The organism is Janthinobacterium sp. GW823-FHT06H09 (assembly GCF_058794735.1).
The window spans coordinates 1-115343 of sequence record NZ_JBXAHC010000016.1; the positions used below are offsets into that span (position 1 = coordinate 1).

At 63.7% G+C, this 115343-nt stretch carries 92 protein-coding genes, 1 tRNA gene and 1 pseudogene (1 of these 94 running past the window's edge); 25 read left to right on the forward strand and 69 right to left on the reverse strand.

All coding sequences use genetic code 11. From position 1 onward, the window contains the following. Window positions 1-17: 17 nt before the first annotated feature. The 4 genes from AC1Q6X_RS23230 to AC1Q6X_RS23245 all read left to right on the forward strand — a co-directional run bounded on the left by AC1Q6X_RS23230 (window position 18) and on the right by AC1Q6X_RS23245 (window position 2452). Window positions 18-94: transfer RNA gene (locus AC1Q6X_RS23230), tRNA-Asp, on the forward strand. 252 nt (window positions 95-346) lie between these two features. Beyond that, window positions 347-1354 carry a hypothetical protein gene (locus tag AC1Q6X_RS23235; RefSeq protein ID WP_492498536.1) on the forward strand — a complete coding sequence of 336 codons (1008 nt, stop codon included), beginning with the start codon at window positions 347-349 and terminating at the stop codon, window positions 1352-1354. Then, window positions 1345-1971, forward strand: coding sequence for an ABC transporter ATP-binding protein (locus AC1Q6X_RS23240; RefSeq protein WP_492498537.1), 627 nt, complete (start codon window positions 1345-1347; stop codon window positions 1969-1971). Before AC1Q6X_RS23235 ends, AC1Q6X_RS23240 begins: the two co-directional genes overlap by 10 nt. Before the next feature lie 133 nt (window positions 1972-2104). Next, a complete protein-coding gene (locus AC1Q6X_RS23245; RefSeq protein WP_492498538.1) occupies window positions 2105-2452 on the forward strand; it encodes a CzcE family metal-binding protein in 348 nt (115 codons plus the stop codon). Between the two features lie 68 nt (window positions 2453-2520). On the opposite strand, the gene ahpF is transcribed toward AC1Q6X_RS23245, so the two are convergent. From ahpF to AC1Q6X_RS23355, 22 genes and pseudogenes are all read right to left on the reverse strand, one after another. Next, the gene (gene ahpF / locus AC1Q6X_RS23250) at window positions 2521-4116 is read right to left on the reverse strand and encodes an alkyl hydroperoxide reductase subunit F (protein WP_492498539.1); all 1596 of its coding nucleotides are present in this window, start codon (window positions 4114-4116) and stop codon (window positions 2521-2523) included. A 98-nt stretch (window positions 4117-4214) separates the two neighbouring features. Then, window positions 4215-4778, reverse strand: a complete 564-nt coding sequence (gene ahpC / locus AC1Q6X_RS23255; RefSeq protein ID WP_070219447.1) for an alkyl hydroperoxide reductase subunit C — start codon at window positions 4776-4778, stop codon at window positions 4215-4217. 194 nt (window positions 4779-4972) lie between these two features. After that, on the reverse strand, window positions 4973-5371 hold the full coding sequence (locus AC1Q6X_RS23260) for a DUF3597 domain-containing protein (protein WP_070219448.1): 399 nt from the start codon (window positions 5369-5371) through the stop codon (window positions 4973-4975). Between the two features lie 168 nt (window positions 5372-5539). Continuing rightward, on the reverse strand, window positions 5540-8383 hold the full coding sequence (locus tag AC1Q6X_RS23265; RefSeq protein ID WP_492498540.1) for an EAL domain-containing protein: 2844 nt from the start codon (window positions 8381-8383) through the stop codon (window positions 5540-5542). 134 nt (window positions 8384-8517) lie between these two features. Continuing rightward, window positions 8518-8910 (reverse strand): D-ribose pyranase, encoded by a 393-nt coding sequence (gene rbsD, locus AC1Q6X_RS23270; protein WP_099666108.1) that lies wholly within the window; start codon window positions 8908-8910, stop codon window positions 8518-8520. Between the two features lie 13 nt (window positions 8911-8923). Continuing rightward, window positions 8924-9832, reverse strand: coding sequence for a ribokinase (gene rbsK / locus AC1Q6X_RS23275; protein WP_492498541.1), 909 nt, complete (start codon window positions 9830-9832; stop codon window positions 8924-8926). Further along, window positions 9829-10887, reverse strand: a complete 1059-nt coding sequence (locus AC1Q6X_RS23280) for a LacI family DNA-binding transcriptional regulator (RefSeq protein ID WP_492498542.1) — start codon at window positions 10885-10887, stop codon at window positions 9829-9831. Before AC1Q6X_RS23280 ends, rbsK begins: the two co-directional genes overlap by 4 nt. Window positions 10888-10896: 9 nt before the next feature. Continuing rightward, the gene (locus tag AC1Q6X_RS23285; RefSeq protein WP_070312235.1) at window positions 10897-11868 is read right to left on the reverse strand and encodes an ABC transporter permease; all 972 of its coding nucleotides are present in this window, start codon (window positions 11866-11868) and stop codon (window positions 10897-10899) included. An 18-nt stretch (window positions 11869-11886) separates the two neighbouring features. Continuing rightward, window positions 11887-13440, reverse strand: a complete 1554-nt coding sequence (locus AC1Q6X_RS23290; RefSeq protein ID WP_492498543.1) for a sugar ABC transporter ATP-binding protein — start codon at window positions 13438-13440, stop codon at window positions 11887-11889. An 86-nt stretch (window positions 13441-13526) separates the two neighbouring features. After that, window positions 13527-14486: a sugar ABC transporter substrate-binding protein gene (locus AC1Q6X_RS23295; RefSeq protein WP_070219455.1), complete on the reverse strand. Its 960-nt coding sequence runs from the start codon at window positions 14484-14486 to the stop codon at window positions 13527-13529. A gap of 208 nt (window positions 14487-14694) precedes the next feature. After that, complete coding sequence (locus AC1Q6X_RS23300; RefSeq protein ID WP_492498544.1) at window positions 14695-15576, reverse strand: EamA family transporter; 882 nt, start codon at window positions 15574-15576, stop codon at window positions 14695-14697. Window positions 15577-15736: 160 nt separating this feature from the next. Next, window positions 15737-16825 carry a zinc-ribbon domain-containing protein gene (locus AC1Q6X_RS23305; protein WP_492498545.1) on the reverse strand — a complete coding sequence of 363 codons (1089 nt, stop codon included), beginning with the start codon at window positions 16823-16825 and terminating at the stop codon, window positions 15737-15739. An 8-nt stretch (window positions 16826-16833) separates the two neighbouring features. Beyond that, window positions 16834-17940: a zinc ribbon domain-containing protein gene (locus AC1Q6X_RS23310; RefSeq protein WP_070312244.1), complete on the reverse strand. Its 1107-nt coding sequence runs from the start codon at window positions 17938-17940 to the stop codon at window positions 16834-16836. 66 nt (window positions 17941-18006) lie between these two features. After that, on the reverse strand, window positions 18007-18732 hold the full coding sequence (locus AC1Q6X_RS23315) for a hypothetical protein (protein ID WP_070219459.1): 726 nt from the start codon (window positions 18730-18732) through the stop codon (window positions 18007-18009). 48 nt (window positions 18733-18780) lie between these two features. Further along, window positions 18781-19575: a hypothetical protein gene (locus AC1Q6X_RS23320; RefSeq protein WP_492498583.1), complete on the reverse strand. Its 795-nt coding sequence runs from the start codon at window positions 19573-19575 to the stop codon at window positions 18781-18783. Between the two features lie 177 nt (window positions 19576-19752). Next, window positions 19753-19860, reverse strand: a pseudogene (locus tag AC1Q6X_RS23325) (zinc-ribbon domain-containing protein); the annotation flags it as partial. Window positions 19861-20141: 281 nt separating this feature from the next. Beyond that, a complete protein-coding gene (locus AC1Q6X_RS23330) occupies window positions 20142-22403 on the reverse strand; it encodes a YgiQ family radical SAM protein (protein WP_070290369.1) in 2262 nt (753 codons plus the stop codon). Window positions 22404-22640: 237 nt separating this feature from the next. Beyond that, window positions 22641-22919, reverse strand: a complete 279-nt coding sequence (locus AC1Q6X_RS23335; RefSeq protein ID WP_034753883.1) for a DUF4404 family protein — start codon at window positions 22917-22919, stop codon at window positions 22641-22643. A gap of 11 nt (window positions 22920-22930) precedes the next feature. Then, window positions 22931-23143 (reverse strand): VF530 family protein, encoded by a 213-nt coding sequence (locus AC1Q6X_RS23340; protein ID WP_070219603.1) that lies wholly within the window; start codon window positions 23141-23143, stop codon window positions 22931-22933. Between the two features lie 109 nt (window positions 23144-23252). After that, on the reverse strand, window positions 23253-25397 hold the full coding sequence (locus AC1Q6X_RS23345; protein WP_492498546.1) for a M3 family metallopeptidase: 2145 nt from the start codon (window positions 25395-25397) through the stop codon (window positions 23253-23255). Window positions 25398-25624: 227 nt separating this feature from the next. Next, a complete protein-coding gene (locus AC1Q6X_RS23350) occupies window positions 25625-27781 on the reverse strand; it encodes a M3 family metallopeptidase (protein ID WP_492498547.1) in 2157 nt (718 codons plus the stop codon). 154 nt (window positions 27782-27935) lie between these two features. After that, a complete protein-coding gene (locus tag AC1Q6X_RS23355) occupies window positions 27936-28154 on the reverse strand; it encodes a SlyX family protein (RefSeq protein ID WP_070290273.1) in 219 nt (72 codons plus the stop codon). Window positions 28155-28313: 159 nt separating this feature from the next. Between AC1Q6X_RS23355 and AC1Q6X_RS23360 the strand changes: the two genes are divergently transcribed. Both AC1Q6X_RS23360 and AC1Q6X_RS23365 read left to right on the forward strand, forming a co-directional pair. Further along, window positions 28314-28700 (forward strand): type II toxin-antitoxin system RelE/ParE family toxin, encoded by a 387-nt coding sequence (locus AC1Q6X_RS23360; protein ID WP_070290276.1) that lies wholly within the window; start codon window positions 28314-28316, stop codon window positions 28698-28700. Then, window positions 28697-29053: an addiction module antidote protein gene (locus AC1Q6X_RS23365; RefSeq protein WP_070290278.1), complete on the forward strand. Its 357-nt coding sequence runs from the start codon at window positions 28697-28699 to the stop codon at window positions 29051-29053. The genes AC1Q6X_RS23360 and AC1Q6X_RS23365 overlap by 4 nt, the downstream gene beginning before the upstream one ends. A 7-nt stretch (window positions 29054-29060) precedes the next feature. Here the strand turns inward: AC1Q6X_RS23365 and AC1Q6X_RS23370 are convergent, their stop codons facing one another. Then, window positions 29061-31121, reverse strand: coding sequence for a UvrD-helicase domain-containing protein (locus AC1Q6X_RS23370; protein ID WP_070219613.1), 2061 nt, complete (start codon window positions 31119-31121; stop codon window positions 29061-29063). Window positions 31122-31330: 209 nt separating this feature from the next. On the opposite strand from AC1Q6X_RS23370, the gene AC1Q6X_RS23375 reads away from it, so the two are divergent. Then, the gene (locus AC1Q6X_RS23375) at window positions 31331-31816 is read left to right on the forward strand and encodes an SRPBCC family protein (RefSeq protein WP_070219615.1); all 486 of its coding nucleotides are present in this window, start codon (window positions 31331-31333) and stop codon (window positions 31814-31816) included. A gap of 9 nt (window positions 31817-31825) precedes the next feature. Here the strand turns inward: AC1Q6X_RS23375 and AC1Q6X_RS23380 are convergent, their stop codons facing one another. Both AC1Q6X_RS23380 and AC1Q6X_RS23385 read right to left on the reverse strand, forming a co-directional pair. Beyond that, a complete protein-coding gene (locus tag AC1Q6X_RS23380) occupies window positions 31826-32947 on the reverse strand; it encodes an HD-GYP domain-containing protein (protein ID WP_492498548.1) in 1122 nt (373 codons plus the stop codon). A 164-nt stretch (window positions 32948-33111) separates the two neighbouring features. Next, window positions 33112-34560 carry a dihydrolipoyl dehydrogenase gene (locus AC1Q6X_RS23385; RefSeq protein WP_492498549.1) on the reverse strand — a complete coding sequence of 483 codons (1449 nt, stop codon included), beginning with the start codon at window positions 34558-34560 and terminating at the stop codon, window positions 33112-33114. A 131-nt stretch (window positions 34561-34691) separates the two neighbouring features. On the opposite strand from AC1Q6X_RS23385, the gene AC1Q6X_RS23390 reads away from it, so the two are divergent. Then, a complete protein-coding gene (locus AC1Q6X_RS23390; protein ID WP_070290284.1) occupies window positions 34692-35582 on the forward strand; it encodes an ArgP/LysG family DNA-binding transcriptional regulator in 891 nt (296 codons plus the stop codon). 1 nt (window position 35583) lies between these two features. Here AC1Q6X_RS23390 and AC1Q6X_RS23395 read toward each other — a convergent pair whose 3' ends face one another. Further along, window positions 35584-37635, reverse strand: a complete 2052-nt coding sequence (locus AC1Q6X_RS23395; protein ID WP_492498550.1) for a primosomal protein N' — start codon at window positions 37633-37635, stop codon at window positions 35584-35586. An 842-nt stretch (window positions 37636-38477) separates the two neighbouring features. Next, window positions 38478-39563 (reverse strand): uroporphyrinogen decarboxylase, encoded by a 1086-nt coding sequence (hemE, locus tag AC1Q6X_RS23400; protein ID WP_070312001.1) that lies wholly within the window; start codon window positions 39561-39563, stop codon window positions 38478-38480. 198 nt (window positions 39564-39761) lie between these two features. On the opposite strand from hemE, the gene AC1Q6X_RS23405 reads away from it, so the two are divergent. The 5 genes from AC1Q6X_RS23405 to AC1Q6X_RS23425 all read left to right on the forward strand — a co-directional run bounded on the left by AC1Q6X_RS23405 (window position 39762) and on the right by AC1Q6X_RS23425 (window position 49042). Beyond that, entirely contained in the window at window positions 39762-41705 is a 1944-nt protein-coding gene (locus AC1Q6X_RS23405; RefSeq protein WP_492498551.1) for a dipeptidyl-peptidase 5, read from the forward strand. After that, a complete protein-coding gene (locus AC1Q6X_RS23410; RefSeq protein WP_492498552.1) occupies window positions 41702-45883 on the forward strand; it encodes a DEAD/DEAH box helicase in 4182 nt (1393 codons plus the stop codon). Before AC1Q6X_RS23405 ends, AC1Q6X_RS23410 begins: the two co-directional genes overlap by 4 nt. Before the next feature lie 69 nt (window positions 45884-45952). After that, on the forward strand, window positions 45953-46441 hold the full coding sequence (locus AC1Q6X_RS23415) for a hypothetical protein (protein ID WP_492498553.1): 489 nt from the start codon (window positions 45953-45955) through the stop codon (window positions 46439-46441). 171 nt (window positions 46442-46612) lie between these two features. Further along, on the forward strand, window positions 46613-48472 hold the full coding sequence (locus AC1Q6X_RS23420; RefSeq protein WP_492498580.1) for a DUF885 domain-containing protein: 1860 nt from the start codon (window positions 46613-46615) through the stop codon (window positions 48470-48472). Between the two features lie 171 nt (window positions 48473-48643). Beyond that, complete coding sequence (locus tag AC1Q6X_RS23425; protein WP_162995523.1) at window positions 48644-49042, forward strand: hypothetical protein; 399 nt, start codon at window positions 48644-48646, stop codon at window positions 49040-49042. Between the two features lie 84 nt (window positions 49043-49126). Here the strand turns inward: AC1Q6X_RS23425 and tatC are convergent, their stop codons facing one another. From tatC to AC1Q6X_RS23630, 41 genes are all read right to left on the reverse strand, one after another. Beyond that, complete coding sequence (gene tatC / locus AC1Q6X_RS23430; RefSeq protein ID WP_035823092.1) at window positions 49127-49882, reverse strand: twin-arginine translocase subunit TatC; 756 nt, start codon at window positions 49880-49882, stop codon at window positions 49127-49129. Then, on the reverse strand, window positions 49879-50412 hold the full coding sequence (gene tatB, locus AC1Q6X_RS23435) for a Sec-independent protein translocase protein TatB (protein WP_492498554.1): 534 nt from the start codon (window positions 50410-50412) through the stop codon (window positions 49879-49881). Before tatB ends, tatC begins: the two co-directional genes overlap by 4 nt. A gap of 47 nt (window positions 50413-50459) precedes the next feature. Beyond that, complete coding sequence (gene tatA / locus AC1Q6X_RS23440) at window positions 50460-50696, reverse strand: Sec-independent protein translocase subunit TatA (RefSeq protein WP_046683197.1); 237 nt, start codon at window positions 50694-50696, stop codon at window positions 50460-50462. An 80-nt stretch (window positions 50697-50776) separates the two neighbouring features. Further along, window positions 50777-51148 carry a histidine triad nucleotide-binding protein gene (locus AC1Q6X_RS23445; protein WP_070313395.1) on the reverse strand — a complete coding sequence of 124 codons (372 nt, stop codon included), beginning with the start codon at window positions 51146-51148 and terminating at the stop codon, window positions 50777-50779. 15 nt (window positions 51149-51163) lie between these two features. Then, on the reverse strand, window positions 51164-51535 hold the full coding sequence (locus AC1Q6X_RS23450; RefSeq protein ID WP_034753849.1) for a phosphoribosyl-ATP diphosphatase: 372 nt from the start codon (window positions 51533-51535) through the stop codon (window positions 51164-51166). Then, window positions 51532-51969, reverse strand: coding sequence for a phosphoribosyl-AMP cyclohydrolase (gene hisI, locus AC1Q6X_RS23455; RefSeq protein ID WP_070219635.1), 438 nt, complete (start codon window positions 51967-51969; stop codon window positions 51532-51534). The genes AC1Q6X_RS23450 and hisI overlap by 4 nt, the downstream gene beginning before the upstream one ends. A 35-nt stretch (window positions 51970-52004) precedes the next feature. Beyond that, window positions 52005-52766, reverse strand: coding sequence for an imidazole glycerol phosphate synthase subunit HisF (gene hisF, locus AC1Q6X_RS23460; RefSeq protein ID WP_070219637.1), 762 nt, complete (start codon window positions 52764-52766; stop codon window positions 52005-52007). A gap of 60 nt (window positions 52767-52826) precedes the next feature. Next, window positions 52827-53600 (reverse strand): 1-(5-phosphoribosyl)-5-[(5-phosphoribosylamino)methylideneamino]imidazole-4-carboxamide isomerase, encoded by a 774-nt coding sequence (gene hisA, locus AC1Q6X_RS23465; protein WP_070219639.1) that lies wholly within the window; start codon window positions 53598-53600, stop codon window positions 52827-52829. Window positions 53601-53655: 55 nt separating this feature from the next. Beyond that, the gene (hisH, locus tag AC1Q6X_RS23470) at window positions 53656-54294 is read right to left on the reverse strand and encodes an imidazole glycerol phosphate synthase subunit HisH (protein WP_071650181.1); all 639 of its coding nucleotides are present in this window, start codon (window positions 54292-54294) and stop codon (window positions 53656-53658) included. A 38-nt stretch (window positions 54295-54332) separates the two neighbouring features. Next, the gene (gene hisB / locus AC1Q6X_RS23475) at window positions 54333-54923 is read right to left on the reverse strand and encodes an imidazoleglycerol-phosphate dehydratase HisB (RefSeq protein ID WP_010402123.1); all 591 of its coding nucleotides are present in this window, start codon (window positions 54921-54923) and stop codon (window positions 54333-54335) included. A 19-nt stretch (window positions 54924-54942) separates the two neighbouring features. Continuing rightward, window positions 54943-56037 (reverse strand): histidinol-phosphate transaminase, encoded by a 1095-nt coding sequence (gene hisC / locus AC1Q6X_RS23480; RefSeq protein ID WP_492498555.1) that lies wholly within the window; start codon window positions 56035-56037, stop codon window positions 54943-54945. A 33-nt stretch (window positions 56038-56070) separates the two neighbouring features. After that, window positions 56071-57009 (reverse strand): DNA-methyltransferase, encoded by a 939-nt coding sequence (locus AC1Q6X_RS23485; protein ID WP_492498556.1) that lies wholly within the window; start codon window positions 57007-57009, stop codon window positions 56071-56073. Further along, window positions 57006-58331, reverse strand: coding sequence for a histidinol dehydrogenase (hisD, locus tag AC1Q6X_RS23490; protein WP_492498557.1), 1326 nt, complete (start codon window positions 58329-58331; stop codon window positions 57006-57008). The genes AC1Q6X_RS23485 and hisD overlap by 4 nt, the downstream gene beginning before the upstream one ends. Before the next feature lie 26 nt (window positions 58332-58357). Further along, entirely contained in the window at window positions 58358-59026 is a 669-nt protein-coding gene (gene hisG, locus AC1Q6X_RS23495) for an ATP phosphoribosyltransferase (RefSeq protein ID WP_034753828.1), read from the reverse strand. A 12-nt stretch (window positions 59027-59038) separates the two neighbouring features. Next, window positions 59039-60289, reverse strand: a complete 1251-nt coding sequence (gene murA, locus AC1Q6X_RS23500) for a UDP-N-acetylglucosamine 1-carboxyvinyltransferase (protein WP_070290314.1) — start codon at window positions 60287-60289, stop codon at window positions 59039-59041. Between the two features lie 4 nt (window positions 60290-60293). Then, a complete protein-coding gene (locus AC1Q6X_RS23505) occupies window positions 60294-60530 on the reverse strand; it encodes a BolA family protein (protein ID WP_034753824.1) in 237 nt (78 codons plus the stop codon). A gap of 46 nt (window positions 60531-60576) precedes the next feature. Further along, window positions 60577-61338, reverse strand: coding sequence for an ABC transporter permease (locus AC1Q6X_RS23510; RefSeq protein WP_492498558.1), 762 nt, complete (start codon window positions 61336-61338; stop codon window positions 60577-60579). Next, window positions 61335-62252, reverse strand: coding sequence for an ABC transporter ATP-binding protein (locus tag AC1Q6X_RS23515; protein WP_492498559.1), 918 nt, complete (start codon window positions 62250-62252; stop codon window positions 61335-61337). Before AC1Q6X_RS23515 ends, AC1Q6X_RS23510 begins: the two co-directional genes overlap by 4 nt. A gap of 211 nt (window positions 62253-62463) precedes the next feature. After that, window positions 62464-62811 (reverse strand): STAS domain-containing protein, encoded by a 348-nt coding sequence (locus tag AC1Q6X_RS23520; protein WP_034753819.1) that lies wholly within the window; start codon window positions 62809-62811, stop codon window positions 62464-62466. A gap of 52 nt (window positions 62812-62863) precedes the next feature. Continuing rightward, a complete protein-coding gene (locus tag AC1Q6X_RS23525; RefSeq protein ID WP_070219656.1) occupies window positions 62864-63499 on the reverse strand; it encodes an MlaC/ttg2D family ABC transporter substrate-binding protein in 636 nt (211 codons plus the stop codon). Window positions 63500-63571: 72 nt separating this feature from the next. Next, window positions 63572-64453, reverse strand: a complete 882-nt coding sequence (locus AC1Q6X_RS23530; protein WP_492498560.1) for an MlaA family lipoprotein — start codon at window positions 64451-64453, stop codon at window positions 63572-63574. Continuing rightward, on the reverse strand, window positions 64450-64920 hold the full coding sequence (gene mlaD / locus AC1Q6X_RS23535; protein ID WP_070219660.1) for an outer membrane lipid asymmetry maintenance protein MlaD: 471 nt from the start codon (window positions 64918-64920) through the stop codon (window positions 64450-64452). The genes AC1Q6X_RS23530 and mlaD overlap by 4 nt, the downstream gene beginning before the upstream one ends. A gap of 80 nt (window positions 64921-65000) precedes the next feature. Continuing rightward, on the reverse strand, window positions 65001-65783 hold the full coding sequence (gene mlaE, locus AC1Q6X_RS23540) for a lipid asymmetry maintenance ABC transporter permease subunit MlaE (RefSeq protein WP_070219663.1): 783 nt from the start codon (window positions 65781-65783) through the stop codon (window positions 65001-65003). Then, window positions 65780-66589 carry an ABC transporter ATP-binding protein gene (locus AC1Q6X_RS23545; RefSeq protein WP_070219703.1) on the reverse strand — a complete coding sequence of 270 codons (810 nt, stop codon included), beginning with the start codon at window positions 66587-66589 and terminating at the stop codon, window positions 65780-65782. The genes mlaE and AC1Q6X_RS23545 overlap by 4 nt, the downstream gene beginning before the upstream one ends. A gap of 259 nt (window positions 66590-66848) precedes the next feature. Next, window positions 66849-68312, reverse strand: coding sequence for a glutamate synthase subunit beta (locus AC1Q6X_RS23550; protein ID WP_070219665.1), 1464 nt, complete (start codon window positions 68310-68312; stop codon window positions 66849-66851). Window positions 68313-68391: 79 nt separating this feature from the next. Then, window positions 68392-73092, reverse strand: coding sequence for a glutamate synthase-related protein (locus AC1Q6X_RS23555; protein WP_070290323.1), 4701 nt, complete (start codon window positions 73090-73092; stop codon window positions 68392-68394). A 194-nt stretch (window positions 73093-73286) separates the two neighbouring features. Next, window positions 73287-73994: a transposase gene (locus AC1Q6X_RS23560; RefSeq protein WP_070290325.1), complete on the reverse strand. Its 708-nt coding sequence runs from the start codon at window positions 73992-73994 to the stop codon at window positions 73287-73289. A gap of 300 nt (window positions 73995-74294) precedes the next feature. Continuing rightward, window positions 74295-74975: a response regulator transcription factor gene (locus tag AC1Q6X_RS23565; protein WP_492498561.1), complete on the reverse strand. Its 681-nt coding sequence runs from the start codon at window positions 74973-74975 to the stop codon at window positions 74295-74297. A 136-nt stretch (window positions 74976-75111) separates the two neighbouring features. Continuing rightward, entirely contained in the window at window positions 75112-76242 is a 1131-nt protein-coding gene (locus tag AC1Q6X_RS23570) for a PAS domain-containing sensor histidine kinase (protein ID WP_492498562.1), read from the reverse strand. A gap of 49 nt (window positions 76243-76291) precedes the next feature. Further along, window positions 76292-79396 (reverse strand): DEAD/DEAH box helicase, encoded by a 3105-nt coding sequence (locus tag AC1Q6X_RS23575; protein ID WP_492498563.1) that lies wholly within the window; start codon window positions 79394-79396, stop codon window positions 76292-76294. A 209-nt stretch (window positions 79397-79605) separates the two neighbouring features. Next, window positions 79606-80097, reverse strand: a complete 492-nt coding sequence (locus tag AC1Q6X_RS23580) for a YbjN domain-containing protein (protein ID WP_492498564.1) — start codon at window positions 80095-80097, stop codon at window positions 79606-79608. 30 nt (window positions 80098-80127) lie between these two features. Further along, window positions 80128-80829, reverse strand: coding sequence for a hypothetical protein (locus AC1Q6X_RS23585; RefSeq protein WP_492498565.1), 702 nt, complete (start codon window positions 80827-80829; stop codon window positions 80128-80130). A 6-nt stretch (window positions 80830-80835) separates the two neighbouring features. Then, window positions 80836-82569, reverse strand: a complete 1734-nt coding sequence (locus AC1Q6X_RS23590; protein ID WP_492498566.1) for a putative porin — start codon at window positions 82567-82569, stop codon at window positions 80836-80838. A 37-nt stretch (window positions 82570-82606) separates the two neighbouring features. Continuing rightward, window positions 82607-83323, reverse strand: a complete 717-nt coding sequence (locus tag AC1Q6X_RS23595; RefSeq protein ID WP_240453485.1) for an energy transducer TonB family protein — start codon at window positions 83321-83323, stop codon at window positions 82607-82609. A 10-nt stretch (window positions 83324-83333) separates the two neighbouring features. Continuing rightward, a complete protein-coding gene (locus AC1Q6X_RS23600) occupies window positions 83334-83744 on the reverse strand; it encodes an ExbD/TolR family protein (RefSeq protein ID WP_034753784.1) in 411 nt (136 codons plus the stop codon). Between the two features lie 13 nt (window positions 83745-83757). Then, window positions 83758-85539 carry a DUF2341 domain-containing protein gene (locus AC1Q6X_RS23605; protein ID WP_099411252.1) on the reverse strand — a complete coding sequence of 594 codons (1782 nt, stop codon included), beginning with the start codon at window positions 85537-85539 and terminating at the stop codon, window positions 83758-83760. A gap of 56 nt (window positions 85540-85595) precedes the next feature. After that, window positions 85596-87233 carry a ShlB/FhaC/HecB family hemolysin secretion/activation protein gene (locus AC1Q6X_RS23610; RefSeq protein ID WP_492498567.1) on the reverse strand — a complete coding sequence of 546 codons (1638 nt, stop codon included), beginning with the start codon at window positions 87231-87233 and terminating at the stop codon, window positions 85596-85598. A 141-nt stretch (window positions 87234-87374) separates the two neighbouring features. Continuing rightward, window positions 87375-101012: a filamentous hemagglutinin family protein gene (locus tag AC1Q6X_RS23615; RefSeq protein ID WP_492498568.1), complete on the reverse strand. Its 13638-nt coding sequence runs from the start codon at window positions 101010-101012 to the stop codon at window positions 87375-87377. A gap of 186 nt (window positions 101013-101198) precedes the next feature. Further along, the gene (locus AC1Q6X_RS23620) at window positions 101199-102146 is read right to left on the reverse strand and encodes a FecR family protein (RefSeq protein ID WP_492498569.1); all 948 of its coding nucleotides are present in this window, start codon (window positions 102144-102146) and stop codon (window positions 101199-101201) included. Next, the gene (locus AC1Q6X_RS23625) at window positions 102139-102696 is read right to left on the reverse strand and encodes an RNA polymerase sigma factor (RefSeq protein ID WP_492498581.1); all 558 of its coding nucleotides are present in this window, start codon (window positions 102694-102696) and stop codon (window positions 102139-102141) included. Before AC1Q6X_RS23625 ends, AC1Q6X_RS23620 begins: the two co-directional genes overlap by 8 nt. A 2-nt stretch (window positions 102697-102698) precedes the next feature. Continuing rightward, entirely contained in the window at window positions 102699-103361 is a 663-nt protein-coding gene (locus AC1Q6X_RS23630) for a secretin and TonB N-terminal domain-containing protein (RefSeq protein WP_176741242.1), read from the reverse strand. 259 nt (window positions 103362-103620) lie between these two features. Between AC1Q6X_RS23630 and AC1Q6X_RS23635 the strand changes: the two genes are divergently transcribed. The 6 genes from AC1Q6X_RS23635 to AC1Q6X_RS23660 all read left to right on the forward strand — a co-directional run bounded on the left by AC1Q6X_RS23635 (window position 103621) and on the right by AC1Q6X_RS23660 (window position 108432). Next, window positions 103621-103986 carry a hypothetical protein gene (locus AC1Q6X_RS23635; RefSeq protein ID WP_492498570.1) on the forward strand — a complete coding sequence of 122 codons (366 nt, stop codon included), beginning with the start codon at window positions 103621-103623 and terminating at the stop codon, window positions 103984-103986. Between the two features lie 94 nt (window positions 103987-104080). Continuing rightward, on the forward strand, window positions 104081-106429 hold the full coding sequence (locus AC1Q6X_RS23640) for a Tex family protein (protein WP_070221739.1): 2349 nt from the start codon (window positions 104081-104083) through the stop codon (window positions 106427-106429). Between the two features lie 4 nt (window positions 106430-106433). Continuing rightward, window positions 106434-106904, forward strand: coding sequence for a GNAT family N-acetyltransferase (locus AC1Q6X_RS23645; protein ID WP_492498571.1), 471 nt, complete (start codon window positions 106434-106436; stop codon window positions 106902-106904). A 105-nt stretch (window positions 106905-107009) separates the two neighbouring features. Further along, window positions 107010-107321, forward strand: a complete 312-nt coding sequence (grxD, locus tag AC1Q6X_RS23650; protein ID WP_034753766.1) for a Grx4 family monothiol glutaredoxin — start codon at window positions 107010-107012, stop codon at window positions 107319-107321. Next, on the forward strand, window positions 107314-107913 hold the full coding sequence (locus tag AC1Q6X_RS23655) for a UbiX family flavin prenyltransferase (protein WP_492498572.1): 600 nt from the start codon (window positions 107314-107316) through the stop codon (window positions 107911-107913). Before grxD ends, AC1Q6X_RS23655 begins: the two co-directional genes overlap by 8 nt. Window positions 107914-108024: 111 nt before the next feature. Beyond that, window positions 108025-108432 carry a hypothetical protein gene (locus tag AC1Q6X_RS23660; RefSeq protein ID WP_492498584.1) on the forward strand — a complete coding sequence of 136 codons (408 nt, stop codon included), beginning with the start codon at window positions 108025-108027 and terminating at the stop codon, window positions 108430-108432. Between the two features lie 62 nt (window positions 108433-108494). Here the strand turns inward: AC1Q6X_RS23660 and AC1Q6X_RS23665 are convergent, their stop codons facing one another. Further along, window positions 108495-108902 carry a hypothetical protein gene (locus AC1Q6X_RS23665; protein ID WP_034753756.1) on the reverse strand — a complete coding sequence of 136 codons (408 nt, stop codon included), beginning with the start codon at window positions 108900-108902 and terminating at the stop codon, window positions 108495-108497. A gap of 713 nt (window positions 108903-109615) precedes the next feature. Here AC1Q6X_RS23665 and AC1Q6X_RS23670 point away from each other — a divergent pair. The 6 genes from AC1Q6X_RS23670 to AC1Q6X_RS23695 all read left to right on the forward strand — a co-directional run. After that, the gene (locus AC1Q6X_RS23670; RefSeq protein ID WP_326459569.1) at window positions 109616-110020 is read left to right on the forward strand and encodes a MerR family transcriptional regulator; all 405 of its coding nucleotides are present in this window, start codon (window positions 109616-109618) and stop codon (window positions 110018-110020) included. 126 nt (window positions 110021-110146) lie between these two features. Next, window positions 110147-111331, forward strand: coding sequence for an isovaleryl-CoA dehydrogenase (locus AC1Q6X_RS23675; protein WP_070260712.1), 1185 nt, complete (start codon window positions 110147-110149; stop codon window positions 111329-111331). A 53-nt stretch (window positions 111332-111384) separates the two neighbouring features. Continuing rightward, the gene (gene aceK, locus AC1Q6X_RS23680; protein ID WP_492498573.1) at window positions 111385-113184 is read left to right on the forward strand and encodes a bifunctional isocitrate dehydrogenase kinase/phosphatase; all 1800 of its coding nucleotides are present in this window, start codon (window positions 111385-111387) and stop codon (window positions 113182-113184) included. Beyond that, window positions 113181-114377 carry an acetyl-CoA C-acyltransferase gene (locus tag AC1Q6X_RS23685; RefSeq protein WP_492498574.1) on the forward strand — a complete coding sequence of 399 codons (1197 nt, stop codon included), beginning with the start codon at window positions 113181-113183 and terminating at the stop codon, window positions 114375-114377. The genes aceK and AC1Q6X_RS23685 overlap by 4 nt, the downstream gene beginning before the upstream one ends. 73 nt (window positions 114378-114450) lie before the next feature. After that, complete coding sequence (locus tag AC1Q6X_RS23690; RefSeq protein WP_070313415.1) at window positions 114451-115119, forward strand: SDR family oxidoreductase; 669 nt, start codon at window positions 114451-114453, stop codon at window positions 115117-115119. A 38-nt stretch (window positions 115120-115157) separates the two neighbouring features. Further along, window positions 115158-115343: the beginning of an acyl-CoA dehydrogenase family protein gene (locus AC1Q6X_RS23695; RefSeq protein ID WP_492498575.1), read on the forward strand. It continues 942 nt past the right edge of the window; 186 of the gene's 1128 nt are visible here — the first part of the coding sequence; it begins with the start codon at window positions 115158-115160; its stop codon lies off the right edge, out of view.

Genomic DNA, 115343 nt, shown 5'->3' on the forward strand with positions numbered 1-115343 from the left:
ACAGATCATACGAGCTTGGAGTGGTAGTTCAGTTGGTTAGAATACCGGCCTGTCACGTCGGGGGTCGCGGGTTCGAGTCCCGTCCGCTCCGCCAATAAAAGAAAAGCCCTTTGGTTCCTGGAACCGAAGGGCTTTTCCCATTCTGGGGTCAGATCCACAACACCGCCAACGTCAACCCCAACGCTGACTTGTCCGGGGGTCTGACCCCGGCTGTTAGAATCAGCGCTACCCTGACTTCGCCCCTGCCCGCATGCGCTTGCCCCGTAGTACTCCTCCCTATATCGCCCTGCGACTGCGCCTGGCCCATCATGCTTTGCTGCAATTTGCCGCCAGCCTGACGAGTTCCATGGAAATCTTCTTTTTCCTGGCCGGTCCCGTCCTGCTGGGCCTGCTCAGCGTCATCGCCCTGCCCGGCTTTCTCGCCGTGAGCCAGCCCTGGCCCGCCGCACTGAGTATCATCGTCACGCAGGCCGTCCTCACTTGCCTGCACGGCTGGCTGCTGCGCAAACGGCTGCTGCCGGCAAGTACCGCCGCCTGGCTGCGCCAGCTCCCCTTGCCGCCGCGCCTGCGCTGGCAAGCCGATATCGCCGTCGCCGGCCTGCTGATGCTGCCGCTGGGCCTTGCGTATGCCGTCTCGGCCGGCATCTGGCTGCTGCAGTCGCCGCCGTGGCTGCGCCCCATCGCGGCGCCCGGCATTGCCGCCACCGCCGGTGCCTGGCTGCTGGCCTGGCTGCTGACGACGCTCATCGTGGCGCAACGCCTGCGCGCGCCGCGCCCCGCACAAAGGGCGCGCCCGCCCACGATGACGGCCTATGTGCCGCAACGGGCCCGCTGGCCTACCCTGTTCCTGTGGCGCCAGCTGTTCTGGCTGCCGTTCTGGCGCAATGAGAATGTGATCGGCCTGCAGCAAAGCGTCTTGCTGGCCACGGCGGGCGCCAGCATGCTGGCCTGGCTGCTGCGCGCGCCCCTGCTGCCCGCGCCGCTGCTCGGTTTGCTCGCCAGCGCCAGCCTGGTCATTGTGACGGACCGGGGCGACAAGGCCGTGCGCGAGCAGATCGCCGTGCTGCGCCCCGCGCTGAACGCCTGGCCGCTGGCCAGCGCGCCCTTGCTGCGCCTGGCCTGCGCGGCCAGCTTGTTGCCCGCCTTCGCCGTGCTGCTGGCCGGTGCTGTCTTGCTGTACGCCACCGATCCCGCCGCCTTGCAGCGGCGCGTCACCAGCGTGTATGCCCTCACCGCCAGCGTCGCCCTGCTGGCCATCGTCGGCCTGCCCCGCCTGACGGCGCGCGGCAGGGTCGCCCTCGTCGTCCTGTCCATCCTTGCCTTGAGCGCCATCGGAAGCGAATTATGGAATTGAACCTGCCTTCTCCCGTGCTGTATATCGAGCACCTCGATTTTCACTTCCCTACGCACAGCGTGTTCCAGGGGTTCAGCCAGCAATTCGGCCCCGGCGTGACCTGGCTGCGCGGCGCGAACGGCGCCGGCAAGACGACCTTGCTGAAGCTGGCGGGCGGCGCCCTGCTGCCCGCGCGCGGCGCCATCCGCCTGAACGATATCGACAGCGGCTTCATGCCGCTGGCCTACCGCGCCCGGGCCTTCTATTGCGGCGGCGATGCGCCCGCCCTACCCTGGCTGCAAGTGCACGAGTTTCTCGACCTGCACCTGGCCCTGTACCCGGGCAGCGACCAGGCCCTGCTGAACGACGAACTGAGCGCATTTTCCCTGCTGCAGACCTTACAACAAAGCATCACCGCCCTGTCCCTGGGCCAGCATAAAAAACTGCAGCTGGCCCTGGCACTGGCCTTGCCCGTGCGCCTGCTGCTGATCGACGAACCGTTCAACGGCCTCGACGCGGCCGCCATGGCGTACTTGCGCGCGCGCCTGGCCGACCCGGCCCGCCTGGCGCGCCAGTGCATCGTGCTGACCAGCCATCTGGCGCCGGACGTGCCGCTGGCGGCGACGGTAGAAATATAGACAGGAAATACAGCTTTTCAGATCGGCAAGAACCGCTTAGGATGCCGTGTTGCAAAAACCGGCGATCCCGGTGCAGCCACGACAACAACACGGCACGGTTATTCACCGCGCCCGGCTTATTCTTGGAGAAATCATGTTGAACATCCACCGCAGCGCCCTAGCCATCCTGTGCGCCGCTATCACCACCTGCACCACTTCGGCCCTCGCCGCCGGCCCCACGGGCACGGCCGCCGACTATGGCAGCAGCGCGCCCCACGCCGCCGCCCAGCGCAGCATCGAACTGCAGCCCGACACGCGCCACATCAACGTCACGCACGGCGAAACCGTCACCATCGCGCGCGCCGGCCAGCGTTTTACGTGGCACGTGCAAACTTTTAATAACAGGACCGTCTTCGCCCTGAGCAACATCGCGCCAAAGGACATGGCCGTCGATGGCGTGCAGGTGTATGTCGCCGCCAACCCGCTGTACACGGGCAGCTAAGTTTCCTCTACGCATAAAAAAACCGGAAGGGCCTCGCGGCCTTTCCGGTTTTTTTTCAGCGTGAAGAGTTACGCCGTCAGCGCTTCTTTCGCGGCGGACTCGTCGACCACTTCCTCGTCATCCGAGCGGATCAGGTGGTCAAAGGCGGACAGGGCTGCCTTGGCGCCTTCGCCGGTGGCGATGATGATCTGCTTGTACGGCACCGTGGTGACGTCGCCGGCCGCAAACACGCCGGGAATCGAAGTCTGGCCGCGGGCATCGACTTCAATTTCGCCATGGCGCGACAAGGCGACCGTGCCCTTGAGCCACTCCGTGTTCGGCACCAGGCCGATTTGCACGAAGACGCCTTCCAGCTCGACCTTCTTCGACGCGCCGCTGATGCGGTCCGTGTAGCTGAGGCCATTGACGATCTTGCCGTCGCCGTGAATCTCGGTGGTCTGCGCCGACGTAATCACGGTCACATTGGGCAGGCTGTGCAGCTTGCGCTGGAGCACCGCATCGGCGCGCAGTTCCGCGCCGAACTCGATCAGGGTCACGTGTTTCACGAGGCCGGCCAGGTCGATCGCCGCTTCCACGCCCGAGTTGCCGCCGCCGATCACGGCCACGCGCTTGCCCTTGAACAAGGGACCATCGCAGTGCGGGCAGTAGGCGACACCGTGGTTGCGGTATTCCTTCTCGCCCGGCACATTGATTTCGCGCCAGCGGGCACCGGTGGCCAGGATGACGGTCTTGGCTTTCAGCACGGCGCCATTCGCCGTTTCAATCTCGATCAGCTTGCCTGGAGTCAATTTCGCGGCGCGCTGCGTGTTCATGATGTCGACGTCGTATTCCTTGACGTGCTGTTCCAGCGCCACGGCGAACTTCGGACCATCGGTTTCCTTGACGGAAATAAAGTTTTCGATCGCCAGGGTATCGAGCACCTGGCCGCCGAAACGCTCGGCCAGCACGCCCGTGTTGATGCCCTTGCGGGCAGCGTAGATCGCCGCTGCCGCGCCGGCGGGGCCGCCGCCGACGATCAGCACGTCAAACACGTCTTTCTTGCTCAACGCTGCCGCCTGACGGGCGCCGGCGTTGGTGTCGAGCTTGGCAAGGATTTCCTCGACATTCGTGCGTCCCTGGCCGAAATGCTGGCCATTGAGGAACATCATCGGCACGGCCATGATCTGGCGTTCTTCCACTTCTTGCGGGAACACGCCGCCATCGATGGTGGTGACCTTGATGCGCGGGTTGATCACGGCCATGGCATTCAAGGCCTGCACCACTTCCGGGCAGTTATGGCAGGAGAGCGAAATAAACGTTTCAAACTCGTAATCGCCGTCGAGGTTGCGGATCTGCTCGATCACGGCATCGTCGAACTTGATGGTGTGGCCGCCCACTTGCAGCAGCGCCAGCACCAGCGAGGTAAATTCGTGGCCCAGCGGCACACCGGCGAAACGCACGCCGATGTCGGAGCCGGTACGGTTGATGCTGAACGACGGGGTCCGTACGCCAGCGTCAAGGCGCTCGACCAGCGTGATCTTGTCGCTCAACAGGACTATCTCCTGGAGCAATTCCTTCATCTCGCGGGCTTTTGCGCTGTCATCGAGAGAAGCGACCAGCTCAAGCGGATACACCACTTTTTCCAGGTAGGATTTCAGTTGGGTTTTGAGGGTTGCATCTAACATGATTTTTTCTTCCTTTACAAATATTTAGGCGAATGCCGGGCCGGACGCCCGGTCCGGCATCGCGGTAACTACTTGTTTGCTACGTCGTGCATCGAGACTTAGATCTTGCCGACCAGGTCCAGCGATGGGGTCAGCGTTGCGGCGCCTTCCGTCCATTTTGCCGGGCACACTTCGCCTGGGTGATTCGCCACGTACTGGGCGGCTTTGACTTTGCGCAACAGTTCCGATGCGTCACGGCCGATGCCGTTGTCATGCACTTCCAGCACTTTGATGAAGCCGTCCGGATTGATGACGAAGGTGCCGCGCAGTGCCAGGCCTTCTTCTTCGATCATGACTTCGAAGTTGCGCGACAGGGCGCCGGTCGGGTCGCCGATCAGTGCGTATTGCACTTTCTTGATCGCGTCCGAGGTGTCGTGCCAGGCTTTGTGCGCGAAGTGGGTATCGGTCGAGATGCCGTAGACATCGACGCCCAGCTTCTGGAACTCGGCGTGGTGATCGGCCAGATCTTCCAGTTCGGTTGGGCAAACGAAGGTGAAGTCGGCTGGGTAGAAGACGAATACCGACCACTTGCCTTTCAGCGACGCTTCCGTCAGGTCGACGAATTTGCCATTGTGGTATGCGGTTGCCTTGAATGGTTTAACTTGGGTATTGATCAGCGACATGTCATTTCCTCTCGTGTGGTGAATCAGTAAGACTCTAGTGTAAGGGGTTTTAACCCATATTCAAAATTGATTGTCACAATAGTTTCAATTGGTTTTAGCTATCATGACGCCATGGGAACTCCATGATAGGCAGTTCCCACGGGATTGGATAGCGGTGACAGTGGATACCCCTGCCGCCGCCAGGTGTTTCATTCCTAGTTCTTTAACTCTTCCGGTACCTTGCCGCCGTTTTCCGCCAGCTTGATCATCACCTGGCGGTGCAGCCAGATATTCATGCTGGCCGAATCGTTGGTGTCGCCCGTGAAGTGCAGCTCTTGCGCCAGTTCCTTGCGCGCGGCCAGGCTGCTGTCGAGTTGAAGCAGTTTCATCAGGTCGACGATTGACGTGCGCCAATTGAGTTTTTCCGCGTTCTTGCTGGCCAGGTCGACCAGCACCACTTCCACGTCGACGACCGGCACGGCGGCGGCCGGTGCAGGCGCTGCCGCCGGTGCGGCTGCCGCTGGCGCTTCGGTAGCGGCGGCTGGCGTGGCTGCCGGGGCAGCGTCGGATGAATGGTGGAAGATTTTGTTATAGATATTGCTGAAAATGCCCATGAGGTCACCTCGAGTTGAGTGAATGGAAGAAGGTTTGCCTGCGCACCAGGTCCAGGACCCGTGACAGCAATGCCGGGCGCAGGCGCCAGCCCGTCGAGTATAAGCCCGTTCGGGCCGGGAGCCCCGTCCCGCAGGCTTGCGTGAAATCTGGTGGCGGACGCGCCCGTTTCAAGGATGCAAAGGCCGCCGGGCGTGCAGCAGCGCGTCGAACGCGTCGATGGCCAGCGGCGGCGCAAACAGCTCGCCTTGCGCAAAATCGCAGCCGATCTCCAGCAGCAGCGCGCGCTGCTCTTCGGTCTCCACCCCTTCGGCGATGACTTGCAAACCCAGCTTGTGGGCCATGGTGACGATGGCTTCGCACAGCACCAGTTCGCTGGCCCCGGGCGCCAGCTTGCGCACCAGCACGCCGTCGAGCTTCAGGTAATCGATACCGCACTGCTGCAATTGCGTCAGCGAGGCATGGCCGCTGCTGAAGTCGTCGAGGGCGATCTGCAAGCCCGCCTCGCGCAAGTGCTGCAGGCGTGGCGCCATGCTATTGCCGCTAGGTAAAAGCACATCTTCGCGCATGTCGAGCACGATGGCCGAAGGCGGCACATCAAGCGCCAGCAGCTGGCGCAGCCAGGTGCCGGGCGCCTCGACTTCGCGCTGCAATTCCAGCGACGACTGGTTCAGACACAGCTGCAGCCCCGGCAAGCCGATGGCCTGGCTCTGGGCACGCCAGCGCCGCAGCTGCGCGGTCGCCGTGCGCAGCACCCAGTCGCCGATCTCCACAATCAGGCCGCTGCTCTCGGCCAGCGCCAGGAAATCGGGCGGGCACACGATGCCCCGCTGCGGATGGTGCCAGCGCAGCAAGGCTTCCGCTTTGACCAGTTTGCCGCTACGCAGCTCGACGATGGGCTGGTAATGCAGCTGCATCTGCTGTTCGTGCAGGGCCGTGCGCAAGTCCGCCCCCATGCGCATGCGGTTGACGGCCGCCACCTGCATGGCCGGCGTGAAATAACTGTAGCGGTTGCGCCCCGCGCCTTTCGACACATACATGGCCTGGTCCGCATGCTTGAGCAAGTCCTCGATCGTGCCCGCGTCGTCCGGATACAGGGTGATGCCGATCGAGGCGGAGACGAAGGCCTGCTCCTGTCCCAGCAGGAACGGCGCCAGCAAGCCGTCGAGGATTTGCCGCGCGATGCGGTCGACTTGCTGCAGGTCGTCGAGGTCGGACAGGATCACCGTGAACTCATCGCCACCCAGGCGCGCCACCGTATCCGTCTCGCGCACGCCCACGCGGATGCGCCGCGCCGCTTCGATCAGCAAGATATCGCCCTGGTGGTGGCCGAGGGTGTCGTTGACTTCCTTGAAGTGGTCGAGGTCGATGAACAGGATGGCCACGCGGCTTGCGTCGCGCCGCCCCTGGGCCAGCGCCAGGCGCAGGCGCTCGTGGAACATGCGGCGGTTCGGCAATTGCGTCAGGGTATCGAAATTGGCTTGCTGCCAGATCAGCGCTTCCGTTTGCCGCTTGTCCGTCACGTCTTCCAGCATGCACAGGTGCTGCGGGCCGCCATGGCGCGCCGTGGCGATGGCCGTCACCGAGGCGTCGACCCACACCACGCCGCCATCGGGACGCACGATGCGCTTGGCGTGGCGAAAACCCTGCATGCGCCGCGCCAGCAGCTGCGCCACGTGCGCCTGCTCGCCCGCCACGTCATCGGGATGGCTGATTTCCATCCAGCTCGTCTGCTTCATGTGCTCCAGCGTGCGCCCGGCGATGGCCAGATAGCGCGGATTGATATCCAGAAACTGTCCGCTCACGGTATCGATCAGGGCGATGCCCATGGGCGCCTGCTCGAACATGGTGCGAAAGCGCAATTCCCCTTGCCGGATGGTGTCCTCGGTGCGGCGGCGCTCGCGCGCCAGATTGCTGAAATGAAAGGCGGCCGACACGGCCAACAGGCTGCCCGCCACGCCCAGCGACAGGTACAGCCAGCCCAGGTCCGCGCCTGGCACGGGGCGATACAAAAAACCCTGGTAGGCGCGGCTGTCCGTGGCATTGCGCGGCAGCACGCCCATGGCGGTATACGTATCGGCGATATGCTGCCAGCGCTGGGGATTCATGTAGCCCGGCTCCACCAGCGTAGGCTGCAGCAGTAAATCCATCTGCTGCGCCTCGTACAGCAGGTGCGCGTGGTCATGGCGCTGGCTGTATTTGAGATGGATCAATTGCGCCATTTCCTCGCGGTGCGCCATCGCGTATTGCCAGCCGCGCAAACTGGCCGCGCGGAACGCTTTTACGCGCTCGGGATGGCGGCGCAGTTCGCGCTCGCTGGTAAACAAGTTGTCGCCGTAGAAATCGATGCCGGCCGTGCGCGGCGTAAACTGGTAATAGGGAAATCCCGCCCGGTCCAGATAGTCCGGTTCGTTGGTGGAATACGCGGCAATCGCATCGACTTTGCCCTCGATCAAATCCTCGACCCGGTAGCTGGGCGGCAAGTGGCGCATCTGCTGCGGCGCGACGCCCATTTTCTGCAGGAACAGCGACACTTCATCGGATGCGGACGCCACGTCGGCGGGTGCGCCTATCATCACGGGCGCCCCCTCCAGCTTGCGCACGTCGGGCGCGCCGCCTTGCTGGCGCATCAGCAGCACGCTGGGCGAATGCTGGAACACGACGGCCAGCACCACCACGGGTTTTCCGGCCAGGCGGCTGAGCAACAAGGTGCTGTTGCCCACGCCATATTCGGCCTGGCCCGCCAGCACGGCCGCCTCGGCGCGCGGCGCGCCGCTGCCTTCGAGCAGCGTCACGTCGAGGCCCGCCTCGCGGTAATAGCCTTGCTCAATGGCCGCGTAATAGCCGGCGAACTGGAACTGGTGCGTGAAATTGAGCTGCAGGGAGACGGGTTCCAGCGCCCGGGCTTGTGTGGCCAGACACAGCAGCAGGAAGAACAGGCAGCGCCAGCCGCGCGCCAGCCTGCCGGCGAGCGGCAAGACAAAGCGGAAAGCGTCGGGGGCTTTCATCGGCATGGCGGAACACCACAGGAAGCTGCCGAGCTGGCAGGGGTAAGGCTATTGTAGCCGCCCCTTTTGCCATTGGATAATTATTTCAGTGAGAACAATAGCGTTGATGTTTTTGGCAAACAATGTCGCCATTGTTTGCGCTAGAACACGACGCCGGCGACCAAAATGATGTTGGCATACGGACTGCACTCGCCCGTGCGCACGATGGCGCGCGCGCCCTTGCTCAATTGCTTGAACTCCTCGTGCGTCACCTGGCGCGCATCGGGCAGGGACAAGGCCGCCACCTGGGCCGCCATGGCCGGATTATGCTGCGGCAGTTCGCTGGCGAGCAAATGGTATTCCACCTGCATTTCAGTCAATACCGTATTGACGGTATCGATGAAGCCGGGAATGCCGCGCGTCAGGGCCAGGTCGATCAGGGGCACGCCCGGCTGCGACGGCAAGCCCGCGTCGCCGATGACGAGCATATCGCCATGACCGAGCGACGCGATCAGTTGCGACAGCGCAATATTGAGCAACGGTGATTTTTTCATGGGCGTGGTGTCGTTAGAACAGCTCGTGCAAGTGGGGGATCGAGGTTTGCGCGCCGGGCTTGGTGACGCTCCAGGCGGCAGCGCGCTGGCCTTGGCTAATCGCTTCCGCCTCGTCCATGCCGGACGCCAGGCCCGCCACAAAACCGCCAATGAAGGTGTCGCCGGCGGCCGTCGTGTCGACCGCTTGCACCGCTTCGGCCGGAAACGTGAAATCGCCGCCATACAGGGCCGCGTGCACGCCCTTGGAACCCAAGGTGATGATGACGTTGTCGCTGCCCAGCTTTTGCAGCGCGGCCGCCAGCGCCTTGGCATCCGCGCCTTCCGGGCTGACGCCGGCCAGCATGGCCGCTTCGATTTCATTCGGAATCAGGTAGTCGACCAGTTCCAGCACGCCTTGCGGCAAGCTGGCCGCCGGGGCCGGGTTCAGCACCACGGTCTTGCCCAGCGAGCGGGCCAGTTTAATGGCGTGCACGACGGTGGCCATCGGCGTTTCCAGCTGCAGCACGACGATATCCGCCTGCTCGATCAGCTCTTTCGCCGCGTCGATATGCGCGGGGCTGAGCAGATCGTTGGCGCCGCCGGCGATCACGATGCTGTTCTGGCCATTGTCATCGACGAGGATCGAGGCGATGCCGGACGCGACGCCGGGCAAGGTCATGATATGGCTGTCGATGATGCCGTCGCCCACGAGGGCCGCGCGCAAGGTCGCGCCAAACGCGTCGTCGCCCACGCAACCGACCATGGCCACTTGCTGGGCGCCCGCCACCTTGCCGCTCAGGCGCGCGCAGGCCACGGCCTGGTTGGCGCCCTTGCCGCCAGGAATAGTTCTAAATGCGCCGCCCGTCAGGGTTTCGCCGGGGAGGGGCATGCGCGGCACGCGCAAGACCAGGTCCATATTGATGCTGCCGATAACCACGATCATGATGTCATTCCCATCAGTTCAGTTGCAGGAGAAGAAGTAGGTACAGCAGAAGGTACGGTGGCGGCCACGCTGGAGCCGCGCACGTGCAGTGCGGGGGCGATGCTGCGCTGCTGGCGCGGCAAGGCGGGGTCGGCGATGCGCGCCAGCAGACAGGCCGCCGTGATGTGGCCCAGCTCGCGCGTATTTTGCGCCACGCTGCTCAAGGCCGGATGCACGAAGCTGGCCAGGTCGATATCGTCGAAGCCGACGACGGCCAGTTCGCCGGGCACGGCAATGCCCCGCTCGGCGGCGGCGCGCAAGGCGCCAAAGGCCATCAGGTCATTGCAGCAGAACAGGGCGTCGGGACGCTCGCCCTGGGGCAGCGCCAGCAAGTCCAGCGCGGCCGCATAGCCGCCCGCGCTCGTGAAATCGCCATGCACGCACAGGGCCTCGGCCAGGACCACGCCCGCCTCCGCCATGGCGCCGCGCGCGCCGGCGATGCGCTCATTGGAAATGCTCACTTCACGGGGACCGGCGATGCAGGCGAGGCGCCGGCGTCCCAGCCCCAGCAGATGGCGCGCGGCCAGGGCTCCGCCGGCGCGGTTGTCGACGGCCACGGCATCGATGGCCAGGTCGCTGGGTGCGCGGTCGAGCAGCACGGCCGGCACTTTCATCTTGCGCAGCAATTCGCCATCGCTGTCGGCCAGCGCGGACAAAATCAGGCCGTCGCAGCGCTTGGTCAAGAGCACGTTCAGGTAGTCGCGCTGCTTGGCGGGATCGTCATCGGAATTGCACAAAATCACGCTGTAGCCGGCCGCATAGCAGCTGTCCTCGATGCCGCGCGCCACTTCCGAGAAATACGGGTTCGTATTGTTCGGAATGATCAGGCCGATGGTGCCCGTGCTGCGGCTGCGCAAGGAGCGCGCCAGCGCGCTGGGCACGTAATGCAGTGCCTCCGCCGCCGCCAGCACGGCGCGGCGCGCCTCGTCGCTGACGGGGCGGGTATTGTTGAGGACGTGCGAGACGGTGGTAAACGATACCCCCGCCGCCTGCGCCACTTGCTTGATGGTTGCCATGGGCCAGTATTATGAACGCTCGCCGCGGCGGCGGTAAGTGTCGAGCACGACGGCGGCGACGATCACCAGGCCCGTGACGATGCGTTTCACGGGTTCCGACACGCCCACCTGCGCCAGGCCCGCTTCCAGCACGGAAATGATCAACACGCCGATAAACGTGCTGATGACGGAACCGCGTCCGCCCATCAAGCTCGTGCCGCCGATCACGACGGCGGCGATCACCTGCAATTCCATGCCCACGCCGCCGTTTGGGTCGGCCGCTTCCAGGCGCGACACCTGGAACAGTGCGCCCACGCCGGCCAGAAAGCCCATCAAGGCAAACACCAGCACTTTCGACGGTTTTGTGTTGATGCCGGACAAACGCACGGCTTCTTCATTGGTGCCGATGCCGATCCAGTGGCGTCCCAGCACCGTGCGCGTGAGCACCAGGTGGCCAATGACGACGATGGCGATCGAGGCGATGAAGGCGGGCGACAGGCCAAACGCAATCGGCGAGCTAATGCCGTCCACGGCGCTGCCGATGTATTCCGTGCGCGAATTGGTCACCTGATAGGCCATGCCGCGCGCCATTTCCAGCACGCCCAAGGACACGATGAACGAGGGGATGCGCCAGCCGACGGAAATGAGGCCCGTCGTCGCGCCGCACAGGGCGGCGACGAACATGCCCAGCAAAGCCGCGCTCCACACGGGCCAGCCCCAGTGCACTACGGCCAAGGACAGCACGGACGCGGCCAGCGCCATCACGGAACCGACGGACAAATCGATGCCGCCGATGATCAGCACAAAGGTCATGCCGACGGCCATCACGACCAGGGTCGGGATGTTGTTCGACAGGGTACTCAAGGTGGCCAAAGTAAAAAAGTTTTCGCTGGCAAACGAGAACAGCACGCACATGGCCAGCAAAGCGCCGATCAGGCCCGCATAGTTTTTCAGGTCGGCCAGGCTGCGCTGCAGATACGAAGGAGAGGAGTTGGAGGTCATGGGAATCTTTCCGGCGGATCAGGCCGCAGCTGGAGTGGAGTTGGGGGTCAAATAGCCGGAGAAGGCGGCCGACAGCAGCGCGTCCTGGCTCCAGGCACCGCGCTCGAAGGTGTCGACGATGCTGCCCGCGCTCATGACGGCGATGCGGTCGCAGATCAGCATCAGTTCGCGCAAGTCGCTCGAGACGATGACGAGGCCCTTGCCCTGGCGCGCCTGTTCGGCCAGCACCTGATAAATATCAAACTTGGCGCCGATATCGATGCCGCGCGTGGGTTCGTCGAACAGCATCACGGGGCAGTCGCGGTACAGCCAGCGGGCGATCACGACCTTTTGCTGGTTGCCGCCGGACAGCTCGGCCACCGTTTGCGCGCTGTTGCGCGAACGGATGCCCAGGCGCTGAATATAGTCGTCGGCCACCGTCGCTTCGGCCGCGTCGTTGAGCCAGCCAGCGCCACTGACCGTGTCGAGCGAGGCGAGGGTGGTGTTGACGGCGATCGACTGGCGCAGCAACAAACCTTGTCCCTTGCGGTCTTCCGTGATCATGGCGATGCCGGCCTGCACGGCCGCCTGCGGCGAGTGCAAGGCGGCAGGGACTTCGCTGTCGCCGAGGAACACGTCACCGGCATCCGCGCGGTCGGCGCCGAAGATCAAACGCAGCAATTCCGTGCGGCCCGAGCCGATGAGGCCGGCGATGCCGAGGATTTCGCCGGCGCGCAAGTCGAACGATGTCGGCTTGACCACCTTGCCGCGCGCCAAGCCCCGCACGCGCAGCAGCGGCGCGCCTATCGTGCGGCCGCTCAGGTCGACGGCATCGTCGGCCGAGCGGCCCACCATCAGGCTGACCAGGTCGGCGGCGGAGTGGCCGGCGATGTCGTCATCGCACACGAGCTGGCCATCGCGCAGCACGGCGATGCGGTCGGCCACGCGCTTGAGTTCTTCCAGGCGGTGGGAAATGTAGATGATGCACACGCCGTCGGCCTTCAGGCGTTCGATTTGCAGGAACAGCAATTCCACTTCGCGGTGCGTCAGCATGGCCGTCGGCTCATCTAACACCAGCAAACGGCAGGCGCCAATTAAATTGCGCGCGATTTCGATCATCTGCTGGTGGCCGATACCCAGTTCGCCCACGAGGGTCCACGGATCGAGGCCGCCCAGGCCCACTTTCTCCATCTGTTCGCGCGCGTCGCGTTCGAGACGCGTGCGGTCGATGAAGCCGAAGCGCTGCGGCAGGTTTTTCAGGTACAGGTTTTCCGCGATCGACAGGGTGGGAATCAAATTGAGTTCCTGCATCACCATGCGGATGCCCAGCGCCTCGGCCGCGCCGCGCGAGGCGGGCTGGTAGGGCTTGCCGTCGAGCAGCATCGTGCCCGTGGTCGCTTGCTCCAGGCCGCAGATGATCTTCGACAGGGTGCTTTTACCGGCACCGTTCTCTCCCGTCAGCGCCAGTACCTGGCCGGGGGCGAAACGCAGGCCCACGCCGCCCAGCACGGGGCCGACATAGGACTTGCCGATGTTATCCAGGGTCAATAGAGGGATGGCGGCTGATGGCGCCGGGAGGATGTCGGTGGGCATGATAAAACTCCGCGGAAAAAGGCGGCGGGGCCGGCGCCGCAGCCTCAGGCAGAGACGCGGACGCTGGCCCCGGCGGGATCAGACGATCAGGACTTGGCGCCCTTGGCGACCAGTTCGACCTTGGTTTCGATGACGCCACCGAGATCGGCCTGTTTCTTCTTCTGCGCCAGCGCTTTGAGCACGGTGTCGATGCCGAACACGGCTTGCTGCGAACCGAACTGGTCGGCGGTAGCCAGCACGCGGCCATCGGCCAGCATCGGCTTGATGGCGTTGATGTTGTCGTAGCCGACGACGAGGACCTTGCCCGTCTTGCCGGCCGCCTTGATGGCGGACACGGCGCCGATGGCCATGTTGTCGTTACCGCACAGCAAGGCCTTGATATTCGGGTTGGCGTTCAGCATGGCGGCGGCCACCGTATTGGCGGGGGCGATTTCCCACTGGCCCGACTGCACGCTGACGACTTTCGCACCGGCCGCGTTCATCGCGTCCTGGAAGCCCAGGGTGCGCTGCTGCGCGTTGTAGGTGGTGGACACGCCCTCGATGATGCCGACGGGGTCGCCCTTCTTGATCTGCTTGGCTAGGAAGTCGCCGACGACCTTGGCGCCCTTGCGGTTGTCCGGGCCGACGAACGGCACGGTGATGCCCTTCTCTTTCAGCGCGCCCTCGTCGAGCTTGTTGTCGATATTGACGACGATGATGCCCGCGTCGATGGCTTTTTTCAGCACCGGCACCAGCGCTTTCGAATCGGCCGGGGCGATCACCAGCGCGTTGACGCGCGAGACGATCATTTGCTCGACCAGCTTGATCTGGCTCGACGTATCCGTTTCATCCTTGATGCCGTTCGACAGCAGGTCGTACTTGGCGGCATTGGCCTTCTGATGCGCCTTGGCGCCATTTTCCATGGTCAGGAAAAATTCATTGGCGAGCGACTTCATCACCAGCGCCACCTTCGGTTTGGCAGGCGTCTGCGCCATGGCCGGCACGGCGGGCAAAGCACATACCAGGACAGCGGCGGCAATCATTTTCAGGCGAATACGGGATGTCATGAGCGTCTCCAGAGTTGTTGGTCAAACACGTGTACTGCATGCTTTTTAGGAAATTCGTTGCGCGCAAACGTTTGCGCGAAGCGAATAGTGCCTCAATGCCCTATTACAGTGCAAGCAAAACAGTATGTGCGGTGCAGCAAAAAGAGGACGCTCAGAGGGAAACGGGCAGGCCGATGCGACCGGCCTGCCGAGGGGAAATGCGCGGAAGTCAGGCGTTTGTTGCGGGACGGGCGCTGGCCCACTGCACCGCCAGCACGCTGGCCAGCACCAGCAGCAAGCCCAGCATCGACCAGCCCGTCATGGCCTGGCCCAGCAAGGCCCAGCCCAGCACAACGGCCATCAGGGGACTGAGCAGTCCCAGCGAGGAGACGGCCACGGGCGACAGGCGGGCGATGCCGCGAAACCACAAGGCATACGCCAGCAGCGCGCCGGCCAGGCACAGGTAGGCGTAAGCCAATACTTGCTGCAAGGACAGCGCCGGCAACGGTGCGTCGGCCAGCCAGGCGACGGGCGCCAGCATCAGGCCGCCGAGCAGCAATTGCCAGCCCGTCAGCGCCAGCACGGGCAAGTCTGGCTTCCAGCGCCGCGTCAGATAGGTGCCGGCCGCCATGCAGGCCGTGCCGCCCAGCGCGGCGGCGATGCCGATCGGTTCCCACACCGTGCGCGGCGACAACAACAAAACGGCCATGCCGGCCACGCCCAGCACGCTGGCAAGCAAGGCCAGGCGGGCCGGACGGCGCCCTTCCACGCCCCAGGCCAGGCCCATCACCAGCAGCGGCTGGATGGCGCCCACCACGGCCGCCAAGCCGCCGGGCAGGCGGTAGGCGGCCACGAACAGCAGCGCCTGGAACACGCCGATATTGAGCGCCGACAGGATCAGCACGCGGCCCCAGTCGCGCCGCGCGGGCAGGCGCCGCATGATCAGCAGCAACAGCAGGCCGGCCGGCAGCACGCGGATCAGGGCCGCCGTGAAGGGCCGGTCCGGCGGCAGCAGTTCGGACGTGACGATATACGTGGAACCCCAGGTCAAGGGCGCCAGCGCCGTGAGCAGAATATCGCCCCAGGCGGGGCGGACAGAAAAGGCGGACATGTACTATCTCGACATCAAGATAAAAAGCCAGTGTGGGCGCGAACTATCTTGATGTCAAGATAAATAGACGAATGCACCGGCGCCTGGCGGGCGTAAAAAAGCCCGGCAGGGCCGGGCTTCGGGAATGAGGCAAGGCGGCACGCTGCCGCCTGCCCGACGCTTAATCGCGCACGCGCTGCAGCACCGCGACCGGCATGCCGCCGACGGTGAGCGTGGCCACGTTGTTGCTGTTGCTCAGGCTGATCTGCATGGCCATGCCGCCCCCCTCTTCCGAGACGATCGTCACGACATTGCCTTCGGTGGCAAACGTGGCCGTGCTTGCGTTGCCGTTCTCGATAATGCTGTCCTTTGTAAATTCCAGGACTTCGCCGGTCGAGCCCTTCCATTTGCCCACCAGCGGGTGGCCGCCAAAGCGGAACAGGCTTTTCAGCTTGTCCAGCATGCCCGCTTCTTGCGCACCCGAGGCATTGCGCATGGCGCCCGCCATGGCCATGGCGGCCTGGTGCAGTTGCGCACGGTCGGTGACTTGCCATTGCTTGTCGACCAGCGCCAGCGGCAGTTGCACTTCCAGGCCGCCGCCCGGCAAGCGTTGCAGGATCTGCGCGCGGTCCGGCGACTTGACGAGCCATGCCGCTTCATCGCTCAGCGCCAGGGTGGCCGTGGCCATTGCCGTCGGCCGCCCGCCCATCTCGCGCACCTGCTCGTAGCCGCTGACCTTGGCCACTTTCACGCCCTTGGCCACGCACAGCTTGTCGCCGCGCAAGGCGGCCTTGCCCGGCGCGGCCAGCGCATAGACGAATTGCGATTGCGCCAGCCAGCCGCCGCTGCTTTGTTCGACGGGAGCGTTGTACAAGCCGCCACGCACGAGGATATCGAGCCATTGTCGAGTGGAGCTGTCGTACGACGCCACGCGGATTTCTTCCTTCTGGTACGGCAAGTTGGTGAAGCACAGCAGCTTGTCGCGCGCCGCCTCGTCGGCCGCCAGGTGGGCATCGATGGCGCGGCCAAAACTGCTGGCCGACGCCGCTTCCGGCGCCAGCAGCCACGCCAGGGCGCCGCCAGCCACGATGACAGCCGCCAGCACGCCGCCGGCGATGACGACGTGGCGCCGCTTCACGCCGGACAGCGCCGGTATCGCGGCCGGCGCGGGTGATGGGGCTGGCGCGGCATTGACGGCCTTGCCGCACTCGTCGCAAAAGCGCGCGTCGGGCGCGTGGGCGGTGCCGCACTGTTTACAGAATTGCGCCATGGTCTGCCTTACTTGAGTTTATGCGCGCATTCGCCGCAGAACACGTCATCGGACGCGACCGGGGCCTTGCAGCTCGGGCAATGCAGGCTGTCAACCGACGCAGCGGCCGGTGCGGCAGGTGTCGCGGCCTGTTCGGCCAGGGCACGCGCGCGTTCACGCGCTTCTTCGGCTTTCTTCTTGACCGTGGCCAGCCCGTCGTTCAGGCTCGCTTCCGAGGCGCTGAAATCGACATTGCGCGTGGCGTTCAGGTAAATGATGCACACACCCTTGGTAAAGATCAGACCGGGCACCACAGCCGCGGCCGCCATCAGCAAGCCGCCGCCCAGACCGGCTGCGATGATGTAGCCGGAACCGCCACTCAGACCCGAAGCGAGGGAATACATATTCATCTGGCCGCCCAGGCCCAGGATGCCAGCCGACATGCCGCTGGTCAGCGACACGCCGGTACCGACCACGCCAAAGATCAGCAGCGCCACAAACGTCGTGATCAGGAACAGCAGCACTTCCAGCAGGATCACCGACACCAGCTTGGTGCGCACGATCAGGTTCAGGCGGGCAATGATCTGGAACACGGTGGCGCCCGACCACGCGGCGGGGCCGGCCAGCGGCAGCATCACGTAAAACAGCGCAAACACCAGCACGCCCAGCACGATGGCCGACAACGGGAAGACCAGCGTGTACAGCACGGGACCGAGCACGGGGATCTTGCAGACGAACAAAATGATGGCGATGGCGATCATGGCCGCCAGCACGATCAGAAATTCCAGGAACACGACCGCGATCAGGCGGTGGCTCGTGTACAGCGAAACGAGCACGGCATCCACCAGGCTCAAGCCAGGCTGGCCCTGGGCATCGCGCATCAGCAGGATGCCGACGGCGTTGGAGCCGTAAAACATCACGAGGAAGGCCATCAGGCCGCCCAGGAAGCCCAGCAGCACGCTGCTCATGCTGCCGGCGAGCATCGTCAGTACACCACCGACGAGCACGGCGCCGATGAAGGTCAGGGCCAGCAGAGCAATCGCGCGGAAATTCTTGATGGCGTCGGTCGCTTCGATCAGCGAACCGAGCGCGGAGGAAAAGGGAAGAGGTTTAGGTGCTTCTGTGGAAATGGTCATGTCTAGCCTGGATGGGGGTAAATCGGGAACGGAACGGCCGGCATGGCCGCCCCGTGGCAATCAGTGTCAGTAAGCGCGGGCCAGTTGCAGGTCGGACGCAGGCGCCTGGCGCTGGACGATCTGCAGCTTGACGTCCTGGCCGCCGACGCGCTTGCTATTCAGGTACAGGGCCGTGCGTACCGGGTAAATGCCCTGCGGCACGCCTTCAGGCATGGGAATCGAGAAGCCGCCCTTGTAGGCGCCGCTGCCGTTATTGCTGCTGACTACCTTGCGCACGGTTTTGATCAAGTCGCCATTGGGCTTGTACAGGCTCAATTCCTCTTCCACCAGCGGGTTCGGATCGCGCGTGCCGGCCGCCACTTCGATATACGAATTGGTCTGCGCCTTCTGGCCCGGACGCACGGACGATGGCGTAAAGCCCGTCTCGTACTTCACCAGCGTCGACTGCTCGGGCAGCTTGCCCTTGTTGGCCACCTTGTAGTCGGCCTGTACCTGCTGCGACGTCTTGACTTGCTGGCTTTGATAATTCAGGGCCACGCAGGCGAGTGCGCCCAGGCTGGCGCCCAGTGCCGCGCCGCGCACGGTATTGTTGCCGCCGCCCAGCAAGCCGCCCACGACGGCGCCGATGCCGGCCAGCATGGCCGTATTGCATTCGCCGCTGCCCGCTTCCGTGCCGGCGGTGGTGGTATTGCCCGTGGCGCCAGGACCGCCTGGCGCGGCGCAACCGGCCAGCATCGAAGACACGACCAGCAGCGCCACCATGGGCTTGGCAATTTGTTTCAAGTTTTTCACGTTATTCTCCGGAAGGATCAAAAATAGGGGGAAAGCAAGCCGCGCGGCTTACTCGATCTGGATTTGCGACAGCGCCTTGTCTTGCGCTTCCTTCGCCTTGCGCTTGATGTCGAGCGCATGGCGGTTGCCCGTGTCCATGCGCAACACGGCATTCGCATTGGCAATGGCGCAGTCGTACTTGCGCTGGCTCATGCAGTGGCTCGCTTCCGACAGGCTGTCCGTGATCACGCTTTCCAGGCCGCTAGTCTGTTTGACAGGCGCCGCTGGCGGTATCACCTTGACCGGTTTGGCCGGTTTTTCCGCGACGGGAGCCGGTTTTTCCACAGCCGGGGCCGGGGCGGGTGCGGGTGCGGGCACCGGCTCGGGGGCGGGCGCGGCGACAGATGCCGGGGCGGGCGCAGCAGGCGCAACGGCAGGCTCGGCCGCCGTCGCGCCGTCGAGCGCCGGGTCGCTGATGGCCAGCGGCTGCTCGGCGGCAGGCGCAGGTTCCACCTGCGCGGGCAAGACTGGAACAGCTTCCGGCGCCGGCGCTGCCGGCTTGCTTGAGAGAAAATAGTAAGCGCCCGCACCGCCCAGCAGTACTACTGCGGCGACGGCTGCAGCGATCAGTTTCATGCGGCTGCCCGCCGCTGGGCTGTCACTTGGCGTGTCGGCCACGGGAGCTGGCGCTGGTGCGGGTGCGGGTGCGGGTGCGGGTGCGGGTGCGGGTGCGGGTGCGGGTGCGGGTGCAGGTGGAGGATCGGCACGGCGCTTTTCCAGCACGGGCGGTGGCGGTGGCGGCGGTGGCGCGACCGGCTCCGGGATGAAGACGGGAACGGGTTCCGGAACAGCTTGCGTGACCATTTCTGCCACTGGAGCGGGCTCAGGAACGACCACACTCACTGGTTCAGGAATCGGCGCCGGCACAGGTGCCGCAACAGGTTCTGGCGGCAGCACTGGCGCCACGGCAAAGCTGAACGCGCATTTGGGGCAGAACTTGGCATCGGGCTTGCAATCATGGCCGCACTGGCCACAGGATTTGCCCGGCACGGCAGCGGCGGCGGTCGTGGCGGCGGCAAACGTCGTGCCGCAGGAAGAACAGAATTTGGCGCCCGGCTTATTCTCGGCTTGGCAGGAAAGGCATTTCAATTGGCATCTCTTTTCATATCAACGCTGGGAGTCGCGTACGCTGGCGCTTGCCAGAAAGGCAGCATTGTTGCCGTACGGCTAAATATCCAACGAGTATATTTTCAAACACCAAGTTGCCACAAGGGAAAATTGCCTTTTGCTCTATTCAATTTTTAAATATTGGTAAAAATCCGCCGCCGCGGCGGTTTGCCGCCCCATCTTGGTGCGCCCATAGCAAAAAACCCGGCAACGCAGTACGCGTTGCCGGGTTTTTCAGAGGATGCCCGAGGGCCGAAGACTATCTACTTGCGTCCACCCCGTGCCGGCGCGGCATGGCCGCCCTTGGCTGGCGGCTTGCTGCCACGGCCCATCGGCACGGCGGCCGGCTTGGCCTTCGTCTTGATGGTCGACAGAATCGATGGACGCACTTTCGACTCGGCGGCCGACGCTTTGGGCGCCGCTGCCGTGCCGCCCAGGGCGATGCGGTTCTTGCCCGGCGTGACCTTGAACTTGTCCGGCGTGCCGGCGCCATGCGTCTGGCGGCTGCGTTCGCCTGCGGCCAGGCCGCCCGATTCCGACGACGTCCAGGCCGGTATCAAGTGCTTGTCGCCATTGCCGATCAAGTCGCCACGGCCCATGTTGACCAGCGCTTCGCGCAAGATCGGCCAGTTGGCCGGGTCCTGGTAGCGCAGGAACGCTTTATGGGTGCGGCGGATCTTGCCGCTGCGCGCCGTTTCCACCACTTCCGAGTCGGCTGTCACCTTGCGCAGCGGATTCTTGCGCGTGTGGTACATGGTGGTCGCCATGGCCATCGGCGTGGGCATGAAGGTCTGTACCTGGTCCAATTTGAAATTGTTTTTCTTCAGCCACAGGGCCAGGTTCAGCATGTCCAGGTCCGTCGTGCCCGGATGGGCGGCGATGAAATACGGGATCAGGTATTGCTTCTTGCCCGCTTCCAGCGAAAAACGGTCGAACATTTCCTTGAACTCGTCGTAGGCGCCGATGCCGGGCTTCATCATCTTCGACAAGGTGCCCTCTTCCGTGTGCTCAGGGGCGATCTTCAACAGGCCGCCCACATGGTGCGTGACCAGTTCCTTCACGTACTCGGGCGAACGCACGGCCAGGTCGTAGCGCAAGCCCGAACTGATCAGCACTTTCTTGATGCCGGGAATGGCGCGCGCCTTGCGGTACAGGGAAATGAGCTTGCTGTGGTCCGTGCCCAGGTTCACGCAGATGGACGGGTACACGCAGGACAGGCGGCGGCACGACACTTCGATCTCTTTTTCCTTGCAGGCCAGGCGGTACATATTCGCCGTGGGGCCACCCATATCGGAAATGGTGCCCGTAAAGCCTTTGGTTTTATCGCGGATATGTTCAATCTCGCGCAGGATCGACGGTTCCGAACGGCTCTGGATGATGCGGCCTTCATGCTCCGTGATCGAGCAGAAGGTGCAGCCGCCGAAGCAGCCGCGCATGATGTTGACGGAAAAGCGGATCATTTCCCAGGCGGGGATGTGCGCCTTGCCATAGCTCGGGTGCGGGGCGCGCGCGTAGTTCATGTCGTACACGCCATCCATCTCGTCCATGGCCAGCGGCAGCGGCGGCGGGTTGAGCCACACGTCGCGCTCGCCGTGCGCCTGCACCATGGCGCGCGCATTGCCGGGATTCGACTCCAGGTGGAACACGCGCGAGGCGTGCGCATACATGACGGGGTCATCCTTGACGACATCGTACGCGGGCAGGCGCACGACGGTCTTGTCGTGCTTTTCCTTGGCCATGGCCAGGCGCTCTTCGCGGCTCATGATGCGGATGGGCTTGATCACTTCGGCCGATTTCGACGCATTTTCCGTGGCGCAAGCAGTCTTGTCTTCCTGCACCATTTCGTAGGGGCTGTAATGCGGGTCGATCTTGCCCGGCACGTCGACGCGGGTGGAATTGTGCACGCCCCAGTCGTCGCCGGGCAGCCAGCCGGCCGGCACCATGAAGGCCGTGCCGCGCAAGTCGCGGATATCCTTGATGTGTTCGCCGGCGGCCAGGCGGTGCGTCAGGTCGACCAGCGCCCGCTCGGCATTGCCGAAAATCAGCAAATCGGCCTTGGAATCGGGCAAGACGGAACGGCGGACCTTGTCCGACCAGTAATCGTAATGGGCGATGCGGCGCAGCGACGCCTCGATGCTGCCGATGACGATGGGCACGTCGGAATACGCTTCGCGCGCGCGCTGGGCGTACACGGTGACGGCGCGGTCCGGGCGTTTATTCGGTTCGGCATTGGCCGTGTAGGCGTCGTCGGAGCGGATCTTGCGGTCGGCCGTGTACTGGTTGACCATGGAATCCATGTTGCCGGCGGTAATGCCGTAGTACAGGCGCGGCTTGCCGAGGATGCGGAAGGCGTCGGCCGACAGCCAGTCGGGCTGGCTGATGATGCCGACGCGATAACCCTGCGCTTCGAGCAGGCGGCCGACCAGGGCCATGCCGAAACTCGGATGGTCGATGTAGGCGTCGCCCGTGACGAGGATGACGTCGCACTGGTCCCAGCCCAGCGCGTCCATCTCGGCACGCGACATCGGCAGGAAAGGCGCCACGGCAGCGCGGGCAGACCGCTTGGGAACGGTCGCAAATAAATTGGTAGGGGAGCTCATAGGGTACGGATTGTACCGGAATTGGCTATTTCCAACCTGACGGCCTGCTTTTTACTGTTGGATTTCAGTACAAAAAACGTTTATTTTTCAATTACTTGGGAGAAACGGGCCCTTGGGGTCAGACCCGCCGGGTCTGACCCCAGATGCTGCTTTAGGGTTAAATTAAATACCCATATTGGCAAGAATCTCGCCAAGTTCGCGCAAAGCCGGCTCCAGTTTCGGATGCTTGACGGCAAACTTGGCCGACAATTCCTGGCTGCGCTCGGCCAATCCATACGTGGTCGACTCTTCTTCCTGCTCCTGCGCGGCGCGCTTTTCCATCAGCAACTTGATGTCGACATCGAGTTTTTGCAGCAAACCATGCAGTTCTTCATCGACGGGACCGCTGGTTTCCAGTGTCGAATGCAGCTGTTGCAGCGATTCCTTGAGTTTGCTATCCATGTTTTTTCCTGTCAGTCAGTAAATTGCGTGTCCAGGAACAATTGTTCCACCTTGCTCCTGGCCCACGGGGTCTTGCGCAAAAACTTCAGGCTCGACTTGATGCTGGGATCGCTGATGAAGCAATTGATATCGATGTGCTTGGCCAAGCCATCCCAGCCGTAGTGGGCATGCAGGCGCGTCACGATACCTTCCAGGGTAATGCCATTCAAATCTTGCTGACTCATATACTCTTTCAACTGCCTTCTTGTTTACATCTTACTCAATTCTACGCCGCCGGCACGGAAAGCTTGCGTGCGCCAGGTCAACGCAACGCAAGCTTCTGATGAAGACGTCTTACTTGGCGTTCAAGCCCCGGCGTTCCAGCAATGGTTCCACGGTGGCGTCGCGGCCGCGGAAGTCACGGAACAGCTGCAGCGCATCGACGCTGCCGCCGCGCGACAGCAATTTGCTGCGGAACCAGTCGCCGTTCTTGCGCGTCAAGCCGCCGTTTTCCTTGAACCAGTTGACCGATTCCGCGTCCAGCTTTTCCGACCACAGGTAGGCGTAATACGCTGCCGAGTAGCCGCCCGAGAAGCTGTGCGAGAAGTAGCTGGTGCGGTAGCGCGGCGGCACGGGCGCGTAGTCGACACCCGCGTCTTTCAACGATGCCGCTTCAAAGGCCAGCACGTCCGTCGGGATCTGGCTTGGCGCCAGCTGGTGCCAGCGCTGGTCCAGCAAGGCCGCCGACAGGTATTCCGTCGTCATGAAACCCTGGTTGAATTTCTTCGCCGCCGTGACCTTGTCGAGCAATTCCTGCGGCATGGCCGCGCCGCTCTGGTAGTGCTTGGCGTAGTTTTGCAGCACTTCCGGCCAGACGGCCCACATTTCATTGACTTGCGATGGATACTCGACGAAGTCGCTCGGTACGCTGGTGCCGGCAAAGCGCGGGTATTTCACGTTCGAAAACATGCCGTGCAGCGCATGGCCGAATTCGTGGAACATGGTCGTCACTTCATCAAACGTCAATAAGGTCGGCTGGCCGGCGGGCGGCTTCGGAATATTCAACTGGTTGGCGACGACGGGATGCGTGCCCATCAGCGATGATTGCGACACATATTCATTCATCCACGCGCCGCCATGCTTGTTGCCGCGCGCATAGAAGTCGGCGATGAACAGGGCCAGCGGCTTGCCGTTAGCATCCAAAACGTCGTAGACGCGCACGTCCGGGTTGTATACCGGCAAGTCCTTCCGCTCCTTGAAGCTGATGCCGTACAACTTATTGGCGGCAAAGAAGACGCCGTTGTTCAGCACGCTGTTCAATTCCAAATACGGTTTCAGCTCGTTTTCATCGAAATTGAAACGCTGCTTGCGCAGCTTGTCCGTGTAGATGGCCCAGTCGGCCGCTGCCACCTGGAAACCGCCCTTTTCCGCATCGACCACTTGCTGCAGGTCGGCCGCTTCGCGGCGCGCATTCGCGACGGCCGGTTTCGCCAGTTCCGACAGCAGGGTGTTGACGGCCGTCGTGGTCTTGGCCGTCTGGTCTTCCAGCGCATACGCGGCGTAGTTGGCGTAACCAAGCAAGGTCGCCCGTTCGGCGCGCAGTTTGGCCAGTTTCAGCACGATGGCGCGGTTGTCGAACTCGCCGCCCTGGCTGCCGCGGTTCAGCGAGGCATCCATCAGGCGCTGGCGTGTCTTGCGATCCGTCAATACGGCCAGCGGCGGCTGGCCGCTGGTGTTGACGAGGGCGATGACGAACTTGCCCGTCAAGCCCCGTTCCTTGGCGGCCGTGGCGGCCGTATCGATATCGCTGTCCGTCATGCCGGCCAGCTCGGCACGGGTGTCGACGACGATGCTCTTGGCATTCGTTTCCTTCAGCACGTTTTGCGCGAAGGCCGTTTCCAGGCCCGCCTGCTCGGCGTTATAGGCTTTCAGTTTTTCCTTGTCCGCATCGGACAGCTTGGCGCCGGCGCGCACGAAATCCGTGTGATAGCGTTCGAGCAGGCGCAGGGATTCGGCATCGAGGCCCAGCTTGTCGCGCTTGGCGTACAGGGTGTCGATGCGGGCGAACAGTTTCGGGTTCAGCGTGATGGCATCGCCATGCGCGGCCAGTTTCGGCGACACGTCCACTTCCACCGCTTCCAGCACGCTGTTCGTGTTGGTCGAGGTCATGTTGCTGAAGATGCTCTGCACGCGGTGCAGCAGCTGTCCCGTGCGCTCGAGGGCCACGATGGTGTTCTCGAACGTGGCCGGCTGGCGGTTGCTGGCAATCGCATTGACTTCGGCCAGCTGGCGTTTCATGCCTTCGGCAAACGCCGGCGCATAGTGACCATCCTTGATCAGGCCGAACTGCGGCATCTGGAACGGCAGCGGGCTCACTTTGAGCAGGGGATTCTGGGCGCTGACGGCGGCGGCAGGTGCAGCGGCGGCGGCCATGGCGGATGGGGCGGCGTGGGCCAGCATGACGCTGGCGGCGATGACGAGCAGTTGTGGACGGATCATGACATCTTTCAGGAAGCGCGGGGAAGAACCGCGATCGCGTCGCGGGCCAGTGGCAGATCATAGCAGCCTGTCACACAGGCGTCATCCAACATGGGCGATCCTGTGGTGCAGCACGCCAAATGCGCGGTTTACCACGGTTTACAGGCAAAATCCCCAAATAAAAATGGCCGCCAATTGCTTGGCAGCCATTTTTTCATTGACCCGGCCTTGACGCCGGAATCACCCGATTACTTGCCGTTCAAGCCACGGCGTTCCAGCAGCGGCTCGATCTTCGCATCGCGGCCGCGGAAGTTGCGGTAGATGTCGAGCGCGTCGGCGCTGCCGCCGCGCGATAGCAGTTTATTGCGGAACCAGTCGCCGTTCTTGCGCGTCAGGCCGCCGTTTTCCTTGAACCACTCGACCGTGTCGGCATCGAGCTTTTCCGACCACAGATACGCGTAGTAACCGGCCGAATAGCCGCCCGCGAACGCGTGCGAGAAATACGTGGTGCGGTAGCGCGGCGGCGCCGGGGCGAAATCGACGCCCGCTTCCGTCAAGGCGGTTTTTTCAAACGCCAGCACGTCGGTGGGGATCTGTGCCGGGGTCAGCTGGTGCCAGCGCTGGTCCAGCAGGGCCGACGCCAGGTATTCCGTGGTTTTATAGCCCTGGTTGAAATTGTCGGCCGCCGTCACTTTCGCCAGCAGTTCGGCCGGAATGGCCGCGCCCGTCTGGTAGTGCTTGGCGTAGTTTTGCAGCACTTCCGGCCACAGCGCCCACATTTCATTGACTTGCGACGGGTATTCGACGAAGTCGCGCGGCACGCTGGTGCCGGCGAAGCGCGGGTATTTCACGTTCGAAAACATGCCGTGCAGCGCATGGCCGAATTCGTGGAACATGGTGTTGACTTCGTCAAACGTCATCAGGGTCGGCTGGCCCGCTTCCGGTTTCGGAATGTTGAGATTGTTCGCGATCACCGGCTTACGGTTCAGCAAGGTCGACTGGCCCACATAGGCATTCGCCCAGGCGCCGCCGCGCTTGTTGCTGCGCGCGTAAGGGTCGAGCGTAAAGATGGCCAGTTGCGTACCGTCTTCATTGAAGACGTCGTAGACCAGCATGTCGGACGTGTAGACGGGCAAGTCGGTGCGCTGCTTGAAAGTGAGGCCGTACAACTTGCCGGCGGCAAAGAACACGCCCTTGGTCAGCACGCTGTGCATTTCAAAGTACGGTTTCAACTGCGTCTCATCGAAGTTGTAGCGTTCGGCGCGCACCTTGTCGCTGTAGAAGGCCCAGTCGGCGGCGCCCACCTTGAAGCCGCCTTTGCCCGCATCGATGACCTTCTGGATATCGTCCGCTTCGCGGCGCGCGTTGACAACGGCCGGCTTCGCCAACTCGCCCAGCAGGGCGTTGACGGCGGTGGTGTCGTGCGCCGTCTGGTCTTCCAGCGAGTAGGCCGCGTAGTTCGGGTAGCCCATCAGCGCGGCACGTTCGGCGCGCAGCTTTGCCAGTGCCAGCACTTCCTCGGTGTTGTCGAACTCGCCGCCACGGCTGCCGCGCGCTTGCGATGCCGCCATGATGCGTTCGCGCACGGCGCGGTTGGTCAGCAGCGACAGCGGCGCCTGGCCCGTCGTGTTGACGAGGGCGATCACGTATTTGCCATCGAGGCCGCGCTTCTTGGCCAGGCCGGCGGCCACTTCGATGGCGGCCGGCGACAGGCCGTCGAGTTCTTCGCGCGTATCGACGACGACGGCCGAAGCGTTCAATTCCTTCAGTACATTTTGCGCGAACTTGGTCGACAGGGCAGCCAGCTGGCCGTTGTAGGCGCGCAGCTTTTCCTTGTCCGCCGCCGACAGCTTGGCGCCGGCACGTACAAAATCAGTGTAGTAGCGTTCCAGCAGGCGTTTCGATTCCGCATCCAGACCCAGCTTGTCGCGCTTGGCGTACAGGGTGTCGATGCGCTGGAAGAGCTTGTCGTTGAGCATGATCGCGTCGCTGTGGGCCGCCATCTTCGGCGCCAGTTCGCGTTCCAGGCCCTGGATCGTGTCATTCGTGTTGGAACCGGACATCACGGAAAACACGGTGCGCACGCGGCTCAGCAGTTGGCCCGAGCGTTCCATGGCCACGATGGTGTTGTCGAACGTGGCCGCTTTCTTGTTATTCGCAATCGCGTTGATTTCCGCCAGGTTGGCGGCCATGCCTGCCGTAAAGGCGGGCGCGTAGTCGGCGTCCTGCACCTTGTCGAACGGCGGATAGTTAAAGGGCAGGCTGCTCGCTTGCGCAAACGGGTTCGAGGCGGGCAAGGCGGCGGTAGCGGCGGGCACGGTGGTAGCGGCGGTGGCGGCAAAAGCGGCGGCGGCTGGCGCCAGCATCAGGCTGGCGGCGATGACGAGCATTGTAGGACGGGTCATGTCTTCTTTCAAGGAACGCAAGAGAGCCGCGATTGTGTCGCGGGCCAGCCTGAAATAATAACAGCCTGACACACTTGCGTCACCAGCAACTACCGGTGGTAGCGCGCCTGCCAGTGATGAACGGTTTTCATGCGCCCCGCACTACGATGCCGATTTAATAATGCGGCGGACGTTCGTTGACCAGCCCGCCATTCGCCTGCTGCGCCCCGTCGCGCACATGCTCGCCCAGCTTGTGCAGCATCGCTTCCAGCTGGTCGATGCGCTTGCCCTGCTGGTACACCATCTGGTTCAGCGACTCGACCAGATCTTCCTGCTGCGCCAGCTTGATTTCGATATCGACGAAACGTGTTTCCATCTGTTCTGCATTGTCCATGGTGCTCTCGGTGATTCCTGACTGAAAGGGGGCATTCTACCGCCGCAGCGGCGTGCGCCAGGACAAACTGCGTCCATTCGCCGCCGGACGGGCCCCGATTTCTGTTTATTCTTCCTGGATGGGCTCAAGCCGCTTGACGAATGAGAACAAACGATTACAATGAACACACCAACGCGACCCGAACCAGTACTGATCGATACGCGCAAGACGGCCGAATACCGGCGCTGGGAAGACTCCCTGCACGATGTGGCGGCCGCCGCCATCGATGCACGCATCAAGCATTTGCAGCACGGTAAAAAGGGCGACTGGCGGCCAGTGGGCGAAGGCGTGTGCGAGCTGCGTTTTTTACAGACGGGACCCGGCTGGCGCGTGTACTTTCACGAAACGAATCGGGGCACCCTGATCTTGCTACTGCTGGGTGGCAACAAATCGAGCCAGCAGCGCGACATCAAACAGGCGCAAGCGATACTCAAGGACTTGAAAGCCCGGCAGGCAGCCATCCGGAAAGCGGCGGCAAGCCCATCGACAGGAGCACGAAAGAAATGAACCACCATATCGACCATGACACCTTCGACCTCGACGACCTGGAAGCCTTAGGCCTTAGCAAATTTGACCCAACCCAACACCTGACCAGCAAGGCCGCCGTGGCCGCCTACATGAGCGAAATCGTCGCCACCGGTAACGCCGAACTGTTCCAGTCGGCCATGAACGACGTGGTGCGCGCGTACGGCATGGGCAAGGTGGCGGCCCGGGCCGACATCACGCGCGAAGGCGCATATAAAGCCTTGCGCGAAGGCAGCAAGCCGCGCTTTGAAACCATTTTGAAGATGCTCGATGCGCTGGGCATGCAGCTGGCCATCGTGCCCAAAACCACGCCCGACAGCACCGTGGAAGCGTGAACGCTGCTTAAGCCTTCGGCGCGGCCAGCAAGGCCTTCATGCGCGCCAATCTTTCCTTGGGCGAAATCACTTCCGCCTCCGTCGGCACGGCATCGCCCACGTCGAGTTGCATTTCCTTGATGAAGCGCGACGGGTCGCAATGGACTTGCTCGCCCGCCCGCTTGCGCTTCTTGCACCAGGTGACGTGCAAGGTGCGCTGCGCGCGCGTGATGCCCACATACATCAGCCGCCGCTCTTCCTGGATACGCGCGGCGATGGTTTCGGCCGGCGCGTCAGGATCGCCCTTGTGCGGCAAGATCCCCTCTTCCACGCCAACGAGAAATACGTGCGGAAACTCCAGCCCTTTCGACGCGTGCAAGGTGGACATGCGCACGGCGTCCTGCTCTTCGTCCTTGCCCTCGAGCATGGTCATCAGGGCCACCATCTGCGTCAGTTCCAGCACGTTCTTTTCTTCGCCGTCGCGGTCCTTGCCGCCCCTGCCCCGTTCCTTGAGCCAGTTGACGAATTCGAGCACGTTCTGCCACTTGCTTTGCGCTTGCCGTTCCTCGAAGGCGTCATACAGATACGATTCGTAGTGGATTTCCTTCATCATGTCGTCCAGCACTTCGGCCGCGTTGTCGCCGCTGCCGGCAGCGCCGGGACGGCTGGCGCGCGATTCGAGGTCGTTGATGAAGTTGCAGAAGTCGCGCAGCGGCCCCAGTTGGCGGTCCGTCAGCTTGGCCTCGATGCCGCCCTTGAACACGGCCTGGAACAGCGAGCACTGCCACTGCCCCGAGAACGCGCCCAGCACTTCCAGGGTCGACTGCCCCACGCCACGGCGCGGCGTCGTCACGGCGCGAATGAAGGCCGGGTCGTCGTCTTCGTTCGCCAGCAAACGCAGGTAGCTGATGATGTCCTTGATCTCGGCCTTGTCGAAGAAGCTCTGGCCGCCCGAGATCGTGTACGGGATGCGCTCCTTGCGCAGACATTGTTCGATGATCCGCGCCTGGTGGTTGCCCCGGTACAGAATCGCGTAGTCGGAAAATTTGTTCTTGCGCTCGAAATGATCGGCCGAGATCATGATGGCGACCTGCTCCGCCTCCTGCTCATCCGTCTGCATGCCCAGCACCTTGATCGGCTCGCCCAGGCCGTGTTCCGACCACAGCGACTTTTCAAACAGTTTCGGGTTGTTGCCGATGACGGCATTGGCCGCATTGAGCACGCGCATGGTGGAGCGGTAATTCTGCTCGAGCTTGATCACCCTCAAATCGGGGAAATCTGTTTCCAGCGTTTTTAAATTTTCCACCGTGGCGCCGCGCCACGCATAGATCGCCTGGTCGTCGTCGCCCACGGCCGTAAACATCGGCTTCTTGCCGATGCCCGTCACCATCAGTTTGACCAGTTCGTACTGGCACGTATTCGTATCCTGGTATTCATCGACCAGCAGGTAGCGCAAACGGCGCTGCCACTTGTCGCGCACGGGGCCGTTGTTGCGGAACAATTCCACGGGCAGGCGGATCAGATCGTCGAAATCGACGGCCTGGTAGGCGGAGAGCGTGGCCACATAGCTGCGGTAGATGCGCGCCGCGTTGGCTTCATCTTCATCCTTGGCTTGCGCCAGCGCCATGTCCGGATCGATCAGGCCATTTTTCCACAGCGACATGGCATTCTGGATGCCGCGGATCACCTGTTTATCGGTGGTAATGGCGAGGTCTTGCACCAAGGAAAAACAGTCGTCGCTGTCCATGATGGAAAAGCGGTCCTTCAATCCCACGCCATTGGCTTCCTGGCGCAGGATTTTCACGCCCAGCGAGTGAAAGGTCGACACGGTCAACTGCTTGGCCTGGCGCGGCTGTTTCAATAATTTGGCGATGCGTTCCTGCATTTCCAGCGCCGCCTTGTTGGTGAAGGTCAGTGCGGCAATGGTGCGCGGGTCATACCCCCGGTCTTCGATCAGATGGGCGATCTTTTGCGTGATCACGCGCGTCTTGCCCGAACCGGCGCCCGCCAGCACCAGGCAGGGGCCGTCGAGGTAGGTAACCGCTTCGCTTTGGGGCGCATTCAGACCGAACTGTGGTGCTTTGGACATCAGGGTATTTCCGCAGGGAACAGCAGCCCATTGTAACAGCGTCGCGCAGCCTATTTGCATGGCGGAGCATGCCCGAAAAACAGGCAATGGCATTGATATATCGCCATATGCCGCCATCTTGGCCGATGCAATGCGTGCGGCGATGCCACGCCTGGAGTACCATTCCGCCTATATCGCCCGTGCGCGCCCACTTACCGAATGGCAGTCCCATGAAATTTGAACACCTGATTGAAATCAATGATCCGTTGAATCCGCTGATCGACACCTTGACCCTGGAACAAGTGTGGCGCGGCCTCGTCTTGCGCGCCGAGTCGCCGAAGCTGTTCGTGCCGCACCTCGATGAGTGCCGGATCAGCGAGCGCTGCGACGCCGGTTTCGCGCGCAGCCTGCGCTATGGCGAACTGGTCATCAACGACAAGGTGGTGCTGGTGCCGCAACTGCAGGTGCGTTACGAAGTGCCGGCGCAACAGGATATCAGCGCCTCTTCATTGGTCATGACCATCGAGATGCCCGACGAAGCGAGCCTGTGGGTGCGCTTCCAGTACGACGACGGCCACGACGCGGCCACCGATGCGGCCAACGCCCTGTACGACGACTTCCGCCGCTCGGCCTACAAGGAGTCCGACATCGACACGGTGCGCATCATGCGCGAGCTGGCGCTCGAGGGACGGCTCGATGCAGGTCTGCTGAATTAAGCTCCCACGCTAAATTCGTGCGCTGCGGCCCCATAACTGGTCGGGGCGAAATTGCAGTCCCGCCTGCTCCGCGCTGAGCACTTCGCGGATGGCGTGCAAGTCCACGCGCGTGTCGCGCCGCAGCGGCACGTCCAGGCGCGCGCCGCGGGGGCCGACCAGCGACTGCACGTGGGGCGTGGTGGCATTCAAGCCCTTGCGCGTGACGACGCCGATTTCCCCATTGAGTAATTTGACGAAAGTGCCGACCGGGTAGATGCCCAGCTCGCGCACCAGCAGGGACGCCAGCGGCGCATCCAGGGTGGCCTTGTCGGCCATCAACATTTCACGCAAGGCCACGTTCGGCAGCAAAGGCTGGCGGTAGCTGCGCTTCGAGACGCGCGCGCAATAGCGGTCGGCCAGCATGATCAGCCGGGCGCCGATGCCGATCGCCTCGCCTTGCGTGCCCAGCGGATAGCCGCTGCCATCGATATTTTCATGGTGCTGCAGCACGGCCTGCAGCCAGACGGCATCCGTGACGCCGGCCGCGCGCAGCAAGTCGACACCGGCTTGCGGATGGGCGCGCAAATAGGCGCGTTCCTGTGCGTCCAGCGGGCCCGCCTTGTGCTGGAAATCCGCATGGCGTTCCAGCATGCCCACATTCATGCTCAGCGCGGCCAGCAGCACGCTGCGCACGACGGCGTCGTCGAGTTTCAGGGCGCGCGCCAGCAGGGCCGTGATGACGGCCGTGTCGACGCTGTGGCGCACGGCAAAGTCGCCCGCGCCCTGGTTGTGCAGGATGCAGGCCAGCGCCACGTCGGCATCCAGAACAACGGCCTCTTCCACCAGTTGCGCCAGCGGCGCCAGGGACAGGTGGCTGCCCGCCTGCCCGGCGGCGATGACCGGCAAGACGAGGGCCAGGCCCGCCGTGACGAGGTTCAGCATGCGCAGGGCCGATGGCGCTTCCGTGGCCGTGCGCGGCACGTCGGCGCTGGTATCGGCGATGACGCCGCGCGCCAGCAGCAATGCGATCTGGTTTTCGCTGCTGATGACATGGCCCAGCCTGGCCAGCAAGCCGCCCGTTTCGCCATGCACGTCCCAGGGCAGGGCCACGCCCAGGGCGAGTTCTCCCGCGTAAATGCGCCGAATTTTCACATCGTCTCCATCATCGCCTGCACCCGCTTGTTTTTACCATCCTGGCATCAGCGGCATGTGCCAATTGAAATGTTTTTTGCTTTTAATCAATATTTCAATGTGGCAGCGATGATCGCGCAATCATGTGCGCTTGTCTACAAAATTGTATAAATATCAAAATTGCATCAGACGCCAGGCGAGCAGTCGGCGCAGCCCGGCGCGTGTTCCGGGTCTTTTTCCAGGTGCAGCGCCAGTTCGCGCAAGGCCGTGCGCACGCCTTCCTCGATGACGGGGTGGTAAAACGGCATGTCGAGCATGGCGGGCACCGTCAGCTGCGCCTGGCATGCCCAGGCCAGCAAGTGGCCCAGGTGTTCCGCCCGTGGGCCGATCAGCTCGGCGCCGAGAAAGCGCTTGCTGCCGAATTCCGCATACACGCGCAAGATGCCCTGGTTTTGCAGCATGACGCGGCTGCGGCCCTGGTTGCCGAACGACACGGCACCGACTGCAAAGCGGCCCGCGTGACTGACGCACAATTGCTGGTAGGTGGCGCCCACGGTGGCGATCTGCGGCTCCGTGAAAGCGATCGCCAGGGGCGTGCGGCGCAAGCCCGGTTTGACGTCGGGAAAGCGCGCCGCGTTGTCACCCGCGATGCGGCCCTCGTCGGCCGCTTCGGGCAGCAGCGGCAAGGCGTTGTCGGCATCGCCCGCGATGAAGATGGCGCTGTTGCCGCACTGCATGGTGTGCGGATCATGCAGGGGGATGCCGTGGCGGTCGAGCTCGATTTGCGCCGTGTCCAGGCCGATCTTGTCCACGTTCGGACGGCGGCCGATGGCGGCCAGCACGTACTCGAACTGCTCGGTTTTTTCCTGACCCGCATCATCGCGGCTGGTGAGCGCGATACCGCCGCCGTCCGGCGTTGTTGCCATGTGCGCGACCTGGGTCATGAAACGGATATCGAGTTCGCGCGCCAGCACGGCATCGGCCTCCCGCAGCACCAGCGGGTCCGTCAGCTGCGCGACTTTATTACCGCGCGCAAACACCGTCACGCGCACGCCCAGCCGCGCCAGCGCCTGGCCCAGTTCCAGACCGATGACGCCGCTGCCGACCACGGCGACTGACTTTGGCAAGTCCGTCCATTCGAACACGGCGTCGCTGTTGATGACGCGCTCGCCCGCCGCCTGCCACTCGGGCGGCACGATGGGCGTGGAACCGGTGGCGATCACCACGCTGGCCGCTTCGACAAGCGTATGTTCGTCGACCTGCAGCTTGCCCGGCGCAATGAAGCGGGCGTGGCCGCGCAGTTTTTCTTCCTCGGGGATGGCGTTGACGCCGTCGAGCACGAAGCCGACAAAACGGTCGCGCTCGCTGCGCACCCTGGCCATCACTTGCCGGCCGTCGATGCGCACGGGGCCCGGATGCACGCCAAAAGCGGGCGCGGCGGCCACGGCATGGGCCGCCTCGGCCGCCGCGATCAGGAGCTTGCTGGGCATGCAGCCCACGCGCGCGCACGTCGTGCCGTACGGCCCGCTTTCGATCATCAGCACGCGCTTGCCCTGCATGCGCGCGGCCTTGTGCGCCGTCATGCCGGCCGTGCCGCTGCCGATCACGGCCACATCCACTTGTATCGTTTTCATCGTGCTACTTATCTCCGCGTCAGATTGCTCACAGCGTTCGATACTACCCGTTTGCCGAAAATAAGGTTTTACTTTGCTGCAATATGTGTATTAGTATAACTAATCAATTCTAAAATTTATAAGCTGAGCTAATGGGATCACTCGATTATCGCGCGCTGGCCGTGCTGGACGCCGTGGCCAGCCATGGCAGTTTCGACAAGGCCGCCTTGGCGCTGGGCATCACCCAGTCGGCCGTCTCGCAGCGTATCAAGGCGCTGGAAGACGCCAGCGGGCGCTTGCTGATCATCCGTGGCCAGCCAGCCGTGCCGACGGGCCTGGGCCAGCGATTGATCGTGCATCACCGCAACGTCAAGCTGATGGAAGCATCGCTCGACATCGACCTGGGCAACAGCGTCAGCATGCCGGAAATCGCCATCGCCATCGATGCCGACAGCCTGGCCACCTGGTTCCCCGACACTTTATCCGCCCTGCTGGCGCCGCCCCGCTGCCAGCTCGACGTGCGCCTGGCCGACAGCGACAGCGCCCTGCAGATGGTGCGCGACGGCTCCGTGTTCGGCTGCGTGGCGGCCGAGTCCGGCACAGCGCTCGACGCGGCGGCCGCCACCAGCGTCACGCCGCTGGGCACCTTGCGCTATGTCTGCGTGGCCACACCCGTGTTTGCGGGCCACTGGTTCGGCGATGGTTTTATTGCCGAGGCCGTGCAACTGGCGCCGGCCGTCGTGGGCCAGCACGGCTTGCTGGCGCGTTTCCTCGCTGAACAATTGAGCATGCGCGAACCGTTTCCGCACCACACCTTGCCGGTCGAAGCGGCGCGCCGCGCCTGCGTGCTCGATGGCCTGGCCTACGGCCTGATGCCGCAGCGCCTGGCCGCGCAGGCGCTGGCGACGGACAGGCTCGTCGATCTGCTGCCGGGCAGCACCCTGGACGTGCCGCTGAGCTGGCACGCGTGGACCCTGGACACGCCGTTTACCAAGCTGTTGTCGGAACAGATCGTCAAATCGGCGCGCGATTACCTGCAGTAATTTAAATATCGAGCGGGTCCACTTCCAGCGACCATTTCACGCGCGTCTTCATGGCGCGCAATTCCATCAGCCATTCCTTCAGGAACGCCTGCAGCGCGGGCCGCGAGGGCGATTCCAGCAGCAGCTGGGCGCGGTCCACGTTGTAGACGCGCGTCATGCTCATGGGAATCGGGTCATTGATGGTCACCTGCGGATGTTCCATGCATTCCTTGGCCGCCTGCAGGAATTCGATGGCCGTGGCCAGCTCGGGGGCTTCCGCGCGCAGCAGGGCCTGGAACAGATACGGCGGCAGCGCCGCCTGGGCCCGCTCTTCCAGCAGGGTCGTGGCGAAGTGGTCGTAATCGTGGTTGACGACGGCGTCGTACAGCGGATGGCGCGCATAGCGCGTCTGGATCAGCACTTCGGACACGCTGCCGCCTTCCGTCTGCGCAGCCCGCCCGGCGCGGCCCGCCACCTGCATCAATTGCGCGAACAGCCGTTCGCTGGCCCGGTAATCCTGCGAAAACAGGGCCGTGTCCGGGTTCAGGATGCCGACCAGGGTCAGCTTTTTGAAATCGTGGCCCTTGGCCACCATCTGCGTGCCGATCAGGATATCGACTTCGCCCCGGTGCACGGTGTCGAACGCTTCCTGCGCACTGCCCTTCTTGCGCGTGGAATCGGCGTCGATGCGCAAAATGCGCGCCTCTGGAAACAATTGCTGCAAGCCCTCTTCCACGCGTTGCGTGCCCCGTCCCAGCGGCTGCAAGTCGATGTTGCCGCACGTGGGGCAATGGCGGGGAATGCGCAATTCCAGGCTGCAATGGTGGCAACGCAAGCGGTGTTCGGGCTTGTGCAGCACCATGAACGAAGTGCAGCGCGTGCAATTGCTGATCCAGCCGCACGATTCGCAGCAGATCACGGGCGAATAGCCGCGCCGGTTCAGGAACAGCAGCGACTGCTCCCCGCGCTCCATGCGCAGTTTTAATGCGGCGACCAGATGCGAGGTCAGGCCGTCTTTCGGCTTGTCGCGCTCCATGTCGAGGATCTTGACGCGCGGCAAGACCGCATTTTTGACGGCCCGCTCGCGCAATTCCAGCTTGCGGTAGCGCCCCGTCTGCGCGTGGTGCCAGCTTTCCAGCGAGGGCGTGGCCGAACCGAGCACGATGGGAATCTGCAATTGCCAGGCGCGCCACACGGCCAGATCGCGCGCGGAATAACGCAAGCCTTCCTGCTGCTTGTAGGAAGGATCGTGCTCTTCGTCGATGACGATCAGTTTGAGTTTCGGCAAGGACGCCAGGATGGCCAAGCGCGTGCCGAGCACGATGCGCGCCTGGCCCTGGTGCGCGGCCAGCCAGTGCAGCATGCGCTCGCCTTCGGACAGGCTGCTATGCAAAGTGGCCAGCATGACGCCGGGAAAGCGCGCGCGGATATTGCCTTCCAGCTGGGGCGTCAGGTTGATTTCCGGCACTAAAATCAGGATTTGTGCATCGTCCTCGCGCGCCAGCACCTGGGCGCACGCCTGCAGATACACTTCCGTCTTGCCGCTGCCCGTCACGCCGTAAAGCAGGGTCGGCTTGAAACCCTGCGCGCCGCCGATGGCGTCCGCCGCCTCTTGCTGGGCGGCATTGAGCGCCGGCATGTTCAGCGGCGTGCCGTCATGCGCATCGGCCAGCTTGCCCAGCTTCTTGATGGCGCGGTCGAGCGCCACGGTGGTGAGCACGCGCAAATTCTTCGGTAAACCCGGCAAGGCCACTTCACCGAGCGGGCGCTGGTAGTAATCGGCGGCGAAGGCGGCCAGCGCCAGCCACTGTTCCGACAGCGGCGCCAGCTGGCTGCGCACGGCCAGCACGTCCTTCAATTTCGCGGCGGGCACATCGGTGCTGTCGGACACGCCGACGATCAGCCCCATCACTTCGCGCCGGCCGAATGGCACCAGCGCCAGCTGCCCCACTTGCGGCAGCGGCACGGCAGCGCCCGTATCCGCCGCCGCTGTCCAGCGGTAGTCGAACAAGGCGTTCAAGGGCGTGTCGAGCGCGATTTTCAGGATGCACGACGTCAAAATGCACTGCGACATGGGGGTAGGGCCTATCTCAATAAAAAAACGCGCCGCAGGGGCGATGGCGCGGCGGGATGTCCGGCATCAAGCCAGCGGGCCATGATACTTGTTTCATCCGTCAAACGCCTAACGACGGACGGGACGGCGTGCTCTCGTGCCTGAAGAAAATTCTGTGGATAACTTTGTGGACAAAGCAAAATTAACTTTCAGAAAAATGTGGACATAAAATTTCGACTGCCGTCAAGAGCGGCACGCAAGAAAAATTAATCATTTAAAATCAATGGCTTAAAAATTGATGCCCGGGCGGTCACAAATCCACAGGGCATTTCCGCCGCTGTGCATAACTGAGCCATTTGTAATGTATTTATACAGAAATCGGCACCATTTTGAGGCGTCCGATCGGCAAAAACGCGGACGGCATGCAGCAAAATTGACAATTACCGGGCAAGCGTTCGTTTTTACCTGACGGACGGCGAAACATTGTTCGATTATCATGCGCTGCAACATGCACTTCAGGTGAAACCTGAACATCGGCGCTAAGTATCGGTTAACAAAATACTTTTCAATTTTATCCACAGAATCTGTTGATAACTTTGTGGACAATGAAGGAATAAGGCAAGCGAACGAAAGAATAACCTTATCAATAGCAACAAAGTCCGCTAGTCAATGAATTTTTTATTCCTTAATAATCAATCACTTGCAAATCGCCCCCGGGCATGGCTTTGACACTGCCTCTTATTTCCGCAGCAAAAAAAATTGTGCATAAGTCGGTATGTCTTGCTAAGGCGCAGCAAAGAAAAAGGCAGGCTTCCGTTGGAAAGCCTGCCTTTTCTGCCCCTGCGCCAGGGGAAAATGACGACTTACTGGCCGCTGCGCATGGCGCGGCTCATGCTGTGCACGGCTTCCACCATCGCTGCCACGGATTCCGGCGGCGTGAACTGGGAAATGCCATGACCCAGGTTGAACACGTGGCCCGTACCAGCCGATGGCGCGCCGAAGGCGTTGAGCACTTTCGCCACTTCGGCGCGGATCTGCTCGGGGCTGGCGAACAGGATGGCGGGGTCGAGGTTGCCCTGCAAGCCCACTTTATGGCCCACCAGCTGGCGCGCGCGCGTCAGGTTGACGGTCCAGTCCAGGCCCACGGCATCGGCGCCGATGTCGGCGATCTGCTCGATCCACTGGCCGCCGCCCTTGGTAAACACGATGGCGGGAATCTTGACGCCATCCTTGTCGCGTTTCAGCTGCGCCACCACTTGCTGCATGTAGGCCAGCGAGAATTCCTGGTAGGCGCCGTCAGCCAGCGCACCGCCCCAGGAATCGAAGATCATCACGGCTTGCGCGCCGGCATCGATCTGCGCATTCAGGTACTGCGCCACGGACGTGGCGTTGATCGCCAGGATGTGGTGCATCAGGTCGGGGCGGTTGTACAGCATCTTCTTGATGGTATGGAACTCTTTCGAGCCGCCGCCTTCCACCATGTAGCACGCCAGGGTCCACGGGCTGCCGGAAAAACCGATCAGCGGCACGCGGCCATTGAGTTCCGTGCGGATTTGCGTGACGGCCTTGAACACATAGTCGAGCGATGCCAGGTCCGGCACTTGCAAGGCCTTCACGTCCTGCTCCGTGCGCAGCGGGCGCTCGAACTTCGGCCCTTCGCCATCGGCGAAATACAGGCCCAGGCCCATGGCGTCCGGCACCGTCAGGATGTCCGAAAACAAAATGGCCGCGTCGAGCGGGAAACGCTCCAGGGGCTGCAAGGTCACTTCCGTTGCGTAATCGGGATTCTTCGCCAGGCCCAGGAAGGAGCCGGCCCGCTCGCGCGTGGCGCGGTATTCGGGCAGGTAGCGGCCCGCCTGGCGCATCAGCCAGACAGGAGTGTGCTCGGTCGGCTGGCGCAGCAGGGCGCGCAGGAAAGTGTCATTCTGGAGCGGAGCAAATTGTGGCATGGCAGGCAATCGAGCTTGGAGAAGCGGTATTATCGCATCCAATCGCCGCCATTTCATTGATTCCGGTGCCGCTTTGCAGCATTTGCCACGCACAGCGATGACTTTCGTTGTGCCTGCCCTTCCATTATGATGATGAACGCCGCCGCGCTGCCTGACGCCGCCTGGAGGCCCCTCTTCCCACCACGACACGGAGCCCGCATGACCTCGACCGCATCCAGCACCCCTTATGGCATTTGGCCATCGCCGATCAGCGCGGCCATCGTCGCCGCCGGCGCCTCGCCGCTGACGCAGCTGGCCCTGGGAGGAGCGGATGGCGCCGACGTGTTCTGGCTGGCCGGGCGCGCCAGCGAGGCGGGCCGCAACACCCTGCTGCGCCAGCGCGGCGCGCGTGTCGATGAACTCACGCCGGCGCCCTTCAATGTGCGCAGCCGCGTGCATGAATACGGCGGCGGCGCGTATGCCGTTGCCGGCGATACCGTGTATTTCTCGCATTTCGCCGACAATTGCCTGTACCGCGTGGCCGGCGACGCCGCGCCCGAAGCGTTCACCACGGGCGGCAATACGCGCCATGCGGACTTCGTCGTCGATGCGGCCCGTGCCCGCCTGATCGCCGTGCGCGAACAGCATCCGGCAGAGGGCCATGCGCAGCCGGAAAACTGCCTGACCGCCGTCGGCTTCGACGGGCACGAAACGGTGCTGGCGCGCGGCCACGATTTTTATGCGGCGCCGCGTTTGTCGCCGGACGGCAGCCAGCTCGCCTGGATCAGCTGGGACCACCCGCGCCTGCCGTGGCAAGGCACGGAGCTGTGGCTGGCCGACGTGCAGGCGGACGGCAGCCTCGGTTCGCCCCGCCTGATCGCCGGCGGCGCGCGCGAGTCGATTTGCCAGCCGGAATGGTCGCCGAACGGCTTGCTGCACTTCGTTTCCGACAGCAGCGGCTGGTGGAATTTGTACCGTCTGCACGGCGCCGACATCGAGGCGCTGTGCCCGATGGAAGCGGAATTTGCCACGCCGCACTGGACCTTCGGCGGCAGCATGTACGGTTTTCTTTCCGACGACGAGATCGTCTGCACGTATATCCAGTCCGGCATCAGCTACCTGGCGCAATTGAGCGTGACGGCGGCCAAGCTGGAACCGATACCGCACCCGTACCAGGAAATCCGCGAACTGCGCGTGGGGCCCGGCTTCGTCGCGCTGCTCGGCGGCAGTCCCACCATCGCGCTGGAACTGGCGCGCATCGACCTGTCGAACCATGAACTGGAAGTGCTGGCGCAGTCGATCACGGCCTTGCCCGCGCTGGCGTACCTGTCCGTGCCGCGCAGCTTGAGTTTTACCAGCAGCAATGGCCGCACGGCGCACGCCTTCTTTTATCCGCCGAAAAATGACGACGTGCAGGCGCCGGCAGGCACCTTGCCGCCCGTGATCGTCATCAGTCATGGCGGTCCCACGAGCATGGCCAGCAATACCTTGAAGCTGGCGACGCAGTACTGGACCAGCCGCGGCATCGGCGTGCTCGACGTCAATTACGGCGGCAGCAGCGGCTTTGGCCGCGAATACCGCGACGCGCTGCGCGGGCAATGGGGCATCGTCGACGTGGAAGACTGCATCGCCGGCGCCCGCTACCTGGCCGCCGAGGGCCTGGCCGACCCCGAGCGCCTGATTATCCGCGGCGGCAGCGCGGGCGGCCTGACGACCCTGTGCGCCTTGACCTTCCACGACGTCTTCAAGGCCGGCGCCAGCTACTATGGCGTATCCGACCTGAAGGGTCTGGACGACGATTCGCACAAGTTCGAATCGCACTACACCGATTACCTGATCGCCCCGCAGCCGCAAGCCGAGGCCCTGTACCGCGAGCGCTCGCCCATCCACCACACGGACAAACTGTCGCGCCCGATGATCTTCTTCCAGGGCCTCGATGACAAGGTGGTGCCGCCGCAGCAATCGCAGCTGATGGTCGACGCCCTGCAGGCGCGCGGCGTGCCCGTCGCCTACGTGCCGCTCGAAGGCGAGGGCCACGGCTTCCGCAAGGCGGAAAACATCGTCCGCACCCTCGACGCGGAACTGTATTTCTACCAGCGCGTATTCGGCCTGCCCGTGACGGCCGGCGAGCCACCCGTGCACATCGCCAACTTGTCCGCATGAGCGAACAGCATGTAGACCAACATCTGCTGGACGAGTTCGCCGCCCTGGAGCAGCACGAACAGATGATCCTGGCCTTGCTGGCCATCGCGGGCGAACCCGTGGGCAAGCATGCCGTGTATGAACACTTGCAGCGCGCCAACGTCGTCGAGCCGGACGGCACGCCGTTTGCCCTGCTCACCGTCACGGGCATGCTGCAGCATTTGACGCGGCACGCGCTGGCGTCCGAAGTGGTGGGACGGGGCTATGCCTGCGAAGCGAAGCTGCGCTGGCCCGCCATGCGCGCCGCCATCGAGCACCTGGTGTTCCGCGACCTGTGCCAGGCCATCGAGCTGATCAACCCCGTGCGGCGCAACTGGGATGGCTATGTGGAATTGCGCAGCTACCGGCAAGGCGTGGCGCGCCTGCGCATCGCCCTCTTGCGCAATGACGAGGTGCGCCACGTGGCCGCCATCCTGGCCGCCTGCATGGCGTGCTATGAAGCGCAGCAGCTGCATCCGCTGATCGAGATCTTCGGCCGGCCATTCGAGCCGGAAATGCTGTCTTTCGTCATGCCGCAACTGCAGGATGACATCCTCGCCGTGCTGCTGGGCAACGCCCCGCGCGAACCGGCCACGGCGCACGCCATCCGTACCTACGCGCGCGCGCACCACGCGCGCCAGGCGGCCGCCGGCGACCATATCGGCGCCGCCCTGCCGCTGGCCTTGGCCGAAGACGCCCTGCTATGCGGCGAACTCGACGCGGCCGCGCGCTACCTGGCGGGCCAGCAGGGGCCGCAGGCACTGTTTGTCGACAGCAGCATCGCCCTGTTGCGCGGCGAACATGCGCACGCCGTGGCGGGCTTCGAAACGGCCCTGAAAGGGTTGCGCAAGGAAACGGGCAAGCGCAAGCTGTGCTTTACGGGCATCGGCGGCCACCTGTACGTGCTGGCCCTGCTGCGCGGCAACGATGCCAAGCTGCTGAAAAGCGCGGAGACCTACCTCGATATCGCGCTGCATGCGCAACCGAACCACGACAGCATCGTCTACCAGCAACTCAATACCTTGCGCCTGGTGCGCGCCGGCGTGCTGCAAGCCGATGCGATCCCCACGCGCAGCTGGGAAACGGGACTGCAGGCGCAGCTGTTCCAGGCCTTGCTGTACTACTGGCTTGCGCTACCGCAATTGAGCGAGCGCAAGGATCAACTGCGCCTGTTGGTGCAGCAAGCGGACGCGGCCGGCTACGACCTGATTGCCGCGCAGGCGGCCGGCTTGCTGGGCTTGCTGGGCGAGCCGCAGCAGGAGCGCTACGCCACGGCCAAGCGCGCGCAACACGGTCTGACGGACATGGCGCCGTGGTTCGAGCGCCAGGAAGCGTGGCAGCGCCAGCTGAGCGCCCTGATCAACCTGCAGCAGAACGCGCCCGCCGAAGCCGTCGGCGGCGTCTCGCGCCTCGTGTGGCTGGTGGCGTTCGACCCGCGCTTCGGCCTCACGGCCGTGGAAGTGCGCGAGCAGAAACGCGACGCGCGGGGCGGCTGGAGCAAGGGCCGCGCCATGGGCCTCAAACGCCTGGCCGAAGAGGCGGGCGACATCGATTTCCTCACGCCGCAAGACGCGCGCGCGGCCGGCAGCATCGCGCCGTTCAAACAATATTATTCGTCGGCACCGCGCTATGAAATCGAGCTGGACAAGGCTGCCGTGCTGCTGGTGGGCCACCCGCTCGTCTTCTGGCTCGATCACCCCGACACGCGCGTGGAACTGATCGCCGGCGCGCCCGAACTCCTGATCAAGTCGCACGAGGGACAGCTGTGGCTGGGCATGCAGCCGCCGCTGCCCGACAGCGGCAGCAACGTGGTGGTGCAGCGCGAGACGCCGACGCGCTTGCGCGTGGTGCACATCCTCGACGAGCACCGGCGCATCGGCGCCATCGTGGGTCTGGGCTTGTCCGTGCCCCTGCATGCGGAAAAACAGGTGATGCAGGCCATCGGCGCCATCTCGTCCATGGTCACCGTGCAGTCCGACATCGGCGGCGGCGCCGGCGACGCGGAAGTCATCACGGCCGACCACCGCCTGCACGTGCATTTGCTGCCCTACCAGCAGGGGTTGAAGATGCAGATTCTCGTGCGCCCGCTGCTCGACAACGGCGCCTATTACGCACCGGGCAGCGGCGCCGAAAGCGTGTTTGCCGATGTGGCGGGCCGGGCCGTGCAAGCGCGGCGCGACCTGAATGCGGAACGCGAAGCGCAGCGCCAGCTGATCGGAAAATGTCTGGTGCTGGAAGAGGCGGAAGAAGAGCATGGCGAATGGCTGCTGGGCCAGCCAGCGCTGGGCCTGCAATTGCTGGTGGAGCTGCAATCGCTCGACCCCGCCGGCATGGTCTTGGCCTGGCCCGAAGGCGAAACCATGCGCGTGTCGAAACGCATCGACAGCGGCCAGATGCGCTTGAATATCAAGAGCGAAAAAGACTGGTTTGCCGCCAGCGGCGAAGTGCAGATCGATGAAGACAAGGTGATGGATTTGCGCGCCCTGCTCGATTTGATGCAGAACAATAAAAGCCGCTTCGTGGCCCTGGGCGACAACCAGTTCCTCGCGCTCAGCGACGAGCTGCACCGCCGCCTGTCGGAACTGGCCGCGTATGGCGAATCGCATGCCGATGGCGTGCACATCCACCCGCTGGCCGCGTTTGCGCTGGAAGAGCTGGCCAACGATGCGGGCGGCGTGAAGGCCGACAAGTTGTGGCGCGAGCACCTGCTGCGCCTGCGCGCCCTCGACGATTATCAGCCGCAGCTGCCCAGCACCCTGCAGGCCGACTTGCGCGACTACCAGCTGGCCGGCTACGAGTGGCTGGCGCGCCTGGCGCACTGGGGCGTGGGCGCCTGCCTGGCCGACGACATGGGACTCGGCAAGACCTTGCAGGCGCTGGCGCTGATCCTGGCGCGCGCACCGAACGGTCCCACCCTCGTCGTCGCCCCCACGTCCGTCTGCATGAACTGGATCAGCGAAGCGCAGCGTTTTGCCCCCACCTTGAACATCAAACTGTTCGGCAGCGGCGACCGGGCCGACATGCTCGACACCCTGCAGCCGTTCGACGTGGTGGTGGCCAGCTATGGCTTGCTGCAGCAGGAAGCCACCATGTTTGCCGGCGTGCGCTGGCATACGATCGTGCTCGACGAAGCGCAGGCGATCAAGAATGGCGCCACCAAGCGCTCGCAAGCCGTGATGGCCCTGCAAGGCGATTTCCGCATGGTGGCCAGCGGCACGCCGCTGGAAAACCACCTGGGCGAACTGTGGAATCTGTTCCGTTTTATTAACCCGGGCTTGCTGGGCACCCTGGACCAGTTCAATTTGCGCTTTGCGGGACCGATCGAAAAGGATCAGGACAAGCGGGCGGCGGCCGGCGCGCGCCTGCGGCTGCGCCGCCTGATCGCGCCGTTCATCCTGCGCCGCACGAAGACGCAAGTGCTGTCGGAATTGCCGTCGCGCACGGAAATCGTGCTGGAAGTGGAATTGTCGCCGCAGGAAACGGCGCTGTACGAATCCCTGCGCCGCGAAGCGCTGGAAAAGCTGGCCATGGTGGAAGGACCGGCGTCGAAAAAGGCCATCCAGATCCTGGCCGAGATCATGAAGCTGCGCCGCGCCTGCTGCAATCCGCAGCTGGTGGCGCCGGAGCTGGGCCTGGCCAGCAGCAAGCTGGCCGCCTTCGCCGAACTGCTGTCGGGCTTGCTGGAAAACCGCCACAAGGTGCTCGTCTTCAGCCAGTTCGTCGACCATTTGACACTCATCCGCAAGCACCTGGAGCAGCATGGCGTCAGCTATCAGTATCTCGACGGCAGCACGCCCATGCAGGAGCGCAAGCGCCGCGTGGATGCCTTCCAGGCGGGAGACGGCGACGTCTTCCTGATCAGCCTGAAGGCGGGCGGCATGGGCATCAATTTGACGGCGGCCGATTACGTGATCCACATGGACCCGTGGTGGAACCCGGCCGTGGAAGACCAGGCCTCGGACCGCGCCCACCGCATGGGACAATTGCGTCCCGTCACCATTTACCGTCTGGTGGCGAAACACACGATCGAGGAAGGCATCGTCGAATTGCACCAGCACAAGCGCGACCTGGCCGACAGTCTGCTGGAAGGCAGCGATGCGGCCGCGCGCATGTCGGCCAGTGACATGCTGGGCATGCTGCAGGAAGGGCTGAAGCGATGAGCTTGAAAAAATGCACGGGCAAGCCGCGTTCCATGCGATGATCGTTTTTCCCTGTTTTGATGCCACGCCATGACCGACTATATCGCCACCAGCGCCGGCCAGCGCGCCACCTTTTTGTGCGGCAAATCTTGGACCGCTTATGTCAGCACCTTCATCATCGCCGTGCTGCTGTTCTTTGCCGCCCTGCCGCTGGCCTTCAAGTACAACGCGCGCGCCGCCTTCGTGGTGCTGATCGGCTCGGCGCTGATCGTCGCCTACCGCCTGCTGACCATCCGCAGCTATCAGCTGTACTACGACGAGACGGGCGTGTGGCTGGCGTCCGGCATCTTGCCGTGGAAAAAGAAACTGACGGGCGTGAAATGGCGCGACATGGATGAAGCCGTCTATAAAACCAACTTCTGGAGCTGGCTGTTCCAGTCCTATACGGTAAGAGTCCGCCAGCGCTACACGCAGGAAACGGAAATCCACGCCACCGGCATGGCGCGCGGCAAGGATGCCGTGGCGGCCATCAATGCGCGCCACCAGGACATGCTGCGCGGCAGCGCCATTGTCGTCTAGCGCCGCGCGCGCTCCCGGCGCAAAAAACTGCGCAGCGGCGGCAATTAATGCTAATCTTTGGGCCGCCCAGGCAAGCAAGGCCAACCTTTCAATAGTTGTTTGTTACTTATATTATCAGTTTATTATTTTCTGATACTGACAGACAGCAAAATATTCAAGAGATAAACTATGCTGATCAAAAATAAAGTTGCGCTCGCCGCATTGATGATGGCTTTTACCCTGACACCAGCCAGCGCCGCCAAGAAACCGCAGAAGCAAGGCAAGGCCGGCACCAGCAACAGCAAGAAAAAAACCGTCGCCAAGAAGGCAGCCGTCGTCACGGCGGCCACGGCAGCCACGGTCGCCGCCGTCGCCAGCGAGAACAGCAGCGACCGCTCCATGAATAACCTCAGCGGCCAGTTCCTCACGGCCCTGTGGCGCCTGGACCCGGAAAGCGCGATTTCGGTCGGCAAGTACGATGGCGCCGCCAACCTGAGCATTCCCGACGCGGCCAGCCGCCAGAAGCAGCTGGCCTTCATCGAAGAATGGCTGGGCAAGTTCGGCAAGCTGAATGCCGGCAAGATGTCGGACAAGCAACGCACCGACCTGGCCTTGCTGACGAATAAATTGCAGTCGGACCGCTGGTATCTGACCACCTTCCGCGAATTCGAATGGAATCCCGCCCAGTACAACGTGGCTGGCTCCATCGATTTCATCCTGAACACGGAATACGCGGCCCAGCCGCAGCGCCTGCGCACCTTGCTCAAGCGTATCGCCAGCGTGCCGCAATACTATGCGGCCGCCCGCGCCAGCATCGTGAACCCCACGCGCGAGCACACGCAGCTGGCCATCGCCCAGAGCGCCGGCGTGCTCAGCGTGCTTGACGACCTGAACAAGACGGCACAGGGTTCCATCCTGACGCCGGCGGAAAAACAGCTGTACAACGCGCGCATCGCCGCAGCCCGCACGGCCGTGCAAGGCTATGCGGCCTGGCTGACGGAACAGGATGCCGCGCTGGCGCAGAACGGCAATGCGCGCTCCTTCCGCATCGGCAAAGATTTATATGAACAGAAATTCGCCTACGATATCCAGGCCAGCGTGAGCGCCGAGCAGATGTACCAGAAAGCTCTGGCCGCGCGCGAAAAGCTGCTCGAGCACATGGATAGCCTGTCCGACGAGCTGTGGGTGAAAACCATGGGCAGCACGGCCAAGCCGGCGGACCGCACGGCGAAGATCGGCATGGTGATCGACAAGCTGTCCAGCAAGCACGTGGCCCCCGCCGATTTCGTGCCGGAAATCCGCCGCCAGATCCCGGAATTGCAGGAGTGGGTGACCAGCCACAACCTGCTGACGATGGACCCGAAAAAGCCTCTGGTCGTGCGTGAAACGCCCGCCTACCAGCGCGGCGTGGCCGGCGCCAGCATCGAGGCGCCCGGCCCCTACCGTCCGCAGGACCGCACCTATTACAACGTGACGCCGCTCGACGGCGAAACGCCGGAACAGGCGGAAAGCAGCTTGCGCGAGTACAACCACTGGATCTTGCAAATCCTGAACATCCACGAAGCCATCCCCGGCCACTACACGCAGCTCGTGTACGCGAACAAGTCGCCATCGCTGGTCAAATCGATCTTCGGCAATGGCGCCATGATCGAAGGCTGGGCCGTGTATGGCGAGCGCATGATGCTCGAATCGGGCTATGGCAACAACGCGCCGGAAATGTGGCTGATGTATTCGAAGTGGAACTTGCGCAGCGTCACCAACACCATCCTCGACTACAGCGTGCACGTGCTGGGCATGACGGAAGCGCAAGCGCTCGACCTGCTGACGCGCCAGGCTTTCCAGACCAAGCGTGAAGCCACGGAAAAATGGCGCCGCGTGCAGTTGAGCTCGGTGCAACTGACCAGCTATTTCAGCGGCTACAGCGAAATCATGGACTTGCGCGAACAGCGCAAGCAAGCGCTGGGCAACAAGTTCGTGCTGAAGGATTTCCACGAGCAATTCCTCAGCTATGGCAGCGCGCCCGTGAAAGTCATCAAGGAATTGATGAATTAAGCGGCGCTCGCCGTCAGCTTGCAAAGGGCGCCGCGGCGCCCTTTTTGCATGCGTTTGCGCCGCCGCAAGCCACCGGCTACCCTGTCCATTAAGCTGACGGGAAGGCAGGCGCCACCGCACTCCTCACTGGCAATTGCCGATTTTTCTGCTAGGGTGAGTTCAAGAGCGTCCATGCATATGCCCATCCAGTTCGACACCCTCGATTACGCCAAACGCCTCGCCTCGGCAGGGGTGCCCACGCAGCAGGCGGAAGCCCATGCCACGGCCCTGGGCGAGGTACTGGGCTCGGCCGTCGTCGTGCATGGCGAACTGGCGCTGGAGCGCAATCTGCTGGGGGAAATCAAGCTGGTGTCGCAGAACGTCGATACCAAAGTGGGCGCCCTGGAGATGAAGATCGATGCGCTGGAGCTCAGGCTCGACACCAAAATTGACGCCCTGGAGCAAAAATTCGACGCCCGCCTGGAACGCCTGGACTTGCGCCATGGCGCCGACATGAAACACGTCTACTGGATGATGAGCACCTTGATCCTGCTCAACCTGGGCATCCTCAGCAAACTGATGCTGCAGTAAGCGTGCACTCACTTTCTCGACAATGAAAAAGCCGCTGCTCCCGGGGGAGGTCAGCGGCTTTTGCTTGCGAGTATAGTAAAGCGTCTAGGACGCCTCTTCCGGCGCCTGAGTGGCCTTGACGAAGATGGGCGCCACCAGCAGGCCCAGCTCGAACAGCAGGCACATCGGGATGGCCAGCGAGAACTGGCTGACCACGTCCGGCGGCGTGACGATGGCGGCAATGACGAAGGCGCCGACGATGATATAGGGGCGCACTTCCTTGAGTTTCGCGATGGAAACCAGCCCCATGCGCACGAGGATCACCACCACCACGGGCACTTCGAACGTGGCGCCAAAGGCCAGGCACATCGACATGACGAAATCGAGGTAGTTTTCGATATCCGGCGTCACCGCGATCGACGACGGCGAAAAGTCGCTGATGAAGTGAAACACGCGGCCAAACACAAAGAAATAGCAGAAGGCCACGCCGGCCATGAACAGCAGCGACGAGGAGATGACCAGCGGCGCGATCAAACGCTTTTCATGCGTGTACAGGCCGGGGGCGATAAACGCCCACATCTGGTACAGCACCCAGGGCAAGGCGACGATAAAGGCGATCACCAGCGTCACTTTCATCGGCACGAGGAAGGGCGAGATGACGCCGGTGGCGATCATTTTCGAGCCGGCCGGCAGCGAGGCGATCATCGGCGCGGCAATGAAATCGTAGATATGCGAAGGGCCGGGCCAGTAAAACAGCACGGCGCAGACGACGGCGATGCCGATCGACGCCTTGACCAGGCGGTTACGCAGCTCGACCAGATGCGAGATAAAGGTTTCTTCCACCGGAGATTTGCTACTCATGAGTAAAAGGAGGAGGAACTGGCACGCGGACGGAAACGCGCCACGCGGGCGGCCGCCGACTGCACGTGCAGCTTGCCGCCATGGCGCTGCTTGTACCAGCCAGGGATGGCGGAATTGCGCACCAGTTTCTTGCGGCGGAATTCGCGCGCCTTGCGGGCCAGGTCATCGTTGGTGGCGCGCAGCATGGCTTCATGGGCGTCGTGATACCCCTCATACGAACTGGAATCGCCGCGCCAGGCGTTTTCCACCTCGGCCAGGTTGCCGGAAATCGAATTTTCCACGCCATGCATGGATTTCTCCACACTTTGCTTGACGGAATGGGCCGCCTCCTGCACTTCCTTCTGCAGGTTTTTCAGCTCTTCCATTTCAATTTCGCGCGAGACTTCGGATTTCACCTGGTTCAGGTAGCGTTGCGCGCGGCCATACAGGGTGCCGGCCATGCGCGCCACTCTCGGCAACTTTTCAGGGCCGATGACTATCAACGCAACCACGCCGATGATGGCGATTTTAGAGAGACCGAGATCGATCATAAGCAGACAAGGCTGTTACCGGACGAGGCAAGCGCCCCGCCACGCTATCAGGACTTGCTTTTCTCTTTCGTTTCGACGTCGATGGTGCTTTTGTCGGCCACTTGCGATGGCGCAGCAGGAGGGGTATTGGCTGCCGGCGCGTCATCGTCGCCCTTGACGCCATCCTTGAAGCCTTTGACGGCCTTGCCGATATCACCGCCGATATTGCCCAGTTTCTTGGTGCCGAAGACCAGCATCACGATAACCAGAACGATCACCCAGTGCCAAATACTCAATGAACCCATCACATTCTCCTTGCGGGACGGTGCCCGAATAGCGTCAACCAATGCCGGTAGTATACACGCGAACCCGGCGCACGGCGAAATCAGTGCTGGCCGCGCCAGGGACGGGGACCGCCGTACACATGCATGTGCAGGTGATACACCTCTTGCCCACCGTTCGGGCCGCTGTTGATCATGGTCTTGAAGCCGCCGGCAGGCGTGCCATCGGCGTCATAGCTGACGGCGCAGCCAAATTCGGCGGCGAGTTTCGGCGCCAGGCGCAGCAGCTTGCCCAGTATTTCCGTATGGCTGTCGTCGCAATCGGACAGGCTGGCCACGTGGCGCTTCGGGATCAACAGCAGATGCACGGGGGCGGCCGGGTTGATGTCCTTGAAGGCCAGCAAGTCGTCATCCTCATACACGATGGTCGAGGGAATTTGTTTTGCAGCAATCTTGCAGAAAATACAGTTATCCACGCACGCTCCAGTAGGTCAGTGTTTGTCTGTTTCGCCAGCGTCGCGCAGCTCGTCCTTGCGCGCCGCCTTTTCCTCGAGGCCGGACAGGCCTTCGCGGCGCGCCAGCTCGTCGAGCACCTGCTGCGGCGTCAGGTCGAACTGCGCCAGCATCACCAGCGAGTGAAACCACAGGTCGGCGCATTCGTACAGGACCTTGGACGGGTCGTTGTCGCGGCGCGCATCCTTGGCGGCCATCACCGTTTCCGTCGCTTCCTCGCCGATTTTTTTCAAAATGGCATCATCGCCCTTGGCAAACAGGCGCGCGACATACGAGGTGGCGGGGTCGCCGCCATTGGCCAGCTTGCGCGATTCGATCACGGCGGCCAGGCGTTTTAACGTTTCACTCATTTGCTCTTGCTTTCCGCGTAAATCGTCTCAGGGTCTTTCAGGACGGGGTCGGTGATCTGCCATTCGCCCGTTTTCTCGTCGCCTTCGAACTTCTGGAAGAAGCACGAATGGCGGCCCGTATGGCAGGCGATGCCGCCGGCTTGCTCGATTTTCAGCAAGACCACGTCTTCGTCGCAATCGAGGCGGATTTCCAGCACCTTTTGCGTGTGGCCCGATTCTTCGCCCTTGTGCCACAGTTTCTTGCGCGAACGGCTCCAGTATACGGCTTCGCCCAGCTCCACCGTGCGCGCCAGCGCGTCGCGGTTCATCCAGGCGAACATCAGCACGTCATTGCTGCCCGCTTCCTGCGCGATCACGGGCACCAGCCCGTGCTCGTCCCATTTGACCTTTTTCAGCCACTTGGCATTGCTTGCTACGATGGTTCCGTTCTGCATGTTCTTCTATCCCGCTGATATTGACTTGCTTGTCTTTACGCCAGGCGCATGGGGATGCCCTGCTGCGCCATGAAGCGCTTGGCTTCCTGCACCGTGTGCTGGCCATAGTGGAAGATGCTGGCAGCCAGCACGGCGTCCGCGCGGCCCACCTTGATGCCATCGACCAGGTCTTGCAAGCCGCCCACGCCGCCCGAGGCGATCACGGGAATGCTGACGGCGTCGGACACGCCGCGCGTCAGGCCCAGGTCGAAGCCCACCTTGGTGCCGTCGCGGTCCATGCTGGTGAGCAAGATTTCACCGGCGCCCAGGCTTTCCATTTTACGCGCCCATTCGAACGCATCCAGGCCCGTGGCCGTGCGTCCGCCATGGGTAAACACTTCCCACTTGCCGGGCGACACCTGCTTGGCGTCGATGGCGACGACGATGCATTGCGAACCGTGCTTTTGCGATGCCTCAAACACGAGCTGGGGGTTCGTCACGGCCGAGGTGTTGATGCTGACCTTGTCGGCGCCCGCATTGAGCAGCCGGCGCACGTCTTCCACCACGCGCACGCCGCCGCCCACGGTCAGCGGAATGAACACTTGTGACGCCACCGCTTCGATGATGTCGAAGATCAGGCCGCGGTTGTCGCTCGAAGCGGTAATGTCGAGGAAAGTGATTTCGTCGGCGCCCTGCTCGTCATAGCGGCGGGCGATTTCCACGGGATCGCCCGCGTCGCGCAATTCCGTGAAATTGACGCCTTTGACGACGCGGCCATTGGTCACGTCGAGGCAGGGGATGATACGTTTTGCAAGCATGATGGTATCCAGATTGTCGCCAGGCCAGGACACGCGCAGGCGTACCCCGGCCGGGCAGGCTTAAACGGCGGCGTCGGTCAGTTCGTCGGCGCGTTCCTGCGCCTGCGCCAGATCGATCGTGCCTTCATAGATGGAACGGCCGCAGATCACGCCTTCGATGCCTTCGGCCTGGACCGCGCACAGCGCTTCCACGTCGCCGATGTTGTGCAGGCCGCCCGAAGCGATGACGGGGATCTTGACGGCTTGCGCCAGCTTGACGGTGGCTTCGATATTGATGCCGCCCATCATGCCGTCGCGGCCGATGTCCGTGTAGATGATCGACTCGACGCCGTAGGCTTCGAATTTTTTCGCCAGGTCGATCACTTCGTGGCCCGACATCTTGCTCCAGCCATCGGTTGCCACTTTGCCATCCTTGGCATCGAGGCCGACGATAATGTGGCCCGGGAAGGCGCCGCAGGCGTCGTGCAGGAAGCCGGGACTTTTCACGGCCGCCGTGCCGATGATGATGTAGGTGATGCCGGCGTCGAGGTAACGCTCGATGGTGTCGAGGTCGCGGATGCCGCCGCCCAGCTGCACGGGGATTTCCTCGATGTCGTTTTCCACGGCGAAATCCTGCACGGCTTTCAGGATGGCTTTCACGGCGCCTTCGTTCTTCGGCTTGCCGGCAAAGGCGCCGTTCAGGTCGACCAGGTGCAGCCGGCGCGCGCCCTGCATCAGCCAATGGCGGGCCATTTCGGCCGGGTCTTCGGAAAATACGGTGGCAAGTTCCATATCGCCTTGTTTCAGGCGTACGCAGTGACCGTCTTTCAGGTCGATGGCGGGAATAAGCAGCATGGTCAGTGTGGTTTAAAAGTGAGTGAGAGGCGGAAAAAAAGCCGGAGAGCCAACGTTAAGGTTGCCAGTGAACGAAGTTCTTGTACAGCTGCAAGCCAGCGGCAGCACTTTTTTCAGGGTGGAACTGTGTCGCGAAAATATTATCACGGGCGACGGCGCAGGCGAACGGCGCACCATAGACAGTCTCGCCCACCGTGTGCGCCGCCTCTTGAGGTTGAGCAAAATAGCTGTGCACAAAGTAAAAATACGCGTTGTCGGCGATGCCATCCCACATGACATGGGACGCCGTTTGCCGCACTTGGTTCCAGCCCATTTGCGGCACCTTGAAGCGCGAGCCGTCTTCCTGCACCTGGCCGTCGAGCTGGAAACGCACGACTTTGCCTGGCAGCAAGCCCAAACCGGCCGCGTCGCCCTCTTCGCTGCCGTCGAACAGCATTTGCTCGCCGATGCACACGCCCAGCACGGGCTTGCTGTCGGCGGCGCGCAGCAGCGCCTCCAATACGCCCGATTCGCGCAGGCTGCGCATGCAGTCGGGCATGGCGCCCTGGCCCGGCAAGACGATGCGGTCGGCGCTGTCGATGTCGGCAGCGACACCGGAAATGCGCACGTCGGCGTCTGGCGCCACGGCACGCAAGGCTTGCGCCACCGAGCGCAGATTGCCCATGCCGTAATCCACCACCACAATTTTATTCATGTTTGATCCCGGAATCTACAATATAGCGAGAGCGGCGCTCACAGGCTGCCCTTGGTCGATGGAATGATGCCGGCCGCGCGCTCGTCGAGCTCGGCAGCCATGCGCAGCGCGCGGCCAAAGGCCTTGAACACGGTTTCGCACTGATGGTGGGCATTCGTGCCGCGCAGGTTATCGATATGCAAGGTCACGCCCGCGTGGTTGACGAAGCCGCGGAAAAATTCCAGCGTCAGGTCGACGTCGAAGCCGGCGATCATGGCGCGCGTAAACGGGATGTGGTATTCGATGCCAGGGCGGCCCGAGAAATCGAGCACCACGCGCGACAGCGCCTCGTCCAGCGGCACGTAGGCGTGGCCATAGCGGCGGATGCCCTTCTTGTCGCCGATGGCCTTGGCCACGGCCATGCCCAGCGTAATACCCACGTCTTCCACCGTATGGTGGTTGTCGATATGCACGTCGCCAGTCGCTTCGATATCGAGGTCGATCAAGCCATGGCGGGCGATCTGGTCCAGCATATGGTCGAGGAAGGGCACGCCGGTATTGAGCTTTTGCTGGCCCGTGCCGTCCAGGTTGAGGGCGACGCGAACTTGCGTCTCATTGGTGTTGCGCGTGATTTCTGCGGTGCGGTTCATGGGAGGCTCTGGCGGTAGGCTAAACGAGGGATGCCTTGAAGGCATCGTAAAAAAGGGAATTTTCTTCCGGGGTGCTGACGCTGATGCGCAGGCAATTGGCCAGCGCAGCATGCATTTTACTCATATTTTTAATTAAAACCCTGCGGGCAAGCAGTTTTGCGCAAACATCGTCGGAATCTGCCACACGAATCAGAAGAAAATTTGCCTTCGAGGGAAATACCGTCACGCCGGGCAGCTCCGCCAGGCGCCGTGCCAGGTCGTCGCGCGCGCTGTTGAGCAGAGCCGCCTGCGCGTTGAGCACGTCGAGGTGCTCGAGCGCGAATTCGGCCGCCGCCTGCGTCAGCACATTCACATTGTACGGCGGACGCACTTTCTCGAACTGCGCCAGCAAGGCCGGCGCGGCCGACATGTAGCCGAGGCGGATGCCGGCCAGGCCCAGTTTCGACACGGTGCGCATCACCACCAGGTTTTCATATTCGGGTAGGCGGCCCATGAAGCTGCGCTGCGCGAACGGCTCATAGGCTTCGTCGACGACGGCGATGCCCGTGTCGCCCAGGGCGGCGAGGAGGCGTTCGATATCGGCAGCGGCGAACAGGTTGCCCGTCGGGTTGTTCGGATAGGCGAGGAAAACCAGCGCCGGGCGGTGCGCTTCGATGGCCGCCAGCATGGCCGGCATGTCCAGGCTGAAGTCCGGGTTCAACGGCACGCCGACGAAATCCATGCCGGCAAACTGCGCCGAGCGCGCATACATGACGAAGGCCGGCACGGGCGCCAGCAGCACGGCGCGCTGGCCCGGCGCCTGGCGGGCGCAGGCCATGGCCAGGATGGAAATCAGTTCATCGGAGCCGTTGCCCAGCATGACGTCGTAACCGGCGGGCACGCCCAGTTTGGCGCAGATGGCCGCCTGCAGGCTGGCGTACGACGGCGGATAGCGGTTCAGCGCCACGCCGGCCAGGCGCGCGCCCAGTTCCTCGCGCAGATGCTGCGGCAGCGGATACGGGTTTTCCATCGCATCGAGCTTGATGTAACCGCTGGCATCGGCTACCTGGTAGCTCTTGACGGCCCGCACATCGGCGCGCACGGTGTTGCTGATTAACTGATCGAGGAAAGACATGCTGCAAACACTCCTGATGAAATGAGATGGAGACTAAATGACGACGTCTTCCGGCACGCTAGCGCTGCGCGCCTTGCGGGCCGGCGCTTTTTTCACGGCGGGCGGCTTTTTCGCCGCCGCAGGCTTCTTGACCGCCGCCGGCTTTTTCGCCGCCTTGGCGGGCTTGGCCGCGGGCGATGTGGCCGGTTCGGCCAGCTCCTGCGCGAGGGCCGCCAATCGCTGTTCGATGATGGCGCAGTAGTCGGGATTGAGTTCAAAACCGACGAAATCGCGCCCGCAGCGCTTGGCCGCCAGGGCCGTGGTGCCGCTGCCCATGAACAGGTCGAGCACCACGCCGCCGGGCGGGCACGACGCCTTGACCATGCGCTCGATGATTTCGAGCGGCTTTTGGGTCGGGTGGTCGGCCCGTTCCGGGTGCTCCTTGTGCAGGCGCGACACGCTCCACAAGTCTTTCGGGTTGTAGCCCACTTCCAGCCATTTGGCGCCGATGAAGATCGAGCGCGAACGGGCTTTCTTGGTGGCCGCGTCGTAGGCGATGCGCACCGCGTCAAGGTCGAAGTAGTAATCCTTGCGCTTGACGAAGAAGCCGATGGTGTCGTGCACCGATGAAAAGCTGCGCACGCTGCCGCCCATGGACGGCACGCGGCGATCCCAGATGATTTCATTCATCATCGCCATGCGCTGTTTCAGCATGACGAAGATCTCCGGCGAATAGCGCCAGGTGAGGAAGATATACAGGCTGCCGTTGGCTTTGAGCTTGGGCAGCGCCGAGTCGATCCACTGTTCCGTCCAGCGCAGGTAGTCGGCCACCGACTGCTGGTCCGAGGCATTGCCGTAATCCTTGCCCAGGTTGTACGGCGGATCCGTCAGGATCAGGTCCACCGAGCCATCGGGAATGCGCGCCAGCCCCGCCAGCGCATCTTCGCAATAGACCCGGTTGACCCAGTCCGGCCGCTCCGCCATATTCGTCATGGCTGCGGCTTCAGACGCAGTTCGGCGCTGCGCGCGTGCGCCTGCAAGCCTTCGCCATACGCCAGGGTGGCGGCGACACGGCCCAGGGTTTGCGCGCCCGCCTCGCTGACGTGAATGATGGACGAACGCTTCTGGAAGTCGTACACACCCAGCGGCGACGAGAAGCGCGCCGTGCGCGAGGTCGGCAGCACGTGATTGGGACCGCAGCAATAGTCGCCCAGCGATTCGGACGAAAAGCGGCCCAGGAACATGGCGCCCGCGTGACGGATCTGCTCGGCCCACTGCTGCGGGTTGTCCGCCGAGATTTCCAGGTGCTCGGCGGCGATGGCATTGGCGATCTCGCACGCCTCTTGCATGCTGCGCACCTTGATCAGCGCGCCCCTGTCCTGCAGCGAGGTGCTGATGGTGGCCTGGCGCGGCATCGTCGGCAGCAGCCTGGCGATGCTCTCTTCCACTTTCGCGATGTAGGCCGCGTCGGGGCACAGCAGGATCGCCTGCGCCAGTTCGTCGTGCTCGGCCTGCGAAAACAGGTCCATCGCGACCCAGTCCGGGTCCGTCGTGCCGTCGCACAGCACGAGGATTTCGGAAGGCCCCGCGATCATGTCGATGCCGACGATGCCGAACACGCGACGCTTGGCGGCCGCCACATAGGCGTTGCCGGGGCCGACGATTTTGTCGACGGCGGCAATCGTCTGCGTGCCGTAGGCCAGCGCGCCGACGGCTTGCGCGCCGCCGATGGTGATCACGCGCGTCACGCCCGCGATCGCGGCGGCGGCCAGCACCATCTGGTTTTTCACGCCATCGGGCGTCGGCACCACCATGATGATCTCGCCCACGCCCGCCACGTGCGCGGGAATGGCGTTCATCAGCACCGACGACGGATACGCGGCCTTGCCGCCCGGGACGTAGATGCCGACCCGGTCCAGCGGCGTGATTTTTTGCCCCAGCACCGTGCCATCGGGCTCGGTGTAGCTAAAACCGCGCAATTCCTCGCGCTGGCGTTCGTGGAAGGCGCGGATGCGCTGGGCGGCGATCTGCAGCGCTTCGCGCTGGGCCGACGGCAAGCCGTTCAGGGCCGCCTGCAGTTCGGCTTGCGAAATATCGAAGGCCGCCATTTCCGCCGCGCCGCCATGCGGGATGCGGTCGAAACGGTTGGTGTATTCCAGGACGGCGGCGTCGCCGCGCGTTTTCACGTCGGCCAGGATTTTTGCGACCGACGTTTCAATCGCTGCATCGGTGCCCGCCTCGAACGCCAGCAGCGTATCGAGCGATTGTTGGAAACCTTCCTGGCTTGAATCGAGCTTGCGTATCTGTATCGGCATAATCGGCTTTCTGCTACTGAATGTGTCTAGGCTTGCGAGGCGCGTTCAAACGCCTCGATAATCGGCTGCAAGCGCTCGCGCTTGAGCTTTAATGCCGCCTGGTTAACCACCAGGCGCGACGAAATTTCCATGATGTGCTCGACCTCGACGAGGTTGTTCGCCCGCAAAGTGCTGCCCGTGCTGACCAGGTCGACGATCGCGTCGGACAGGCCGACCAACGGTGCCAGCTCCATCGAGCCATACAGCTTGATCAGGTCGACGTGCACGCCCTTGGCGGCGAAATGCTCGCGCGCCGTGTGCACGAACTTGGTGGCCACGCGCAAACGCGCGCCCTGGTGCACGGCCTTTTCATAGTCGAAACCGGCCTGCACCGCCACCGACATGCGGCAGGCGGCGATATTCAGGTCGATCGGCTGGTACAGGCCTTCGCCGCCGTGTTCGAGCAAGACATCCTTGCCCGCCACGCCGAAATCGGCCGCGCCGTACTGCACGTAGGTCGGCACGTCGCTGGCGCGCACGATGATGACGCGCACGTTCGGATCGTTGGTGGCCAAAATCAGCTTGCGCGAGGTCTCGGGGTTTTCCAGCACCTTGATGCCGGCCGCTTCCAGCAGCGGCATGGTGTCTTCAAAAATGCGGCCCTTCGAGAGCGCCAGGATCAGCTGGGAGCTGTCACCGTTGTTCGATCCGTTCATGCTCGTTCCTTGTTATTTAATACGTACGATGTTCGCGCCGACGGCCGACAATTTGACTTCCATGCGGTCGTAGCCGCGGTCGAGGTGATAGATGCGGTCGATCAGGGTTTCGCCGTCGGCGGCCAGGGCCGCGATCACCAGCGACGCCGAGGCGCGCAGGTCGGTCGCCATCACGGGCGCGCCGCGCAGCTGCTTGACGCCGGCGATGATGGCCGTGTTGCCCTCGATGGTGATGTCGGCGCCCAGGCGGTTCATTTCCTGCACGTGCATGTAGCGGTTCTCGAAAATCGTCTCGGTGACGCGGCTGGCGCCGTTGGCGATGGTGTTGACGGCCATGAACTGCGCCTGCATGTCGGTCGGGAAGCCCGGGTATTCCGTCGTGCGGAAGCTGACGGGGTTCGGACGGGCCGACATCTCGGCGCGGATCCAGTCGGCGCCGAAGGTCATCGTCAGGCCCATGGCGCGCAGCTTGTCGAGCGCCGCGTCGAGGATGTCGGTGCGCACGTTGCGCAGGGTGATGTCGCCGCCAGTGGCCGCCACGGCGCACAGGAAGGTACCCGTCTCGATACGGTCGGCGATCACCGCGTGCGAGGCGCCGTGCAGCGCGTCGACGCCCTGGATCACCAGGCGGCTGGTGCCGATGCCGTCGATCTTCGCGCCCATGGCCACCAGCAGGTGGGCCAGGTCGGTCACTTCCGGTTCGCAGGCGGCGTTTTCCAGGATGGTCTCGCCTTCGGCCAGGGTCGCGGCCATCAGCAGATTTTCGGTGCCGGTGACGGTGATCATGTCGGTGACGATGCGCGCGCCTTTCAGCTTGGCGCACTTGGCGTAGATGTAACCGGCCTCGATGCGGATCTCGGCACCCAGCGCTTCCAGGCCCTTGATGTGCTGGTCGACGGGACGCGAACCGATGGCGCAGCCGCCCGGCAGCGAGACCTTGGCTTCGCCGAAGCGCGCCAGCATGGGACCGAGCACGAGGATCGAGGCGCGCATGGTTTTCACCAGCTCATACGGCGCTTCCAGGGTGTCGATGGCGCTGCCGTTGAGAACCACGCGGTCGCCGTCCTGCTGCACTTTCAGGCCCGTCTGGCCCAGCAATTTGAGCATGGTGGCCACGTCGTGCAGATGCGGCACGTTCGTCAGGTCCAGGTCGCCCGCGGTCAAGAGACCCGCGCACAGGATGGGCAGGGCGGCGTTTTTCGCGCCGGAGATGGCGATGTCGCCGTTCAGGCGGTTGCCGCCGTTGATGAGGAGCTTGTCCATGTGCTTATCCTTGGAATTCTTCAGGTGTCAGGGTTTTCATCGACAGCGCGTGGATTTCTTCGCGCATGCGGTCGCCCAGCGCCGCGTAGACGATCTGGTGACGCTGGATCAGGCGCTTGCCGGCGAATGCGGGCGAGACGATCACGGCCTGGAAGTGCTGGCCGTCGCCTTCCACTTCGAGGTGCGTGCATTCGAGGCCGGCCGACAGGTAGCCGTGGATCAGTTCTGGAGTGGTGGTCACGATAAGTCCTTGATATTGAATAATGTAGTGATGTGATGTGCCGTAATCAATGGCGCAATCTGTAACCGCTTTTCAGCAGGCGGATCGATGCCAGCGCCAGAATCACGAGGAAGCCGGCGACGATGGAAAGACTGATCCAGGGGCTGACGTCGGACACGCCGAAGAAGCCGTAGCGGAAGCCGTCGATCATGTAGAAGAAGGGGTTCAGGTGCGATACCGTCTGCCAGAATGGCGGCAGCGAGTGGATCGAGTAGAACACGCCCGACAAGAAGGTGGCCGGCATGATCAAAAAGTTCTGGAAGGCGGCCAGCTGGTCGAATTTCTCGGCCCAGATGCCGGCGATCAGGCCCATGGTGCCCAACATGGCGGCGCCGAGAAACGCGAAGATGACGATCCACAGCGGCGCGACAAACGACAGGTTGGCGAACCAGCAAGTGATGGCAAACACGCCAAAGCCCACGGCCAGGCCACGCGCGACGGAAGCGAGTACATACGCCGAGAAGATTTCCCAGTGTGACAGGGGCGTGAGCAGCACGAACACCAGGTTGCCTGTGATCTTGGACTGGATCAGCGAGGACGAGGAATTGGCAAACGCGTTTTGCAGCACGCTCATCATCACCAGGCCGGGAATCAGAAAGGCCGTGTAGCTGACGCCGGGGCTCGGCTCCACGCGGCCGTCGAGCACATGGCCGAACACCAGCAGGTACAGCATCGACGTGAGCACGGGTGCGGCCACGGTTTGCGTCGCCACTTTCCAGAAGCGCAGCGTCTCTTTGTAGACGAGGGTGCGAAATCCTGTCGAAATCATACGGTACCTTTATCCATGATCTGCAAGAAGATATCTTCCAGGTCGGCTTGTTGCAATTGCATTTCATCGATCTCGACGCCCGCTTCGCGCAGGCGGGCGAGGATTTTCTCGACTTCGCTGTATTCGTTGACGCGCAGGCTGAACTTGTTCGGCGCCTGCTGTTCTTCCGGGTGCAGCACCAGGTGCCGCAGGTCGGCCGGCAGGCTGCCGTGTTTCAGGTGCACCTGCAGCTGCGAGCCGGCGATGCGGCGGATCAGCGCCGACATGGTGTCGAGCGCCACCACCTTCCCGCTTTTCAGCATGGCCACGCGCTGGCACATGGCTTGCGCCTCTTCCAGGTAGTGGGTGGTCAGCACGACCGTGTGGCCGCCTTCGCGGTTCAGGCGCGAGATGAACTTCCACAGGGTCTGGCGCAGTTCCACGTCGACGCCGGCCGTCGGTTCATCGAGCACGATGACGGGCGGCTTGTGCACCAGCGCCTGGGCCACGAGCACGCGGCGCTTCATACCGCCGGACAGGGCGCGCATATTCGTGTCGGCCTTGCCGGTCAGGTCGAGGTTTTCCATGACCTCGTCGATCCACTTGTCGTTGTTCGGCAGGCCGAAGTAGCCGGACTGCAGGCGCAGGGTTTCGCGCACGGTGAAAAACGGGTCGAACACGAGTTCCTGCGGCACCACGCCCAGGTTGCGGCGCGCATTGCGGAAGTCCTTGACCACGTCGTGGCCGTGGATCTTGACGGTGCCCGCGTCGGGGCGTATCAGGCCGGCGATGATGGAAATGAGGGTGGTCTTGCCGGCGCCGTTGGGACCGAGCAGGCCAAAAAACTCGCCTTCTTCGATGGCCAGCGACACGCCGCCCAGCGCCTTGAGCGATTTATAGCTCTTTTCTACATTCGTTATTTGAATTGCGGTCATGTGCTTGTTTCAAGTGTAATGCGTCTGGTGTGATGCGCCAGTTGCCGGAGACATCCAGGCCGGCAGGCCGGTGCAGGGCGCCACCTTCAGGCGAGGACGGCGCAACAGTCAATTATAGTTGGAAAATTCGTGGAACACTTGGAGATCAATCCGGCGGCGCTGCTGGCCTGCCGGCTTGAAAGCTACTGCTGATGCGGGGAGTGGGACAGGATCAATGATGATGCAGGTCGGACGGGCTGCGTTCGGCGTGGCCGCCGGCGCTGGCGCAGTCGTCGGCCGTCAACGTGCTCGAGACGAGCGAGCAGACGCCATACAGCTTGGTGAGGTTTTTCAGGTTGTTCGGCAGGTTTTTCAGCTCCAGCACGGCGCCCGCATCCTGCGCGGCGCGCTGCCACGTCAGCATGACGGACACGGCGGCCGAATCGACGGCCTTGACGTTGCGCAAGTCGAACTTGGTCTGACCCGAGCGGATGGCGTCCAGACCCTGCTCCAATGCCGAAGTGGCATTGTGCACGGTCAGGGAAGTCAGGGACTGCAAGGTGTCGAGAGAGTCGGGCATGGCGTCGGGCTGCGCTGGTCTGGAGCTGGGTCTGGAGCTATATGATAGCCGATTATTTGGCTTTGGCAGCGGGACGGCTGGCCAGGGCCTTGTTTTTTGCCTGCAAGGTCTTGATCAGGCCATCGATGCCGCCCTTGCTGATCTCGCTGGCGAAGCTGCTTTTGTACGTTTCCACCAGCCACGCGCCCAGCACGTTGATGTCATAGATCTTCCAGCCGGACGGGGTTTTCGCCACGCGGTAGTTCAGGGGCACGGGTTCGCCGCGCGCCACGTTGACCTGCGAACGCACTTCCACTTCCGTGTCAGCCGGGTCGGCGCGCAGCGGCTTGAATTCCACGGTTTCGTTCTTGATCTGCGACAGGGCGCCCGAATACGTGTAGATCAGCAGCGTGCGGAATTCCGCCGACAGCTGCTTTTGCTGGTCCGGCGTGGCGTCGCGCCAGAAGCGGCCGGCGGCCAGGGCCGTCATGCGCTGGAAATCCACGTAAGGCAGGATTTTGCTTTCTACCAACTCGGTGACGCGCTTGATATCGCCAGCCTGGATGGCCTTGTCGTTCTTGGCCGTGTCGATCACGTCCTGGCTGATGCGCTTGACCAAGACGTCCGGCGCTTCGACAGCAGGAGCGGCCTGGGCGGCGGTGGCAAAGGCGATGGTCGCCATCGCCAGCAGTTGTTTCATCAATTTCATGGTTCTACCTTTCATGGTGTTGCTATGCACCGGCTGGCGTTGATCGCAGCCGTGGTGTTTCTGTACGGGAGTTTACTCCTGGGGCCTGGCCTCGGAAGCAACGGTATTGCTACCAGATGTTACGAGGTCCGCTGGCGCCACCTCGGCGGCGGCCGTGGCCGCAGGCGCGTCATTGGCAGCTTGCGGTTTTGCCTCGTACTCCGGCTCGTAATCGCTGCTGTCGTTTTTTGGCACTTTGCGGTCGCGGCGGTCCGTATCGCCATCGAAAACCTTGCTTTCACGCGCTTGCAGGAAGCCGTCGCGGATGAATTCATAACGGTCCAGCGCGGCCGCTTCCATCAGGTTGGTCGCGTCGAGCAGCGCGGCGCGCTTGTCGACCACGCGCGTCACCGTGCCGATATTGCGTACATTGACGGGATCCTTGTAGCGCCATGGGTCGCCCGCGATATCGAGCGGCAAGGCCACCGTGTCGCGCACGGTCGATGGGCCCAGCAGCGGCAGCATCACGTACGGACCCGACTGGACGCCGTACCAGCCCAGGGTCTGGCCAAAGTCTTCGTTATGCTTGGGAATGCCGGCCTGCGACGCGATGTCGATCAGGCCGAGGATGCCGAAAGTCGAGTTCATGCTGACGCGCACGACGTCTTGCAAGCCCGCTTCACCCTTGCCTTGCAGCAAGTTGTTCACGGCACTCCACACATCGGCCAGGTTGCCGAAGAAGTTGCCCACGCCCGTTTGCACGAACGACGGCGTCACCGTCTTGTAGGCCGTGGCGACCGGTTTCAGGGCCACCTGGTCAACGGTATCGTTGAACTTGAACATCGCGCGGTTATACCCTTCCAGCGGGTCGCGCGGATTGGTGCCGGTGGCGCAGGCGCTCACGCTGGCGGCGATGGCCATGGCCAGGCCGATACGCGCCAGGCTGCCTTGGGGTTTCTTGGTCGACTCGCTCATTTGCTGTCCTTTCCTTCCGCTGCCTTGCTGTAGATGAACTGATTGATCAGGTCTTCCAGCACTGTGGCCGATTGAGTACGGGCGATCTTGTCGCCCTCTGCCAGGTTCGCCAAATCGCCGCCTGCTTCCAGGCCGATATATTGCTCACCCAGCAAACCGGCCGTCAAAATCTTGGCCGAGCTGTCTTTCGGAAATTTGTAGCCATCTTCGATATCGAGTTTCACCAGCGCCTGATACGTCTTGTCGTCAAAGCGGATCTCCGCCACGCGCCCCACCACCACGCCAGCGCCCTTGACGGGCGCCTGCGGCTTGAGGCCGCCAATATTGTCGAACTTGGCCGTAATGGTATACGTCTTGCTGAAAGACAGCGAGCTCATATTGCCGGCCTTGAGCGCCAAAAACATCAATGCCGCCACACCCAGCAAGACGAACAAGCCGACCCAGACATCCAAAGATTTACGTTGCATAAACAATCCTAAATAATTTTTACTTGCCGCCACCTGCGCAGAACACTGCCCAGGCCGATAATTTTGTCGCCTATCGGCAATTACTTGCTAAACATCAACGCCGTCATCATGAAATCGAGCCACCACACCATCAACGACGAAATGACCACTGTGCGCGTGGTGGCGCCGGACACGTCTTCCGGCGTCGGCTGCGCCTGGTAACCCTGGAACAGCGCGATGAAGGTCACCGCGATGCCGAACACCAGGCTCTTGATGGTGCCGTTGCCCACTTCTTTCCAGACATCCACGCCGCCTTGCATCTGCGACCAGAACGAGCCTTCATCGACGCCGATCAGCACCACGCCGACCAGGTAGCTGCCGATGATGCCGACGGCCGTGAAGATGGCGCCCAGAATCGGCATGGCGATCACGCCGGCCCAGAAACGGGGCGCCAGCACGCGCTGGATCGGGTTGACGGCCATCATTTCCATGGCCGACAGTTGCTCGCCCGCCTTCATCAGGCCGATTTCCGCCGTCAGCGAGGTGCCGGCGCGGCCGGCGAACAGCAGCGCCGTGACGACAGGGCCCAGTTCGCGCGTCAGCGACAGCGCCACCAGCAAGCCCAGCGACTGCTCGGCGCCATACGTGGTCAAGGTGTAATAGCCTTGCAAACCCAGCACCATGCCGACAAACAGGCCGGAGACGGCGGTAATCACCAGCGAGCGGTTACCGATAAAAAACAGTTGCTCGATCACCAGGCGCGGACGGCGCCACAGGCCGCCCGACGAGGCGATGATGATAAAGAACGAACGCACGGCAAAGCCGAGGTCTTGTACCGAATTGCGCAACCATGCTCCGATCGACGCGAGGAAACGCGCGATCATCGGCCCGCTCCCGCATGCAGGCCCAGGTCGTCGGCCAGCGACTTGCCCGGGTAATGGAACGGCACGGGGCCATCGGCCTCGGCATTGACGAATTGCTTGACGTACGGATGCGTCGACACGGCCATCTCGGCCGGCGTGCCGTGCGCCACAATTTTGCCCGATGACAGAAAATAGACGTAATCAGCGATGGCGAAACACTCCTTCACATCGTGCGATACCAGGATAGACGTGGAGCCCAGCGCATCGTTCAAATTGCGGATCAAATTGGCCGTCACGCCCATGGAAATCGGGTCCAGGCCGGCGAAGGGCTCGTCGTACATGATCAGTTCAGGGTCGAGCGCGATGGCGCGCGCCAGCGCCACGCGGCGGCCCATGCCGCCAGAAATCTCGGCCGGCTTCAATTGCGCCGCATTGCGTAAACCCACGGCGTGCAGCTTCATCAGCACCAGGGTGCGGATCAGCTCTTCATTCAAGTCCGTGTGTTCGCGCAGGGGGAAGGCCACGTTTTCGAACGCCGTCAGGTCCGTAAACAGCGCGCCGTGCTGGAACAGCATGCCCATCTTGCGGCGCAGCTGATACAGCTCGTCGGTTCCCAGCGTATGCACGATCTGGCCGTCCACATTCACGGAACCGGAACTGGGGCGCAACTGCCCGCCGATCAGGCGCAGTACGGTCGTCTTGCCACTGCCGGAGCCACCCATGACGGCCACAACTTTTCCACGTGGGAAATCCATTTGAAGGCCCGATAAAATCGAACGTTCTCCATAGGCAAAGTGTAAATCACGGATCTCAACAAGATTTGGCACGACGAAGCTCACTATTTTAATGGCGTATTGTAGTGCAGAAACGCCAACCTCTGCTGAGACACCCCTTGGGACAGCCCCGTAAAGGGGAAGAATACAACACTAATGAATCGAAAGTCAGATATTGTAGTGGAAATTTGACCTGCGCATCGCGCCCCCATCCGCCGGCGTTCATGGCCGTCCACTTGATAACTAAAATAACAAGGGCCACGCCGCAATCCGCGCCGTGGCCCTGTCAAAAAAACGAACAGTTGCTCGTTAATTAGCGTGGCAGCACGGATGCCCCCATCAGGAACTCATCGACGGCGCGCGCGCACTGGCGCCCTTCGCGGATGGCCCACACCACCAGCGACTGGCCACGGCGCATGTCGCCGGCCGCAAACACCTTGGCCACCGAGGTCTGGTAGCAGCCGGCGCCATCCGTTGTCGCCTTGACATTGCCGCGCGCATCTGTATCGACGCCGAACGCTTGCAACACTTGTTGTACTGGTGAAACAAAACCCATGGCCAGGAAGACCAGATCCGCCTTCATCTCGAATTCCGAGTTCGGCACTTCGCTCATCTTGCCGTCTTTCCATTCGACTCTGCAGGCGATCAGCTTTTCCACCTTGCCGCCCTTGCCTTCGAAACGCTTGGTGGCCACGGCCCAGTCGCGCTCGCAGCCTTCCTCGTGCGAGGACGAGGTGCGCAGCTTGGTCGGCCAGTACGGCCAGACCAGCGGCTTGTTTTCCTGTTCCGGCGGCTGCGGCATCAGTTCGAACTGGGCCACCGAGGCGGCGCCATGGCGGTTCGAGGTGCCAACACAGTCGGAACCTGTGTCGCCGCCGCCGATCACCACCACGTGCTTGCCCGTCGCCTTGATCTGGTCCTTGAGCTTGTCGCCCGCGTTGACCTTGTTTTGCAGCGGCAGGAAATCCATGGCGAAGTGCACGCCTTTCAGCTCGCGGCCCGGCACGGGCAAGTCGCGCGGCTGCTCGGCGCCGCCGGCCATGATGACGGCGTCAAATTCTTTTTCCAGGTCTTCCGGGAAAATGGTTTCCTTGGCCCAGTTGTTCACGTTGGCAGGGAAATCCTTGCCGACCAGCACGCTGGTGCGGAACACGACGCCTTCGGCCTCCATCTGTTTCACGCGCAGGTCGATGTGCGACTTTTCCATCTTGAAGTCGGGGATGCCGTAACGCAACAAGCCACCGACCCGGTCGCTTTTCTCGAACACGGTGACGGCATGGCCGGCGCGCGCCAGCTGCTGCGCCGCCGCCAGCCCGGCGGGACCGGAGCCGACGATGGCCACTTTTTTGCCGGTGCTAAAACTCGCCGGCTGCGGCGTGACCCAGCCGTGCTCCCAGCCCATGTCGATGATTTTATGCTCGATCGACTTGATGCCGACCGGATCTTCATGGATACCCAGGGTACAGGCCGATTCGCACGGCGCCGGGCAGATGCGGCCCGTAAATTCCGGGAAGTTATTCGTCGAATGCAGGATATCGAGCGCTTCGCGGTAGGCGCCGCGGTATACCAGGTCATTCCAGTCGGGAATGATGTTATTCACGGGGCAACCCGTGGTGCAGAAGGGAATGCCGCAATCCATGCAGCGCGCACCCTGCACGGTCGCTTGCGCGTCCGACAGGTGCAAGACGAATTCCTTGTAGTTCTTCAGACGCGCGGCAGGCTCCAGATAGTGTTCGTCCTGGCGCTTGAATTCCATGAAGCCGGTAATTTTACCCACGATGTTTCCTTTGTATTTGGCTGGCGGGGAGCGGCCGGGCCGCTCCCTGGTCATTCATTTGGCAATGAGCTTGGCTGGCTCAGGCGGCGACGGCTTGCACTTCCATGGCGGCGTCCGCTGCCATCTCGATCAGCGCGCGCTTGTATTCGTTCGGGAAGACTTTCACGAACTTGCCGCGCGCCGCAGCCCAGTCGTCGAGCAGGACGCGGGCGCGGGTGCTGCCCGTGTGCTTGAAGTGACGCTCGATCAGGCGCTTGAGGATGACTTCGTCCGCTTCCGGCACGCCGTCGCGGTGCTGCGTGTGCCAGGCGTCGCGGTCGACATGCTGTTCCGCCGCCGACACGACCTTGTCCAGGCTGACCATGGCCGTGTTGCACTTGCTGGCAAAGTCGCCGGCCGGGTCATATACATAGGCGATACCGCCCGACATGCCGGCCGCGAAGTTGCGTCCCGTGTTGCCCAAGACCACCACCGTGCCGCCCGTCATGTATTCGCAGCCATGGTCGCCCAGGCCCTCGACCACCGTGGTGGCGCCCGAGTTGCGCACGGCAAAGCGTTCACCGGCCACGCCGTTGAAGAAGGCTTCGCCGGCGATGGCGCCGTACAGCACCGTGTTGCCGATGATGATGTTGTCCACGGCCCAGCCGCGGAACTCGGTATTGGGCCGCACGATGATGCGTCCGCCCGACAAGCCTTTACCGACGTAATCGTTGCCCTCGCCCACCAGGTCGATCGTGATGCCGTGCGCCAGGAAGGCACAGGCCGACTGGCCCGCCGTGCCTTGCAACTGGATGTGGATGGTGTCGTCCGGCAAGCCGGCGTGGCCGTATTTCTTCGCAACTTCGCCGGACAGCATGGTGCCCACCGTGCGGTTCAAGTTGCGCACGGGCGAGATGAAGGAGACGCGCTCGCCCTTTTCCAGCGCCGCGCGCGCTTGCGCGATCAGCTTGTGGTCGAGCGCCTTTTCCAGCGCATGGTCCTGGAATTCCACGTGGCGGCAAGCCTGGCCATCCGGGGTTTCCGGCTTGTAGAAGATGGACGAGAAGTCCAGCCCCTGCGCCTTCCAGTGCGAAATCGCCTTCGATTTGTCGAGCAAGTCGACCCGGCCGATCAGCTCGTCATACGTGCGGATGCCCAGCTGCGCCATCAATTGACGGGCTTCCTCGGCAACGAAGAAGAAGTAATTGACGACATACTCGGGTTTGCCCGAGAACTTGGCGCGCAGCACGGGATCTTGCGTGGCCACGCCCACCGGGCACGTGTTCAAGTGGCATTTACGCATCATGATGCAACCTTCGACCACCAGCGGCGCCGTGGCGAAACCGATCTCGTCGGCGCCCAGCAGGGCGGCGATGACCACGTCGCGGCCCGTCTTCATCTGGCCGTCGGCCTGCACGCGGATGCGGCTGCGCAAACCGTTCAAGACCAGCGTTTGTTGCGTTTCAGCCAGACCCAACTCCCACGGCGTGCCCGCATGTTTCACGGACGACAGAGGCGAGGCGCCCGTGCCGCCATCGTGGCCGGCAACGACCACGTGGTCGGCCTTGGCCTTGGTGACGCCGGCAGCGACCGTGCCGATGCCTACTTCCGACACCAGCTTCACGGAAATCGAGGCGCGCGGATTGGCGTTCTTCAAGTCATGGATCAGCTGCGCCAGATCTTCGATCGAATAGATGTCGTGGTGCGGCGGCGGCGAAATCAGGCCCACGCCCGGCACGGAAAAGCGCAGGCTGGCGATGTATTCGGACACCTTATGGCCCGGCAACTGGCCGCCTTCGCCCGGTTTGGCGCCCTGCGCCATCTTGATCTGGATCTGGTCGGCCGAGTTCAGGTAGGCGGCCGTGACGCCGAAACGTCCCGACGCCACCTGCTTGATGCGCGAGCGCATGGAATCGCCTTCCTGCAGCGGAATGTCGACGACGATCTGCTCGGCGCCCACGACGGACGCCATGGTGTCGCCCTGGCGGATCGGGATGCCCTTCAGTTCCTGCGTGTAGCGGTTCGGATCTTCGCCGCCCTCGCCCGTGTTCGACTTGCCGCCGATGCGGTTCATGGCCACTGCCAGCGTTGCGTGCGCTTCCGTGCTGATGGAGCCGAGCGACATGGCGCCCGTGGCGAAACGCTTGACGATTTCCTTGGCCGGTTCCACTTCGTCGAGCGGGATCGCCTTGGTCGGGTCGAGCTTGAATTCGAACAGGCCGCGCAGGGTCAGGTGGCGACGGCTCTGGTCGTTAATGATTTGCGCATACTCCTTATAGCTGGAGAAATTGTTGCTGCGCGTGGAGTGCTGCAATTTCGCAATCGCGTCCGGCGTCCACATGTGGTCTTCGCCGCGCACGCGGAACGCATACTCGCCGCCCGCGTCGAGCTTATCGACCAGCACGGGATCGTTGCCGAAGGCCAGCGCGTGCAGGCGCAGCGCTTCTTCCGCCACTTCAAACACGCCGATGCCTTCCACGTTCGAGGCCGTGCCCTTGAAGTATTTGTCCACCAGCGACTTGTTCAGGCCGATGGCTTCGAAGATTTGCGCGCCGCAGTACGACATGTAGGTCGAAATGCCCATCTTCGACATGACCTTCATCAAGCCTTTGCCGACCGCCTTGGTGTAGTTATAGATGGCTTTGTCGCCCGACAGGTCGCCGGGCAAGCCGTGCGCCATCTCGGCCAGGGTTTCCATGGCCAGGTACGGGTGGACGGCTTCCGCGCCATAGCCGGCCAGCAAGGCGAAGTGGTGCGTTTCGCGGGCCGAGCCCGTTTCCACGACGAGACCGGTGGACGCCCGTAAACCCTTGCTCACCAGGTGCTGGTGTACGGTGGACGTGGCCAGCAGCGCGGGGATCGCCACCTGGTCGGCGCAGATGGCGCGGTCCGAGACGATCAGGATGTTGTGGCCGGATTTCACGGCGTCGACGGCTTCCGCGCACAGCGAGGCCAGGCACGCTTCCACGCCTTCCTTGCCCCAGGCCAGCGGGTAGCAGATGTCCAGCTCGTACGACTTGAACTTGCCGCCCGTGTGGGCGCTGATGTTGCGCAGACGCGCCATGTCGTCAAAGCCCAGCACGGGCTGCGCCACTTCCAGGCGCATCGGCGGGTTGACGTTGTTGGTGTCGAGCAAATTCGGTTTCGGGCCGATGAAGGACACCAGCGACATCACCATCGCTTCGCGGATCGGGTCGATCGGCGGATTCGTCACTTGCGCGAACAATTGCTTGAAGTAGTTATACAAAGGCTTCAATTTGTTCGACATGACGGCCAGCGGCGAGTCATTGCCCATCGAGCCCGTCGCCTCTTCGCCGGCCAGTGCCATCGGCGCCATGAGGAATTTCAAGTCTTCCTGCGTGTAGCCGAACGCCTGCTGGCGGTCGAGCAGCGACGGCTGGGCTTTTTCGCCCTGGGCGCGGTCTTGCTTGGCTTGTCCTTCGGCCAGCTTGATCTCGTCGAGCTTGATGCGCACCGAGTTGATCCACGCCTTGTACGGCTTGGCGTTGGCGTAAGTGTTTTTCAGTTCCTGGTCGTCGATGATGCGGCCCGCTTCCAGGTCGATCAGGAACATTTTACCGGGCTGCAAGCGCCATTTCTGGATGATTTTCGATTCCGGGATCGGCAGCACGCCCGATTCCGACGCCATCACCACCAGGTCGTCGTCCGTGACGATGTAGCGTGCCGGACGCAAGCCGTTGCGGTCCAGGGTGCCGCCGATGTGGCGGCCGTCCGTGAATGCCATGGCGGCCGGGCCGTCCCACGGTTCCATCATGGCCGCGTGGTATTCATAGAAGGCGCGGCGGTTGTCATCCATCGTCGTGTGGTTTTCCCACGCTTCCGGAATCATCATCATCATCGCCTGGGCGATCGGGTAGCCGGCCATCAGCAGCAATTCCAGCGCATTGTCGAAGCAGGCCGTGTCGGACTGGCCTTCATAGATCAGCGGGAACAGTTTCTGCAGGTCGTCGCCCAGCACGGCCGACTTCATCACGCCTTCGCGCGCGCGCATCCAGTTGAAGTTGCCTTTCACCGTGTTGATCTCGCCGTTATGGGCGATCAGGCGGTACGGGTGGGCCAGCGGCCATTCGGGGAAGGTATTCGTCGAGAAACGCTGGTGCACCAGCGCCAGGGCCGAGATGCAGCGCGCGTCCTGCAAGTCCTTGTAGTACACGCCCACCTGGTCGGCCAGCAGCAAGCCTTTGTAGACGATGGTACGGGCCGACATCGACGGCACGAAGAATTCCTTGCCGTGCAACAGCTTCAAGGCCTGGATGGCGTGGCCCGACGATTTGCGGATCACATACAGTTTGCGCTCGAGCGCGTCGGTGACCATGATGTCCGGGCCGCGGCCGATGAAGATCTGGCGGATGACCGGTTCCTTGGCGCGCACGGTGGGCGACATCGGCATGTCCGTATCGATGGGCACGTTGCGCCAGCCCAGCACGACCTGGCCCTCGATGCGCACGGCGCGTTCGATTTCCTGTTCGCAGGCGATGCGCGACGCGTGTTCCTTCGGCAGGAAGACCATGCCCACGCCGTATTCGCCAGGCGGCGGCAATTCCACGCCCTGCTTGGCCATTTCTTCGCGGTAGTACTGGTCGGGAATCTGGATCAGGATGCCGGCGCCATCGCCCATCAGCGCATCGGCGCCCACGGCGCCCCGGTGATCGAGGTTTTTCAGAATCAGCAAACCCTGTTCGACGATCGAATGGGTCTTGTTGCCCTTGATATGGGCGACGAAACCGACGCCGCAGGCATCGTGTTCATTGGCTGGGTCGTACAGGCCTTGCGCTTTCATGGGCTTCTCCGCTGCATATGACTATCGAAAAACTAGAGTAGTGCAACGCAACAAAAAACTCAACCAGAACAATTAGGGTCGGAGTCGAATTAAATTCGATTCCGTCGCTCTAAAAATTTAATAGGGACATAGTCGAAGCCATTTCAATAAAACGTCAGAAAGAAACCATTTTTTGTTTTAAATGCGAATGCTTTTCAATTGGCGTCCGTTGCGGCCGCGACTTTGCGGGGACGGCCCCGCTTGGCCGGCAGTACTTGCCGCTGCATTTTCTGCTCCAGCGCCTGCTTGAAAGCGTCGGAACCAAGCGGCCAGCCCTTCAAAACAGCCTGTTCCACGGTTTTCACCTCGCTGCTGCCCAGTCCCTGCTCGAACAGGCGCAGATACGCCGCCTCGCGGTCGAACGGCGTGTTGCCCAGCGCCCAGTACAGCGCATGGTCGGTGATGACGGGATCGGGCCGCACACCGGCGTGGTGGGCATAGCTGGACCAGCTGTAATCGAGCGCCTGGCCCGCCAACCTCGTTTGCACGGGCACGCATTCCAGGTAACGGCAGCAAGTAAGGAAGAAATTGTCGGGATCGATGACGGAAGTTTTGTAGCGTCCCTGCCACAGCGCCCCTTCACGGCCGTATTTCTGGTTGAAATACGGCACGTAATAGCGTCCCAGCCACTGCATCAGCTGTCCCAGTCCCGTCGCATCGGCTGGCGTCGCCAATAAATGTAGCTGATCTGGCAATAAAACGTAGGCATGGATGGCCACCTTGAACATTTTCGCGCCCGTTTTCAGCCAGGACAGAAATTGGGCATAGTCCGCCGCGTCCTGGAACACGCTCTGGCGGTTGCTGCCGCGCTGGATCACGTAATGGGGTAGTGCGGGAATGATGAGGCGGGGCAAACGGGCCATGGCAAAATCGAAAAGTGAAGGCTAAGGCCTTGATTTTACACACTTGCGAGCGCAGGACGCGACTCTGACCCTGTTTTATTTGAAATGCTGGAAAAAGCGATTGACTCTGTCCCTGAATTGTCCTGCAGGAGACTATGCACCTTCGCAGGCGGCAAGTTGGTAGTCCCAACGACCACCATGATCGAGGCAACTATCAATTTTCCACTCCTTGCGCAGCCAGAGAGCGGCACTGGCCAGTGCAACGATCAACAACAGGCCAGATAGGAATCGCCGTTTCATGCTACTGGCCGCCTCTGGCGGTCAGGACAGGTTAAAACTGGCCGACAGGCTGTAGCCCTCGCCATACGCGCTGCGCAGCGGCAAGTCCTGGCCCAGGCCGGTCTTGGCTTTCTTGCGCAGGCGGTACACGAGCATGTCGACCCGGCGGCCCGCATCGGGATCTTCGCCGCCCATGCAGGCCACGATGACGTCGCGCGGCACGGGGCGGGTATTGATGGTCAGCAGGTGCAGGAAGTTGAATTCTTTTTCCGTCAGGGCGATGACGGCGCCCATCAATTCAAGTTGGCGAGCGCTTACTTTCAAGGTCCACTTGCCCGGCTCGGGCACGGGATCTTGCGGGCCGACTCGGCGGTCGAGCGCCTCGATGTGGGCGGCCAGTTCGGGGAATTTGATCGGCTTGGTCAGATAGTGGTCGGCGCCGAGGCGCAAGCCGAGGATGCGGCTGTCGAAGGCGACACGCCCCGTCAGCACCAGCACGCCGATCTGCGGATACAGCTGGCGCATGCGGGGGATGACGTTGAAGCCATCCTCATCGGGCAAGCCCAGGTCCAGCACGACCACCCCGACATTGCCATGGCTCAACGCCGTCCACATCCCGCCAGCGGAGCTGGTGATATGCACTTCGTGTTCGAGCTCAACGAGAAACTCCGCCATGTCTTCGGCGTAGTCCAGATTGTCTTCGACGATCAGTATTTTCGTCATTGCAACGCCATTCTTCCATTAGTGAGCTACCGTGGGCAAACCATGCCATTCACTTCTGCACCATGATGGACGGCACAATAGGTTTACGTCAAGGAATTATCACGGTTGCCTTCAGCGGAAGCAACTTTTTTCTAGTCTAGCCAGGAAGCGGCAGCCAAATGCGGAAAATAGCCCCGCCTTCGGGCAGATTATGCCCCTGCAAACTCCCGCCATGCACGTCCACCACGGCGCGCGCCATGTACAGGCCCAGGCCCGCACCGGCATGCGTTGCATCGGTTCCACGGAAACCTTTTTCGAACAGCTGCGCCAGTTCTTCTTCCCGCAAACCGGGCCCCGCATCGCGCACACACAGCGCCACGCCGCCTTCGGGCACCAGCTTGCCCGACACGGTGATGCTGCTGCCCGGCGGGCTGAACTTGACCGCGTTGTCGAGCAGGATTTTCAGGCACAGGGCCATACCGGGCACGTCGCAGCGCAGCCGGGCCGGCAAGTCTTCATCGAGTTCCAGCTGTACGCGGTGGCTGGCCGGCACGGTGGCGGCCGCCTGCTGCAACAAGGCCAGCGGCGCGATGCCATCGGCCGCCCGCTCGCGGCCGATGGCCGCCATGCGTTCGGGCGACAAATAGTCGTCGATCATGGCCAACAAACGGTCGACGGCCGTCTGAATTTTGACATAGCGCTTGCGCGTGGCCTCGTCGGCGTCTCGGGATGTCGAGACGAGGCGCTGGATGGCGCCGTCGATGGTGGCCAGCGGCGTGCGGAATTCATGCGACAGCATCGAGGCGAAACGCTTCTGCTCCTTTTCCCGCTCGGCTTCCTGCGCCTGGGCGGCGCTGACGTCGCGCACCGTGCCGACGATGGTGATGCCCCGTTCCCTCGCCGACGCGGGCACGATGGTCGAGCTGATTTCCAGCGCCAGCAGGCGGCCGTCGGCGTGCGGCAATTCCACTTCGCGCAGCAGGGTCAAACGGCTGGTGTCGCCATCGCGCCAGCGCTGCAGCCGGGCCGGCACGTCCGCCGCCAGGCGTGCCGCGTGTTCGCGCAAGGCTGCCTGGTCGTAACCGGTCAGGCGTTGCGCCGCGGGGCTGATGTAGCGTAATTCGAGGGTGGTGGCGTCGAGCAGGAAGGCCGCGTCGCGCCCATGTTCGGCCAGCAGGCGGAACGTCGCTTCGCCGGCGCGCGCGCGCAGCAGGGCGCGGCGCAACTGGACGAAGCGCAGCGCCATGAGGACGGCGCCGGCAAGCAGCAGGAGGAAAATAGGCAGCATGCGTTATACCTGGCAAGAAAGAATTGCCAAGTATAAGCGTGCGCTGCCCTTAATCTTCCAGCGGGGCGAAAATCTGCTGCAAGTCTTCCTGCGTGAGGGCCATCTTCTGCGATTCGCCTTCGGCCAGGATCGATTGCGCCAGCTCCGATTTCTTTTGCTGCAGCAGCTGGATTTTTTCTTCCAGGGTACCCTTCGCAATCAATTTGTAGACGAACACAGGCTTATCCTGGCCGATGCGCCAGGCGCGGTCCGTGGCCTGGTTTTCCGCCGCCGGATTCCACCACGGATCGTAGTGGATGACCGTGTCGGCGGCCGTCAGGTTCAGGCCTACGCCGCCCGCCTTCAGGCTGATCAGGAAGATGGGCACGGCGCCCTGCTGGAAGGCCGCCACTTGCGCGCCCCGGTCCTTCGTTTCTCCCGTCAGCAGCGCGTAGGGGATGTCGCGCGATTCCAGTTCTTCCTCGATCAATTCCAGCATGCTGGTAAATTGCGAGAACACGAGGATCTTGCGCCCTTCGTCGAGCAAGTCTTCCACCATCTGCATCAGGTCGAGCAGCTTGGCCGAACCGGCCGACTGCTTCTTCGCCGGCAAGGATTTCACCAGACGCGGGTCGCAGCAGACCTGGCGCAGTTTCAGCAGCGCTTCGAGAATGACGATCTGGCTGCGCGCCACGCCCTTCTTGTCGATTTCTTCACGGACCTTTTGATCCATCGCAAGACGCACGGTTTCATACAGGTCGCGCTGCGGCCCCGTCAATTCCACCTTGCGCACCATTTCCGTTTTCGGCGGCAGCTCCTTGGCCACATTGTCCTTCGTGCGGCGCAGCAGGAACGGTTTGATGCGGCGGTTCAGCAGCATGCGGCGCAGCGGGTCGTCCTGGCGCTCGATCGGGTGGCGGAACTGGGTGTTGAACGTCTTCTCGTCGCCCAGCAAGCCCGGCAGCAGGAAGTGGAATTGCGACCACAGTTCGCCCAAATGATTTTCCAGCGGCGTGCCGGACAAGCACAGGCGGTGGCGCGCGCGCAGCAGGCCCGCGCTTTGCGCCGCCTTGCTGCGCGTATTCTTGATGTAATGCGATTCGTCGAGGATAACCAGGTGGAAATCGTGCTCGCGCAAGGTTTCCTCGTCGCGCGGCAACAGCGCGTACGTGGTCAGCACCAGGTCGCACTGGTCGATCTGGTCGAATTGCTGGGCGCGGTCCTTGCCTTGCAGCAGCAACACCTTCAGGCTGGGCGCGAACTTGGCCGCCTCGTCCTGCCAGTTGCCCATCAGACTCGTCGGTGCAATCACCAGGGCCGGATGCGTAAGGCGGCCCGCTTCCTTTTCCACGAGGATATGCGCCAGCGTTTGCACCGTTTTACCTAAGCCCATGTCATCGGCGAGGATGCCCGCCAGGTCATGGTCGCGCAGGAATTGCATCCACGCCAGGCCGTCGGCCTGGTAGTCGCGCAAGGTTGCCTGCAGGCCCGCGGGCGCCGCCACTTTTTGCACGGAACCGAACTGGCTCAGCTTGCGGCCCATGGCGCGCAGCTGTTCGCCGCCCGTCCACTGCATGTCCAGGCCCCGCGCCAGCTCTTCCAGGCGCGCCGCGTCCAGGGTCGACATGCGCACGGCACGCTTGATCTTGTCGCTGAAATACAGTTCGCCCAGCGTGTTCAAAATCGGACGCACGCGGCCCCACGGCAGGGCGACGCGCGTGCCGTCCGGCAAGGTTGCCAGCATCTGGTCATCGTCCGCATGCGCTTCGATGACTTTCGGATTGAAATCGTTGGGCGCGTTGCGGATCAGCTGCACCAGCACGGGCAGCAGCGGCACGCGCTCGTGGTTGACGACGATGCCCAGTTCCAGCTCGAACCAGGCGTTGCCGCTGTCCGGATCCTGGTCATCGATTTCCGCGTACCAGTCGCCCACGTCGCTCACGTCGTAGCGGTACTTGGACGTCTTTTCCACGATCCAGCCCTGCTCCAGCAAGGCGTCGATGCCGGACTCGGCAAAACGCAGCCATTCCGCCTGGGAAGGCAGCAGCAAGGCGCCCTTCAAGCCGCTCAAGGGAGCCGAGCCCGGCTTCTTGAATTGCAGCTCGGCCAGGGTGGCCAGTGCGCGCGCTTCATCGACCGTATTTCTCTGGATAATTTCCGTCACCTCGCCCACTTGCCGCACCACGCGCTGCGACGGGTCGAACGAGACTCTTTCGCCATCGTAGTCGTAGGACAGCACGGCGAAGTCGCTCCAGCGCTGCAGGCTGCCATCGGCCAGCATGGCACTGTCCAGCAGCAACACCGGTTGCGCCGGCACGTCCTTGCGCAAGCGCTGCGGCAACGGTTGCGGCAGCGGCATCAGATGCTGCAAGCCTTGCGCCAGCAGCAACTGCGACACGCGCACCTTGTCGTTCGCATTCAGGGGCGGCGCCTGCGCCACCAGCGCCTGCAGGTCGGCCAGGGAAATGTCGGAGCCGCCCTGGTTCAGTTCCAGCACGCCGCACGACAGATTGTCGATGTACCACGGCGGATCGGTGGGCAGCATGTAGTCGATCTGGTCGGCGCCATGGTGCTTCGCGCCTTCCGGCGGGTCCACTTGCCAGCCCAGGCGCATGGTCTTGCCTTCGTCGCGCCAGAACAGGCGGGCGGGACGCACGGGACCTTCCTTCAATGGATACACGAGACCATTGCCGACGTCGGCCCAGGAATTGGCCCACAACAATTTATCCTGCTCTGCCAGCATTTTCAGCAGGGCCGCACCCACCTTGCCCTTCGGCTCCGTGGCGCTGCCCGTCTGCGAATTCTGCCCGCTGCGCATGGCCACGAAGAAGCGCACGAGGTCTTCGTCGGCCGGCGTCAAGAACGTGGGCGGCGCCGACAGCAGGGAAAAGATTTCGCTGATGGGGGACGCCGCCGCCACGTCGCCGTTCGGCCGCAGCCGCGCCTTGTACAAGCACAGGGCCACGTGGCGGCCGCCGCTGGTGGGCGCCAGCACGTAGATCAGGCGGTGCTGGTTGAGTTTGGGATCGGGCTCGGCAATCGTCAGCACGGCCTTCGGATGGGCGGCAGCCTCCACCCGCTGCAGCCAGGTGGCGACGGCATACGGCAAAGGCGCTCCCGGCGCGCTGGCCGGGGCAACTGGGGTTTCACTGGTTTCGTCGCGGGTAAAATCCATGGGGCGCATTTTTGTGTAAAGGTCGTATCCAAATCGGCAACAGGCAATATTATCCGCCATACAGGCGTTGCTGGCTTGATTCACACACGCTCTTTGAGCAGTTTTAATGCGCGATGCCTAAAAAATAAGTATTTAATACGACACTTGGGGTCCGCTGACGGCAAAAAAGGCCCGTCACGGGCCTTTTTTCGCCGCCTGTGGAGGGCTTATCAGGCCGGCACAGTTTCTTCTTCGGCCACGCTGGCGGCCTCGACTACCGGTGCCGTGCTCGTATCGGCCGGCGTAAAGTTGCGCAAAAACAAGAAGAACTGGCCCATCATCTGCGTCCACAGTTGCAGATTGATATTCAGGTACTCCTTGCTGACACCGCCGGCGACCAGCACATCCATCTCCAGCACGACGAAATCGCCATGCTGGGCCACGCGGGCGAAACGCTTGCTGCGGTGCCATTCGGCCAGCAAACCGGCCGGCAAGTCGCCGCCCTGCACGCGCAGCGGGCAGCTCAGGGTCAGGTCCGCGTACTGGCCAGGCGCTGCTTCATTACCCCACAGCACCTGAAAGCCGATGCCATGGCTGGCGCTGTGCAGGCGCACGACGCCGTCGTGTTCGATGCTGGTGACGGCGCAGCCGGCCGCCTTGATGGCCTCGGCCGTTTGTTCCGCATTCAGAGTGGTCAGCAAGTCGATATTCGTGTTTTCCATCGTCATTCCATTCATTTCAAAAAGTAAAAATTATTGGGGTGCCGGCGCGGGCGCGGCCGGCGTTGCTGCCGCTTCGGTTTGACGCGCATCAAAGCGGCCCTGGTACAGCTGGTCGCCGTACTGCTGCGCGATTTGTTCGAGTTTCACCCGGCTTTGCGCGGCGAACGGCTGGCGCGCTTTCATGACGTCCAGCACGTCCAGGCTTTCATACGCCTGCAGGATCTCTTTCCCGGCCGCATACAGCTGGGCATTCTTGCTTTCGCAGCGCGCCAGGGCACTGCGCTGGGCCGTCACTTCGCCGTCCAGGCGCGCCCGCTCCGCTTCGATCTGCTTGCCCGTGGCGGCCAGCCGTTCGCCGGCCTGGCGGTACTGCGCCAAATTCGCGGTTGCCTCCTGTGCGGCGGCGGCGCTGCGCTGCTGCTCGGCGGCCAGTTTTTCCCGCTGCGCGCGTTCCTGCGCCAGCTGCGCCTGGCTGCGCGCCAGCTCCTTTTTCACGCCATCGCTGGCAGGCGCCGCGGCGGCGGGCGCCGCCTTGGCGGCCGGCACGCCCTTGGCTTTCAGCGCTTCCAGTTCGCCGCGCGTCTGCTGCAGCTGCGCCGTGACATTGCGCAACTCGGCGCGCAAACGCTCTTCCATGCTTTGCCCCTTCTGTCCCTGCGCCTGGGCGGTGCCGGCGGCCAGCAAGCTCAACAGCAATAAAGGCAGGCGCATTTTGTTGGATATCAACATCATGGCTCCTTAAAAACGCGCGTTCAATTCGATTTGCAGGGTGTCGATCGACAGTGCCGAACCGAACACTTCGCGGCTCGACGTCCAGCGGCCGTTCAGCCAGGTATTCTTGTCGAGCGCATACGCGCCGCCCAGGTAGTAGCCGCGCGCATTCGTGCCGCCCAGATGGAAGGTGGAATCGTTGTAGGCGTCAGGCAAGGCGTCCGGTTCGATGCGCTTGTAACCGAGCAGCACGTTCCAGTCGCCGCGCGCCGCCGGGCTGGCCTTGCCCAGGGTCGCCTGCAGCATGTAGGCATTGCCGCCGCTCTTGAAATCGGCTTGCGAGACGCCGCCCGTGCCGCCGAAGTTATTCATGATGCCGCCCTTGGCGCGCGCCCACATTTCATTCTTGTCGTAGGCCATGTTGCGCACATAGTCGCCTTCGATGCGCAAGTCCGTGCCGCCCGCGACCTTGCTATCCCAGCGCGCATTCAGGTTGGCCAGGCGGAATTTCGACGCCAGGCCCACGAATTGCGGCTGCGGCGTGTTGGCCGGATCGAGCGGATTCAGGGCGATATTGCGCAGCAACATCAAGCTATTGCCCTTTTGCATGCTCGATGGACGCGACCAGTCCGTGCTGCAGCCATCGGCGCCCGCATACAGCGCGCACGGCTGCGAATACTCGCCGCTGATGTTGCGGAAGTTGTAATAGGCCAAGGCGCCACGCAATTGGTGGTCGCTATTGATCTTCCACGACGCGCCCACTTGCGCGCCGAGCAGCCATTTGTTTTCGCTCGACATTTTTGCCTGGCTGCGGCTAGGCGCATTGTCGGACGAATACTCGAGCGGAATCAGGCCCAGGGTGCCGAACACGGTGACGTCCTTGCTCTCGCCGACCGGCTGCTGCACCTTGGCGGCGATGCCGTCGAAATTGAGTTCGCTGGAAAACAGTTCGTCGCCGGACACGAATGGATTGTCGAAGCGGCCCGCCGTCAGTTTCAGCCACGAAGCGGGCTGGTAGGACAGCCAGGCCTGGTCCAACCAGATGTTTTTCTTGCCCAGGCCGCCACCGAGGGTTTGCGTGGTCGATACCGGGCTGTCGTCATTGCCGCTGGCCAGGCGGATGCCCGCTTGCGTGGTGTCGGAAATGTCGGCCAGGATACCGAGGCGGGCACGGGCGCGCAGCAAGTGCTTGCGGTCTTCGCGCGTGTTGAGCAACGCCGGCAGGGCCAGGTTGGTGTTCGAATTGACGTCGTAGCCGCTGCCGCTGTTGAGCGAGCGCCAGTCGATCTCGATATTGCTGTTGGCCATGTCGTAATAGCGCGATTCGTAGCGTGCGCGCACGTCGCCTTCCACGCGGATGCGCTTGGTCCAGGCCGGCGTTTCATTCGGCGCCGCCCAGCCGCCCGCTTTTGCTTCGGCCATGACCTGGCCCTTGATCTCGTCGCGGATCTGCTCGCGCACGGTTTGCGAAATATACGGCACGCGCACGTCGCCCGGCTGCACTTGCGCCAGGGCGGCCGGTGCGGCGGCCGGACGGGCTTGCGCCGCGGCCAGCGCTTCGCTCTGCGCCTGCGCCAGCAAGGCTTCGCCGGCATCCTTGTTCAGGGCGCCGCTCTGGATCAGGCCGCGGATCAGCTTGACCATGGTGCTGTCGGCCGGTGCCTGCGCTTGTACTGCGCCCGCCGCCACGCTCAGGGCGAAAGCGGCCAGCGCCAGCGGAAGGCGGCGCGCACGCTGTGGGGAAGAAAATATGAGGTTCATCGCTTCTTTCGGTAAAAATTAATATGAATTAAGGACGCTATGGCCTGCGGCCTTTAATGGATACCCGGGCCGGGAACCGCAGGGACGCCGGCGGCCGCTCATCGGCGCGGAAGTCGCGCACCATGGCCAGCACCTGCTCATCCGTCTGCGCATTGCCCGTGCCTTGCACCAGCTGCACTTTCGTCGCCCTGCCTTCCGTATCGAGCCACAGGTCGACGCGGATGTCGGCGAACGCCAGCTGGCGCGTGCGCGGGTCGCGGGCGAACGCCAGCTGCAGCGCGTTGGCGACGTAGCGGCCATACGATCCCGCGCCGAGTCCGCCGCCACCGCCGCTACCGCTCATGCCGCCGCCGCGCCCGGCCTGGATGCCGAACGCGTCGCTGCCGGCCTGCGCCGCGCCGTCGATGGTGACGGGGTCGCCCTTGTCCGGCGACGGGCTTTCCGGCGCGTCATCCATGGGCTTGTCGGCAGGCGTCGGTTCCGGCTCGGACACTTCCGGCACCACCTTGTCCGGTGTCGGTTCCGGCAATTTTTCCGGTTCCGGCGGCGGCGGTGGCGGCGGTGGCAGCATCAGCATCGGCGGCGCCGCCACTTCGCGCTTGGTGGCCGCCGTATCGGACAGCAAATACCAGACCAGCGCGGCCAGCGCAGCGGCCAGCAGCGCGCCGCCGGCCACGCCGCCCCAGCGGCGCCACCACTGCGCCGCGCCCGACGATTCCGAGCCGGCCATCTTCATCATGTCGTCACGCTTCACCTTGCGCTCCTCATGCCGGCTTGCCGGTCACCAGGCCCACCTGGTTCAGGTCGATGCGGCGCAGCAGGTCCAGCACTTCGACCACTTTCGCGTATTGCACGGCGGCGTCGCCGCGCACGATCACGGGGAAGTCGGGCGTCAGCGCCTTTTCCGTGCGCAAGCGCTCTTCCAGCTCGGGCAAGGTGACGGGATAGGCGTCGAGGAAGACCTGGCCCGCGTTGTCGATGGTGATGGCCTTGGTCTTCGGTTTTTCCAGCGCCATGGCCGAACTGGCCTTGGGCAGGTCGACCTTGATGCCGGGGATGCTGGCGTTGCTGGTCAAAATGAAGATCACCAGCACCACCAGCAGCACGTCGACGAAGGGCGTGATGTTGATGCCGCCGCTACGCTTGCGGGGGGTAAACTTGGCGGAGGTGGCCATGGTTATGCGCCCCTCACGCCTGATGCAGCGCGGGACGCATCTGGCGTCCGTCGCCCTGCTCTTCCGCCAGACGCGTGGCGAATTCATCGACGAAGACGGCCATATCGGCGACGATGGCGTCCGAACGCGAGGACAGCCAGTTGTAGCCGAACAGCGCGGGAATCGCCACGCCCAGGCCAGCAGCCGTACACAGCAGCGCTGCCGCCATGCCCGGCGCCACCGAGTTGATGTCCACGGCGCCGGCCATGGCCGCCACGACGAACACCAGCATGATGCCGATCACGGTGCCGAACAGGCCGACGTACGGCGCGCCTTCGATGGTGGTCGAGAGCCAGATCATGCGCTTGGACATGCGCTCGCTTTCGCGCACCATCACGCCATCCATTGCGGCGCGGATGGCGCCGATGGTCGCGTTCGAGACGGCGTTCAAGTCGTAGCCGCGGTCGTGGCGGCGGCGCATCTCGTCGATGGCCACGTCATACAGACGCCACAGCGAGGAATCCGTTTTCACGGAAGCGCTCAGCTTGCCGTTGCGTGCCAGGTGATCGAGCGGCGCGCCGGCCGCTTCGTGGAACGACTGCATGAACTGGGCATTGGCGCGCGAGATGGCGCCATAGCTGCGGCCCTTGCCGATCATAATGATCCACGACAAGACCATCATCAGGCCCAGCACGCCGACGACGATCCACGCGTCGAGCGGCATGGCGGCGATGATGAAGCCGAAATGGCTTTTGCCGGCCTGCTGTTCATCGGCGCCAAACACGGCCAGGCGCGATTCGGAGCCTTGCGAGACGGCGTCGGCCAGCAGCAGGGCGTCGGGACGGGCCGTGCGCGACAGGCGCAGCTCGTCGATGGCGCCCGTGAAGTTGGCCAGGGCGGCGGCGCCGGCGGCGACCGGCGGCGCATCGGCGCCCACCGAGGCGGCCGTGCTGAATGCCGGCAGGGCGGTGGCCAGCGAGACGGCCGGACGGCCGCCCACGTACAGGGCCACATTGTTCTTGTCGGCCTTGACGGCCAGGTGCGACCATTGCGCGGCCTGGATAGGCTGGCCCGGCTTGCTGCGCTGACCGTTGACCTGCACGAAAGGCACGCCCTGGTCCACGCCGATCAGCAATTCATTGGCGCCGTCGCGGCGCGCATACAGCACTTGCTGGGCACCCAGGCTGTCCGGACGCACCCAGGCGGAAAAGGTGAACGGCGCGCCGGCGGCCAGCGCCAGCGATGGCGAGGCGGGCAGCATCAATGGCGTGGTGCCCAGGCGGGCGCCGGCGCCGATGACGGAACCGTCGAGCGCCGGCACGGCCGTCTGGGCATGGTTGCCGTAGGCGGTGCTGTCGCGCGAGGGCACGCCCGGTTCGCTGAAGTGGTACACGAGGCTGTAGTCGGGGTCAAACGTACGCTGGCCGTTGCCGGAGGCGGGCGCCTTCGGATTGCCGTAGTACATCCACAGCTGCTGCGGCGTACCGGCCGTCAGGGCCGGCACGTCGACCCAGATCAGGGCGATGCCCAGCAGCGGATTGAATTGCTCGATCTGGTGGTTCAGCACCGTTTTATCGTCGCCCGCCACGAAGCGCAGGTCGGCGCCGTTGTCGCTGACGCCTTCGAAGTTGAAGTTACCCGAATGCAAGCGCAGCAGCACGGGGATGCGGCCGGGATCGCCGCCCACCGCGCCCGCCTTCGGGCCGGCGTCGACGGTGACGGGTTTGCGGTAAGCCCAGTCGGGCTGCCACCAGGCATGCGCCAGGCCGGGAACGAGCGTGCCCAGGATCGTGAGCAGAAAAAGAAAACGTTGCATGACAGTGATTCTCCGAAGAAAAGTCTAAAAAAGTGCAGTGCTGTTGAGCTGGCCCGTCAGTAGCTGGCCGACAGGTTGAAATTGATGCGGCGCACGTGTTTGTGCGTGCGCGGGCCATCGCGCAGCGGATACGAAAAATCGATGCGGCCATTCAGGTAGCGCAGGAACTGGAAGCTGCTGCCCACGCCCACGGAGGCCAGGCCGAACAGGTCTTTCTGCTCGATCATCGGATCGCGCAGGCGCAGGCGCGCGCCATCGGCAAAGGCGAACAGGCGCCAGTTTTCCAGGCGGCTGAAATACGTCAGCTGGGGCGTGCGCCATTCGACCGTGCCGGACACGCCGTAATCGCCCGTCGCTTCGGCCGACAGGTAGCCGCGCACGGAATTGGCGCCGCCGGCGGCCATCTGTTCGCCCGACACGAGCGCCGCATCGGCCAGCTGGCCCGCCAGCTTGCCGTACAGCTGCGCGCCGCTGCCCAGGGTATAGGTGGCGTTGGCGTCGCCCTTCAGGACGAGGAAGCTGGGTGTAGCCTTGTAGCGCTTGTTGTCGTAGGTAGCGCTGTCGCTGCCGTAGCCGAACGCGGCGCGCGTGCCGGCCACCAGCGACAGGCCCAGGCCATACGTTGCCGCCTCCGTCTGCGCAAAGCCGTTATACGACACGCTCAGGGGCACGTACTTGAGCGGAATATTGCTGCCCGTGCCATTGAGCTTGAGCGCTTCCTGGTTATCCTTGAAATCGATGCCGGCAGAAAAACTGTGCCACCAGATGCCGCTGTTGGGCACCGTGTAGTTGACTTTCATGCCCAGCGCATGGCCCTTGCCCAGCACGCTGGTACCGCCCGTGCTGGCCACATTGCTGTTCGACTGGTAGCCGGTCGCTTCCACGCTCCAGCCCTGCGTGCCGATCGGCGCCACGTACGAGGCGGACCACACCTTGGTCTGGTTCAGGTCGCCCGGCGTGCCGAAAAAGCTGATGGTGGCGCTATGCCCGAGCTGCCACAGATTGTCGTGGCCGACCGACATGCTGGTACGCAATTTCTTCGTATCGGCGCTGTAATCGTTGTTCAAGCCCACGCTGGCGCGCCACGGGCTGCTGTCGTCCACTTTCAGGTCCACGTCCATGGTGCCGGGCAGGCTGCCCTGCTTGACCAGCGGCATCACCTGGCGCTTGGGACCGCGGTTCAGGGCCGTCAGTTCCACTTGCGCCTGCGTAAAGTCGGGCACCGTGCCTTCCGTCAGGGCCGGCACTTGCTGGCGCACGTCGAGCGGCGAGTTGTATTGCGCGCCGACCACGCGCAAGCGTCCCACCTTCGTTTCGCTCACCTGCAGCACCACCACGCCCTGCTCCACCTGCTGCTCCGGCAAGTCCACGTAGACGGACTGGTAGCCCCGGGATTGATATGCAGCAACGAGGGCGTCGCGCGCCCCTTCCACGTCCTTCAAAGTGCGGCCCGGCCCCAGGAAGGGCGTGACCGCCGCTTCGATGGCGCGGGCGTCGAGCACGGTATTGCCGCGCACCAGGTATTCCTCGATCGTCACTTGCCGTTCCGGCGCGGCCACGGGGGCCGCCGCCGGCACCGCATCCTGCGCGCGCGCCATGCCGGGCAGCGCCAGCATGGCCAGGCACAGCATCGTCAAGGCGGTTGCAGGCGCCGCTGGCGGCACGCCCCTGCCCTTGGTTGTCATTTCACGCATCTTCCATTCACCTTAAAATCAAACGGTTGCCCTGTATTGCGGCGCTGGGCCGGCGTTTTTTTGTTGCTGATGTTCATCTACTGATGCCTAGACAGCCGCCGCGCGCGACGACTGCCGAATGTCATCAAATGTTCATAAAACTCACGGTTGCAGTCCGCGCCGCTCGTTCGGCGTGAGCGCCTGCAGCTGCGGCGCCGTCAACGGTCCCGCGCCCAGCACCTGCACCACGCCGGCCGGCTGGTAGCTGGACGCGTGCGGCTCGCCGCCCTGCTGCTTGCCGGTGCCGCCCTCATCCGCCTGCTCGTTGCCAAAACCCAACACTTTCACGGTGAACAACGATGGCTGCGCCTGGCGCGTGGCGGCCCGTTCGCGCTGCAGCACGTCCTGCGCCGCCGTCACGGCCTGTGTCGCGGCCGCGCTGGCATTGCTCAGTGCTCCCACGTTCACCGAGGCGACGGTTGGCACGCCCGTGGACTTGCCCTGCACCTGGATGTTTTCCGCATTCACCACCTGCAGGGCGGCCAGGTTGACGTTGCCCGAGACGCGGATGCCCGCCTCGCCCGCATCGATGCTGCCCAGCGGGGCGATCAGGTCGATGTCGCCGGGCGGCACCTCCGGGATCGGATTCAGCGTGGCGATGCCGGCGCCCGTCGTCGGCGTGCTCGGCGACAGGCTGACGAGGCCGATGCTGTCGTACGCGCGGCGCTGCGGCGTGTAGACGACGGTGGACTTGGTGCCGCGGCCCGCGTTGATGTCGCCCGTGGCCGACCAGGCCAGGATGTTGCCGCCGAAGGTAGTAAAGATGCGGCTCTGGCCCAGCAGGATGCTGTCTTTCGCATACATCTGGATGTCGCCCTGTCCCTGCGTCAGCACGCCCGAGCCTTCGCCCGGCGCATAGCCGCCGTCGACGCCGATCAGCGCGCGGCCGCCCGGCACCGTGATGCCGATGTCGCCGCCGAAATCCGTGTGGATGCCGGCATCGTTGACGGTCACGTAAGGCACGTTGTAGTCGGGACGGCCCGCCTCGGCCCATTCCTGCGGGCTCAGGTAGCGCACGCCCGCGACGGGACGCTTGGTGAACACGCCGCCGTATCCACTCACGGTGTACAGCGCGCTGCTGAACATCGTCAGATCGCCCTTGTACTCGATCTTCTTGCCCGCCTTGTCCTGCGCCGGGAAGAGGGTAGCGATGGCTTCGCGGCCGCGCAGATAGCTGCCGCGGCGCGCGCCGTCCGCATCGTTGTACTCGCGTCCGGCCGCCTTCAGCTCGGCAAAGTAGACATTGCTCAGGTACACCTGCTGCTGTTCCTTCGGCAAGGCGGCAAAGAAGCTGCGCGCATCGGTGGCCGGGTCGTAGCGGATGCCCAGGCCGCTGTCGCCGCCAAAGCGCGTCGTCAGCCAGTTCACCAGGTGCAGCTGGCTGACCTGCGCGTATTCGCGCGCCAGGTCGCGCCGCACACCGCCCGTCTGCGCCCCTGCCTTTTCCAGTTCGGCCTGCTTCGTGCCGAGGAAGGCGGCAGCGCCCGCCTCGTCGCCGCTGTAGGCAAACTGGCCGCGCAGCCAGTCGGCCAGGGTCAGCTTGCCGCCGTAGACATACACGGCGCTGCCGGCCTGGTCGGCCAGCGGCTTGCTTGGGTCGGCCAGCTTGGCCGGGTCCAGGTAGCGCGCCGCGAAGGCCGCATAGTCGGGACCGTTGCGGCCCACGCCGGCGGCCACGCTGATGCCGGCGCCATCGCCGCGCTTGTCCTGGCCGACATTGACGATGGAGCCGAGGCTGCGCAATTCCGCCTTGTCGGCCATGTACAGGTCGCGCCCGGCGCTCACATTGAGCTGGCCCGGCCCCGCCACATAGAAGGTGCTGTAGCGGATATCGCGCCCGGCGCTGACGACGGAAACGTCATCGGCATGGCGGTGCACGAACAGATTGCCGCGCGCCGACGAGCTGCCGAAGACGACCGGCTTTTCCGGCAGCTCGGGACTGTTGGCAAAGGGCTGGCCGGTCCATCCCGCCGCGCCGTCCGGCACGCTCTCGACCGTTCCCAGCGGCGTGCCGGAGTTGACGATGTCGCGTCCGGCGCGCACGGCCACGGCGCCGCCGCCCTCGTACCACAGGCCCAGCGGGCCCGTTTCGCCCTTCAGCTTCGCCCGGTACACGATGCCGCCCGTGCGCAGGCCGACGATGTCGCCGTTGTTGGCATAGAAGTGCGCAGGCATCTGGCCTGCCGGCACATAGTCGGAAACCGTCGGCGGCGTCATGCTGAACAGCGGATACACTTGCTGATTGGCATCGCTGGCGCCATTCGACGTCGTACCAAACCATTTCAATGGCCCCGGCGCCAGCGCATCGGCGCTGACGTTATGCAGCGGCAGCAGGCCGAACCAGACCTTGTCCAGTGCGCCGACGAAGCCCGGATTGAATGGATTCGGCAGCAGGCGCGGGTCGGCGCCCGATGGCGTGATCGGATAACCGGCCGCATGGATGGAGTCGGCGGCCAGCATTTCCAGCTGGCCCGCGCCCGTCCTGACAAATTGCGGCGCCACTGGCGACGGCGCCAGGATCACGCCGTTTTGCGGCATGTCCACCTTGCCGCCATCACCCAGCCTGCCCAGGCTGGCATTGCCGTAGTACAAGCTGCCGCTGGCGGCCACGGCGCGCAGCACGGACGGCATGACGAAGCGCCCGTCCGTCGGCGCGTGGTTGTCGCCGGCCATCGCATTGATCCAGGACGAGGTGGGCGTCAGGTTGCCGCCCGCGCTGAACAGGTCGATGGCCGTGGCCGGCGTCCACAGCGAGAACCAGCTCCAGCCTTCGCCGGTGCGCTCCACGCCCTGGTAGCTGAACGGCGAACCATAGCCCAGTTGCTTCACGCGGCCCGCATCGGCCACGCCGCCCAGCACCACGTCGCCGCGCGCATCGATGCGCACGCCGCTGTCGCCCGGCACCAGGATCGGCCCGCCGCTGGCGATCGCCGTGCCCGCCGTGTAGGTTTCATACGGCCGCGATTCCGTCGGATCGGCGCGGTCGAAGCGCAATTCGATGCCGCCCACGGCGCCCGCCTCCAGGCGCAGCGCGCCGCGCAGGTTGGTGAGCGTGCTGTTCAGGCCAGGGATCTGGCGTTCGAAACGCGTATTCGGGTTAGGACGGTCGCTATTGCTGTCGAAGCTGCGCACCTCGGCCACGGGGTTCAGCCCGCCGCCGATGCGGATATCGAGGTCGCCGCCGCCCGTCAGCAGCAGCTTGCCGTCCGGCGTCACCCTGCCCGTGCTGCCCACGGCCACGTTCAGGCCCTGGCTGCGCGGCGCGAACTCGCCGCCCGGATCGGCGCGCGAGGCCAGCATGCCGGCGTCGCCGCCCGCCTGCAGCAGCAGATTGCCGCCGCCCAGGGTGCCGATGCCCGTGAAGCCCGACAGCCCCGGCAAGCCCGAGAACAGGTCGACGCCTTCGGGACGCGCGACATAGGTGCCGAAATTGATCCACCATGCCGTCGGCACGCCGCCTCCCGTGCTGCCGCTGCCCTGGCGCCACAGCCAGGTGCCGATGTCGCTGGTGTCCTGTTGCGCGCGCAGCCAGCCGATGGCATCCTCGCGGCGCTGGGTGGAGCTGCCCAGCGTATCGCCCTTGACGTCGCCCTGGGCGCGCAGCAGCAGATTGCCGCCATGCTCGGGATACCAGGCGCGGTACAGGCTCTGGCTGCCGCCATCGACAAACGGCGTAAAGTCCGTGCCCAGCGCACCGAGCAGCTGGCCCTTGGCGTTCAGGCCGCGCGGCAGGTTGAACAGATCCTTGCCGCCGACCAGCGGCGAGGCCGACTGCGTGCCCGCCGTGTAGACGCCATACAGCGAACGCATGTCGAAGTCGCCCGCGGCGAGCAAATCGAGGTCGCCCGTGCCCGTGCGCAGCACGCTGAACAGGGGCTGGCGCGCCGGCTCCACGCTGGTCACCTTCTCAGGCGGCGTGCCGTCGGCCACCTTGACCACCAGATAGCCATAGTTTTCCAGCATGTTTGCCTCGTCGCCAAACCAGCTGATGTCAACCTCGCCTTCGGGATATCCTTCGAGGAGAGCCGCTTCGCTGAAGATATATTTGGCCGGCGAACCCGTGCCCGGCACGATGGAAGTCACCGCGTCCAGGCCGTAATGCGTATCGGCCAGCATCAGATGGGCGTCCTTCGCATGCGGTTTCAACGCGCGCGTGTCGGCCGCCGCCGTATCGGCGCCGCCCACCAGGCGCAGCGACCACGCTTGCGAACCCTGGGCCAGCATGGGCGCCAGCGCCAGGTTGCGGCCCTGGCTGCCGCTGCCATCCGCGCTGCGCAGCGACACCATGGTGACGTCGCCCGGCAGCCTGACCACGGTGCCGGCGGGCAGCACGCTGCCCTTGTCCAGCGCCAGCGCCGAGGCCAGCACCACGCCATTGACGGCATTCGTGCCATCGGCCACGTCCCACGGCCGGCCTTCCGGGAAAGGCAGGGCCACGTTCGCCGGCCACACCATGGCCGCCACCTGGGCCGCGCCAGGCAGGCGCAGGCCGGCATCGAGCTGCATGCCGCTCGATAAGGTCAGCGCCTTCGGCAAGACCGTGCCGGCCGCGTACAGCACGCTGCCGTCGGCATTGCGCACGGCGCCGCCCAGCACGCTGCCTGCAGGCAAGTTCAGCTCCGCCGTCAAGGTGGCGCGCGCCGCCAGCAAGGTACCGCTGCGCAACTCCATGGCTTTCATCGGCACGGCGAAATTGACGCTCGTGCCCGATTTGAAATAGGTGTTTTCGGCCAGGGTCACCAGGCCCGCTTGTGGCACGACGACCTCGCCGCCCCACGGCAGCCGGCCTTTCACCAGTTGCCAGCCCTTGTCATCGATCGTGACGGGCAGGACGCTGGTATCGAAACCATCGGTGATGCTGCCAAAGACGCTGAGCTTGCCGCCGGCGCGCAGCACCAGCGCACCGGCCTCGCCCGAGCCGTACACGCCGCTCAGGCGCGCCAGCGGATTGACGCCGTCATAGCGGTGGCCGGACAGGTCGATGTCGCCATCGATATGCAGGTCGCCGCCCGGCGTGGCGCTGACGATCTCGACGCCAGGGCGCAGGTGGAAAGCATTGGCGTCGCCGCGCAAGCCGCGCAGCTTGTTGTTCATCAAGTTGCCGTTCGCCAGCGCATTGGCCATGAAGGCCTGGCTGTCCCCGTGTTTCTCGTTCAGGTAAGCCTGGTTGATGCCCTGGTAGCTGCGGCCGTCCGCATCCTTGCCCGTGCCCGCTGGCGCATCCTTGTATTGCCAGAAGGCATTGACGTTGATCGTGCGCGCGCCGGCGATGTTCAGCGCACCGGCCGCGTCGATGTCGATGTCGTCGCCCGTGGCGCCGCCGAGGCGGCGCGCGTTCAGGTCGATGCTGCCGTAGTTGCCGCCCTTGTCTCCGCTGCGCAGGTCGAAACGCGCGCCGTTTTCCAGGGTCAGGCGGCCGCCAGGCGCGGCCAGTTCGATCACGGCGCGGTTCGGCGCCTCGATCACCTGGCCATAGCTGTCCGTGCGCAGCACCGTGCCGTGCGCATCGAGCACGGCGCCGGATTGGATGGTGACGCCATCGCGGCCGGCCAGGCGGATGCTGCCCACCTGTTCGCCGCTGGCGTCGATGCGGCCGTTCACCGTCAGGCTGCCGCCATCGACGGAGACGCTCACTTCGCGCGCCTTGAGTTCGTCGCCGATGGCCAGATTGCCCTGTTTGAGCTGGAAGCCGCGGCTGCCGAATACCTTGCCCGTGTTCAGGCGCTGGTTCAAGCCGGCGAAATCGCCGACATGCTGGGCGCGCAGCTCCAGGCCGCCCGCCGCGTAGGCTACCTGAGTGCCGCCCGCGTCATAGCTGCCGCTGGCGCCGCCCAGCAGGCTGCCGCGCAAGTCGGCCGTGCCGGCCGCCTCGCCCGTGGCGATTACGCTGAGCTTGCCGGCGCGGTTGTTCACGGCCGACACGTCGATCACGGAAGCGGCCGCCTGACGCACGTCGCCCTCGCGGCTGTCGAGGATCACGTCGCCGCCCCAGCTGTACTTGCTGGTGTCGTAGAAATCGATCTTGCGGCCCGCCAGGTCCAGCTTGGCCTTGTCACCCAGCAATACATCGCGCTCGGCCGACAGGGTCAATTTTCCGCTCGGCAAGACCACCGACGTATCCACGCTGACACTGTTGCCGCTGAGGGCCACTTCGGCGCCCAGGGCACCGGCCAGCGCCGCATTCGTCGGCGTGGCGGCGGCGGCACCGGCCGGTGCGCTCACCTTGACGGCGCCGCCCGCCGTGATGCGGTTGACGGAGCCGGCCGCGCCCGTCAACAGCGGCGTGTTGATCAGCAAATCGCCGCCGCTGTAGCGGTAGCCATTGGTGGCCGTATCCCACGCGCTTTGCGACTGGTAGACGGACAGGCTGCCCTTGTTGTTGGCCGTCAGCTGTTCGCTGGCATTGAGCGCCACCTGGCCAAAGCCCAGCACCAGACGGTCCAGCTTGTGGATGGTGTCGGGACGGCTGTCCGGCGTGAAGCCGAACTCGATGCGCCTGGCGTCGACCTGCAGGCGGCCGCTGCCCGTGCCGGGGCCATTGGCGACGACGGCGCCGGGCGCATTCGTCGCGCCCTGCCACACGAGGGTGTCCGTGTGGATGCGCGCCAGCGCGTCCGTGCCGCCATAGCCGTAGATGGCGGGCGTGTTGAGCACCAGGCGCGACAGCGACGACTTGCCCGTGGCCGCATCGATGGTCGACAGCTGCGACGAATCATAGAAATTGAAGGAATTGCGCGCCGTCAAACCCAGGTTTTCCAGCGCCGGTGCGCCCGTGCTGGTGTCGCCGCGCAGCAGGCGGTCGAGCACGCCCTGGTTCAGCGCCAGGCCGTCCGGCAGGGCGCCGCGCGCGCTGGCGTCGGCCAGCGACGCCTCGCTGCCGACATTGATCGACCCCATCGCCAGCACCAGGTTGCGCGTGCCGTAGCGCACGTTGTCGCGCAGGGTAAACGCGCGCTCCGTCACGGCGGCGATGGTGCCCTCGGAATACAGCGAGGTGCTGCCGCTGCAGGCGCCGCCCGCCTTCGCACACGCGCCGATATCGATGATGCCGGGGCCATACGATTCGGACGACGGCGGCGCGGCCGGCAGCATGTCCAGCCAGCCGTTCGAGACGGCCAGCACGCTGCCCATGGGCTCGTACACATAGCCGTCGCGGGAATCCCAGGCGGCCTTGCCGCGGCCCAGCGTATTGATGCCGGAACCCTGCTCCAGGACGATGCCGTCGTCTTTTCTCGCCGTCACCAGAAACACTTCGGCCGCCTTCAGCACGGCGCCGTCGCGCAGCACGATGCCGCCCGCCGATTCCTTGATGGCGGCGATATTGGCGCGCTGGTTGCTGCCCGTGCCAAAGTCGCTGTAGGTCACGCGCGGCAAGCCGCCGATGCCCACGCGCTGGGCGCCGAAGGCATTGATCTGCGAGGCATGCACGGAGACGCCATTGAAATCGGCCAGCGGCGCCGTGCCGTCGGCCAGCACCTCGTAGCGCGTCGACGCATGGTTGCCCGTGCCCAGCAGCAGGGAGCCGCCGAAGCCGCCCTCGGCCGGCGCGTACAGGGCGCTGCCATCCATCATCAACGGCGTATGGTTGTCCTTGACGCTGTGCACGGACGGGGCGATCAGCTGCACGCGCACGCCCTTGGCATCGCGCTCCAGCGCGGCGCGCGGCACGCCGTCGCGCGTAGCCTGCGCCACGGCGAAGGCGGCATAGCCCGTCTCGTTGTATTGGGAATAGGTGCGCAGCACGTCGGCCGGCGTGAGGATGGCCTGGCGCGCCACCACGTCGCGGATCGCCGTGCCGGCCACGCCCGTCTGCGCCGCCGTCGCATACGAGCCATTGCGCATGGCCACCGTGCCGCCCGCCTCGACGGCGCCGGCCAGGCCATTCAATTCCACGCGGAACGCACCGGGCAGCAGGGCGAAATTCGAGGGCAGCAAGGTGTAGGTGCCGGCCGCCAGGCCGGGCACGCCCGCGCCGATAGTGATCTGACGTCCCACGGCGGGCTTGCCCGCGCCTTGCTCGGCCGTCAAAGGCGCCACGTCCGGCTGCACGCCGGGAAGGATGGCGTACACGGGGTTGGTGTTCAGGCCGGGCAAGGTAAAACCGCCGTTCGGCTTCATCTGCACCAACGGATTGAGGCGCGCGTCGGTGGAGCCGCCGCGTCCGGCCAGGAAGGCCGCGCCCGTCAAGGTGCCGCCGCCCGACATGTCGAGCACGGCGCCTTGCTGCACGTCGATGGCGGCGCCCGTCAAGGCGATCTCCGGGCCGTTGCCCACGCCCTTGAAGACAACATCGTTGCCGTCATACAGGTAGCTCAAGCCATCGAGCGTGCCGCCGTAGGGCATCGTCAAGCCTTTCGCGCTGACGGACGTCAGGCTGCCAGGCAACAGATTGACGCGGCCCGTATTGGCTTCAAAGCCTTCGGCGCCCAGGTTGATCTGGCCCAGCGGCGCGCGCAGCACGCCATGCTGATTGATGGTGGGCGCGACCAGGCTCAGGGTGCCGAACACGGAGAACGGCTGGTTCGGCATGGCGCCGTCGCCGCTGCGCCCGATATTGAGCGTGCGCAACGGGTCGAGCGTGACGCGGATATTGCCATACTCGTCGATGCCGCTCTGCTGCCCCACCGTGACCATGCCGCTGTCGCCCGTGGCCGGGTAGATCTGCGCGGCCACCAGGCTGGCATTGCCGGGCTGGTACAGGGCGGCGCTGTTCGACAGGCGCATGTCGCCGCGGCTACTCAGGGTCAGCTGCTCGAAGGCGTCGCGTTCGACCACCAGGTCGGCGCCGCTGCTCTGCGCGATGGTGCCGCGCGTGCCCATGTTGACCTCGCCCGCGATGTCGAGCATGCCCGCATCGATCTGCAGCAGGGAATCTTCGGCCACCAACGGCACGCCCAGCATGCCGCGTCCCTTGCCCAGGTTCTTCGAGCCTTTCACGGCATTGGGCACGATGTAATCGTCCTTCTGCGCACGCGCGGCCGTCCCCAGGCGCACGTACGGCGCCGCCAGGCGCACCTGGCTGGCGAGGCTGCCCGCCTTGTCCTCGCCATCGGGCACAGGCTGCTGCGCCAGCCCCAGCGAGGAGGCGCTCAGGCGCAGGCTCTGGCCCAGCGACAGATTGACGTCGCCGTCAAAGCTGAGCATGCCGTTCACGTGCAGGGCCAGGTTGTCGAAACCGCCCGCCTGCACGCGGTCGGCGCCCAGGCGCGCGCTGCCGTAGCGCAGCGCCGCATCCTGCTGGCCGGCGCGCAAGTCGTCGGGCAAGGCGCTCTCGCCCTGCACCTGCGCCAGCTGCATTTCGCGCGGCACGCGCACTGCGTTGTCCACGTTGTCGCCTTGCAAGGTGTAGCGGTTGACCTTGCCATAATTGGGCGTGTCCAGCGCCAGCGCCAAGGTGCCGCCGGCCGCCCCGGCGCCACCGGCCGCCGCGCGCAGGGTGCCGTCGGCGAAGATGCCGTTATACGAACTGAGCGAGATCAAACCGCCGTTGCCGGCCACGTTGACGGTGCCCTGCTGCGGCAAGTCCAGCGTGGCGTGCGCGCCGCTGGCGTCGAGCAGCGCGCCCGGACGCACGACGACAAAGGCATCGGCCGCGTCGACGCTGGCCGCATCGGCCTTGTAGCGGGCGCCGATTTCGATACTGCCGCCCTGGTCGGCACGGCCATAGCGCCCGCCGCGCATGTCGGTGGCGACCGTGGCGCGGCCGGCCACGTCGAGCACGGCCTTGTCACCGATCCAGATCGAGGTGGCATGTCCCTTGCCGTTCGGCACATCCACCTCATTGCCCGTGCCAAACGTGCCCGGCAGGACGGCGATCTTGCCGCCCCAGGCGTCGAGGCGGCCGTCGATGGTGATCTGGTCATTGCCCGTCAGGCTGATCTGGCGGCCCGGATCGACTTTGATGGCGGCGCCTTCCTGCACCGCCAGGGCGCCCTTCACGTAGGAGCTGCCGGCCGTCAGCGACAGGTCGGCGCCGGTACGCTGCGTCAAGCGGGCCTTGCGCGCATCCTCCTGGTTCAGCGGCGGCGTCCACACTTCCAGCGCGGCGCCCGGGTCGGTGCCGCCTGCCACCGTGTGGCCGGTGGCGGGATTAAAGCGCAGCACGGGCATGGTGACGTCGATGTGCGCGTCCTTGACCACCACCACGCCATCGCGGCCCGTGACGGCATAGTCGGCAAAGCCGCTCTGGAACAGGCTGGCGTCCAGCGCCAGCAGCGGCTTGACGGTCACGTCGCGCCCCAGCACCGTGCCGGCCGGCAGCAGCATGCCGCGCGGCGCGCGCAGGTCGTCGGTGGCGATGCTGCCGGCCGCATACTGCGTCGTCACCGGCGGGATCGGCAAGCCGTTCGGAAAGACCGCCGCCGAGACCACGAAGCCGACCGGCAGGTTGTTGACGGCTGTCAGCACGCTGCCGGCGCGAACGATGGAACCCTGGTAGACAGACGTGCCGCCGGCGATGACGACATAGGCGCCTGACGGCACCAGCAGGTCGGCTCCCAGCACCAGCGGTTTCTGCACCGACACGTCCGCCGTCACGGGTTTGCTCAAAACCTGGCCCGGCTTGATCAGGCTGGTGCTGAGCGCAAGATCGAAGGGGATCTTCTCGCCCTGGGCGATCAGGAATTCATCGGCCAGGCGCAGGCCTGGCGCAGCGCCGGTCCCCGCCGCCAGCACGTCGCCGCCCTGCAGCTTGCCGCCGATGCTGACGGCCGCGCCGCTGTCGATCACCAGGCGTCCGCCGCCCTTCACGCCATGGCCGCGCAATTCGCCGTCGAGCTTGAGCATGGCGCCCGTCGGCGCTTTCTCCGTCGGCAGGTCGACGGCCAGGGTGATGTCGCCGCCCCGCCCGCCCTGCAGGCTGCCATTGCCCATCAGGGCGGCGCCGGACGAGACGTCGATGACGCTGCCGCCCATCAGGTCGATGCCGCCGGAGCTCTTCAGGGTAACCTTGCCGCCATTCACATACGGCAAGCCGGCGACCGCGCCCGGATCGAGTTCCAGGTTGCTCCACAGGCCGCGCGCATCGAGGCGCACGCCGGGCGCCACGCGCACACCGGCCGTTCCCGTGGGACGGTTGTCCGGCACCAGCTTGCCTTCAGCCCATACGTCGCCCGCCCCCGCCAGGTAGCGCGAGACGATGTCGCCGGCGGCGATGCTGCCGCCGCGCGCGCTGACATTCGCCTTGATGGCCACGTCGGTGGCGTGCAGGGCGATGTCGCCGCCATCGGCCACGCGCACGTCGGCATTGACGTCGAGCTTGTCGTAGGCGTAGATATTCAGGGCACCCAGCTCCAGCCCGTTGAGCCAGTCGGCATCGAGCTGCAAGGTCTTGCTGCGCGCGGCCGGCAAGGCTTCGCTCAGCAGCTGGCCATCGGCGATGCCCGCCACCTTGCCGATCTCGACCTTTTCCAGCACGGCTTGCGGGCTGTCGCGCAGCCGGCCCGCCTTCGGATCGAAGACGGGCGTCATTTTGCCGACGATTAATTGACCGGCACGCGCCGCCGCCGTCTGCGCCTGCTTGTAGCTGTCCATGCCGTCATCGCGCTTGCGCTGCTGGCGCTCGCCCTGGAAGACGGAGGTGTCGATATCGCCTTCGAGTACGGCGGCGCCTGTGGACACGATCAGGCGGCCCGCGTCGCGGCCCACCGTATAGCCGTTTTCCAGGCGTTCGCGCGGGCCGATCAGGGCATTCGCGTACGTTTCCGTCGTGTTCGCGCCCCAGCGCGCATGCGTGCTTTCATAGCCGCGGTACAGGCCCGTGTACAGGTTGTCGCCGGGCGCCGTGCTCAGCTTGTACATCGCGCCATCGGCGCCCTTCAGCCACGTCTGCTTGACCATGCCCGTCTGCACGTCCAGCGAACCGCCGGCGATGTTGATGCGCGAACCGGCCTGCGTCACCACTTCGCCGCCGCCAAAGCCGACGGTGCCGCCCTGGGCCGCCCATTCGCCGATGCCGTGGCCGCTGGTGTTCAGGTAGCCGCTCACTTCCAGCAAGCCGCCGGCCGTGTACCAGCGGTCCGTGGCGTAGCCATTCGTGCCGGCCGGCACCAGCACCAGGTCGCGGCGGTCAACCCACACGTCGCTGTTGTTCAGGTATTTCGCGTCGCGGCTGCCCGGTGCGTCACGCTGTTCGTTGCCTTGCACGTTGATCAGCACATTGTTGCTGCTCATGTCGACCTTCACGCCGACGGCGCCCGAGACGTCGATGGCGGCGTCGCGCGCCACGTGGCTGCGGCGGGCCGCGTCGACCAGCACCTGGCCGCCTGTGGCCAGGGTCAGCGAGTCGCCTTCGAACTCGACATTGCCAGCGGAGACGATGCGCACCAGCGACTGGTCGCGCCGGTCCTGCGGCGTGTCCGTGCCCTTGCCCGTGTCCTTCAGCAAGGTATCGCGCTGCACGTCGAGCGCCGTGGCGCCGTTGTCGTCGATGACAATGGCGCTGACGCTGCCGCGCGCCAGGGTGATGCCGGCATTCTCGCCCGCCGCCGCCAGGTGGATGCTGCCGCGTCCGTTGACGCTGGTGCTCGACAGCAGCACGCCATCCTGGCGCAGCGTGTTGCCGCTCAGCGTGATGTCGCCGCCGGCCGCCTGGATCAGCCCGTTGTTGACGACGCTGCCCGCCTTGCTGTCCGCCACGCGCAGCATCTCGACTTCATTGCCGCGCGTGCTCGAGTACTGGTTCTTGTCCGTGCCCTGGCCCGGGCGCACGATGATGGCGTCGCCGGCGGCCAGGGTGGTCTGGCCATTCGGCGTGGTGATGGCACCCGCGTTGTCGACGCTGCGGCCGGCCAGCAGCACGTAGCCGCCGCCTTCCGTCACCGTCTGCGGCTTGCGCGTGTCGATGCGCGCGCCGGCGGCGACGACGACGTCCGCCTCGGCCTTGCCATGCGTTGAGGTATTCTGGCCCAGCAGCAAGTCATTCGCGAAGGTCGGTACGGCGCCCGTGCCCTGCGCCTTGCCGTACAGGCCGCTCTTGAACTGGCTGTCGCTCATGCCCATGGCGGCCGCCGCCAGGTTGCGCGTATCGACCTGGCTGCTGCCCGTAAACACGATGCCGTTGCGGTTGACGATCATCACCGTGCCGTCGGCCTTGATCTGGCCCTGGATCTGGCTGGGGCGCGCCAGCGGATCATTGACCCGGTTCAATACGGACCAGTTCGATTTCTGGTCGAATTGCAAGCTGGTGTTCTTGCCGACGTTAAAACTTTCCCAGTTCAGTATCGCCTTGTCGTCCGTCTGCACGACCTTCACGACGGTCTTGCCGTCGGCCTGGGTCTGCACAGGGCCCTGGGCATTGAGCCAGCCGGCCGTCAGGCTGTTCGTGTCGACCTGCAAGCCGCCCTTGACCAGGCCATCGGGCGCGCCGCCCGCCGCCAGCGCCGCCTGGCGCGCGGCCGCCTGCACCGCCTGCTCGGCGGCGATGCCGCGCGCGGCCAGCAACAGGTTATTCAGCGATTGCTGCAGCTTGCCTTCGGCCTTTTGCTGCTGCAGCAGGGGATTGTTCAGCGAGGTAGCCGGCTGGCCATTCGGCAGGCGCCCCGTGGTGGCGGCCGTGCCCTGCTGCGCACCCTTGCCCGCGAACCAGGCGCCGCTGAACGGCTGCTGCGCCTGCGCGCCGCCCGCCTGCAGCAGCATGGCGATGGCCAACGCCAGCGGTTTCAGACGCACCGGGAGACCGGTCCGGTTGCCCGCCATGGCGGAGGAGGATGCGTGTTTCGTGACCGACTTGCTTCGCTGCATGGCGACATTCCCTTTTCATGTTCCGTTGCTGACCGATATCGCGAGGCGGCGCGCACCACGCACGGGGCGGGCGGCAGGCACTGATTCGCGGCTTCCAGCAGCATTGACAGGGAACAAGGTCCGGGACTGCAAAAGGTCATCAAAATGTCATAATTGGCGCCCCGCCTTGGCGCGCCAAGGCGGGGTTCAGCCGAACAGCACGATGCCGCCCGGCAGCCGCGTCACGCGCGCGCCATACGCATCCTGGATCAGGGCGATCACGTCATCGAGGCGGTCGAGCGAAAAGCTCGCTTGCACGCGCGTCTGTTTCAAGGCGTCACCATTGAGGATCAGCTTGCCGGGACGGTAGCGGTTCACCTCGTCCACCACCTCGGCCAGGGTGCTTTGTTTAAAAACCAGCAGCCGGTGGCGCCACGCGCTGACGTCGCTCTTGGCCACCGCGCGGGCAATGCCGAAATGCTCGGGCCGGTAGCGCAGCTGCTGGCCCGCCGCCAGTTCCGCATCGTGGCCGGCCTGCGCCACGCGCAAGCGGCCCGCCAGGCACGTCACGCACACTTCCTGGCCGAACAGGCGGATATTGAAGCGCGCGCTGCCGGCCGACACGCTGCCGTCGCCCGCCTGCACGCGCACCCGCGCCGCGCCGTGCAGGCCGGCCTGGAATTCCGCCTCGCCCGCCAGCAGCACCAGCGATGCGGCGCCGTCCTGCACGGGCGCCGCGTCGAGGCGCGTCTGCGTATTCATCTGCACCAGCACGCCGCCATCGAGCGCCACTTCGCGCTGCTCGCCCGTGCCCGTGGCGTAGTCGGCGGCCAGGCCCGCCACGGCCGGCCACAGGTCCGTCGGCGGGCGCAGCGCCAGCAAGCCCAGCGAGGCCGCCACGCCGGCGCCCAGCCAGGCGCGCCGCGCCGTATTCACTGGCGCCTGTGCCCGCTTGACGGCGCGCGCGGCCGGCGCCATGGCGCCCCACACGGCGCGCGCCTCGGCAAACGCCGTCGCATGCCTGCGGCTGCGCGCGCACCAGTGGCGAAACACTTGCGCATCGCGTTCGCTGACCTGGCCCGAGGCCAGGCGCACGACCCATGCCTGCGCTTCCTTCTGGATGACACCCATGTCGTCTTCCGCTTGTTCAATCATGATGTTTAGACGTTTTTCCCGCGCCGGGACCGAAGCGCTGGATGAAATCGCGTCCCATGCGCTCGCAGCAATGTTCGAGGCCGGCGCGCAATTCCTTCTCCACCGTGCGGGCGGAAATGCCGAAGCGCTCGGCGATGTCGCGGTGCGGCAACTGATCGACGCGGGCGGCGATGACGATGGCGCGCCGGCGTTTCGGCAACTCCTGCAAGGCCCGTTCCAGTTCTTCCAGTTCGGCGCGCGCGCTGAAGGTGCGGGCCGGGTCGGCCAGCTCGTCGGCCATCTCGTACAAGTCGTCGATATTGGGAAGGCTGAGCAGGCGCGCATTGTCGCGGCGTTGATCTTCCGCAATGTTGATGGCGATGCGCATCAGATACGCGGACGGGTAGCTGATCGCTTCGGGCGCGGTCATCTTTTCCACTCTTAAATATGTTTCATGCAGCGCGTCGTTGGCCAGGTCTTCCGAGCCCAGGCGGCGCTGCAGGTGGCGGCGAAACTGTCCATAGCGTTCCAGGAACAGCTTGCGCAAGGTGGCTTTCAGCAAGTCCGACATCGTCAAGTCGCTCCGGCCGGCAGGTAGGGCGCGCAATCGGCCCCTGGGTCGGGCCGCGGCGTCAGCAGGATCGTCAGCGGCTGCGGCAAGCCCGCCGGTGGCGCGCCGTCCATCAGCAGGCTGCGCAGACGCTGCACTACGGCGTTGTCGCGCTGTTCCACACCGCTCGCTTCCAGCACGTGCACGGCGCGCACCTTGCCCCGCTCGTCGAGCCACAACTGGAAGGCCAGGCGGTAGCGGCCGAAAGCGTCCGGATGCAAGCGGCACAGGGCGCGCGTGAGCGAACGCTGCAGGATGACCGCATAGCCTTGCAGCGGTGGCGCGGCAGGAGCGGCCTGGGCCGGCAAGGGCGCCGGCGCTGCCGGGGCGTCGGCCAGCGCCAGCAAGGTAAACGCATTGCTGCCGCTGAAGCGCGCGCCCAGTTGCGTGCCGGCCAGCAGGCGCTGCAGCGCTTCGGCCGGCGTGTAGTCGCCGCGCACGGGCGCTGCCACTCTGCCGGCCGCCAGCTGGCTGCTGACGAGCACGGAATACCCGGTCACTTCGCCAAACGCCACCAGGGCCGCGTCGAGCGGCTGGGCGGGCAAGTCGAAGCGCAGGGTAGAGTGCGCGCCGGCATCAGCGCCATCCGCACCGGTAGCGGGCCGCGCGAATGTCATCAATGTCATCAATGTCATCAGCAAGCAGGCGGACAGGGCATTGCCCCTTGCGGCGCGGCGGTGGCTTAGTGTCATTTTCCAGGGGACGCAACGAAAAATCCTGCTCATGAAGTGTCTTGACTGCAATGTTGTCTGCAGAATGGCAGGATGGTAGCTTCATAAAATGACAACTGCATGACATGGCGCCAGCCCGCGTCCCGCTCTGTGTCATCGCCGCGACACATGACCTTGCTATGCTGGACGCTTATTCACCGCTCCAGGAGCCGCCATGGCACGCCTGTTATCACTGTTGCTGTTGGCCTGCGCCGCCCTGCCCGCGCAGGCGGACGAGCACACCGTCGTCGTGAAGGCCGCCGCGCCGCCAAAGGGTTGCGTGGAAGTGGAAGCGAATGGCCGGCGCGCGCCATCGATGTCTTGCCTGAATGAAAAATTATTGCCGAATAGCAACACCATGAACGGGCCGCCGCCCGCCCTGTCCGGCGCCGAAGCGATCATGCAGCGTCCGTCCAACCAGCTGGGGCTGTACAACCGCGCCGCCCTCGAACACCGCATGGGCAATGCCTTCGGCAAGTCCGTCACGCCGCAGCGCCCGCCGGCTCCCGCGCCCGCCAGCCCGCTGCTGCCGGCTCGCTAGGCCGCTTGTCAACGCACAGTCCATTTGCGCTGTCAAGATTGCGCAATCGCGCCGATTGCGTATCATTCCAGGCTTGATCGCTCTGGAAACAACCATGCTGCCCACTATCGAACAACGCCTTGCCCTTGAACTTGCCGCCAAACCGGTGCAGGTTGCCGCCGCCATCGAACTGCTCGACGAAGGCGCCACCGTGCCCTTCATCGCCCGTTACCGCAAGGAAGCGACCGGCGGCCTCGACGATATCCAGCTGCGCCTGCTCGAAGAGCGCCTGCGCTACCTGCGCGAGCTGGAAGAGCGGCGCGCCGCCATCGTGGCCTCGATCACGGAACAGAACAAGATGACGCCCGAGCTGCTCGACGCCGTCATGCACGCGGAAGACAAGACGCGCCTGGAAGACCTGTATTTGCCATACAAGCAGAAGCGCCGCACGAAGGCGCAGATCGCCATCGAAGCGGGCCTGATGCCGCTGGCCGACGGCTTGCTGGAAAACCCGGAACTGACGCCGGAAATGGAAGCGGGCAAGTTCCTGCGCGACGCGTTTACTAGTGCCGACGGCAACAACCCGGGCGTGGCGGACACCAAAGCGGCCCTCGACGGCGCGCGCCAGATTCTGATGGAGCGCTTCGCCGAAGACGCGACCCTGCTGCAAACCTTGCGCGAATACGTGCAGGAACACGGCATCGTCGAGTCGAAAGTGGTGGAAGGCAAGCAGGACGAAGGCGAAAAATTCGCCGATTATTTCGATTACTCGGAAACCATTTCCACCGTGCCATCGCACCGCGCGCTGGCGCTGCTGCGCGGCCGCCGCGAAGGCATCCTCGACGTCACCCTGCGCCTCGACACAGAAGCGGAAAAACCGAAATGGGATGCGCCGCACAATCCGTGCGAAGGCCGCATCGCCGCCCGCTTCGGCATCAAGCAGCAAGGCCGTCCGGCCGACAAGTGGCTGGCGGACACGGCGCGCTGGACCTGGCGCGTGAAAAGCTTCATGCACCTGGAAACTGAACTGATGGGCGCGCTGCGCGAACGCTCGGAACTCGACGCGATCAACGTCTTCGCCACCAATCTGAAAGCGCTGCTGCTGGCCGCGCCGGCCGGCCAGCGCGCCACCATGGGCCTCGATCCTGGCTTGCGCACGGGCGTCAAGGTCGCCGTGGTCGATGCCACCGGCAAAGTGGTCGACACGGCCGTGATCTATCCGCACCAGCCGAAGAACGACTGGGACGGTTCGCTGCATACCCTGGGCCGTCTTGCCGCCAAGCACAATGTGTCCTTGATTTCCATCGGCAACGGCACCGCCTCGCGCGAGACCGATAAACTGGCGCAGGATTTGATCAAGCAGCACCCGGAAGCGAAGATGACGAAGATCGTCGTCTCGGAAGCGGGCGCGTCGGTGTATTCGGCGTCCGAGTTCGCCTCGAAGGAATTGCCGGACATGGATGTGTCGCTGCGCGGCGCCGTCTCGATCGCGCGCCGCCTGCAAGACCCGCTGGCCGAGCTGGTCAAGATTGACCCAAAATCGATCGGCGTGGGCCAGTACCAGCATGACGTCAGTCAAAGCCAGCTGGCACGCTCGCTCGATGCCGTGGTGGAAGATTGCGTGAATGCCGTCGGCGTGGACGTCAACACGGCATCGGCGCCGCTGCTGGCGCGTGTGTCCGGCCTGTCGGCCAGCGTGGCGCAAAGCATCGTCACCTACCGCGACATGAAGGGCGCGTTCACCTCGCGCGCAGCCTTGAAGGCCGTGCCGCGCCTGGGCGACAAGACCTACGAGCAGGCGGCGGGCTTCCTGCGCGTGATGGGCGGAGAGAACCCGCTGGACGCCTCGGCCGTCCACCCGGAATCGTACCCGCTGGTGGAAAAGATTTTGGCGGACATCAAGAAGGACATCAAGGCCGTCATCGGCGAAACGGCGCTGCTGAAAACCCTCAGCCCGGCAAAATATGCGGATGAAACCTTCGGCGTGCCGACCATTAGCGATATTTTGAAGGAACTGGAAAAGCCGGGCCGCGACCCGCGTCCGGAATTTACGACGGCCACCTTCAAGGAAGGAGTGGAAGAAATCCGCGACTTGCGCCCGGACATGATTCTCGAAGGCGTGGTGACCAACGTGGCCGCCTTTGGCGCCTTCGTCGATATCGGCGTGCACCAGGATGGCCTCGTGCACATCTCGGCCCTGTCGAACACGTTTGTGAAAGACCCGCACACGGTGGTGAAAGCCGGGCAAGTGGTGCGCGTGAAAGTGCTGGAAGTCGACGAGAAGCGCAAGCGCATCGCGCTGACCATGCGCCTGACGGACAGCGCGCCGCAGGCGGGCAGCAAACCCGAGCAGCGTGGCGACCGCAACGACCGCCGCAGCATGGCGCAGCACCAGTCGCAGTCGCGCAACGCGCCCGAGCCGGCCGGCAGCATGGCCGCCGCCTTCGCCAAGCTGCGCGGCTAAGCCCATGGCCGCCAGGCATGACCTTGTCATCCTGGCGGTGGACGCCGCCAGCCCGGATGCGCAATTGCTGCTCGATGCTTTGTCAGAGGCATTGCTGCGCATCAACGGCGACAGCGGCCGCTCTTCCTTCGATGTCGAAGCGGCAACCTTGCGCGGCGGCTTTTACTTGGCCCGCGATGCGGCTGGAGGACTGCTGGGCTGCGCCGCCCTGCGCCCGCTGGGCGAAGCGGACAGCGCCGTAGGCGAACTCAAGCGTATGTATGCGCGCCCGGGTTCGACTGGCGTGGGCGCGGCCCTGCTGGCCCATGTCGAGGCGCAGGCGCGCCGGCATGGCTACCAGGCCCTGCACCTTTCCACCCGCGTGGTCAATACCCGCGCGGTGGCGTTTTATGCCAGGCACGGCTATGCGCCGGTCATTGCCTGGGGCAAATACGTGGGCGCGGCACAATCGACCTGCCTGGGCAAGACCTTATAGGCGTCAACGTGGCTGACTTACCCGATTTATGACTTGAGCGCATACCCGTGCCGTCGTTTTCTTATAAAATGACGGCATCTATTTATTTACCCATCAGAGGCAGCTATGAGCGACGTACAAACCTGGATCAAAGAAACCGTGACGAACACGCCAGTCGTGCTGTTCATGAAGGGCACGGCCCAGTTCCCGCAGTGCGGCTTTTCCGGCCGCGCCATCCAGATCCTGAAAGCGTGCGGCGTGGAAAACATCGCTACCGTCAACGTGCTGGATGACCCGGAAGTTCGCCAGGGCATCAAGGATTACTCGAACTGGCCGACCATTCCGCAGCTGTATGTCAAAGGCGAGTTCATCGGTGGTTCCGATATCATGAATGAAATGTTTGAATCGGGCGAACTGAAGTCCCTGCTGGATGCCTAATCAGCAGCAGCGGCCGCGCCGTGTCGTCGTGGCCATCACGGGCGCCACGGGCGCCGTGTATGGCTTGCGGCTGCTGCAATTGCTCGGCGCCATCCCCGGCGTCGAGACGCATCTGGTCCTGTCCGATGCCGCTGTTTTGACCCTGCACCAGGAAACGGGCGTGGGGCGCAAGGACGTCGAAGCGCAGGCGCACGTCGTGCACAAGCTGCGCGACATCGGCGCGTCGATCGCCAGCGGCTCGTTTCAATCGGATGGCATGGTCGTCGCGCCGTGCTCGATGAAGACCTTGGCGGCCGTCGCGCACGGCTTGTCGGATAATCTGATCACGCGGGCCGCCGATGTGGTGCTCAAGGAGCGCCGGCGCCTGATCCTGATGGTGCGCGAAACGCCGTTCAACCTGGCGCACCTGCGCAATATGACGGCCGTGACCGAAATGGGCGGCATCATCTTCCCGCCCTTACCGAGCTTTTATCACCACCCGCAGAGCATTGCGGAGATGGTCGACCAGACGGTGGCGAGGGTCATCGACCTGCTCGGCATCGAGCACGACCTGGCACCGCGGTGGAATGGTCTTAAAGCGTCAGAAACCTGACATCACCAACGCAATCAAAGCGGGGAAACCCCTGCCAAGTCACGATGCCTGACAAAAGCGTAGCGAGCGTCAGTGATTTGTGGCCGAGAAGCGCAACCGTGCTGAAGCACGGTGAGCATCGCCGGCCGCAAAGCGCGACGCGCAGTAGCTTTGGTCAGGCATCCCTCACCGCTTGTCGAACTGGTGAGCACTGGCCTGCTTCAAATCCCTGGCTTCTTCAACCATCCTGCGGTGGGCGATCCGTTTGCGCATCACTTCCGCATGTTGCGCGGCAGTCATGGGGGGCACGGTCATCAAGTCCTTCAGCTGCGCGGTATTGCTGTAGTTACTTTTCATAAGACGGCTCAAATGCTCGGCTCCGTAGTGGATGAACTGGCTGCTTCTGATGTGATTATGCGCTGGTATTGGCCGCTGCGCCGCTGCGTACGGGATTATTGTCAAATAATTCCGCTGCAGCGCAACATGCGAGGTCTTATTGTGCGGCAAAATCATGTCTCCAGTATGACCTTGCGCAAATAAAAGGACAGGGGGAGCGCCGTCAGCGTAAAGCGGACGGCGCCGGCCGGGGAGGGCCTGGATGCTTACTTTTGGTAGTTGACTCTCACCAGCATGCGAATAAATTCTCGCGCGATTTGACGATGATGTTCATCCAATCTTTGCAAATCGGCAATTAATTTCACATCGGCGGACTCAAAGCGCGATAAAGCGCTGCCCGCTTCACCATTCGGCGTGGCGCTTTCCGGGCCGCCAAAACGCAACCATTCCGCGGGAACGCCCAACCATTGGGCAATCATGCGCAATTTTTCTTGCGTGGGAATTGCTTCACCTACTAACCATTTCCTAGCTGCATGCACAGTAATCGGGCGTCCATCGAAACGGATGTTGAATTCCCGGGCCAGTCTGGTCGGGCTGTCTGGAGAGTAATGGGCGTTTTTGAGAGCCAACTGAAGTCGCTGGCTGAAGCTTTCGCGTTCGTTAGAAGAATTCATAGGTGTACTATTTCATGTTGTAACATGAAAGTCAGTTTCTTGAATGACCATACAGATTGTTACATTTGAAAAGAGTATCAATTAACAATTAACACTCCGGCCGGGCTTTTCAGGTCAAAAAGTGGGCCGAATTTTCTCTTGCGATTCTGCGTGGCTTCGGGTCAAATTCGCGGCTAGCCTTGATTTTCGCACTGCAGCACGATTCAAAGCCTCGGTTTGGCATTACAACGTACGGTATCGGATAATGCCCTCCTCTACCGATACATGCAATGCCCATGTCATACAATTTCTTGTAGACAAAGTTTTCAGAAGGGCCATTTTGTTTCCAATATGGAAACGACATGAACAACGTGTTCATAGTGAAACGTTGTTTTTTGATCGTGCCTACTGGAAAGAATCTGCACTTAAAAAATTTTACTGCCATCGCAGCGAAAAGAATGTCGCCGTTATGCCAGGAAAGCTCTTTTTGGTGTCATCTTGGCCACCAACTCTCGATCTTAAGCGCGTTTGTGCAAGAAGAATCAATTTATTTTCAGTAATTGTTGTCTGATTCGCCAAATTCTCCCTTTACGCCTTCTTTTTTCTTTGTTGCAGCACGGGCAGGGCACGCTACAATAGTATTGACGTTGACGTAAACGGCACTTTGCCACCACCTGTCTCGCCGCATCCCATCTGACGACCGACCACCCATGCAACCGACACCGCCCGCACCCATGACGACCTATACCATTACCGAACTGGCGCGGGAATTCGACATCACGGCGCGCGCCATCCGTTTCTATGAAGACCAGGGCTTGCTCAGCCCGAAACGCGAAGGCGCCGGCGGCCGCAGCCGCGTCTACACACCGCGCGACCGCACCCGCCTGAAACTGACCCTGCGCGGCAAGCGCCTGGGCCTGGCCTTGTCGGAAATCAAGAGCCTGGTCGACATGTACGAGTCGCCGAAGGACACGCGCGCGCAGATGGACCGCTTCCTGGGCGTGCTGGCGCAGCACCGGCAAACCCTGGAGCAGCAACGCATCGATATCGAAATGGCGCTGGCGGAAATCAGCGCGCATGAAGACGCGTGCGCGCGCATGCTGGCGGACTTGAATATTGATAAGGCGCAAACAAGCTAGCAAGGCAAGCGGCGCACACCTGCCGCGCGCGCCACTTTACGTTTACGTAAACGTCACAACTGAGTATCATAGCTTCACTGACCCGGCACCCATGACCGCCACACTTATAACGACGACGAGGACGACATGCTCCATCTCCCAGGCTTGACCTTTGACCACGGCGACGACATCGCCTCCCTGCGCGAAGCGATCCAACAATTTGCCGCCGCCGAAATCGCGCCGCGCGCGGCCGAGATCGACCGCACCGACCAGTTCCCCATGGACCTGTGGCGCAAGATGGGCGACATGGGCTTGCTCGGCATCACCGTCAGCGAAGAATACGGCGGCGCCGGCATGGGTTACCTGGCACACATCATCGCCATGGAAGAAATCTCGCGCGCCTCGGCCTCCGTCGGCCTGTCCTACGGCGCCCACTCGAACCTGTGCGTGAACCAGATCAAGCGCAACGGCACGGCCGAGCAAAAAGCGAAATACCTGCCGAAACTGATCACGGGCGAGCACATCGGCGCGCTGGCGATGTCGGAACCGAACGCGGGCTCGGACGTCGTCAGCATGAAGCTGCGCGCCGACTTCAAGGGCGACCGCTGGGTCTTGAACGGCACCAAGATGTGGATCACCAACGGCCCCGACGCGGACGTGCTGGTGGTGTACGCGAAAAACGACCTGGAAGCGGGTCCGCGCGGCATGACGGCTTTCCTGATCGAAAAGAATTTCAAGGGCTTTTCCATCGCGCAAAAGCTCGACAAGCTGGGCATGCGCGGCTCGCACACGGGCGAACTGGTATTCCAGGATTGTGAAGTACCGGCCGAAAACGTGCTGGGCGGCCTGGGCAAGGGCGTCAACGTGCTGATGTCGGGCCTCGATTTCGAGCGCACCGTGCTGTCCGGCGGCCCGCTGGGCATCATGCAGGCCTGCATGGACCTGGTCGTGCCCTACGTGCATGACCGCAAGCAATTCGGCCAGCCCATCGGCGAATTCCAGTTGATGCAAGGTAAGCTGGCCGATATGTATTCGACCATGATGGCGTGCAAGGCCTATGTCTACGCCGTGGGCCAGGCTTGCGACCGCGCCACCACGCCGGAAGCCGTGCGCCAGTTGCGCAAGGATGCGGCCGGTGCCATTCTGTATAGTGCGGAAAAGGCGACCTGGATGGCGGGCGAAGCGATCCAGGCGCTGGGCGGCAACGGCTACATCAACGAGTATCCGGCTGGCCGCCTGTGGCGCGATGCCAAGCTGTACGAAATCGGCGCCGGGACCAGCGAAATCCGCCGCATGCTGATAGGCCGCGAACTGTTTGCGGAAACCAAGTAAGCACGGGCGCGCGGCGATCGACTGGGTGAGGAGCCATTCATGCGAGCACAGCTATGACGCACATTGCCTTCCCCAAATTGCTCTCTTCCCAGATTGCATTCGATATCGCGCGCACCATCCGCGACGGCTTTGACAAGCATTACCGTCTGTTCCGCGCAACGAGCCAGCAAGCCAAGCGGTATTTCGAGCAAGGCGCCTGGAGCGCGGCGCAGACGGCGGCCCGCGAACGCATCGACTTCTATGACAAGCGCGTGCAGGAATGCGTGCAGATGCTTGAAGATGAGTACGAAGAGTCGGAGTTGAGCGACGAAGTGTGGCGTGAACTCAAGCTGCACTACATCGGCATGCTGACGGAACACAAGCAGCCGGAACTGGCGGAAACCTTCTTCAATTCCGTCTGCTGCAACATCCTGCACCGCACGTATTTCAATAACGACTATATTTTCGTGCGCCCCGTCGTTTCCACGGAATACATCGAAACGCAAGACCCCGCACCCACCTACCGCGTGTATTACCCGGGCCAGGACGGCTTGCGCGATACCCTGACGCGCATGGTGAACAACTTCCAGCTGGACTGCGCATTTGCCAACCTGGAGCGCGACGTAGCCCAGGTGGAAGCGCGCCTGCAGCAGCTGTTCGGCAGCGACCGGCTGGAGCCGAACCACCAGCTCCAGGTCCTGACCAGTTTGTTCTACCGCAACAAGGGCGCCTACCTGGTCGGCAAGGCCATCAACGGCAACCGCGAATACCCGTTCGTCGTGCCCATCCTGCACAACCGCCACGGCAAGCTGGTGCTCGACACGGTGCTGTTCGAGCAGCAGCAGATCGCCGTGCTGTTTTCGTTTACGCGCGCGTATTTCCTAGTGGATATGGAAGTACCGTCCGCCTATGTACAATTTCTCCGAAGTTTGCTCCCGCGCAAGCCTCGCAGTGAGATTTATACGATACTGGGCTTGCAAAAGCAGGGCAAGACCTTGTTTTACCGCGACTACCTGCAGCATTTAAAACACTCGTCGGACCACTTCGAGAGCGCGCCCGGCATTCGCGGCCTCGTGATGCTGGTATTTGCCCTGCCGTCGTTTCCGTATGTTTTCAAGGTGATCAAGGATTTCTTTCCTCCTCCCAAGGAAACCACGCGCGCGCAAGTCCAGCAAAAGTATTTGCTGGTGAAACACCACGACCGCGTGGGCCGCATGGCCGACACGCTCGAGTATTCCAACGTGGCTTTTCCCCGCGCCCGCTTTGCCGCGGAACTGCTGGCCGAGCTGAAGCAGTTCGCCCCCTCGCTGATCGAAGAAGAGCACGGGCAGATCATCATCCGCCACCTGTACATCGAGCGGCGGATGGTGCCGCTGAACATGTGGCTGAGCAATGCCGAAAAGGAAGGCCGCGACGACCTGGTCGAACACGCCATCGTCGAGTACGGCAACGCCATCAAGGAATTGGTGGCGGCGAATATTTTTCCTGGCGACATGCTGTATAAAAATTTTGGCGTGACCCGTCATCAGCGTGTCGTTTTTTACGATTACGATGAAATCGAGTACATCACCGATTGCCAGTTCCGCGTCATCCCGCAAGCCCGCACGGAGGAGGAAGAAATGTCGGCCGAACCGTGGTATCCCATCGGTAAGCACGATGTGTTTCCCGAACAATTCGGCACCTTCCTGCTGGGCAATCCCCGCATCCGCAGCTATTTCATGCAGCACCATGCCGACCTGCTGACGGCGCAATACTGGCAGGCGCGCAAGCAGCGCATCGAAGACGGCCATATCGAGGACGTCTTCCCGTATCCGCAGCACCTGCGTTTTTGTATGCAGTCACCTTCCCACCCCTCAACCGGAGATCCAACATGAATGATCCAGTCGTAATCGTCGGTGCCGCGCGCACCCCCATGGGCGCCTTCCAGGGCGACTTTGCCAACGTCACCGCCAGCGACCTGGGCGCCGTGGCCATCCGCGCCGCTGTGGAGCGGGCCGGCGTGGCGCCGGATGCCGTGGAACACGTGTTTTTCGGCAATTGCCTGATGGCTGGCCAGGGCCAGGCGCCCGCGCGCCAGGCCTTGCGCAAGGCGGGCTTGCCCGATTCCACGGGCGCCGTGACCCTGTCGAAAATGTGCGGCTCGGCCATGCAGACGACCATGTTCGCGCACGACACCTTGCTCGCCGGCAGCGCCGACGTGGTGGTGGCGGGCGGCATGGAATCGATGACCAACGCCCCCTATCTCGTGCCGAAAGCGCGCGGCGGCTACCGCATCGGCCACGGCATGATCTATGACCACATGATGATGGATGGCCTGGAAGACGCCTACAGCCGCGACGAAAAGGGCAATGCCCGCTCGATGGGCACGTTTGCCGAAGAGTGCGCCAGCCAGTACCAGTTCACGCGCGAAGCGCAGGATGCGTTTGCCATCGAATCCGTGAAACGCGCGCAAGCGGCCACCAAGGATGGCAGTTTCGAATGGGAAATCGTGCCCGTGACCGTTTCCGGCCGCGGCGGCGACACCGTCGTCAGCATCGATGAAGGCCCGCAAAAAGCCCGCCTGGAAAAAATCCCGACCTTGAAAGCCGCCTTCAAGAAGGATGGCACCATCACGGCCGCCTCGTCGTCGTCGATCAACGATGGCGCGGCAGCCCTGGTGCTGATGCGCGAATCGACGGCGAAAAAACTGGGCTGCACCGTCATCGCGAAAATCCACGGCCACGCCACGCACGCGCAGGCGCCGAACGAGTTCACCACGGCCCCCATCGGCGCGGTGAAAAAACTCTACGCCAAGACGGGCTGGAGCAGCAGCAATGTGGACTTGTTCGAGATCAATGAAGCGTTCGCCGCCGTGCCGATGGCCGCCATGCATGACCTCGACATTCCGCACAGCAAGATCAACATCCACGGCGGCGCCTGCGCGCTGGGCCACCCGATCGGCGCCTCGGGCGCGCGCATCATCGTCACCCTGATGGGCGCCCTGAAAAAAACCGGCGGCAAGCGCGGCGTGGCGGCCCTGTGCATCGGCGGCGGCGAAGCGACGGCGATGGCAATCGAACTGGTATAAGCTGTTCCTGAGCACGGGCGCGCACCGCGGTTCACGGTGCGCGCCTTTCATTTTATTTTCAGGGAGAAAACATATGCCTACCGCATTGATCATCGGCGCCTCGCGCGGCATCGGCCACGAAATCGTCCGTCAATACCGCCACGATGGCTGGCGCGTGATCGCCACGGCGCGCACGCCGGACGCCTGCGAGGCCCTCAAGCAACTGGGTGCGGAAGCGCACCAGCTCGACGTGACGGATGTGGAAGGCTGTGCCGGCCTGGGCTGGAAGCTCGACGATGAAAAACTCGACGTGGCCATCCTCAACGCGGGCGTGTATGGCCCCCGTCACGACGGTTTTCCTGCGCAAGCCGATTTTGACCTCGTCATGCACACCAACGTGCTGGCGGCCATGCGGCTGCTGCCGATATTGGCGCCGCTGGTGGCTAACGCCAAGGGCAAGCTGGCCGTGCTGTCCTCGCACATGGGCTCCCTGAGCGAGCGGGGCAACCCCAGCGGTTCGCTGTACCGCGCCAGCAAGGCCGCCTTGAATTCCGTGCTGATCGACACGTCCCTCGTGCATGGCCCGCAAGGCGTCAGCTGCGTCGCTTTCCACCCGGGCTGGGTGCGCACGGACATGGGCGGCGCCGGCGCGGATATTTCACCGGAAGAAAGTGCTGCCGGCATCCGCGCCACCCTGGCCAGCCTGCCGGCCACGGACAAGGCCGTGTTCCGCAACTACGACGGCAAGCCCATAGGCTGGTAACTCCCCACACACCATAAAAACAAACGAGACGACGTCCCATGATACTCAATGAAGAACAATCGATGATCCAGGAAGCGCTGCGCAGTTTTTCGCGCGAGCGCCTGGCGCCCAATGCGGCCCGCTGGGACAAGGAACATCATTTCCCGAAAGAAGAATTGCAGGAACTGGCCGCGCTGGGCGCCTTTGGCGTGGCCGTGCCGGAAGCGCTCGGTGGCGCCGGCCTC

Excerpts from the sequence above, each read along its gene's own strand:
- AC1Q6X_RS23670 (WP_326459569.1), top strand. The coding sequence starts at position 109,616 with ATGACGACCTATACCATTACCGAACTGGCGCGGGAATTCGACATCACG.
- AC1Q6X_RS23300 (WP_492498544.1), bottom strand. The coding sequence starts at position 15,576 with ATGTCCGCCTTTTCTGTCCGCCCCGCCTGGGGCGATATTCTGCTCACG.
- AC1Q6X_RS23575 (WP_492498563.1), bottom strand. The coding sequence starts at position 79,396 with ATGGATTTTACCCGCGACGAAACCAGTGAAACCCCAGTTGCCCCGGCC.
- AC1Q6X_RS23675 (WP_070260712.1), top strand. The coding sequence starts at position 110,147 with ATGCTCCATCTCCCAGGCTTGACCTTTGACCACGGCGACGACATCGCC.
- tatA (WP_046683197.1), bottom strand. The coding sequence starts at position 50,696 with ATGGGTTCATTGAGTATTTGGCACTGGGTGATCGTTCTGGTTATCGTG.
- AC1Q6X_RS23265 (WP_492498540.1), bottom strand. The coding sequence starts at position 8,383 with ATGCCGATGAAAGCCCCCGACGCTTTCCGCTTTGTCTTGCCGCTCGCC.
- AC1Q6X_RS23390 (WP_070290284.1), top strand. The coding sequence starts at position 34,692 with ATGGGATCACTCGATTATCGCGCGCTGGCCGTGCTGGACGCCGTGGCC.
- AC1Q6X_RS23360 (WP_070290276.1), top strand. The coding sequence starts at position 28,314 with ATGAACACACCAACGCGACCCGAACCAGTACTGATCGATACGCGCAAG.
- AC1Q6X_RS23560 (WP_070290325.1), bottom strand. The coding sequence starts at position 73,994 with ATGGCCCGTTTGCCCCGCCTCATCATTCCCGCACTACCCCATTACGTG.
- hemE (WP_070312001.1), bottom strand. The coding sequence starts at position 39,563 with ATGCCACAATTTGCTCCGCTCCAGAATGACACTTTCCTGCGCGCCCTG.
- AC1Q6X_RS23245 (WP_492498538.1), top strand. The coding sequence starts at position 2,105 with ATGTTGAACATCCACCGCAGCGCCCTAGCCATCCTGTGCGCCGCTATC.
- AC1Q6X_RS23625 (WP_492498581.1), bottom strand. The coding sequence starts at position 102,696 with ATGTCGGACTTGCTGAAAGCCACCTTGCGCAAGCTGTTCCTGGAACGC.
- AC1Q6X_RS23580 (WP_492498564.1), bottom strand. The coding sequence starts at position 80,097 with ATGGAAAACACGAATATCGACTTGCTGACCACTCTGAATGCGGAACAA.
- AC1Q6X_RS23555 (WP_070290323.1), bottom strand. The coding sequence starts at position 73,092 with ATGAAAGCGCAAGGCCTGTACGACCCAGCCAATGAACACGATGCCTGC.
- AC1Q6X_RS23355 (WP_070290273.1), bottom strand. The coding sequence starts at position 28,154 with ATGGACAATGCAGAACAGATGGAAACACGTTTCGTCGATATCGAAATC.
- AC1Q6X_RS23320 (WP_492498583.1), bottom strand. The coding sequence starts at position 19,575 with ATGGTCACGCAAGCTGTTCCGGAACCCGTTCCCGTCTTCATCCCGGAG.
- aceK (WP_492498573.1), top strand. The coding sequence starts at position 111,385 with ATGACGCACATTGCCTTCCCCAAATTGCTCTCTTCCCAGATTGCATTC.
- AC1Q6X_RS23640 (WP_070221739.1), top strand. The coding sequence starts at position 104,081 with ATGCTGCCCACTATCGAACAACGCCTTGCCCTTGAACTTGCCGCCAAA.
- hisF (WP_070219637.1), bottom strand. The coding sequence starts at position 52,766 with ATGCTTGCAAAACGTATCATCCCCTGCCTCGACGTGACCAATGGCCGC.
- grxD (WP_034753766.1), top strand. The coding sequence starts at position 107,010 with ATGAGCGACGTACAAACCTGGATCAAAGAAACCGTGACGAACACGCCA.
- murA (WP_070290314.1), bottom strand. The coding sequence starts at position 60,289 with ATGGACAAGCTCCTCATCAACGGCGGCAACCGCCTGAACGGCGACATC.
- AC1Q6X_RS23685 (WP_492498574.1), top strand. The coding sequence starts at position 113,181 with ATGAATGATCCAGTCGTAATCGTCGGTGCCGCGCGCACCCCCATGGGC.
- AC1Q6X_RS23570 (WP_492498562.1), bottom strand. The coding sequence starts at position 76,242 with ATGCTGCCTATTTTCCTCCTGCTGCTTGCCGGCGCCGTCCTCATGGCG.
- AC1Q6X_RS23600 (WP_034753784.1), bottom strand. The coding sequence starts at position 83,744 with ATGGCCACCTCCGCCAAGTTTACCCCCCGCAAGCGTAGCGGCGGCATC.
- AC1Q6X_RS23565 (WP_492498561.1), bottom strand. The coding sequence starts at position 74,975 with ATGACGAAAATACTGATCGTCGAAGACAATCTGGACTACGCCGAAGAC.
- AC1Q6X_RS23405 (WP_492498551.1), top strand. The coding sequence starts at position 39,762 with ATGACCTCGACCGCATCCAGCACCCCTTATGGCATTTGGCCATCGCCG.
- AC1Q6X_RS23515 (WP_492498559.1), bottom strand. The coding sequence starts at position 62,252 with ATGACCGCAATTCAAATAACGAATGTAGAAAAGAGCTATAAATCGCTC.
- AC1Q6X_RS23340 (WP_070219603.1), bottom strand. The coding sequence starts at position 23,143 with ATGAGTCAGCAAGATTTGAATGGCATTACCCTGGAAGGTATCGTGACG.
- AC1Q6X_RS23240 (WP_492498537.1), top strand. The coding sequence starts at position 1,345 with ATGGAATTGAACCTGCCTTCTCCCGTGCTGTATATCGAGCACCTCGAT.
- AC1Q6X_RS23295 (WP_070219455.1), bottom strand. The coding sequence starts at position 14,486 with ATGACATCCCGTATTCGCCTGAAAATGATTGCCGCCGCTGTCCTGGTA.
- AC1Q6X_RS23385 (WP_492498549.1), bottom strand. The coding sequence starts at position 34,560 with ATGAAAACGATACAAGTGGATGTGGCCGTGATCGGCAGCGGCACGGCC.
- AC1Q6X_RS23375 (WP_070219615.1), top strand. The coding sequence starts at position 31,331 with ATGAAATTTGAACACCTGATTGAAATCAATGATCCGTTGAATCCGCTG.
- AC1Q6X_RS23310 (WP_070312244.1), bottom strand. The coding sequence starts at position 17,940 with ATGACCATTTCCACAGAAGCACCTAAACCTCTTCCCTTTTCCTCCGCG.
- hisC (WP_492498555.1), bottom strand. The coding sequence starts at position 56,037 with ATGTCTTTCCTCGATCAGTTAATCAGCAACACCGTGCGCGCCGATGTG.
- ahpF (WP_492498539.1), bottom strand. The coding sequence starts at position 4,116 with ATGTTAGATGCAACCCTCAAAACCCAACTGAAATCCTACCTGGAAAAA.
- AC1Q6X_RS23335 (WP_034753883.1), bottom strand. The coding sequence starts at position 22,919 with ATGGATAGCAAACTCAAGGAATCGCTGCAACAGCTGCATTCGACACTG.
- AC1Q6X_RS23285 (WP_070312235.1), bottom strand. The coding sequence starts at position 11,868 with ATGACCTCCAACTCCTCTCCTTCGTATCTGCAGCGCAGCCTGGCCGAC.
- AC1Q6X_RS23530 (WP_492498560.1), bottom strand. The coding sequence starts at position 64,453 with ATGAGCGAGTCGACCAAGAAACCCCAAGGCAGCCTGGCGCGTATCGGC.
- ahpC (WP_070219447.1), bottom strand. The coding sequence starts at position 4,778 with ATGTCGCTGATCAATACCCAAGTTAAACCATTCAAGGCAACCGCATAC.
- AC1Q6X_RS23635 (WP_492498570.1), top strand. The coding sequence starts at position 103,621 with ATGGCACGCCTGTTATCACTGTTGCTGTTGGCCTGCGCCGCCCTGCCC.
- AC1Q6X_RS23395 (WP_492498550.1), bottom strand. The coding sequence starts at position 37,635 with ATGTCGCAGTGCATTTTGACGTCGTGCATCCTGAAAATCGCGCTCGAC.
- rbsK (WP_492498541.1), bottom strand. The coding sequence starts at position 9,832 with ATGATCGTGGTTATCGGCAGCATCAATATGGACCTGGTCTTGCGCGTG.
- AC1Q6X_RS23520 (WP_034753819.1), bottom strand. The coding sequence starts at position 62,811 with ATGCCCGACTCTCTCGACACCTTGCAGTCCCTGACTTCCCTGACCGTG.
- mlaE (WP_070219663.1), bottom strand. The coding sequence starts at position 65,783 with ATGATCGCGCGTTTCCTCGCGTCGATCGGAGCATGGTTGCGCAATTCG.
- AC1Q6X_RS23425 (WP_162995523.1), top strand. The coding sequence starts at position 48,644 with ATGCATATGCCCATCCAGTTCGACACCCTCGATTACGCCAAACGCCTC.
- AC1Q6X_RS23350 (WP_492498547.1), bottom strand. The coding sequence starts at position 27,781 with ATGACCCGTCCTACAATGCTCGTCATCGCCGCCAGCCTGATGCTGGCG.
- hisD (WP_492498557.1), bottom strand. The coding sequence starts at position 58,331 with ATGCCGATACAGATACGCAAGCTCGATTCAAGCCAGGAAGGTTTCCAA.
- AC1Q6X_RS23665 (WP_034753756.1), bottom strand. The coding sequence starts at position 108,902 with ATGAATTCTTCTAACGAACGCGAAAGCTTCAGCCAGCGACTTCAGTTG.
- AC1Q6X_RS23370 (WP_070219613.1), bottom strand. The coding sequence starts at position 31,121 with ATGTCCAAAGCACCACAGTTCGGTCTGAATGCGCCCCAAAGCGAAGCG.
- AC1Q6X_RS23525 (WP_070219656.1), bottom strand. The coding sequence starts at position 63,499 with ATGAAATTGATGAAACAACTGCTGGCGATGGCGACCATCGCCTTTGCC.
- mlaD (WP_070219660.1), bottom strand. The coding sequence starts at position 64,920 with ATGCAACGTAAATCTTTGGATGTCTGGGTCGGCTTGTTCGTCTTGCTG.
- rbsD (WP_099666108.1), bottom strand. The coding sequence starts at position 8,910 with ATGAAAAAATCACCGTTGCTCAATATTGCGCTGTCGCAACTGATCGCG.
- hisI (WP_070219635.1), bottom strand. The coding sequence starts at position 51,969 with ATGCAGAACGGAACCATCGTAGCAAGCAATGCCAAGTGGCTGAAAAAG.
- AC1Q6X_RS23630 (WP_176741242.1), bottom strand. The coding sequence starts at position 103,361 with ATGACATTGATGACATTCGCGCGGCCCGCTACCGGTGCGGATGGCGCT.
- AC1Q6X_RS23655 (WP_492498572.1), top strand. The coding sequence starts at position 107,314 with ATGCCTAATCAGCAGCAGCGGCCGCGCCGTGTCGTCGTGGCCATCACG.
- AC1Q6X_RS23645 (WP_492498571.1), top strand. The coding sequence starts at position 106,434 with ATGGCCGCCAGGCATGACCTTGTCATCCTGGCGGTGGACGCCGCCAGC.
- AC1Q6X_RS23485 (WP_492498556.1), bottom strand. The coding sequence starts at position 57,009 with ATGACGAATATGGCGGAGCGGCCGGACTGGGTCAACCGGGTCTATTGC.
- hisB (WP_010402123.1), bottom strand. The coding sequence starts at position 54,923 with ATGAACCGCACCGCAGAAATCACGCGCAACACCAATGAGACGCAAGTT.
- AC1Q6X_RS23345 (WP_492498546.1), bottom strand. The coding sequence starts at position 25,397 with ATGATCCGTCCACAACTGCTCGTCATCGCCGCCAGCGTCATGCTGGCC.
- AC1Q6X_RS23305 (WP_492498545.1), bottom strand. The coding sequence starts at position 16,825 with ATGGCGCAATTCTGTAAACAGTGCGGCACCGCCCACGCGCCCGACGCG.
- AC1Q6X_RS23365 (WP_070290278.1), top strand. The coding sequence starts at position 28,697 with ATGAACCACCATATCGACCATGACACCTTCGACCTCGACGACCTGGAA.
- AC1Q6X_RS23510 (WP_492498558.1), bottom strand. The coding sequence starts at position 61,338 with ATGATTTCGACAGGATTTCGCACCCTCGTCTACAAAGAGACGCTGCGC.
- AC1Q6X_RS23605 (WP_099411252.1), bottom strand. The coding sequence starts at position 85,539 with ATGCAACGTTTTCTTTTTCTGCTCACGATCCTGGGCACGCTCGTTCCC.
- tatB (WP_492498554.1), bottom strand. The coding sequence starts at position 50,412 with ATGATCGATCTCGGTCTCTCTAAAATCGCCATCATCGGCGTGGTTGCG.
- AC1Q6X_RS23690 (WP_070313415.1), top strand. The coding sequence starts at position 114,451 with ATGCCTACCGCATTGATCATCGGCGCCTCGCGCGGCATCGGCCACGAA.
- AC1Q6X_RS23615 (WP_492498568.1), bottom strand. The coding sequence starts at position 101,012 with ATGCAGCGAAGCAAGTCGGTCACGAAACACGCATCCTCCTCCGCCATG.
- AC1Q6X_RS23330 (WP_070290369.1), bottom strand. The coding sequence starts at position 22,403 with ATGTCGCGTGCCGAGATGGACGCGCTGGGCTGGGACCAGTGCGACGTC.
- AC1Q6X_RS23280 (WP_492498542.1), bottom strand. The coding sequence starts at position 10,887 with ATGGCAACCATCAAGCAAGTGGCGCAGGCGGCGGGGGTATCGTTTACC.
- AC1Q6X_RS23620 (WP_492498569.1), bottom strand. The coding sequence starts at position 102,146 with ATGATTGAACAAGCGGAAGACGACATGGGTGTCATCCAGAAGGAAGCG.
- AC1Q6X_RS23260 (WP_070219448.1), bottom strand. The coding sequence starts at position 5,371 with ATGGGCATTTTCAGCAATATCTATAACAAAATCTTCCACCATTCATCC.
- AC1Q6X_RS23610 (WP_492498567.1), bottom strand. The coding sequence starts at position 87,233 with ATGCGTGAAATGACAACCAAGGGCAGGGGCGTGCCGCCAGCGGCGCCT.
- hisH (WP_071650181.1), bottom strand. The coding sequence starts at position 54,294 with ATGAATAAAATTGTGGTGGTGGATTACGGCATGGGCAATCTGCGCTCG.
- hisG (WP_034753828.1), bottom strand. The coding sequence starts at position 59,026 with ATGAACGGATCGAACAACGGTGACAGCTCCCAGCTGATCCTGGCGCTC.
- AC1Q6X_RS23590 (WP_492498566.1), bottom strand. The coding sequence starts at position 82,569 with ATGAACCTCATATTTTCTTCCCCACAGCGTGCGCGCCGCCTTCCGCTG.
- AC1Q6X_RS23410 (WP_492498552.1), top strand. The coding sequence starts at position 41,702 with ATGAGCGAACAGCATGTAGACCAACATCTGCTGGACGAGTTCGCCGCC.
- AC1Q6X_RS23235 (WP_492498536.1), top strand. The coding sequence starts at position 347 with ATGGAAATCTTCTTTTTCCTGGCCGGTCCCGTCCTGCTGGGCCTGCTC.
- AC1Q6X_RS23585 (WP_492498565.1), bottom strand. The coding sequence starts at position 80,829 with ATGATGTTGATATCCAACAAAATGCGCCTGCCTTTATTGCTGTTGAGC.
- AC1Q6X_RS23415 (WP_492498553.1), top strand. The coding sequence starts at position 45,953 with ATGACCGACTATATCGCCACCAGCGCCGGCCAGCGCGCCACCTTTTTG.
- AC1Q6X_RS23290 (WP_492498543.1), bottom strand. The coding sequence starts at position 13,440 with ATGCCCACCGACATCCTCCCGGCGCCATCAGCCGCCATCCCTCTATTG.
- hisA (WP_070219639.1), bottom strand. The coding sequence starts at position 53,600 with ATGCTGCTTATTCCCGCCATCGACCTGAAAGACGGTCACTGCGTACGC.
- AC1Q6X_RS23450 (WP_034753849.1), bottom strand. The coding sequence starts at position 51,535 with ATGAGTGAAACGTTAAAACGCCTGGCCGCCGTGATCGAATCGCGCAAG.
- tatC (WP_035823092.1), bottom strand. The coding sequence starts at position 49,882 with ATGAGTAGCAAATCTCCGGTGGAAGAAACCTTTATCTCGCATCTGGTC.